Source organism: Hymenobacter sp. 15J16-1T3B (genome assembly GCF_020711235.1).
GTDB lineage: Bacteria > Bacteroidota > Bacteroidia > Cytophagales > Hymenobacteraceae > Solirubrum.
Genome location: NZ_JAJFAV010000006.1, coordinates 113,256 through 228,598, shown reverse-complemented (window position 1 = coordinate 228,598; position 115,343 = coordinate 113,256). Strand labels below are relative to the sequence as shown.

90 protein-coding genes (2 of these 90 cut by a window edge) are annotated in these 115,343 nt (G+C 64.9%); 41 read left to right on the top strand and 49 right to left on the bottom strand.

Features of this window, described 5'->3' with window-relative positions:
- From fbp to kduD, 14 genes are all read right to left on the bottom strand, one after another.
- Window positions 1-61, bottom strand: the 5' end (the start) of a protein-coding gene (fbp, locus tag LJ737_RS12475) for a class 1 fructose-bisphosphatase (protein WP_227766141.1). It extends 995 nt beyond the left edge of the window; only the first 61 of its 1,056 coding nucleotides appear in the window; it begins with the start codon at window positions 59-61; its stop codon lies beyond the left edge, outside the window.
- A gap of 268 nt (window positions 62-329) precedes the next feature.
- Window positions 330-827, bottom strand: a complete 498-nt coding sequence (locus tag LJ737_RS12470) for a nuclear transport factor 2 family protein (protein ID WP_227766139.1) — start codon at window positions 825-827, stop codon at window positions 330-332.
- A 163-nt stretch (window positions 828-990) separates the two neighbouring features.
- Window positions 991-2,355 (bottom strand): MFS transporter, encoded by a 1,365-nt coding sequence (locus tag LJ737_RS12465; protein ID WP_227766136.1) that lies wholly within the window; start codon window positions 2,353-2,355, stop codon window positions 991-993.
- A gap of 3 nt (window positions 2,356-2,358) precedes the next feature.
- Window positions 2,359-3,036, bottom strand: a complete 678-nt coding sequence (locus LJ737_RS12460) for a beta/alpha barrel domain-containing protein (RefSeq protein ID WP_227766134.1) — start codon at window positions 3,034-3,036, stop codon at window positions 2,359-2,361.
- A gap of 24 nt (window positions 3,037-3,060) precedes the next feature.
- Window positions 3,061-4,077, bottom strand: coding sequence for a sugar kinase (locus LJ737_RS12455; protein ID WP_227766133.1), 1,017 nt, complete (start codon window positions 4,075-4,077; stop codon window positions 3,061-3,063).
- Between the two features lie 156 nt (window positions 4,078-4,233).
- Window positions 4,234-5,673 (bottom strand): glucuronate isomerase, encoded by a 1,440-nt coding sequence (uxaC, locus tag LJ737_RS12450; RefSeq protein WP_227766130.1) that lies wholly within the window; start codon window positions 5,671-5,673, stop codon window positions 4,234-4,236.
- A 148-nt stretch (window positions 5,674-5,821) separates the two neighbouring features.
- Window positions 5,822-7,474: a UxaA family hydrolase gene (locus LJ737_RS12445; protein ID WP_227766129.1), complete on the bottom strand. Its 1,653-nt coding sequence runs from the start codon at window positions 7,472-7,474 to the stop codon at window positions 5,822-5,824.
- Window positions 7,475-7,660: 186 nt separating this feature from the next.
- Entirely contained in the window at window positions 7,661-9,184 is a 1,524-nt protein-coding gene (locus LJ737_RS12440; protein WP_227766126.1) for a tagaturonate reductase, read from the bottom strand.
- An 11-nt stretch (window positions 9,185-9,195) separates the two neighbouring features.
- Entirely contained in the window at window positions 9,196-11,247 is a 2,052-nt protein-coding gene (gene pelA / locus LJ737_RS12435; RefSeq protein ID WP_227766125.1) for a pectate lyase, read from the bottom strand.
- 36 nt (window positions 11,248-11,283) lie between these two features.
- Window positions 11,284-11,634, bottom strand: a complete 351-nt coding sequence (locus LJ737_RS12430; RefSeq protein ID WP_227766123.1) for a cupin domain-containing protein — start codon at window positions 11,632-11,634, stop codon at window positions 11,284-11,286.
- Entirely contained in the window at window positions 11,634-13,514 is a 1,881-nt protein-coding gene (locus tag LJ737_RS12425) for a RagB/SusD family nutrient uptake outer membrane protein (RefSeq protein ID WP_227766121.1), read from the bottom strand. Before LJ737_RS12425 ends, LJ737_RS12430 begins: the two co-directional genes overlap by 1 nt.
- Before the next feature lie 28 nt (window positions 13,515-13,542).
- Window positions 13,543-16,830, bottom strand: a complete 3,288-nt coding sequence (locus tag LJ737_RS12420; RefSeq protein WP_227766119.1) for a SusC/RagA family TonB-linked outer membrane protein — start codon at window positions 16,828-16,830, stop codon at window positions 13,543-13,545.
- Window positions 16,831-16,870: 40 nt separating this feature from the next.
- The gene (gene kduI, locus LJ737_RS12415) at window positions 16,871-17,689 is read right to left on the bottom strand and encodes a 5-dehydro-4-deoxy-D-glucuronate isomerase (protein ID WP_227766118.1); all 819 of its coding nucleotides are present in this window, start codon (window positions 17,687-17,689) and stop codon (window positions 16,871-16,873) included.
- A 69-nt stretch (window positions 17,690-17,758) separates the two neighbouring features.
- Window positions 17,759-18,532: a 2-dehydro-3-deoxy-D-gluconate 5-dehydrogenase KduD gene (gene kduD / locus LJ737_RS12410; protein ID WP_227766116.1), complete on the bottom strand. Its 774-nt coding sequence runs from the start codon at window positions 18,530-18,532 to the stop codon at window positions 17,759-17,761.
- A gap of 274 nt (window positions 18,533-18,806) precedes the next feature.
- Here kduD and LJ737_RS12405 point away from each other — a divergent pair, with 274 nt between their 5' ends.
- A complete protein-coding gene (locus LJ737_RS12405; protein WP_227766114.1) occupies window positions 18,807-19,829 on the top strand; it encodes a LacI family DNA-binding transcriptional regulator in 1,023 nt (340 codons plus the stop codon).
- Window positions 19,830-20,085: 256 nt separating this feature from the next.
- Here LJ737_RS12405 and LJ737_RS12400 read toward each other — a convergent pair whose 3' ends face one another.
- The 4 genes from LJ737_RS12400 to LJ737_RS12385 form a co-directional block, all read right to left on the bottom strand.
- Entirely contained in the window at window positions 20,086-22,029 is a 1,944-nt protein-coding gene (locus LJ737_RS12400) for a glycoside hydrolase family 88 protein (protein ID WP_410779950.1), read from the bottom strand.
- A gap of 159 nt (window positions 22,030-22,188) precedes the next feature.
- The gene (locus LJ737_RS12395; protein WP_227766110.1) at window positions 22,189-23,853 is read right to left on the bottom strand and encodes a glycoside hydrolase family 28 protein; all 1,665 of its coding nucleotides are present in this window, start codon (window positions 23,851-23,853) and stop codon (window positions 22,189-22,191) included.
- A gap of 60 nt (window positions 23,854-23,913) precedes the next feature.
- A complete protein-coding gene (locus tag LJ737_RS12390) occupies window positions 23,914-25,575 on the bottom strand; it encodes a RagB/SusD family nutrient uptake outer membrane protein (protein WP_227766108.1) in 1,662 nt (553 codons plus the stop codon).
- A gap of 22 nt (window positions 25,576-25,597) precedes the next feature.
- A complete protein-coding gene (locus tag LJ737_RS12385; RefSeq protein ID WP_227766105.1) occupies window positions 25,598-28,630 on the bottom strand; it encodes a SusC/RagA family TonB-linked outer membrane protein in 3,033 nt (1,010 codons plus the stop codon).
- Between the two features lie 527 nt (window positions 28,631-29,157).
- Between LJ737_RS12385 and LJ737_RS12380 the strand changes: the two genes are divergently transcribed.
- From LJ737_RS12380 to LJ737_RS12360, 5 genes are all read left to right on the top strand, one after another.
- On the top strand, window positions 29,158-30,702 hold the full coding sequence (locus tag LJ737_RS12380) for an aldehyde dehydrogenase family protein (protein WP_227766104.1): 1,545 nt from the start codon (window positions 29,158-29,160) through the stop codon (window positions 30,700-30,702).
- 119 nt (window positions 30,703-30,821) lie between these two features.
- On the top strand, window positions 30,822-31,298 hold the full coding sequence (locus tag LJ737_RS12375; protein WP_227766102.1) for a hypothetical protein: 477 nt from the start codon (window positions 30,822-30,824) through the stop codon (window positions 31,296-31,298).
- A 109-nt stretch (window positions 31,299-31,407) separates the two neighbouring features.
- A complete protein-coding gene (locus LJ737_RS12370; RefSeq protein ID WP_227766098.1) occupies window positions 31,408-32,643 on the top strand; it encodes a pyridoxal phosphate-dependent aminotransferase in 1,236 nt (411 codons plus the stop codon).
- A 73-nt stretch (window positions 32,644-32,716) separates the two neighbouring features.
- Window positions 32,717-33,394 (top strand): cytochrome b/b6 domain-containing protein, encoded by a 678-nt coding sequence (locus tag LJ737_RS12365; RefSeq protein WP_227766096.1) that lies wholly within the window; start codon window positions 32,717-32,719, stop codon window positions 33,392-33,394.
- 206 nt (window positions 33,395-33,600) lie between these two features.
- Window positions 33,601-34,074 (top strand): hypothetical protein, encoded by a 474-nt coding sequence (locus LJ737_RS12360; protein WP_227766095.1) that lies wholly within the window; start codon window positions 33,601-33,603, stop codon window positions 34,072-34,074.
- A 249-nt stretch (window positions 34,075-34,323) separates the two neighbouring features.
- Here the strand turns inward: LJ737_RS12360 and LJ737_RS12355 are convergent, their stop codons facing one another.
- A complete protein-coding gene (locus LJ737_RS12355; protein WP_227766092.1) occupies window positions 34,324-35,367 on the bottom strand; it encodes an NAD(P)-dependent alcohol dehydrogenase in 1,044 nt (347 codons plus the stop codon).
- A 102-nt stretch (window positions 35,368-35,469) separates the two neighbouring features.
- On the opposite strand from LJ737_RS12355, the gene LJ737_RS12350 reads away from it, so the two are divergent.
- Window positions 35,470-35,775: a DUF3817 domain-containing protein gene (locus LJ737_RS12350; protein WP_227766090.1), complete on the top strand. Its 306-nt coding sequence runs from the start codon at window positions 35,470-35,472 to the stop codon at window positions 35,773-35,775.
- Between the two features lie 72 nt (window positions 35,776-35,847).
- Here the strand turns inward: LJ737_RS12350 and LJ737_RS12345 are convergent, their stop codons facing one another.
- The 3 genes from LJ737_RS12345 to LJ737_RS12335 all read right to left on the bottom strand — a co-directional run bounded on the left by LJ737_RS12345 (window position 35,848) and on the right by LJ737_RS12335 (window position 37,833).
- A complete protein-coding gene (locus LJ737_RS12345) occupies window positions 35,848-36,522 on the bottom strand; it encodes a DUF1990 domain-containing protein (RefSeq protein WP_227766087.1) in 675 nt (224 codons plus the stop codon).
- Complete coding sequence (locus LJ737_RS12340; RefSeq protein ID WP_227766086.1) at window positions 36,509-37,084, bottom strand: DUF1990 family protein; 576 nt, start codon at window positions 37,082-37,084, stop codon at window positions 36,509-36,511. The genes LJ737_RS12345 and LJ737_RS12340 overlap by 14 nt, the downstream gene beginning before the upstream one ends.
- A gap of 104 nt (window positions 37,085-37,188) precedes the next feature.
- Entirely contained in the window at window positions 37,189-37,833 is a 645-nt protein-coding gene (locus tag LJ737_RS12335) for a dienelactone hydrolase family protein (protein ID WP_227766084.1), read from the bottom strand.
- A gap of 189 nt (window positions 37,834-38,022) precedes the next feature.
- Here LJ737_RS12335 and LJ737_RS12330 point away from each other — a divergent pair, with 189 nt between their 5' ends.
- The 3 genes from LJ737_RS12330 to LJ737_RS12320 all read left to right on the top strand — a co-directional run bounded on the left by LJ737_RS12330 (window position 38,023) and on the right by LJ737_RS12320 (window position 41,075).
- Window positions 38,023-39,591: a serine hydrolase gene (locus LJ737_RS12330; protein WP_227766082.1), complete on the top strand. Its 1,569-nt coding sequence runs from the start codon at window positions 38,023-38,025 to the stop codon at window positions 39,589-39,591.
- A 129-nt stretch (window positions 39,592-39,720) separates the two neighbouring features.
- Window positions 39,721-40,410 carry a deoxyribonuclease V gene (gene nfi / locus LJ737_RS12325; RefSeq protein WP_227766080.1) on the top strand — a complete coding sequence of 230 codons (690 nt, stop codon included), beginning with the start codon at window positions 39,721-39,723 and terminating at the stop codon, window positions 40,408-40,410.
- Window positions 40,407-41,075, top strand: a complete 669-nt coding sequence (locus LJ737_RS12320) for a hypothetical protein (protein ID WP_227766078.1) — start codon at window positions 40,407-40,409, stop codon at window positions 41,073-41,075. Before nfi ends, LJ737_RS12320 begins: the two co-directional genes overlap by 4 nt.
- A 34-nt stretch (window positions 41,076-41,109) precedes the next feature.
- Here the strand turns inward: LJ737_RS12320 and LJ737_RS12315 are convergent, their stop codons facing one another.
- Entirely contained in the window at window positions 41,110-42,048 is a 939-nt protein-coding gene (locus LJ737_RS12315; protein ID WP_227766077.1) for a glutamate--tRNA ligase family protein, read from the bottom strand.
- 144 nt (window positions 42,049-42,192) lie between these two features.
- On the opposite strand from LJ737_RS12315, the gene LJ737_RS12310 reads away from it, so the two are divergent.
- Window positions 42,193-43,347 (top strand): acyltransferase, encoded by a 1,155-nt coding sequence (locus LJ737_RS12310; protein WP_227766074.1) that lies wholly within the window; start codon window positions 42,193-42,195, stop codon window positions 43,345-43,347.
- A 100-nt stretch (window positions 43,348-43,447) separates the two neighbouring features.
- Here the strand turns inward: LJ737_RS12310 and LJ737_RS12305 are convergent, their stop codons facing one another.
- From LJ737_RS12305 to LJ737_RS12275, 7 genes are all read right to left on the bottom strand, one after another.
- Complete coding sequence (locus LJ737_RS12305; protein WP_227766072.1) at window positions 43,448-44,626, bottom strand: efflux RND transporter periplasmic adaptor subunit; 1,179 nt, start codon at window positions 44,624-44,626, stop codon at window positions 43,448-43,450.
- A gap of 193 nt (window positions 44,627-44,819) precedes the next feature.
- Window positions 44,820-49,316 carry a CusA/CzcA family heavy metal efflux RND transporter gene (locus LJ737_RS12300; protein ID WP_227766071.1) on the bottom strand — a complete coding sequence of 1,499 codons (4,497 nt, stop codon included), beginning with the start codon at window positions 49,314-49,316 and terminating at the stop codon, window positions 44,820-44,822.
- 130 nt (window positions 49,317-49,446) lie between these two features.
- Complete coding sequence (locus LJ737_RS12295) at window positions 49,447-49,860, bottom strand: hypothetical protein (protein ID WP_227766069.1); 414 nt, start codon at window positions 49,858-49,860, stop codon at window positions 49,447-49,449.
- 372 nt (window positions 49,861-50,232) lie between these two features.
- Window positions 50,233-51,240, bottom strand: coding sequence for an NADP-dependent oxidoreductase (locus LJ737_RS12290; protein ID WP_227766067.1), 1,008 nt, complete (start codon window positions 51,238-51,240; stop codon window positions 50,233-50,235).
- A 107-nt stretch (window positions 51,241-51,347) separates the two neighbouring features.
- Window positions 51,348-51,779 carry an organic hydroperoxide resistance protein gene (locus tag LJ737_RS12285; RefSeq protein ID WP_227766065.1) on the bottom strand — a complete coding sequence of 144 codons (432 nt, stop codon included), beginning with the start codon at window positions 51,777-51,779 and terminating at the stop codon, window positions 51,348-51,350.
- 247 nt (window positions 51,780-52,026) lie between these two features.
- Window positions 52,027-53,745, bottom strand: a complete 1,719-nt coding sequence (locus tag LJ737_RS12280) for a T9SS type A sorting domain-containing protein (protein WP_227766063.1) — start codon at window positions 53,743-53,745, stop codon at window positions 52,027-52,029.
- 75 nt (window positions 53,746-53,820) lie between these two features.
- Window positions 53,821-54,291: a MarR family winged helix-turn-helix transcriptional regulator gene (locus tag LJ737_RS12275; RefSeq protein WP_317206651.1), complete on the bottom strand. Its 471-nt coding sequence runs from the start codon at window positions 54,289-54,291 to the stop codon at window positions 53,821-53,823.
- Window positions 54,292-54,424: 133 nt separating this feature from the next.
- On the opposite strand from LJ737_RS12275, the gene LJ737_RS12270 reads away from it, so the two are divergent.
- The 5 genes from LJ737_RS12270 to LJ737_RS12250 all read left to right on the top strand — a co-directional run bounded on the left by LJ737_RS12270 (window position 54,425) and on the right by LJ737_RS12250 (window position 60,767).
- Window positions 54,425-55,753 (top strand): serine hydrolase domain-containing protein, encoded by a 1,329-nt coding sequence (locus LJ737_RS12270; protein ID WP_227766062.1) that lies wholly within the window; start codon window positions 54,425-54,427, stop codon window positions 55,751-55,753.
- A gap of 395 nt (window positions 55,754-56,148) precedes the next feature.
- Window positions 56,149-56,661 (top strand): LVIVD repeat-containing protein, encoded by a 513-nt coding sequence (locus LJ737_RS12265; RefSeq protein ID WP_227766060.1) that lies wholly within the window; start codon window positions 56,149-56,151, stop codon window positions 56,659-56,661.
- 7 nt (window positions 56,662-56,668) lie between these two features.
- The gene (locus LJ737_RS12260; RefSeq protein WP_227766058.1) at window positions 56,669-57,436 is read left to right on the top strand and encodes an LVIVD repeat-containing protein; all 768 of its coding nucleotides are present in this window, start codon (window positions 56,669-56,671) and stop codon (window positions 57,434-57,436) included.
- Window positions 57,436-58,107: a hypothetical protein gene (locus LJ737_RS12255; RefSeq protein WP_227766057.1), complete on the top strand. Its 672-nt coding sequence runs from the start codon at window positions 57,436-57,438 to the stop codon at window positions 58,105-58,107. The genes LJ737_RS12260 and LJ737_RS12255 overlap by 1 nt, the downstream gene beginning before the upstream one ends.
- A 227-nt stretch (window positions 58,108-58,334) precedes the next feature.
- Window positions 58,335-60,767: an alpha/beta hydrolase family protein gene (locus LJ737_RS12250; protein WP_227766055.1), complete on the top strand. Its 2,433-nt coding sequence runs from the start codon at window positions 58,335-58,337 to the stop codon at window positions 60,765-60,767.
- A gap of 261 nt (window positions 60,768-61,028) precedes the next feature.
- On the opposite strand, the gene LJ737_RS12245 is transcribed toward LJ737_RS12250, so the two are convergent.
- Window positions 61,029-61,331, bottom strand: coding sequence for a winged helix-turn-helix transcriptional regulator (locus tag LJ737_RS12245; RefSeq protein WP_227766053.1), 303 nt, complete (start codon window positions 61,329-61,331; stop codon window positions 61,029-61,031).
- Window positions 61,332-61,562: 231 nt separating this feature from the next.
- On the opposite strand from LJ737_RS12245, the gene LJ737_RS12240 reads away from it, so the two are divergent.
- From LJ737_RS12240 to LJ737_RS12215, 4 genes are all read left to right on the top strand, one after another.
- Window positions 61,563-62,279, top strand: a complete 717-nt coding sequence (locus LJ737_RS12240) for a pirin family protein (protein ID WP_227766051.1) — start codon at window positions 61,563-61,565, stop codon at window positions 62,277-62,279.
- Between the two features lie 52 nt (window positions 62,280-62,331).
- The gene (locus LJ737_RS12235) at window positions 62,332-62,730 is read left to right on the top strand and encodes an OsmC family protein (RefSeq protein ID WP_227766049.1); all 399 of its coding nucleotides are present in this window, start codon (window positions 62,332-62,334) and stop codon (window positions 62,728-62,730) included.
- A gap of 275 nt (window positions 62,731-63,005) precedes the next feature.
- Window positions 63,006-64,760 (top strand): OmpA family protein, encoded by a 1,755-nt coding sequence (locus tag LJ737_RS27125; RefSeq protein WP_317206650.1) that lies wholly within the window; start codon window positions 63,006-63,008, stop codon window positions 64,758-64,760.
- A 168-nt stretch (window positions 64,761-64,928) separates the two neighbouring features.
- Window positions 64,929-66,524 carry an OmpA family protein gene (locus tag LJ737_RS12215; protein WP_227766047.1) on the top strand — a complete coding sequence of 532 codons (1,596 nt, stop codon included), beginning with the start codon at window positions 64,929-64,931 and terminating at the stop codon, window positions 66,522-66,524.
- A gap of 309 nt (window positions 66,525-66,833) precedes the next feature.
- Here the strand turns inward: LJ737_RS12215 and LJ737_RS12210 are convergent, their stop codons facing one another.
- Window positions 66,834-67,430, bottom strand: a complete 597-nt coding sequence (locus LJ737_RS12210) for a nitroreductase family protein (protein ID WP_227766045.1) — start codon at window positions 67,428-67,430, stop codon at window positions 66,834-66,836.
- A gap of 209 nt (window positions 67,431-67,639) precedes the next feature.
- On the opposite strand from LJ737_RS12210, the gene LJ737_RS12205 reads away from it, so the two are divergent.
- Both LJ737_RS12205 and LJ737_RS12200 read left to right on the top strand, forming a co-directional pair.
- Window positions 67,640-69,181 (top strand): phage tail-like protein, encoded by a 1,542-nt coding sequence (locus LJ737_RS12205; protein ID WP_227766041.1) that lies wholly within the window; start codon window positions 67,640-67,642, stop codon window positions 69,179-69,181.
- Window positions 69,182-69,392: 211 nt separating this feature from the next.
- Entirely contained in the window at window positions 69,393-71,585 is a 2,193-nt protein-coding gene (locus LJ737_RS12200) for a phage tail-like protein (protein ID WP_227766038.1), read from the top strand.
- 133 nt (window positions 71,586-71,718) lie between these two features.
- On the opposite strand, the gene LJ737_RS12195 is transcribed toward LJ737_RS12200, so the two are convergent.
- The 5 genes from LJ737_RS12195 to LJ737_RS12175 form a co-directional block, all read right to left on the bottom strand.
- Window positions 71,719-73,740, bottom strand: coding sequence for a monovalent cation:proton antiporter family protein (locus LJ737_RS12195; protein WP_227766036.1), 2,022 nt, complete (start codon window positions 73,738-73,740; stop codon window positions 71,719-71,721).
- A 421-nt stretch (window positions 73,741-74,161) separates the two neighbouring features.
- On the bottom strand, window positions 74,162-77,395 hold the full coding sequence (locus tag LJ737_RS12190) for an efflux RND transporter permease subunit (protein WP_227766034.1): 3,234 nt from the start codon (window positions 77,393-77,395) through the stop codon (window positions 74,162-74,164).
- A 290-nt stretch (window positions 77,396-77,685) separates the two neighbouring features.
- Window positions 77,686-78,930: an efflux RND transporter periplasmic adaptor subunit gene (locus LJ737_RS12185; RefSeq protein WP_227766031.1), complete on the bottom strand. Its 1,245-nt coding sequence runs from the start codon at window positions 78,928-78,930 to the stop codon at window positions 77,686-77,688.
- 205 nt (window positions 78,931-79,135) lie between these two features.
- Window positions 79,136-80,494 carry a TolC family protein gene (locus tag LJ737_RS12180; protein ID WP_227766029.1) on the bottom strand — a complete coding sequence of 453 codons (1,359 nt, stop codon included), beginning with the start codon at window positions 80,492-80,494 and terminating at the stop codon, window positions 79,136-79,138.
- Between the two features lie 426 nt (window positions 80,495-80,920).
- Entirely contained in the window at window positions 80,921-81,643 is a 723-nt protein-coding gene (locus tag LJ737_RS12175) for a DUF72 domain-containing protein (protein WP_227766028.1), read from the bottom strand.
- Between the two features lie 152 nt (window positions 81,644-81,795).
- Between LJ737_RS12175 and LJ737_RS12170 the strand changes: the two genes are divergently transcribed.
- Window positions 81,796-82,596 (top strand): SDR family NAD(P)-dependent oxidoreductase, encoded by an 801-nt coding sequence (locus tag LJ737_RS12170; protein WP_227766026.1) that lies wholly within the window; start codon window positions 81,796-81,798, stop codon window positions 82,594-82,596.
- Window positions 82,597-82,960: 364 nt separating this feature from the next.
- Window positions 82,961-83,914, top strand: a complete 954-nt coding sequence (locus tag LJ737_RS12165; protein ID WP_227766024.1) for a 1-phosphofructokinase family hexose kinase — start codon at window positions 82,961-82,963, stop codon at window positions 83,912-83,914.
- A 264-nt stretch (window positions 83,915-84,178) separates the two neighbouring features.
- Here LJ737_RS12165 and LJ737_RS12160 read toward each other — a convergent pair whose 3' ends face one another.
- Window positions 84,179-84,913 (bottom strand): DUF72 domain-containing protein, encoded by a 735-nt coding sequence (locus LJ737_RS12160; protein ID WP_227766022.1) that lies wholly within the window; start codon window positions 84,911-84,913, stop codon window positions 84,179-84,181.
- Between the two features lie 272 nt (window positions 84,914-85,185).
- Between LJ737_RS12160 and LJ737_RS12155 the strand changes: the two genes are divergently transcribed.
- Window positions 85,186-86,469, top strand: coding sequence for a pectate lyase family protein (locus LJ737_RS12155; RefSeq protein ID WP_227766020.1), 1,284 nt, complete (start codon window positions 85,186-85,188; stop codon window positions 86,467-86,469).
- Window positions 86,470-86,571: 102 nt separating this feature from the next.
- Here LJ737_RS12155 and LJ737_RS12150 read toward each other — a convergent pair whose 3' ends face one another.
- The gene (locus LJ737_RS12150) at window positions 86,572-86,712 is read right to left on the bottom strand and encodes a hypothetical protein (RefSeq protein WP_227766019.1); all 141 of its coding nucleotides are present in this window, start codon (window positions 86,710-86,712) and stop codon (window positions 86,572-86,574) included.
- 160 nt (window positions 86,713-86,872) lie between these two features.
- Between LJ737_RS12150 and LJ737_RS12145 the strand changes: the two genes are divergently transcribed.
- The 4 genes from LJ737_RS12145 (at window position 86,873) to LJ737_RS12130 (ending at window position 90,582) form a co-directional block, all read left to right on the top strand.
- Entirely contained in the window at window positions 86,873-87,436 is a 564-nt protein-coding gene (locus LJ737_RS12145; RefSeq protein WP_227766017.1) for a hypothetical protein, read from the top strand.
- A gap of 99 nt (window positions 87,437-87,535) precedes the next feature.
- Complete coding sequence (locus tag LJ737_RS12140; protein ID WP_227766016.1) at window positions 87,536-88,855, top strand: DUF885 domain-containing protein; 1,320 nt, start codon at window positions 87,536-87,538, stop codon at window positions 88,853-88,855.
- Between the two features lie 243 nt (window positions 88,856-89,098).
- Window positions 89,099-89,830: a DUF4386 domain-containing protein gene (locus LJ737_RS12135; RefSeq protein WP_227766014.1), complete on the top strand. Its 732-nt coding sequence runs from the start codon at window positions 89,099-89,101 to the stop codon at window positions 89,828-89,830.
- Between the two features lie 155 nt (window positions 89,831-89,985).
- A complete protein-coding gene (locus LJ737_RS12130) occupies window positions 89,986-90,582 on the top strand; it encodes a DUF4142 domain-containing protein (protein WP_227766012.1) in 597 nt (198 codons plus the stop codon).
- Between the two features lie 310 nt (window positions 90,583-90,892).
- Here the strand turns inward: LJ737_RS12130 and LJ737_RS12125 are convergent, their stop codons facing one another.
- The 4 genes from LJ737_RS12125 to LJ737_RS12110 all read right to left on the bottom strand — a co-directional run bounded on the left by LJ737_RS12125 (window position 90,893) and on the right by LJ737_RS12110 (window position 93,423).
- Window positions 90,893-91,543, bottom strand: coding sequence for a T9SS type A sorting domain-containing protein (locus LJ737_RS12125; RefSeq protein WP_227766010.1), 651 nt, complete (start codon window positions 91,541-91,543; stop codon window positions 90,893-90,895).
- 417 nt (window positions 91,544-91,960) lie between these two features.
- Window positions 91,961-92,392 carry a carboxymuconolactone decarboxylase family protein gene (locus tag LJ737_RS12120; protein ID WP_227766007.1) on the bottom strand — a complete coding sequence of 144 codons (432 nt, stop codon included), beginning with the start codon at window positions 92,390-92,392 and terminating at the stop codon, window positions 91,961-91,963.
- Between the two features lie 88 nt (window positions 92,393-92,480).
- Entirely contained in the window at window positions 92,481-93,056 is a 576-nt protein-coding gene (locus LJ737_RS12115) for a Crp/Fnr family transcriptional regulator (RefSeq protein ID WP_227766005.1), read from the bottom strand.
- A gap of 76 nt (window positions 93,057-93,132) precedes the next feature.
- Window positions 93,133-93,423 carry a hypothetical protein gene (locus tag LJ737_RS12110; protein ID WP_227766002.1) on the bottom strand — a complete coding sequence of 97 codons (291 nt, stop codon included), beginning with the start codon at window positions 93,421-93,423 and terminating at the stop codon, window positions 93,133-93,135.
- A 529-nt stretch (window positions 93,424-93,952) separates the two neighbouring features.
- Between LJ737_RS12110 and LJ737_RS12105 the strand changes: the two genes are divergently transcribed.
- The 3 genes from LJ737_RS12105 (at window position 93,953) to imm9 (ending at window position 96,397) form a co-directional block, all read left to right on the top strand.
- The gene (locus LJ737_RS12105) at window positions 93,953-94,558 is read left to right on the top strand and encodes a hypothetical protein (protein ID WP_227766000.1); all 606 of its coding nucleotides are present in this window, start codon (window positions 93,953-93,955) and stop codon (window positions 94,556-94,558) included.
- Between the two features lie 524 nt (window positions 94,559-95,082).
- Window positions 95,083-95,775 carry a hypothetical protein gene (locus tag LJ737_RS12100; RefSeq protein ID WP_227765998.1) on the top strand — a complete coding sequence of 231 codons (693 nt, stop codon included), beginning with the start codon at window positions 95,083-95,085 and terminating at the stop codon, window positions 95,773-95,775.
- 154 nt (window positions 95,776-95,929) lie between these two features.
- The gene (gene imm9 / locus LJ737_RS12095; RefSeq protein WP_501993663.1) at window positions 95,930-96,397 is read left to right on the top strand and encodes an Imm9 family immunity protein; all 468 of its coding nucleotides are present in this window, start codon (window positions 95,930-95,932) and stop codon (window positions 96,395-96,397) included.
- A 179-nt stretch (window positions 96,398-96,576) separates the two neighbouring features.
- On the opposite strand, the gene LJ737_RS12090 is transcribed toward imm9, so the two are convergent.
- Window positions 96,577-97,296: a hypothetical protein gene (locus LJ737_RS12090; protein ID WP_227765994.1), complete on the bottom strand. Its 720-nt coding sequence runs from the start codon at window positions 97,294-97,296 to the stop codon at window positions 96,577-96,579.
- Between the two features lie 174 nt (window positions 97,297-97,470).
- Here LJ737_RS12090 and clpB point away from each other — a divergent pair, with 174 nt between their 5' ends.
- Window positions 97,471-100,083 (top strand): ATP-dependent chaperone ClpB, encoded by a 2,613-nt coding sequence (clpB, locus tag LJ737_RS12085; protein WP_227765992.1) that lies wholly within the window; start codon window positions 97,471-97,473, stop codon window positions 100,081-100,083.
- A gap of 63 nt (window positions 100,084-100,146) precedes the next feature.
- Here clpB and LJ737_RS12080 read toward each other — a convergent pair whose 3' ends face one another.
- Entirely contained in the window at window positions 100,147-100,704 is a 558-nt protein-coding gene (locus LJ737_RS12080; protein ID WP_227765990.1) for a hypothetical protein, read from the bottom strand.
- 219 nt (window positions 100,705-100,923) lie between these two features.
- Here LJ737_RS12080 and LJ737_RS12075 point away from each other — a divergent pair, with 219 nt between their 5' ends.
- Window positions 100,924-101,931, top strand: a complete 1,008-nt coding sequence (locus tag LJ737_RS12075; RefSeq protein WP_227765989.1) for an SMP-30/gluconolactonase/LRE family protein — start codon at window positions 100,924-100,926, stop codon at window positions 101,929-101,931.
- Between the two features lie 156 nt (window positions 101,932-102,087).
- On the opposite strand, the gene LJ737_RS12070 is transcribed toward LJ737_RS12075, so the two are convergent.
- Window positions 102,088-102,435 carry a hypothetical protein gene (locus LJ737_RS12070; RefSeq protein ID WP_227765986.1) on the bottom strand — a complete coding sequence of 116 codons (348 nt, stop codon included), beginning with the start codon at window positions 102,433-102,435 and terminating at the stop codon, window positions 102,088-102,090.
- Window positions 102,436-102,897: 462 nt separating this feature from the next.
- On the opposite strand from LJ737_RS12070, the gene LJ737_RS12065 reads away from it, so the two are divergent.
- Window positions 102,898-106,488, top strand: a complete 3,591-nt coding sequence (locus LJ737_RS12065) for a pectinesterase family protein (RefSeq protein ID WP_227765985.1) — start codon at window positions 102,898-102,900, stop codon at window positions 106,486-106,488.
- Window positions 106,489-106,569: 81 nt separating this feature from the next.
- Here LJ737_RS12065 and LJ737_RS12060 read toward each other — a convergent pair whose 3' ends face one another.
- Entirely contained in the window at window positions 106,570-106,992 is a 423-nt protein-coding gene (locus LJ737_RS12060; RefSeq protein ID WP_227765982.1) for a hypothetical protein, read from the bottom strand.
- A 104-nt stretch (window positions 106,993-107,096) separates the two neighbouring features.
- Between LJ737_RS12060 and LJ737_RS12055 the strand changes: the two genes are divergently transcribed.
- The gene (locus LJ737_RS12055) at window positions 107,097-107,711 is read left to right on the top strand and encodes a HupE/UreJ family protein (RefSeq protein ID WP_227765980.1); all 615 of its coding nucleotides are present in this window, start codon (window positions 107,097-107,099) and stop codon (window positions 107,709-107,711) included.
- Window positions 107,712-107,779: 68 nt separating this feature from the next.
- Here the strand turns inward: LJ737_RS12055 and LJ737_RS12050 are convergent, their stop codons facing one another.
- Entirely contained in the window at window positions 107,780-109,552 is a 1,773-nt protein-coding gene (locus LJ737_RS12050) for an FG-GAP-like repeat-containing protein (protein ID WP_227765979.1), read from the bottom strand.
- Between the two features lie 292 nt (window positions 109,553-109,844).
- Here LJ737_RS12050 and LJ737_RS12045 point away from each other — a divergent pair, with 292 nt between their 5' ends.
- The 5 genes from LJ737_RS12045 to LJ737_RS12025 all read left to right on the top strand — a co-directional run bounded on the left by LJ737_RS12045 (window position 109,845) and on the right by LJ737_RS12025 (window position 114,848).
- A complete protein-coding gene (locus tag LJ737_RS12045) occupies window positions 109,845-112,214 on the top strand; it encodes a M1 family metallopeptidase (protein ID WP_227765976.1) in 2,370 nt (789 codons plus the stop codon).
- A 241-nt stretch (window positions 112,215-112,455) separates the two neighbouring features.
- Window positions 112,456-112,896 carry a DUF4231 domain-containing protein gene (locus LJ737_RS12040; RefSeq protein WP_227765975.1) on the top strand — a complete coding sequence of 147 codons (441 nt, stop codon included), beginning with the start codon at window positions 112,456-112,458 and terminating at the stop codon, window positions 112,894-112,896.
- A gap of 77 nt (window positions 112,897-112,973) precedes the next feature.
- The gene (locus LJ737_RS12035) at window positions 112,974-113,348 is read left to right on the top strand and encodes a PH domain-containing protein (protein ID WP_227765973.1); all 375 of its coding nucleotides are present in this window, start codon (window positions 112,974-112,976) and stop codon (window positions 113,346-113,348) included.
- A 134-nt stretch (window positions 113,349-113,482) separates the two neighbouring features.
- Complete coding sequence (locus tag LJ737_RS12030; protein WP_227765972.1) at window positions 113,483-113,905, top strand: hypothetical protein; 423 nt, start codon at window positions 113,483-113,485, stop codon at window positions 113,903-113,905.
- A 283-nt stretch (window positions 113,906-114,188) separates the two neighbouring features.
- Window positions 114,189-114,848, top strand: a complete 660-nt coding sequence (locus LJ737_RS12025) for a beta/alpha barrel domain-containing protein (RefSeq protein ID WP_227765970.1) — start codon at window positions 114,189-114,191, stop codon at window positions 114,846-114,848.
- Between the two features lie 8 nt (window positions 114,849-114,856).
- Here LJ737_RS12025 and LJ737_RS12020 read toward each other — a convergent pair whose 3' ends face one another.
- A protein-coding gene (locus tag LJ737_RS12020; protein ID WP_227765968.1) for an NAD(P)/FAD-dependent oxidoreductase crosses the window boundary here: on the bottom strand, window positions 114,857-115,343 show its final stretch. 890 nt of this gene lie beyond the right edge of the window; 487 of the gene's 1,377 nt are visible here — the last part of the coding sequence; the start codon falls outside the window, past its right edge; its stop codon occupies window positions 114,857-114,859.

Below are 115,343 nucleotides of genomic sequence, written 5' to 3'. Positions count from 1 at the left end.
AGGCAATGCTGGTGTCGGGCAGCGGCGGCTGCGGGGTCTGGTTGGTAGTGGTATTGCTCATGCGAGGGTGGGATTAACGGATGTAGGGGTTGGGGCAGAAACGCAGCGTGCCGAGCCCGCTGAAGGCGGCTTGCCGAACCAGGCTATTAGCAGCCTAATTACCAGCAAGTTCCCCAACATGCTCAGCACGACTGTTCTGCACTCTCCCGCAACGACCGGGAATGGCCCGGGTCGGTAGCTTGCACAGCCAAAATAGCGCCGGCCCGGCCACCCCAGTGTTGCGGGTCGCGGCCGGTGGAGGGGCCGCGGCATGGGTATTCGTCGGTTGATTAGCTCTTCGGCTCCGGCTGCTTCTGGCTCTGCCACAGCACCACTTGCCAGCCTTTCTTGCTGTCCTTGATCTGCACCACCACGTACTTGAGGTGGGCAATGTTGGGCGTGCCGTCGGGCTTGTTGGGCTGGTAGATGGTGATGGTGCCGTTGACCACGGCAGCCTTGCCGTCGTTGTAGGCGCGCACGTTCAGGGCCTCCACGTCAATCTTGTCGTACACGCTCTTGCCGTCGCGAATCGACTGAATGTAGTCGGGCTTGCCGTTCTGCTTGCCGTTGGAGTGGGTGTACACCAGGTCGTCGGCGAAGACCTTCTCCAGGAAGGCGTAGTCTTTCTTCACCTGCGCCTCGAAGCGCTGCCGCTCCAGGGCTTCGACTTCCTTGGCAGCCGCCGCGTCCTTGGCGTTGGGCTTGCCGTCTTTGCCGTGAATGGTGGTGAAGGCCGCGAGTCCCAAGATGAGCAAGGTGGCGATGGAAAAAGAGAGGATTCGTTTCATGGGAAGAACCATAAGGGCGTCATGTCGAGCTTGTCGAGACATCTCGCGCGCTAACATCCGCGGGTATTGTCATGCTGAGCGAAGTCGAAGCACCTCTACCGAACAACACAACGAAGCGGTAGAGATGCTCTGACAAGCGCAGCATGACGTTCTTTTAATAACGCTAGGCCGCCGGCCCGTCGAGCTGGATGGGCTTCATGCGCGGCACCAGGAAGTGCATCAGAATCCAAGCCAGCAGGTAAGCGCCGCCGCAGATCCAGAACATGATGAAATAGGCCTTGTCGAGCTGCCCGATGCTTTCGTAGTACACGAACATGCGCTTCTGCACCAGGGCCGAGAGCAGAATGCCGCCCAGGCCGCCGGCCATGCCGCCGATGCCCGTCACCGAGGCCACGGCCCGCTTCGGGAACATGTCCGACACGGTGGTAAAGATGTTGGCGCTCCAGGCCTGGTGGGCCGCCGCGGCAATGCCAATGACGATAACCGCCAGCCACATGTTCACGCTGCCCGCCTGCTGGGCAATGACAATCGGGAACACGCACAGGGCAATGAGCAACATCGAAGTCTTGCGGGCCTTGAAGGGCGCCCAGCCGTTCTTGATGAAGTTCATCGGAATCCAGCCGCCGCCCACGCTGCCCACGCTCGACATCACGTACACCAGCGCCACCGGCAAAGCCACTTCGGTGCCTTTCAGGCCGTACTGTTTGTTGAGGAAGTCGGGCAACCAGAACAGGTAAAACCACCAGATCGGGTCCGTCAGGAATTTGCCGAGCACGAAGGCCCAGGTCTGGCGGAAGGTCAGCAGCTTAAACCACGACACCTTGGGCTCGGTGGTGATGGAAGCCGCCGCGAGGTCGTCCACGTCGCTGTGGATGTACTCAAATTCAGCTTTGGAGAGCTTGGCGTGCTTGGCCGGTACTTCGTAGAGCACAAACCACAAAACCAGCCACACGAAGCCCAGGGCGCCGGTGATGATGAAAGCCCACTGCCAGCCGATGGTTTCGGCAATCAGCGGCACCGTGAGCGGGGCAATGATGGCGCCCACGTTCGAGCCGGAATTGAAAATGCCGGTGGCCAGGGCCCGCTCCTTCTGCGGAAACCACTCAGCGGTGGTTTTGATGGCCGCCGGGAAGTTACCGGCCTCCGTCACGCCCAGAAAGGCGCGGGCTACGCTAAAGCCCATGGTGCTCGTAACGAAGGCGTGGCCGATGGCTGCCAGGCTCCACAGGAAGGTCGACAATGCGTAGCCCATCTTGGTGCCCAGCTTGTCGATGACGCGGCCCACGCCCAGCATGCCCAGCGAGTAAGCCAGCTTAAAGGCAATTTCGATGTCGGCGTAGTCGCCGGCGTTCCAGTTGAAGACCTTCTCCAGGTAGGGCTTCAGCAGGGAAATAACGGCGCGGTCGAGGTAGTTGACCGTGGTGGCGAAGAACACCAGGCCGCAGATGGTCCAGCGGTATTTGCCGATAGGGCCCAGCGGCTGAACCGGAGTAGTGGCGGCCGTGGCCGCCGGGGTGGCTGTTGGCATGCGCTACTTCTTTACGGTGTCCACGAATGCCATCAGCTCGGCGATGCGCTGGCCAAGGGCTTCCAAGTCGCTGCTGTCCTTGAAGAGCTGCGAGCCCATGCCCACGGCGCTTACGCCGGCGCCAAACCAGGCGCCCAGGCTTTCGGTGGTCGGCTCCACGCCGCCCGTCACCATGATTTTCACCTTGGGCATGGGGCCGTGCACCGCCTTGATGTAGTCGGGGCCGAGCACGCCGGCGGGGAATATTTTCACCATGCCAGCGCCCAGGCGGGTGGCGTGGAAGATTTCGTTCAGGGTCATCACGCCGGGCACCCAGGCAATGTCGTAGTGGCGGCAGATGGCGGCCACGTCGGCAGTGGTGATGGGCTGCACCACGAAGTCGGCGCCGGCCAGGATGAAGGCCTCTGCGTCCTTGGCGTTGTAAATGGTGCCGATGCCCAGCAGCATGTCGGGGCAGTTGTCGCGCACGTAAGTGCGCAGCTTGCTGAACACCTCGAAGGCGTTGTCGCCGCGGTTGGTGAATTCGAACACGCGGATGCCGCCGGCGTAGCAGGCCGAAATGATGTTCTGCGCGTGCTGCACGTCGGCGTGGTAGAACACCGGCACCACCGGCGCCTGCAGCACGCGGCTGAGCACTTCTTTGGAAGCTATTTGCGGAGCGTTATCGGTATCGAAGGGCATACGGTTGGGTGGGGTTGAGGTGAGTTATCGGAGCAGGCGGCCGGTCACGTTGCCGGCCATGATGTGCTCCACTTCGGCCACGGTTGCCAGGTTCACGTCGCCGTGGATGGTGTGCTTCAGCGCCGAGGCGGCCGTGGCAAAGTTCAGCGCCTGCTGCGCCGAGTCGAGTTTGAGCTTGCCGTACACGAAGCCGGCAATAAACGCGTCGCCGCCGCCGATGCGGTCCACGACGGGCGTGATGTCGTAAAACTGCGTTTCCAGGTAGCCCTGCTCGGCATCGACCAGCATGCCCTGAATCCGCTCGTGCGAGGCGCTTTGCGTCTGCCGGCGGGTGGCCATGACCTGCTTGATCTGCGGGAAGCGCTGCATGAGCTTCTGGGCCATGCACTCGAAGCTGTTTTCGCAGTCGGCGTCGGCCTGAATGCCGAACAAATCTTCCGCGTCGCCTTCTGAGCACACCACCACGTCGCAGCCTTCGGTGAGGCCGGGCATCACGTCCTGGGCGCGCTGCCCGTACTGCCACAGGTTGCGGCGGTAGTTCACGTCGGCCGACACGGTGATGCCGAGGCGGCGGGCTACGGCAATAGCGTCGCGGCAGGCCTGGGCGGCCGAGGCCGACACGGCGGCGGTGATGCCCGTCCAGTGAAACCACTGGGCGTCTTTCAGGATTTCTTCCCAGTCGAAAGCGGCCGGGTCGAGCTTGGCAAAGGCCGACTCAAACCGGTCGTAGACGATGGTGCTAGCCCGCAGCGCCGAACCTACTTCGAGGAAGTACAGGCCCAGGCGGGTGTTGGGCGTGTACACCACGTGGCGCATGTCCACGCCTAGGGCGCGGAACTGCTGGGTGGCGGCGCGGCCGAGCTGGTGGTCGGGGAAGCAGGTGACGTGGGCGGCGGGCAGGCCGAGGCAGGCCAGGGAAGCGGCCACGTTGGCGTCGCCGCCGCCGTAGGTTACTTCCAGCTCCGAGGCTTGTTCCAAGCGGTAGTTCAGCGGCGGCGAGAGCCGCATCATGATTTCGCCGAACGTGACGATTTGCTTCATGCCGGGGGACGAAACGCCGCTATTGCAAGCGGCGCGCAGGGTTGAGGGTAAAAGGGACTACCGACAAGGTCGGCAGGAAACGAGGGCGAACAATCGTTTGCGCCCCATAAAAACTCCGGCAACGTTGTCGCAAACGTTGCCGGAGCTGGCTTTCTACTAAGCCTCGGCCGCTACCGAGGAGGTTTCGGCCACTTTCGAGAAGCCGAAGTATTCGTTGGCGTTGCCGTAGCAGATGTTCTCGACCATCTGGCCCAGCAGCTCCATGTCGGCTGGCAGCTCGCCATTTTCCACGTCGTTGCCGAGCATGTTGCAGAGGATGCGGCGGAAGTACTCGTGGCGCGGGTACGAGAGGAAGGAGCGCGAGTCGGTGAGCATGCCCACGAAGCGGCTCAGCAGACCCATGTTCGACAGCGCGTTGATCTGCCGCTCCATGCCGTCCTTCTGATCCAGGAACCACCAGCCCGAGCCGAACTGCATCTTGCCGGCCACCGACCCGTCTTGGAAGTTGCCAATCATGGTGGCGAACAGCTCGTTGTCGGAGGGGTTCAGGTTGTAGAGGATGGTCTTGGCCAGCTTGTCCTGGGTGTCGAGGCGGTCGAGGAACTTGGCCAGGGCCGGGGCCTGCTGGAAGTCGCCGATGGAGTCCCAGCCGGTGTCGGGGCCGAGCTGGCGCAGCATGCGGGCGTTGTTGTTGCGCAGGGCACCGAGGTGAAACTGCTGGGTCCAGCCTTTCTCCCAGTCCAGCTCCGCCAAGAACACCAGCATGGCCGACTTGAACTGCAGCACTTCCGCGCGCTCCAAGGTCTCGCCGCCGCGCACTTTGGCGAAGATGCGGGTGATGTCGGCGTCGGTGTAATCAGCGGCGTAGATCTGCTCCAGGCCGTGGTCGGAGAGGCGGCAGCCCAGGGCGGCAAAGTAGTCGTGGCGCACGCGCAGGGCCGTTTGCAGGTCCTGGTAGTTCAGGATTTCCACGGCGGCCGAAGCGCCCAGCTTATCCAGGTAGGCGTTGTAAGCGGCGGCATCTTCCGGCGACATGGCTTTGTCGGGGCGGAAGGTGGGCAGCACCTGCACGCCGAAGGGGTCGGCGGCAATGGCACGGTGGTGCTCCAGAGAGTCCGAGGGGTCGTCGGTGGTGCAGAGCGTCTGCACGTTCATCTTCTTGAGCAGGTTGCGCACCGAGTACTCCGGCGTGCGCAGCAAGGCCGAGCAGTGGTCGTAGATGCGGCGGGCCGACTCCTTGTTGAGCAGCTCCGTCACGCCGAAGTAGCGCTGCAGCTCCAGGTGCGTCCAGTGGTAGAGCGGGTTGCGCAGGGTCTGCGGCACCGTCTCAGCCCACTTTTCAAACTTCTCCCAGTCCGACGCGTCGCCGGTGATGTAGCGCTCATCGATGCCGTTGGTGCGCATGGCGCGCCACTTGTAATGGTCGCCGTAGAGCCAGATCTGCGTCAGGTTGTCGAACTGCTTGTCTTCGGCAATCTGGTCGGGCAACAGGTGGTTGTGGTAGTCGATGATGGGCATCTGCCGGGCATGCTCGTGGTAGAGCGTGCGCGCCGTGGCGGTCTGCAGCAGAAAATCGTCGTTCAGGAAGGGTTTCATAGGGTATTCTGAGCAAAGCCGTCGGCTCCTGCAAGCGCCGGCTGGGTGGGTCGGTAAAAGTATTTAACCCGGGTAAGCATCCGATGAAGCAAGCCGCTCCGGCGCCGTGTTTATTCACGCAAACGGTTCCGGAGCGGCCCCACGCTTCTTACAGCGAAACGCCGCGTTTCCAGGGAATGAAGTCGGTCTGCCCGTGGCGCACGGCGGCTACTTCCTCGCCGCTGGCCACGCGGATGACGTAGTCCAGAATCCGCTCCCCGGCCTGCTCGATGGTTTCCTCGCCGTCGATGACGGTGCCGGTGTTGATGTCGATGATGTCGGGCATGCGCTTGGCCAGCGGGGTGTTGGTGGCAATCTTCACCACGGGGGCAATGGGGTTGCCGGTGGGAGTGCCCAGGCCGGTGGTGAAGAGCACCACGTTGGCGCCCGAGCCCACCTCAGCCGTGGTCGATTCCACGTCGTTGCCGGGGGTGCAGAGCAGGTTCAGGCCGGGCTTAGTTACGGGCTCGGGGTAGTCGAGCACGGCCACCACCGGCGAGGAACCGCCCTTACGCGCGGCGCCGGCCGACTTCATGGCGTCGGTCAGCAGACCGTCGCGGATGTTGCCCGGCGAGGGGTTCATGTCGAAGCCCGAGCCGACGGCCACGGCGGAGTCGCTATAGGCCTTCATCAGCGAGCTGAACCGCTCGGCGGTTTCTTTGTCCACGCTGCGGTCCACGAGCTCCTGCTCCACGCCATTCAGCTCCGGGAATTCGGCCAGGATAACCGAGCCGCCCAGGGCCACCAGCATGTCGGACACGTGGCCCACGGCGGGGTTGGCCGAGATGCCCGAGAAGCCGTCCGAGCCGCCGCATTCCAGGCCGATGCACAGCTTGCTCAGCGGCGCGGGCTGGCGCTGCTGGGCGTTGGCTTGCATCAGGCCGGCGAAAGTCTGGCGCAGGGCGGTGCTCACCAAGCTTTCCTCCGTGCCGATTTTCTGCTGCTCCAGGATGTAGAGCGGCTTGTCGAAGTTGGCGTCGCGCTTGCGGATTTCGTCCTGCAGCATCGACACCTGCGCGTTCTGGCAGCCCAGGCTCAGCACCGTAGCGCCGGCCACGTTCGGGTGGGTGATGTAGCCCGCCAGCAGGCCGCAGAGCGTCTGCGCATCCTGCCGAATGCCTCCGCAGCCGCCTTCGTGGGTCAGGAAGCGCACACCGTCCACGTTGGGGAACAGCTTGGGCTTCTGGTGGGCTTCGAGGGCCGTCTGCAGATCAGCCTGCAGGATTTCTTCCACCGACTTGCCGGCCTGCATCAGCTGAATCAGCTCCTGCGTCTGCGGCTGGTAGCTTTTCTTGCGGGCGTAGCCGAGGTCATTCACCAGGGCTTCTTCCAGTACTTGGATGTTGCGGTTTTCGCAGAACACCAGCGGAATTACCAGCCAGTAGTTGGCCGTGCCCACCTGCCCGTTGGAGCGGTGGAAGCCCATGAAGGTGCGGTTCTGCCACTGCTCCACGTTCGGCACCGGCCACGAAGCGCGGTGGGCGCCGTGCTCCCCGTAGGAGTTGGTGGCGTGCTTGATGTTCGAGGTGGTGAGCAGGCCGCCCTGCGGAATGGCTTCGCGGATTTTGCCCACGAGCACGCCGTACATGGTCACGGAGTCGCCGACCTGAAAGTCCTGCATGGCCAGCTTGTGCTTGGCCGGAATGGCGGCGACGGTCTTGATGGCGCCGTCCTCCCACGGAATGGTGGTGCCGGCCGGCAGGTCCTGCAGGGCGACGAGTACGTTGTCGTGGGGGTGGATTCGGGCTACTAGGTGTTTCATCTTGGGTTGCTCTAGGCCGTCATTCCGAGCGAATTCGAGGCATCTCGCGTGTTTACCAGGATAGTAATTTCTATCTGGTAAAGCGGTAGAGATGCTTCGACAAGCTCAGCATGACGTTCTGGATTATCGGTTCAACGAAGCGCGCGAGTCGGCTGCGCTCCACATGACTTTACCTCTTACAACAAACTAGGCAGGCACTTCGCTCCGCAGGTGCTTGGCAACGGTGGCGTATACGCCTTCTTCCAGCATCTGCTGCAGGTAGCCGGTCACGGCGCTGGCGAAGCCCGGCAGGGCGGTCAGGTCGTGGTTCCAGAGGGCTTGGTTGTGCAGCACCACGCTCACCAATTCGGCGGGCTGCAGGCGCTGCCAGAGGTCGGCGAAGTAGCCGGCTTTTTCGTCCTGGATGGGGTACTGCTCGCCGTTCAGCTCGCCGTACCAGGTGTGGTCCTTTTGCTCGGTGGCACGCATGAAGAGCAGATAGGCGGCAAAGCCCAGCGCCGCGTGCTGCGGCGCCTGCTTCTGCTGCTCGGCGTAGTGTACCAGGGTGGCCACGTTGCGCATCTGCATCTTGGCCGTGTAGTTCAGCGTGATGGCCAGCCAGCGGTGCTCGATGAAGGGGTTGCGGAACCGGTCCAGCACCTGGCGGGCGAAGTCGCGGGCCACGGTTTCGTCGATTTTGTACGGGATGCCGGGGCGCAAATCGTCCACCATCAGGCGGCTGATGAACTGGCCCAGCACGTCGTCTTCCATCGCGCCGCGCACCGTCTCGAAGCCGCTCAGGAACGCCAGGCCGCAGCTCAGGGTGTGCGTGCCGTTGAGCATGCGCAGCTTCAGCTCGCGAAACTGGTTGATGTCGGGCTGAATGATAACGCCCTTGTCGGCCTGCTCAAACGACAGCACCTGGCGCACTTTCGCGTCGCCTTCGATGGCCCAGAGGCGGTACACCTCCGACATGGTCAGCAGGTCGTCGTCGTAGCCCAGCTCCTCGGTCAAAGCGTTGTAGGCGCCCACGTCGGGGCGGCCCGGCACGATGCGGTCGACCAGGGAGTTGCAGCAGGTGTTGGCGGCTTCCAGCCAGTCGATGAACTCGGCTTCCAGCTCGTTGCGGTGGGCCAGCTCCAGCAGAATGGCTTCCAGCTTGCGGCCGTTGTCGGGCACCAGCTCGGTGGGCACGATGACCAGGCCTTTCGATTTGTCGCCTTTAAAGGCTTTCCAGCGCACGTAGAGCACGGCCAGCAGCTTGCCGGGAAACGACACGGGCGGCGACTGGCGCACGTCGTCGGCGACCAGCTGAATGCCCACTTCCGTGGTGTTGCTGATGACTACCTGCAGGTCGGGCGACTGGGCGCAGCGCAGCACTTCGGCCCACTGGCTTTTGGCCGACAGCACGCGGCTGATGGCCGAGCTGACCACGTTTTCCTCCACCTGCTGGCCGTCCTCGATGCCGCGGATGCAGAGCGTGTAGAGGCCGTCCTGGCGGGCAAAGGCGTTGATGTCGCCGCCGTCGGTCGACTTCACCACCACGATGCGGCCGTTGAAGATGCCTTGGCGGTTGGCTTTGTCGATGAGGTAGTCGGGCAGGCCGCGCAGCAGCACGCCGGTACCGAATTGCAGGACCTTTTCGGGCAGGGCCAGCTGGGCGGCCTCCGGCAGGCTGACGGCCGAATGGGCGCCGTGGGCCAGCGCGATGTTGCGAGACAAGTAGCTCATGGGTGGTATTCTTATAATCCGCTCTTTCCGTTCGCACCCTGGTGTTGCCACTGGGGGTATTCTTTGGTCAGCAACTTGGCCGGCCAGGTGCCGAGGTAGGCGTAGCCCACGCGGCGTTCGTGTTCGATGTCGGCCAGCTGGGCGTGCTTCACCCCGTCGCGGCCGACGTAGATTGGTTGGTTGGTTTCCAGGTCGTAAAAACGTGCCCACAAAGTAGAGCCGGCCTCGGGCAATACTCTCCTGTCCTTACCTGTCGGCTGGGCTGGGTCGTCCACATCTTTCACGGTAAAACCCTCGATTTTGACCTTGCCGAGCCAAGCCACCGCCGCGTCGACGCTGCGCTTGATTTCGGGCGTCTGCTCGGGCTGGGCCATCAGAAATTCCACAATGCCCACCGTTTCCATGCCACTCAAGGAAGCCAGCTCAAAAGCCCGGGCCTTGCAGGGCAGCAGGGTGCGGCGGTCGTGCTGGGCGCACCAGGCGGTGAGCGTGCCGTTCTGCACGTACTGCGTCTTCAGCAGGCACTGCACGCCGCGTTCCACCGCCTGCTGGGCCGCCGGCACCAAGCTGAAGTCGACCAGGGCGTAGTCGCCCTTTTTATCGGCCACGTTCTTGAGCACCCACAGCGCCTTGATCATGGCGTTGTCGTTGTAGGTAATCTGGGCACGGTACGAGGAGCTGTCGGGGTAGTACTGCGGGAAGCCGCCGCTTTTCTGCTGCATCAGCAGCAGGTAGCGGATGCCGCGCTCGGCCGCCTGCCGGTAGGCCAGGTTGTTGGTCTTCTTGTAAGCCCCGAGCAGGTAGGTGATTTCACGCGTGGTGGCGTTGTTGTCGATGGTGGCGTCCTTGCGCACGGTTCCGTCCTTGCGCGTTTGCACGCGCTCGGCCGGGGTTAGCGGGTGCTGATAATCCACCTTCTTCTCCCCTACCGCCTTGGGCCAGCCGCCGATGGCGCGCTGGTACACCAGCATGCGCTCGGCCACCGAATCTCTGCTAACCTCGGCCGTAGCCACCGGCGCCCCTACTTTGCCCGAAACCGGGTCCCAGGCGCCGCCGAAGGTCCAGGCCGCGTTGATTTGCTTTTCGGAGGGCGCCCCTTCGGCCGTTACGAGGTTGTCGGAGTGCCAGGCGTAGTCGCCGCCCTTGCGGTGGCAGTCGGCGTAGTACACGCGGCGGCCCCACAGCGGGGTGCCGGGCCCGGAGGGGGCGTGGTAGATGTCAACGTCGGCCATGTTCTCGTCGAACTTGCAGCCGATAAGGTAAAACTGCGACTCGCGGTGGTAGCGGCCGAGCTTGTAGCCTTTGTCGCCCTCGAAAGTGCAGTTCTTGAGCACGGTTTTCGAGGCCTTGCTGCCGGTGCCGTCGTGCCAGATGGCGGCCGAGGTGCTGTGACAGATAAAGCGGCAGTTTTCGGCGTAGGCCCAGCCGCGCGGGCAGTAAAAGTCGACGCCGCCTTCCATGGTGCAGTCCTTGAAGTAGAACTGCCCGCCTTCGCCGTCCCAGGGGCTCACCGTGTCGCCGCCGTAGGCGCGGAAGGTGCAGTGCACAAACTTCATCCGCGACGAGCCGGCGAAGGTGCGCAGGGCCATCTGGTGGGTGGTGCCGCTGATTTTCTTCGCGCCCGTCGGGTCGGCGGGGCAGGGAATCGTCTGTTCACCGGGCGAGTCGAGGCCGTAGCTGTTGACCACCGACAGGTTTTCCAGCGTCAGGTCGGGGGCGTTGCGCACGTTGATGGTGGCCACGCCCCAGTCGTCGGTGTTGCCGGCGCAGCGGGCCGCGTCCCGGGCCAAGGATACCTGAATCCAGGTCAGCGCCTCGCCGGCACCACGTAGGGTCAGGTGGTCTTTGCCGTCGATGAAGATTTGCTCGCGGTAAATGCCTTTTTTGATGTTGATGACGCGCGGTTTGTCGGCGTGGGCGGGCAGGCTGTTGATGGCCTCCTGCACCGTTTTAAACTGGCCTGAGCCATCGGCGGCCACGGTGAGTTGCTGGGCCGCAGCCGCGCCACTCACCAGGGCAAGGCCCGCTCCGAGTACCAGTTTGTGTAGCCAACGTCGCATCATCTCGCGCATCTTCTTATTCTCCCGCACCGCGGCGGGTTATTGCAAAAAATCCTCCCGCAGGGGAGTAAAGGAATCCAGCAGCACGCCGCTTTCCAGGCAAGTGGTGCCGTGCAGGGTGTTGCCCGGCACAAAGCAGCTGTCACCTGCCCGCAGCACGCGGGTGTCGCCGGCAATAGTGTATTCGAACGCGCCGCTTTCCACGTAGCTGGTTTGCGCGTGCGGGTGCTGGTGCTCGGCGCCCACGGCGCCGGCCTCGAAGGCCACTTTCACCAGCATCAGCGCCGGCCCGTAGGCCAGCACCTGCCGCCGCACGCCCTCGGCCACGGACTCCCAGGGGAGCCCGTGGCCGGCGCAGAACTGCGCGGAAGGGGTGTCAGCCGTCGGCATTAGTAGCCGAAGTTTTGCTGCAGGGCCGGGTCGGCGGCCAGCGTGGCCTGCGGAATCGGCAGCAGTTCCTTGCCCTTGCCGGGCAGGTATTCGGCCGCCAGGCCGCTAGCAATGCTGGTAGCCGTGGTCGTCACCGGACCGGTGGGCCCAGGCAGCGTCAGCGAGTAGGTGGTGTTGGCCGGGCGCGTGTTGGCGATGTAGTCGGCGGTGAGGGCCTGGCGCCAGTTTACGCGAGTGGTACCGGCAGGAGCAGTAGCGGGCGAAGGCCGGTAGAACGAGTTGGCCCACTGCAGCGGACTAGCCGACGGGGTGCGGTAGTACAGGTACTGCGGGATGTTCTGGTACGGCGCCTCGTTTTTGGCCATCTTCTCGATGTTGGCCTTCACCTCGGCAATCTTGGTAGCGAAGAGGTTCCAGCGCAGTAGGTCGTACTTGCGGATGCCTTCGCCGCCAAACTCCAGGTACCGCTCGTTCACGATGGCGTTAAAGAAGCCGGTTTTGCTGTTCAGGTCCAGGCCGGCGGCGGCGCGGGCGGCGTTGCCACCGAAGCCGCGGCGGCGCACTTCCAGCAGGGCGTCCTTGGCAGCTTGCGAGGGCGAGCCGGTCAGCTCGTTGTCGGCCTCGGCAAACATCAGCAGCACGTCGGCGAAGCGGATGATGGGCCAGTTGTAGTCGAGGTAGTTGACTGCCCCGGTGACAGGCGGAATGTGCCAGTCGCGGCGCCACTTGCCGTCGGTGATGGACGTCAGGGCCACGCCCGACTGGAAGTTGCTGCTGGCCCCGATTTCGTAGGTCGTAATCGTCACGTCGCGGCGCGTGTCGGTCGAGTCGAAGGCGTAGAAGTAGGGCGGCGCCACGTTCACGGCGCCCTGGGTCGAGCCGTAGGTGCCGTTGGCGTTGCGCAGGCGCGGGCCGTTGTAGTAGCCCAGCTTGCTGCCCGAAGCCCCCGTTGCCGTCGACATGCCCACCTGGAACATGATTTCGTTTTTGGCGTCGGTGCGCTTCTCGTTCATGGCCTTGAACACCTCCAGGAAGCTCGGGTTCAGGTCGTGCTCGGTGCGGCGGGCCATCAGGTCGGCGCACTCCTGACGGGCAATGGTGTAGTAGTTCTGGTAGTCGCTGGGGCGCTCAAACGCGCCGGTGCGCGGGTTTTCGCTGTAGCCGGCGCGGAACATGGCAATGCGGGCGCGCAGGGCTTTCACCCCGCCTTTGGTGATGCGCTCATTGGCCGTGCCCACTTCCGAACGCCAAGGCACCAGCTGGGCCGCCGTGTTCAGGTCGTCGACGAGGCGGGTCAGCGTGGCGTAGCGGTCGGAGTTGGGTAGGCTGAAGTCCTGGCCCGCCACCGAGGGCGTAAACTGCACCGGGATGTCGCCCCAGTTGCGCACCAGCTCGAACAGGTACTGGGCGCGCAGCGTCAGCGCCTCGCCGTGCAGGCGTTTCATGGCGGCCACCTCGGCGGCCGTGCCATTGGTGTACAGGTTCGATTCGGGAATCTGCTGGATGCAGATGTTGGCGCGCTCCACGCCCTGGTACAGCTGGTTCCAGGGATTGTTGATTTCCGAGTTGGTGGCTTTGGCCGTGTAGCGGGCAATGCCGCGGCGCCCCCCGTCGTCGGCCCCCGGCGAGCCAATCATCTCGTCGGAGTCGTAGGGGTAATACATGCTCACGCGCGTGCCGTAGCCGTTGTCGCCCGAGAGCGGGTCGTAGGCCCCGATGACGGCGGCCGTAGCCCCGTCGACCGTGCTGAAGGTATATTCCGTGGTATTCAGGCCCAGCGGATCCACGCTGAGGAAATCTTTGCAGGCCGTCAGCGCGCCGGCCGAGGCCACCACGGAGGTAGCCAGCAGAGCCGCGCGAAAGAAGCGGAACGAGTTCATAATCAGGAGCGGGAGAAACGAGTGGGAATTACAGGGACAGGTTCACGCCGAACAGGAAGGCGCGGCTGCGCGGGTAGGCGGCGTAGTCGACACCCGGCGTCAGCGGCGAGGAGCGGCGGGTGTTGGCCTCCGGGTCGTAGCCCGAGTACTTGGTGAAGGTGTAGAGGTTGTTGAGCGTCACGTAGAAGCGCAACGACTGCACCTTGGCGCGCTGGGTCAGCGTCTTGGGCAGGGTGTAGCCCACCGTCACGTTGTTCACGCGCAGGAAAGAACCGTCTTCGATGGCCCAGGAGTGCAGCACGAAGCCGCGGGTGGGCGTCCAGATCTTGGCGTTCTGGTTGACTTCGGCCAGGCGCTCCAGCGAGGTGATGGGCGTGCCGTCGGCCTCGATCGAGCGGTAGCGGTCGGCCATGATGCCGAGCACGTTGCTGAACTGGGTGTTGGCCGTGTTCGAGGTAAACTCGATTTTGTTGGCGTTGTAGATGTCGTTCCCGTACACGAAGTTCAGGAACACGCTGGCGTCGAAGCCCTTGTAGGTGAACTGCTGGTTCAAACCGCCCACCACTTTGGGGTTGGCGTTGCCGATGACGGTTTTGTCGGCGTCATCGATTTTGCCGTCCCCGTTCAGGTCCTTGAACTTCACCAAGCCCGGGCGGAACTGCGACTCGCCGATCAGGCCGAGGTTGTTGACCAGGGCCACCTGGCCGGCGTCGTTGCGGCGGGGCGTCCAGGTGCCCAGGCTGCCGCCGGCGCCCGGGGTGTAGCCCGTGAAGTCATCGGCCGTCAGCCAGCCGTCGGTCACGTAGCCGTACATCTGGCCCACCGGCTGGCCCACCACGGCTTTGTAGTCCGGAATCAACGAGGCCTGGGAGCCGGCCCAGCCCGAGGTGATGCCCAGGATTTCCTGCTGGTCGCCGCCCAGGCTCACGATTTTGCCGCGGTTCATGGAGGCGTTGGCCGTGGCCGTCCAGGTGAAGTTGCCGCTCTGCACGATGGTGCCGGTCAGCTGCACTTCCAGGCCGCGGTTGGCGGTTTTGCCCACGTTCTGCTGCTGGGTGGTGTAGCCGATGAAGGCCGGCACCGGCTTGTCGAGCAGCAGGTCAGAGGTGGTGTTGTAGTAGATATCAGCCGTCAGCTGCACCCGGTTCTGGAGCAGGGCCAGGTCGAAGCCCACGTCGCGGGTGGTCGTGGTTTCCCACTTCAGGTCGGGGTTGGCCAAGCGAGTAGCGGCCGAGCCGTTGACGATAACGCCGCCCAGCGAGTACGGGGCCACACCGGCCTGATAGAGCTGGTAGAACTGATTGTCGGCAATACGGTTGTTGCCGGCCACGCCGTAGCTCACGCGCAGCTTCAGGTCGTTAACCACCGCAATGTTCTGGAAGAAGTCTTCCTTGGAAATACGCCACGCGGCCGAAGCCCCCGGGAAATAGCCCCACCAGTTCTGGCGCGCAAACTTCGAGGAGCCGTCGGCGCGGAAGGTACCGGTGAAGAGGTACTTGTCGTCGTAGGAGTAGGTCACGCGCCCGAAGCCCGAGAGCAGGCGGTAGTTCTGCGGAATGCTGGTCGAGGGCAGCACGGGCTGGGCCGTCTGGCCGGCCGGAATCACGCCCTGGTTGATGTTGGCCCAGGCCTGCTCCGAGTTGATATCCTGGGGCAGGAAGTTGGTCTGGATGTACTGCTGGCGGTTGAGCTGCGTGTACACTTCCTGGCCGAGCAGGATGCCCAGCGCGTGCTTGTCCTTCTTCCAGCTGTAGTCCAGCACGTTCGAGTTGTTGAGCGTGGTCTGGGTGGTGGCGGTGATGGACGCCGTGGGCAGGCCCGCGTAGCCCCCCGACGAGCCGCGCAGCACCGGCGAGTAGCGGCCGTTGAAGGTGCTCAGGTCGAAGTTGGTGATGTCGAAGCCGGCCGTGGAACGGAATACCAAGCCCTTGAACAGGTTCAGCGAGGCGTTGGCGCCGATGTTGATGGTGCGGCGCTTGTCCTGGCGCTTCTCGTTGTCGATAACCACGATGGGGTTAGCCAGCGAGGAGAGTTCGAAGAATTCCGGGTCGAAGTTGGAAATGTCCACCACCGAGCCGTCGGCGCGGGGAATGGCCATGGGCTGGAACTGCACCGCGTTGCGCAGGCGCGAAGTGGTGTTCGAGCCCGACGACGAGGTACCGGCGCCGTTGGTTTCCTGGTTGTTGAAGCGCATGTTCATCCCGAAGCGGAACTTCTCCGTGGCCTTCGTGTCGAAGCGGAAGTTCACCAGGTTGCGCACGTAGTCGGAGCCGCGCTGAATGCCGTCCTCGGTGTTGCGCGTCAGGCTCAGCGAGTAGGTCGTGCCCTTCACCCCGCCGGCCACCGACACGTTGTGCGTCTGCTGGAAGGCCGAGCGGCCGAACACTTCGTCCTGCCAGTCGATGAACGGCGAGTTGCGCACGCGCTGCAGGGTGTCGCTGTTGAAGTTGCGCGAGCCGAACAGGGTCTTGAACGTGCCCAGGCCGCCCGAGGCGTTGCCAATCACGCTGGTGCGCTCGAACTGGTAGTTCAGGTAATCGTCGGGGCTGAGGACGTCGAGCGTTTTGGAGATTTTGCGGAAGCCCGCAAAGCCGTTGTAGCTCACCACCGTCTTGCCTTCCAGGCCCTTCTTGGTGGTGATGATGATAACGCCGTTGGCACCGCGGGCGCCGTAGATGGCCGTGGCCGAGGCGTCCTTCAGCACGTCCACCGACTGAATGTCCTGCGGGGCAATAACCGAAAGGGCGTTTTCAATCTGGATGCCGTCGACCACGTACAGCGGCGAGTTGTCCTGGGTGATGGAGCCGCCGCCGCGCACGCGCACTTGCACGTTCAGGTTGCCGGGCGTGCCTTCGGCCGAGGTCAGCTGCACGCCGGCCAGGCGCCCGGTCAGGGCTTCGGCGGCGGAGTTGACGGGAATGTCTTTGATCTGCTTGGCATTCACCGACGACACGGCGCCGGTTACGTCCTTGCGCTCGATTTCCTGGTAGCCGATAACCACCACGTCGTTGAGCACCTTCGCGTCTTCCTTCAGGGTCACGGTCAGGTCCGGGCGCGAACCCACTTCCACGTCCTGCGGCTCGAAGCCGATGTAGCTGAAGCGCAGCGTCGGGTTGTCGCCGGTCACGTTCAGGCTGAATTTCCCCTCGGGGTCGGTGGTAGCACCGTTGGTGGTGCCTTTCACCACCACGGTCACGCCGGGCAGCTCCTCGCCCTTGGCCGAGCGCACCACGCCGCTGATGCGGCGCGCCTGCTGGGCGTTGGCCACCACTGCCATGCTAAGCAGCGAGCCGGCCAGGAATAGATGTTTTTTCATGGAAAGAACGATGTGGGAATCGAAAGCTGATGAGGAAGGACTAGCGCAGGTCGTAGATGCCGACCGCGTCCATGTCCGTGTATTCGAGGTTTTCGCCGGCCATGCCCCAGATAAAGGCGTAGGCGGCCGTGCCGCAGCCGGTGTGGATGGACCAGGGCGGCGAGAGGATGGCCTGCTCGTTCGACACCCACAGCGGGCGCGTCTCGCTCGGCTCGCCCATCAGGTGCAGCACGCGCTGGTTCTCGGGCAGGTTGAAGTAGAGGTAGGCCTCCATGCGCCGCGTGTGCGTGTGCGAGGGCATGGTATTCCACACTGAGCCGGCTTTCAGCTGCGTCAGGCCCATTACCAGCTGGCAGCTGGCAATGCCCTCGTTGTAGATGTACTTGTAGATGGTGCGCTGATTGGCCGTTTCCAGCGTGCCCATTTCCACCGGCGTGGCCTCGGCCTGGGTGCGGCGGGTGGTCGGGTACTCCTTGTGCGCCGGCGCCGACAACACGTAGTACTTAGCGCCTTCGCCGCTGAACTGCACGTCTTTCGAGCCGCGGCCTACATAGAGGCAGTCCTGGTTGCCGAGCTCGTACACCGTGCCGTCCACCGTCACCTGGCCCGCGCTGCCGATGTTCAGGATGCCCAGCTCGCGGCGCTCCAGGAAGAAGTTCGCCTTCAGCTCGCCCGGGTTCGGCAGGCTGATCGGCTGGCCCTGGGGCTGCACGCCGCCCACAATCATGCGGTCGTAGTGGGTGTAGACCAGCGTGATGTCGCCGGGCACAAACAGGGTCTCGATCAGAAAATGGTCCCGCCGCTCGGCGGTGTTCATTTGGGCGGTTTCGCGGGGGCTGACGGCGAAGCGTTGTTCCATCAAAAAGGCAGTGGGTGGTGGGGATTAAAAACCGGCGCGAAGATGGGGTGGCGGCGCCAGAACAGAGGATTAGCGGCCCATCCAGCCGCCGTCGACGGTGAGGATGGTGCCGTGCACGTAGTCGCTGGCGGCGGAGGCCAGGAACACCGTCGGGCCCTTGAAATCGGCGGGCGTGCCCCAGCGGCCGGCGGGAATGCGGCCCAGGATGCTGCTGGAACGGTCCGGGTCGTTGCGCAGGGCCTCGGTGTTGTCGGTGGCGATATAACCCGGGGCAATGGCGTTTACGTTCACGCCGCGGCCGGCCCATTCGTTGGCCAGCGCCTTCACCACGCTACCAATGGCGCCTTTGCTGGCTGCGTAGCCCGGCACGTTGATGCCGCCTTGGAAGGTGAGCAACGAGGCCGTGAAGATGATTTTGCCGGAGCCCTGCCCCAGCATGCGCCCGCCGATGGCGCGGGCCAGGCGGAACGGGGCGTCGAGGTTGATCTGCAGCACCTCGTCCCACAGCTCGTCGGCGTGCTCGGCGGCCGGGGCGCGCTTGATGGTGCCGGCGTTGTTGACGAGGATGTCGATGCGCGGGAAATCGGCCATCACCTGGGCCGTGAAGGCGTCGACGGCGGCGCGCTGGCTGAAGTCGCACTGGTAGGCGGTGAACTTGCGGCCCAGGGCCTCCACCTGCTGCTGCGTCTGGCCGCCGCTGAGCGGCATGGTGGCCGACACGCCGATGATGTCCGCGCCGGCTTCGGCCAGGCCCAGGGCCATGCCCTGCCCGATACCCTTGTTGCAGCCCGTCACCAGGGCCGTTTTGCCGGTCAGATCAAACCATTCGGGAGCGTGGGCCATGCGGAGTCGTTAATAACTTTTCGAGGATCAATCAGCGGCCGGCAAAGTCGTTTCGCCGGAGGTGGTTTGTTAATTTTCATAGCTTCTGAGACAAAACGAAACCGGGTTCTGACTTTATTTGCGCAATCGTTATCGGGAACGTTGCCAATTCGCGCAGTTGTTCCCTTGCCACAAGTTCGGCCTTCGCGCTCTGCTGCACTCTCCTGTTTCGGAGCCGAAAAAAAGCCTTAACTACGCGGCGCGATTAATTGCACTTTCACTAGCCCACCCGCCCTTGGATACCGTCACCATCAAAGACATTGCCCGCGCCCTGAACCTGTCGACCTCCACGGTGTCGCGGGCCTTGCGCGGCAGCTACGAGATTAATCCCGAGACCAAGCGGCTGGTGCTGGAGTACGCCGAGCGCCTTAACTACCGCCCCAACCCCATTGCCCTGAGCCTGAAGGGCAGCAGCTCCCGCGCCATCGGCGTCATCGTGCCGCAGATTGCCAATTACTTCTTCTCGCAGGCCATCAACGGCATCGAGGCCATTGCCTACAACCGCGGCTACCACGTCATCATTTTCCAGACGCACGAGTCGTATGAGCGGGAAGTGGCCAACGTGCAGCAGGCCCTCTCGCGCAAGGTCGACGGCCTACTCATCTCGCTCAGCAGCGAAACCTCGGACGTGGAGCACCTGCGCGAGTTGCTCGACCGCAACATGCCCATCGTGCAGTTCGACCGCGTGTCGACCGAGCTGAACACGACCAAGGTGGTGGCCGACAACTTCGCCGGCTCCTTCGCCGCTACCGAGCACCTGATCAAAGCCGGGCGCAAGCGCATTGCCCACCTGACCATTCCGCCGTGGATTTCCATCACCCAGGAGCGCCTCGCCGGCTACCGCGCTGCCCTGGAGCAGTACGGCCTCGAATACGACGAAAACCTGGTGCGCTACGGCACGTTCGGCCCCGACGAGGCCGACAAGATGGTGGATGATCTGCTGGCGCAGGCCTCGCCGCCCGACGCCTTTTTCACCGCTTCCGACCGTCTGGCTCTAGGCGCGCTGGCGGCTTTGCAGCGGCGCAAAATTGCCATTCCGCAGGACGTGTCGCTTATCGGCTTCACCAACCTGAACGTGGCCGACCTGCTCTCCCCCTCGCTGAGCACCGTGGTGCAGCCCGCCCAGGAAATCGGGCAGATTGCCGCCGAGCGCCTGATCGAGCTGATCGAGCGGAAGCAGAAAGCGGCCCCGCCGTCCACCATCATCGTGCCCTCCCACCTCTCCGTGCGCGAGTCGACGCGCCGGGCGGAGGAATAAGGAAGTGACTAAGTAACCAGCCCGTCATCCTGAGCAGGGCGAACCGAAGGTCGGCGTAGCCAAGGACCTTCCTCGAACCCTGCACGAACGATAAAGCACAGCCACTAACCGAATCGGTAGTGGCTGTGCTTTATTGTTATAAGGACTTAGCGTCTGCTCGTTGTTGGCTGCGGCGGTGCGGGGTGCGAGGAAGGTCCTTGGCTACGCCGACCTTCGGTTCGCTTCGCTCAGGATGACGGGCTGAATGGGCTTAGGGCTATTTCGCCTGCTGCAGCAGCCAGGTCGCGAGGTCCTTGGCGGCGGCGAAATTCTGGAACTGCGCCGGGATCTTGCGGCCGTCGACGTACTCGGTGTACAGCCACGGGTCACCAACGGCGAAGACCGTGCCCTTGCCCACCTTGGCGGTGGCCATGATGACGTACTTGTCCTTCGCCACCAAGGGCTTGGCCGGGCCGCTCAGGGTGAGCGGAGCCAGCTCTTTGATGTAGGCGGCGCGGGCCGTTTTGAACACCGCGTTGCCAGCCGGCATCTCCACCAGGCCCTGCTCAAACTGCGTGCCTTTGACCATGTTCAGATTCACCGCGTCGAAGTGCATGCCGAAGGCTTCGGCCAGCTTGTTGAAGCGCGGAATTTCGCAGTTCGAGGTGTCGTTGGCCATGAGCACCAGCACGCCGCCAGCCTTCACCCACTCAGTAACAGCCTTCACATCGGCCGCTTGCACGTAGTTGGGCTTGGGCGTTTCCTTTTTGCTGTCCGGGTCGACGATGATGTACACGCCCACGTTCTTCAGCGAAGCGGCGGTGGGTGCGGTGGTGACGTAGCTCGTGGTAGCGCCCAGGTCGCGCCACTGGGTGCCCCAGAAGTAGAAGCCACCGTGGGTGCGGTCGTCCCAGGTGTAGTGCCAGGTTTCTTCCTGGCCGGTGATGGGGTTCTTGCGCAGCTCGTGGTTGAAGTAGTTGTCGAGGCCCACGGTCTTGCCCTTGCCCACGCTTTGGTCGGCGGCCGTTTCCATCTCGATGCTGGCCAGAATGAACGGGCCGACGCCTTTCAGGTCGTTTTTGCGCAGCGGCTCGGAGAGGTAGTACTCGTAGCTGCCGTCGCGGTAGGGGTTGCCGCCCAGGCCGCCCACGCTCACGGTGCCGTTGAAGGCCAGCGCGCCGTTTTCCTCGGCCACGAAGGTTTTCAGCAGGCCGTCGTAGCCCTTTTTGGCGGCCTCGGCGTACTTCTTGTCGAGGTAACCCATGCGCACGCCCTTCTGCAGGAAGTACACGAACATGCTGCTGCCCGAGGCCTCGGCGTAGTTGCCCTTGCGCGTGGCCTGATCGACCACCAAGGACCAAGTGCCCGTTTTGGCATCCTGATACTTCACCAGCACCGGCGCGAGGCGCTGCACGTCCTTGATAAGCTGCTGGCGCTGCGGGTGGTTTTGCGGGAAGTAGTCGAGCACGTCCACCAGGGCCATGGCGTACCAGCCCATGCCCCGGTCCCAGAAGTTAGGCGACTGGCCGGTGGTTTTGTTGGCCCACTTCTGCTCCCGGCTCTCGTCGTAGCCGTGGTAGAGCAGGCCGGATTTCGGGTCGACCAGGTTCTTTTCAATCAGCTCGAACTGCTTGGCTACGTCGTCGAAGCCCTGGGGCTGGTTGAAAACCTTGCTGTACTCGGCGTAGAAGGGCTCGGCCATGTAGAGGCCGTCGAGCCACATCTGGTTCGGGTACACCTTCTTGTGCCAGAAGCCGCCGGCCTTGGTGCGCGGCTGCCCGTCGAGCTGCTTGCGCAGCAGCTGGGCGGCCTTGATGTACTTCTGCTGGGCATTGGCGCTGCCCAGCGAAATCTGGCTCATCATCAGCACGGCGTGGCCGGTGGTGAGGTTGTCGAGGTTGTAGTCCTCCAGCTTGTAGGTCCGGATGGTGCCGTCGTCCTTGATGAACTGGTCGAGGTCCTTCTGGATGTAGCTGTAGTACTTCGGGTCGCCGGTGCGCTGCCACACGCGCTCCAGGGCCTTGAGCATCAGGCCCTGCTCGTAGTCCCAGCGGGCGGTTTTGCGGTTGCCGATGACGATGGAATCCGGAAACCAGCCCATAAACGAGTCGGCCATGCGCTGCGACACGGCGGGCTTGGCGGCGGGCGTCTGCTGGGCTTCGGCGGCCGGACTCAGGGCCAGCAGGCTCAGCAGCGGGAAAAGACGAAAACGGTTTTTCATTCGGTGGTGGAGGAAGCTAGAATCTGAAAAACGGCTGTCATCCTGAGCAAAGCGAAGGACCTTATGCCGGTTCAGCGGCAGACGTCGGGTGGTTACTATCCGACGTGGTAAGGTCCTTCGGCTGCGCCTCAGGATGACAGGCGGGGCAAGCGGCCCGAATTAGCTTTTGCTGATCGACACGGCTTTCTTGGGGGCGTTGGCGCCCATTTCCACGTCTTTCTTGGCCGATTTGGTGTTGGTGTTCTGCACCTTGATGTTCTTAGTCCGGTCGCCGCTCACGCGCATCAGCACGTCGGCGCCGTTGGCGTAGCGGATGCCGTCGAGCGTGATGTCGCGGGCATTCTGGATTTCCAGCACCGGCTTGGTTTCCTTGGAAAGGATGGTCACGTTCTTGAGGCGGATGTTCTCGGCCTCCTGGCACACCATGCCCTTGTCCGACTCCAGCACCGCGTTTTCGATGCTCACGTTTTTGATGGCCATTTCGGGCAGGCCGCGCACCAGAATGGCGGTTTCGGCGCCCTTGCAGGTCACGTTCTTGATCTGGAAGTTGCGGAACTGCGGCGTGCCCTCCCCTACCGGCTCGGCCTTCATTTCGGGCGGCGCGGTCGATTCGCCTTTCAGCGGCACGGGGTCCTTGGCAGCGTAGTACATATCGAACAGGATGGCCTGGCCGGCAATGTCGGTCATGTCCACGCCGTCGACGAAGATGTTTTCGACGATGCCGCCACGGCCGCGGGCCGTTTTGAAGCGCAGGCCCACGTCGGTGCCCATAAAGGTGCAGTTCTGCACGTAGAGGTTACGCGCGCCGCCCGACATTTCGGAGCCAATCACGAAGCCGCCGTGGGCGTGGTACACCCGGTCGTTGCGGAAGATGAAGTTTTCGGTCGGGATGCCGCGCTTGCGCCCTTGCTCGTCGCGGCCCGACTTGATGCAGATGCCGTCGTCGCCCACGTCGAACACGCAGTCCTCCACGATGCCGTTGCGGCACGACTCCAGGTCCAGCGCGTCGGTGTTCTGGCCGTACCAGGGGTTTTTAGCCGTTACGCCGCGGATAATGATGTCGTCGCAGAGCAGCGGGTGAATGGTCCAGGCCGGGGAGTTCTGGATGGTGAAGCCTTCGAGCAGCACGCGCTTGCAGCGCTGCAGGCTGAGCATGTTGGGCCGCAGAAAGTCCTTCACGTCCTCGAAGTCCTTGATGTCGGTTTTCGAGGCCGTCAGCACGCCGGGCTTGTCCATGGTGGAGGCCTTCAAGGATTGCTCCGAGGGGTACCAGGTGTCTTTCTTGGCGTTGAGCGCGCCGCCCGAAGAAACCAGCTTGTCCCACTGCGTTTCGTTGAGCTTGCTCTTCTTGACCGGGCGCCAGGCGTCGCCGGCGCCGTCGAACACGCCCTGGCCGGTAATGGCAATGTTTTCGAGGTCGGCGCCGTAGAGCGGCGAGAGGTTGCGCACCGCGTCGAGGCCTTCCCAGTTGGTTTTGATCAGCGGGTAGTCGGCGCGGTTGGCCGAAAACTGCACCAAGGCGCCTTTGGCGAGGTGCAGGTTCACGTTGTTTTTGAGCACGATGGGGCCGGTGAGCCACATGCCGCGGGGCACCAGCACCACGCCGCCGCCGGCCTGCGAGCAGGCGTCAATGGCTTTGCGGAATGCTTCAGTGTTGAGCGTCTGGCCATCGGCCACGGCGCCGTGCTTGGCGATGGAAATGGTATCGGCGCGGAAGGAGGTGGTTTTGACCGCGGGCAAGTTGGGGGTCTGCGCGGTTGCCTCCGGGGCGGTGAGCAGCGCGCCGCTCAGGGCCAGGGGAAGCAGGGAAAACAATGCTTTCATCAAACTGGGAAAAAGGAAAAACCTCTGCCCGACCCGCGGCCGGACAGAGGGCAAAGGAAATTAGCGGTAGCCTTGGTTCTGCGTGAACTCGTCTTTGTTGAGAATGGCGTCCAATTGGCGCTGCGGAATGGGCCGCACCAGGTGGTAACTCTGGATGTTGGGCCCGGCTTCGGGGTTGTAGGCACGCACCCTATCAAGAAGCTTGCCCACGCGCTTAAGGTCGAACCAGCGGTGCTGCTCGCCGGCCAGCTCCCGGGCCCGCTCGTCGAGGATGAAGTCCAGCGTGACGTCGCTGGCGGTTATTTCCATCTGGGCTTCCTTGCCCGGAATGGCCGCCCGGCGCCGCACCGCGTTGAGGAGCGGCACGGCCGCGCCGGGGTTGCCCAGCCGCAGCTGCGCCTCGGCGTTGAGCAAGTACACGTCGGCGAGGCGAATCAAGTACGCGTCGCGGGCGCTCTGCTCCTCAGCCACCGTGGGGCGGGTCGGGTCGTCGAACTTGCGCAGGCAGACGTAGTGCAGCCGGTCGCCGCTGACGGTGCCGTTGGCGCGGTACACCTTGCTCAGGTCCCAGGTGCGGTAGTTCTTGGTGGCTTCCACCGCGTTGGGAATTTCGCGCTTGGTGGCAAACACGGCGGTGTCGCCCACGGCCAGGCGGCCGGCCACGGCGGTGTTAGCAAACCACACCGTCTTGAACGTCGCCAAGTAGCGCGCGTCCTTGCTCTCGTCGAAGAGGTTGAGCAGGAACAGCGAGGGCATGTAGCGGTTGAAGGGGCGGCCGTTGGCAATGTCGCGGGTCATGCCGGGCTGGTCGTCGTACTTCATCATCCACAGCAGGTGGCCGTTGTTGCCGCCGCGCGGGTGGCCGTCCGGGTACAGCGTGGCGTCGACGCGGTCGTTCAGGCTCAGGTCCTTGCTGTAGTTGACGGCCCAGATGATTTCCCGGTTTTCCAGGTTGCTCATCGACCACAGATCCGCAAAGCGCGGCTGCAGCTGAAAGCCGTAGCTGGTGATGACGCGCTGGCAGAGCGTGGCAGCCTGCTGGTAGTTACCGCGGGTCAGGTGAATCTTGGCCAGGAAGGCTTCGGCAGCGGGCTTGGTCACGCGGCCGTAGTCGGTGGTGGTGTTCGGCAGGTTGGCCACCGCGTAGTCCAGGTCCGCAATGATTTGCTGGTAGAACGTGTCCACCGGCGTGCGGTTGGCCGTGGTTTGCACCGTTTTGGTGGCCTCGGTGGTGAAGTGCACCCCGCCCCAGGTTTCCACAATGTGCCAGTAGTAAAAGGCGCGCAGCATGCGCAGCTCGGCGCCGCGCACTTTCTTCTGCGCGTCCGTCAGCCCCGACTTGTCGAGGTATTCCAGGCCGGTGTTGCAGATGTTGATGGCGGCGTAGAGCTTGCCCCAGAGCACCTCCAGGGCCCGCGACGAGGATTGCAGGCTCGTGGTGTACTCCGTCAGCTCGGGGTTTACGTCGCCGGCGCCGCGCAGCCAGAGGTCGGTGCCCAGCTCGGAGGCGCTGAAGCCGTCTTCCTTGCCGTACCACCAGCGGTTGTAGGAGTAGGCGGCGTTGACGAGGCTCTCGAAGCCGGCGGGCGTGGTGTATACGCCTTCGGCGGTGAGGCCCGAGGGGTTGTTTTCTTCCAGTTGCTTGTCGCAGCTGGTGGCGGTGCCGAGCAAGGCCAGCAGCGTGCCCGTCCCCAGCAGCAGTTTCGTCGTCGTGCGTTTCATGACTTAAGTGGCTTGGGGATGGTTAGAAGCTGAGGTTGAGGCCCACGGTGACGACGCGCGGAATCGGGTTCGACAGGGGCGCCAAGCCCACGCGGGCGCCGGCCGGCGTGGAAGTCGAGGTGGTGGCCGTGGCTTCGGGGTTGGAGGCGGCCGCCGCGGCCGCGCGCTCCGGGTCGTAGTCCTTGACCTTGCTGATTACCCACAGATTCTTGCCCTGCACGTACAGCCGGGCCGTGCCTACGCCGATTTTGCCCAGCCAGGCAGCCGGCAGGTTGTAGCCCAGCGTGGCGGCGCGCAGCTTCACGTACGACCCGTCGCGGTAGCCCAGGGTGCTGAAGTACTGCATGCTGCTCTTCGACACCGAGGCGTCGGGGCGTGGGTAGGCGTTGGTCGGGTTTTCGGGCGTCCAGTAGTCGTGGTGCCCGCTGTTTTCGATGCCCTGCGGGTCGAAAATCTGGGCGTACTCGTAGTTGATGGTCTGGCCGATGCGGGCAAACCACTGGAACGAGAGGTCGAAGCCCGCGTAGCTCAGGTCGCTGCTCAGGCTGCCGTTCCACTTCGGCAGGGCCGAGCCCACGATGATGCGGTCGTCGGTGGCCGAAATCTTCCCGTCGCCGTTCTGGTCCTTCACCTTGATCTGCCCCGGCTTCTGCCCGTAGCTGCGGGCTAGGTCGGCCTCGTCGGTCTGCCAGATGCCGATTTTCTCGTAGTCGTAGAACACCCGCGTGGGCGAGCCGATAAACCAGCCGTTGTTGATGTCGTTGGCGCCGGTGGCCAGGGCCAGGATTTCCTCCTGGTTTTTAAACCAGCTCAGGCCCACGTTCCAGCGCAGCTTACCGTTGTCGATGACGCTGCCGTTCACGCCCACCTCGATGCCGCGGTTGCGCGTCTCGCCCACGTTGCGGGTGCTGAAGCTCTGCCCCGAGGTCATGGGCAGGAAGGCGTCGATGAGCAACTTCTCGGCGTGGGTGTTGTACACGTCCACGCTGCCGGTGAGGCGGTTGCGAATCAGGCCGAAGTCCAGGCCGAAGTTGGTGGTGCGCGAGGTTTCCCACTTCAGGTTGGGGTTGCCCAGGCGCGCGCCCAGGTAATAGCCCGGGGCCGAGGTTTCGCCGTAGCTGAAGGGCACCTTGCTCAAAGGCGTCTGCGAGGAGTAGGCGGCAATGTCGTAGTTGCCGGCCAGGCCGTAGGAGGCGCGCAATTTCAAGTCGCTGAGCACCGGCAGGCCCTTCACGAAGTTCTCGTCGATGAGGCGCCAGGCCACGGCGGCCGAGGGGAAGAAAGCCCAGGGGTTGCCGGGCAGCTTGGAGGAGCCGTCTTCGCGGCCGGTGAGGGTGAGCAGGTAGCGGCCCTTGTAGCCGTACTGCACGCGCCCGGTGAACGAAACCAGGTTGCTGGCCACGTAGCCGCTGTTGATGACCACCTGCTGGTTGGCATTGCCCAGGGCCGAGAAACCCTGGTAGCTCAGCAGCTGGTTCGCGCCCTGGGCCTTGGACTGCTCGGTTTTAAAAGTCAGCAGCGAAGTCACGCCCGTGGCCGTGATGCTGTGGTCCCCGAAGGTTTTGGTGTAGTTCAGGATGTTTTCCCAGCTCCAGTTCGTGTCCATCTGCGTGCCGTAGGAGGCCAGCGGCACGCTGCCGTTGCGGTCCACGGTGTTCGAGCCGAAGTATGTGCCCACCCGGGCGTTGCCCAGGGTCAGGCCCACGTTGGAGCGCAGGCTGAGCGAGGGCAGAATCTGGTAGCTGGCGTAGCCCGTCAGGAAGGTGCGGATGGTGCGCGTGTTGTTCAGGTAGTTGCCGTCCAGCTCGTCGGCCAGGGGGTTGATGTCCTTGCCGTTGTTCGGAAACACGATGACCGAGCCGTTTTCGTCGCGGGCGGCGCCGAGCGGGTCAATCTTGTTGGCAATGTTGAGCGGGTCGCGGCGGTTGTTCTGGTTGTAGTAGGTGAGCTGGTTTTGCATACCCACCTTGATTTTGTCGGTAACGGCCTGCTCCAGGTTGAAGCGCGTGGCGTAGCGCTTCAGGTTGTCCATGCGGAAAATGCCCTGCTCGCGGTAGTAGCTGGCCGAGAGGTAGAACTTCGTTTTGTCGCCGCCGCCCGCCAGGCCAATCTGGTGCTCCTGCTGGTTGCCCTTGCGCAGAAACTCGTCGGGCCAGCGCGTCCAGGTGCCGTTCTGAATGGCGCCGAGCTGCAGGGGCGTGAAGATTTTGGAGTCGTCGGCTTCGCTGCTCCAGAGGCCGGTGGCGCGGTTGGCTTCGCGCTTCTGGGCCACGTAGCTGGGCCCGTCGTTCACGTAGGGGTAGTACTGCACATCGGTCTGCCCCACGTAGGTGTTGAAGCTCACCGTGGTCTTGCCCGCTGCACCTTTTTTCGTCGTCACGATGATAACGCCGTTGGCCCCGCGCGAGCCGTATACCGCCGTCGAGGCCGCGTCCTTGAGCACCTCCATCGACTGAATGTCGTTGGGGTTGATGTCCTGGATGGAGTTGTACTGAATGCCGTCGACGATGAACAGCGGGCCGTTGTTGGCCGTCAGGGAGCGGTTGCCGCGCACGGTGATGTTCACGCCCGACGACGCCGAGCCGCTGCTGCGGGTGATGTCGACGCCGGGCAGGCGGCCCTGCAAGGACTCCATCACGTTGGCCGTGGGCACCTTCTTCAGGTCTTCCTCCTTCACCGATACGATGGCGCCGGTTACGTCGCTGCGCTTGACCGCACCGTAGCCGATGACCACGACTTCGTCCAGGGCTTTCTGGTCGGTGCGCAGGCGCACGGTCACGTTGTCCTTGCCCGCGGCCGACACCGTTTCGGTGAGGTAGCCCACGTAGCTGAACACCAGCTGCACGTCGCCGGCGGGGCCCGTGAGCTGAAACTCACCCTTCTCGTTGGTTGAAGCGCCGTTGTTGGTGCCCTTCACGATAACGGTGACGCCGGGCAGGCCTTCGCCGGACGTCGCGTCGACGACCCGGCCGCTGATGGGCCGGGTTTGTTGGGCTTGTGCCAGCGTGGCCGAGGTGACGGCCAACACCGCACTAAGGAGTAAACCTTGTCGCATGTACTGGAAGTATTAAGAGGTGGGAACGAGGCTCTTCACGGACGAGGTCGACCTGGGTGGGAGTCGGCTTCAGTGCGTTCAAGGTCAGGCCGGAAGAAGGCCTTCGGACCCCGCCAAACGCGTTTTTTTTATGCAAACGTTATCGGGAACGTTCCCAACGGCCCGGGTTTCGGGGCCGAGCCCGCCGCGGGTGAGTGCTTACTCTTACACTTTCGGCTACCAATAGGACTTCTTTCAGACCCGTTACGCCAAAACCGCGCGCTGCTCCCACGCAGTCGATTGGACCAGCCGGCGCCGAATATTACTTTTCCCGCAAACGTTGTCGGGAACGTTCTCACAAGAATCCCGGAGCACCCGCGCGGGCAGCGCCGATTTTTTCTGCGTTCTTCGGGCCACAACTGCCGCTCGGCGGTTATATCACCCGGCCGCTCCGCCGCCCGCCGCGGCGGGCCCGGACCTGCTCCGGCACCCGGCCGGTCTTCTTACTTTGCGGACGGCCGCGTGGCCGCTCCCCCATCCTTCATTCCATGGCAAAAATCGTTTCCCCCCAGGTAGAATTCGCCGAACTGATCCGCCAGGTCAAGCAGGTCACCCCCGAAATCTTCAACCAGGACGGCAAGTACCTCAACCTGATGGAAGGCCGCTGGCAGGAGCCCGGCAAGCCCCAGGATTTCGTCTCCCCCATCGACGGCTCGACCCTCGGCGCGCTGCCCATGCTCGACCGCCCCACCGCCCTGCGCGCCGTGCAGGCCGCGCACCAGGAAGCCGCCGACTGGGCCCGCGTAGACCTGGACGAGCGGAAGCGTCGCGTGCAGGACTGCCTCGACCAGCTGCGCGCCCACGTGGAGCTCATCGGCAAGCTGCTGATGTGGGAAATCGGCAAAACCTACAAGCTGGGCTTCACCGACATCGACCGCTGCATCGACGGCGTGCAGTGGTACGTGGACCACATCGAAGACATGCTGGGCAAGCGCGAGCCGCTGGGCGTGGTGTCGAACATCGCCTCGTGGAACTACCCCATGTCGGTGCTCATGCACGCGGTGCTGGTGCAGGTGCTCTGCGGCAACGCGGCCGTGGCCAAAACGCCCACCGACGGCGGCTTCATTTCGCTGAGCGTGACCTTCGCCCTGGCCCGCCGCGCCGGCCTGCCCGTGACCTTGGTCAGCGGCTCGGGCGGGGAGCTGAGCGACGTGCTGGTGAAGGACCAGGCCATCGACTGCCTGAGCTTCGTGGGCGGGCGCTACAACGGCCGCAACATCGCCGACGCGCTGGCCTCGGTGCACAAGCGCTACATGCTGGAAATGGAGGGCGTGAACACCTACGGCATCTGGAATTTCTCGGACTGGAACGCGCTGGGCGACCAGCTGAAGAAGGGCTACGACTACGGCAAGCAGCGCTGCACGGCCTACGTGCGTTTCGTGGTGCAACGCTCGGCCTTCCCGCAGTTCCTGGAAACCTACTGGAACGCCATCCGCAGCCTGAAAGTGGGCAACCCCACGCTGGTGGACAACCCCGACGACAAGCTGGCGGACCTCGCCTTCGGGCCCGTCATCAACCGCCGCCAGGCCGAGGACCTCGACCGCCTCTACGCCGACGCGCTGAAGACCGGCGCCACGCCCGTGTACGAGGGCAAGCTGGACGAGTCGCTGTTTTTGCCCGGCCAGGATATGTCGGCCTACCGCGCCCCGCGGGCCCTGGTGAACCTGCCGCGCCAGAGCGAGCTGTACTTCAAGGAGCCCTTCGGCCCCATCGACAGCATCGTGCTGGTCGACCGCGTGGAGGAGCTGGTGGGCGAAATGAACATTTCGAACGGTGCGCTGGTGGGCGCCCTGGCCTCCGACGACGAGAAGTGGGCCCAGCGCACGGCCAAGGAAGTGCGCGCCTTCAAGATGGGCATCAACAAGCTCCGCTCGCGCGGCGACCGGGAAGAAGTGTTCGGCGGCCTGGGCGAGTCGTGGAAGGGCGCCTTTGTGGGCGGCAAGCTGCTGGTGGAAGCCGTGACGCAGGGCGCGCCCACGCAGCCGGTGCTCGGCAACTACGAGGACGCCATTTTGCTGCCGGAAACGACCTAAGCGGGCATCTGCATAACAACAAGCAAAAACGGCCGGGCTAGATGCCCGGCCGTTTTTGCTTGTTGCAACGCTGGCCTAGGTTTCGGGCTCCCACTAACAACCATCGTGATGAAAGGTCTATGCGCAACGCACTACTCCCCGGCTTTGTGGTGTTGGCTGCCACGCTCAGCAGCTGTTGCTGGGACTGCGCGGGCAACGACGGCTACGAAATCCTGAACCTGGCTTTTTCGGTTGATTCGCTGTCGGGCCGCGGCTACCGCCGGGCCGAGCTCCGCACGGCCTACGTGGTGCGCTATACCGACCGGCAAGCCCGTCAGGTGCTGGACACGCTGCGTCAGCCGAACGGCATCACCTTGTATTGGCCGCAGGGGCAATTGGGCTTGCTGTACGTAGCCGCGCCCACCGCCGCGCTAGCCCCGGCCCATTCCTTCCGCGTGGTGGTGCCCGCGGCCGCCCGCGCCTACAATCTGACGGAGGTGGACGTACGCGTGGACCACGATAAATGCGGCTGCACCAATGCCTACCTGCGCGGCCTGACCATCGACGGCCAGCGCCGCGAAACGACGAGCACGACGCAAGTGCTGCTGGAGAAATAACCAAAGCCGGCTGCCGAGGCTCCTTGGTGCGCCTGCGCTGGCTTTACCGGTTACGTCAACGGCCCGCCCGGTCGGGGCCGCAATAACTTGCTGCCTATATTTAGCCACCATGCCCCAACTTTCCGACCGCGGCCAGGCGCTGCCCTTCTCGCCTTATCGAAAGCTCACGCCCTACGCCGACGCGGCCAAAGCCCGCGGCGTGCACGTGTTTCACCTCAACATCGGCCAGCCCGACATCGAGACGCCGCCGACCATGCTGGCGGCGGTGCAGCAGGCGCAGATACGGGTGCTGGAGTACAGCCCCACGGCTGGCTACCCCAGCTACCGCCACAAGCTGGCCAGCTACTACCAGCGCATCGGCATGCCGGTGGTGGCCGAGGACATTTTGGTGACGACCGGCGGCTCCGAGGCGCTGCTGTTTGCTTTCATGTGCTGCTTTAATCCCGGCGACGAAGTCATCATTCCCGAGCCGTTCTACGGGCCCTACTTGGGCTTTGCCGAGGCCACCGGCGTGCGCGTGGTGCCCGTGCCTTCCTACCTCGACGAGGGCTTTCAGCTGCCGCCCATCAGCGAGCTGGCGGCCCGCATCACCGCGCGCACCAAAGCCATCCTGATCTGCAACCCGAACAACCCCACCGGCTACGTGTATCGGCGCGACGAGTTGCAGCAGCTGCTGCAGCTCTGCCAGCAGCACGACCTGTACCTGCTTTCCGACGAGGCTTACCGCGAATTCTGCTACGACGCCGAGTTCATCAGCCCGCTGCAGCTGCCCGGCGCGGCCGCGCACGTGGTGGTGCTCGACACCATTTCGAAGCGCTACAGCGCCTGCGGGGCCCGCATCGGGGCCTTCGTAACCAAACACCAGGCGCTGTTTCAGGCCGCGTTCAAGTTTGCCCAGCTGCGGGTGAGCCCGCCCGGCCTGGGCCAGCTGTTTGCCGAAGCCGCCGCCGAGCTGCCGCCCAGCTACTTCGACCACACCAAGGCCGAGTACCGCGCCCGCCGCGACTTGGTGCTGCAGCGCCTGCGCGCCATGCCCGGAGTGGAGTGCCCCACCCCCAGCGGCGCCTTTTACATCATGGCCCGCTTGCCCGTCGACGACGCCGAGCGGTTTGCGCAGTGGCTGCTGGAGGAATTCAGCCACCACGGCCAGACGGTGATGCTTTCGCCCGCGGCGGGCTTCTACGCCACGCCCGGCGCCGGCCGCCAGCAGGTGCGCCTGGCCTACGTCATCAACCAGCAGGCCATCAACGCGGCCATGGACTGCCTGGCCGCCGGCCTGCGCGCTTACCCCGGCCGCGTGCCCCAGCCCACCGAGGCCGACGCCTTGGCCGCGCCGCTGCGGTAAATAGCTGCCGCGCGGCCCCAGCCCAGGCCGCAGCGTCTATCTTGCGCCCTCCGACTCTCTTTCGCCCGTTTGTATGGCTCACCCTGACGTTACGCCGGCCGCCCCTGCGGAGGCCCCGGCCACCAAAAAGTATTCCGGCGCCCTGCGCATCTGGCACTGGGGCAACGCAGCCGTCATCTCGGGGCTGCTGAGCACCATTCTTTTTCTGAAGGTCATCATCAACATGCGCGGGCTGCTGCCCAAGATGCAGGAGCGCCTGCACGAGCAGGGCGTGGAGGCCAGCAAAGAGCAGCTGCGCAGCATTGGCGGCCTGGTCAGCCACCGCATCTGGGACTGGCACATCTACCTGGGCGTGACGCTGGCCGTGCTGCTGGGCTGGCGCTTAGTGGCCGAACTGGCCGCGCCTGCCCTGCAGCGTTTTGCCCACCGCCTGCGGCGCGCCAAGGAACACCAGCAGGACGCCCCCGCGGAGTCGTTCCGGCTGCGGCATTCGGTGCTGGTGAAGTACAGCTACCTCGTGTTTTACCTGCTGCTGACGGTGATGGTGGTGACCGGCCTGCTGCTCACGTACGCCGACGACGTGGAGGCGCTGCACAAGATCGAGCACACGGTGAAGGAAATCCACAACGTGAACATGTACCTCATCATCGCCTTTATCGTGGCGCACCTGGTGGGCGTGGTGTGGGCCGAGCTGAACAAGGACAAGAACATTACCTCCGACATGATTCACGGCGGCGAAATCCGCAAGTAGCCGCTTCTTAGCCCCTCAGCACCGGCCCGGCGGTGGCGAAACCAACGTTTTGCCACCGCCGGGCCGCTTGCGTTTATATGCCCGTGGCACGGTTTTGCGTTGCTCGCTCGGCGGCGGCCGTCGTATTTTCGGCTTCGCCCGGCTTTTTCCCCGCGTTTCTTCCTATGCTCGTACCGCGTCGGCTTCGCCCGCTTCTTTTCCTGGGTTTGCTGGCTCTTACGGCCGCCAGCCGCCCGCCCCGGCAAACGCCCGCCCTGCCCCACCGCCTCACGCTACGCCTGAACGGCGCGGCCGTGCCCGTCGACACCGCCTACTCGCGCATCGAGGTGTCGCCGGGGGCGGGCAAGGTGCTTACCCTGAATCTTATTCGCGCCGATGCCCCCGACGACCCGGGCCTAACCATCCTGGTGGACGAGTTCAAGCCCGTGCCGGCCGTGTACCGCTTCAAGGAAATTCTGAGCGCCCACGTCACCGAAGCCACCTACCGCGTGGGCGACCAAGTGGCCGAGTCGCAGGCCTGCGGGGTAAACCAGGGCGAGGTGCGCGTGACGGCCGTGGACACCAAGCGCAAAATATTGACGGGTACCTTTCGGGCCGTGACCTGCTCCACCAGCGCGCCCAAAACGGCCAAGAAGCTCACGTTCGAGGGCACGTTCCGCTGCGCCTACGAGGTGCGGTAGACCAAATCAGTTCGTCGTTCCGAGCCCACGCGCAGGACCTTTCTCGCACCTAGCACCGCCGACTACCAAGGGCACGTTCTGGTAAGAAAAGCATGACAACGCCGAAGCGCAGCCACCGCGGCCCGGACGAAAGGGCGTTGGTGGCTGCGCTTCTTGGTTAGTGCGGGTGTGAGGAAGGTCCTTGGCTACGCCGACCTTAGGTTCGCTCTGCTCAGGATGACGTTGTTCTTTATCGGCTCATGCGGTTATCTACAGCGTAGCTAGGTCGATGACGAAGCGGTACTTCACGTCGCTGCGCAGCATCCGCTCGTAGGCCACGTTGACGTAGTTCATCGGGATGACTTCCACGTCGGACACGATGCCGTGCTCGGCGCAGAAATCGAGCATTTCCTGGGTTTCGGCAATGCCGCCGATGTGCGAGCCGGCCAGGCGGCGGCGCTGCCCCACCAGCGGGAAGATGCCCACCTGCGGAGGCGTAGGTGGCAGGCCCACCATCACCATCGTGCCGTCGAGGCGCAGCAGGCCGAGGTAGGGGTTCAGGTCGATGTTGGAGCCAACGGTGTTGATGATCAGGTCGAAGTAGTTGCGCTCCTGCTTCATAGCCGCCGCGTCCTTGGTCACCACGAAGCGGTGGGCGCCCAGGGCGCGGGCGTCGGCTTCCTTGGCGGGCGAGGTGCTGAGCACCGTCACTTCGGCGCCCATGGCGGCCCCGAGCTTCACCGCCATGTGACCCAGGCCGCCCAAGCCCACCACGCCCACGCGCTTGCCCGGGCCGGCGCCCCAGTGCTTCAGCGGCGAATAGGTGGTGATGCCGGCGCAGAGCAGCGGGGCCACGCCTTCGAGCGGCAGCCGGTCGGACACGCGCAGCACGTAGTTTTCGTCGACCACAATCTGCTGGGAGTAGCCGCCGTAGGTGCGCGTCTGGCGGTCCTGCAAGGTGCTGTTGTAGGTGAAGCTGATGTGGGTTTCGCAGTACTGCTCCAGGCCGTCTTGGCAGTTGGGGCAGGTGCGGCAGGTATCCACCATGCAGCCCACGCCCACCAAGTCGCCGGTGCGAAACTTGCTGACCTCGGCGCCCACCTGGGTCACGCGGCCCACGATTTCGTGGCCGGGCACCATGGGGAAAGTCGAGCCGCCCCATTCGTCGCGGGCTTGGTGCACGTCGGAGTGGCACACGCCGCAGTACATAATCTGGATTTGCACGTCGTGCGAGCCGACTTCGCGGCGCTCCAGCTGGAACGGGGCGAGCGGGGCAGTGGGCGCAGTGGCCGCGTAAGCTTGGGTCTGAGACATCAGAGGGGTTGGGTTGAAAAATGACGAATATCACCGGTGCGGGCGGCTACTGCGCCGGTGGATGGTGGTAACTTTGCCGGGAACGGTTTTGTTGGTACGCCGATGTTGTTTTCCCTGTTTTCTTCTTCTCTGGGCCGCCTGCGGGTGGTCGGTTTTCTCGAAGGCCTCTCGTTTCTGGTGCTGCTGGGCGTGGCCATGCCGCTGAAATACGTGTTCGGCCAGCCCGAGGCCGTGCGCGCCGTGGGCATGGCCCACGGCGGCTTGTTCGTGCTCTACGTACTGCTGGTCATTGGCGCAGCCCTGGAATACGGCTGGTCGTTGCGCAAGGCGCTGCTGGCGTTCGGTGCCTCGGTGGTACCGCTAGGCACGTTCTGGGCCGACAAGCGGCTGTTTCGGGCGGAGAAGTAAGCAAAGCGGGACTCCGGCAAGCCGACACGCCGCGCTGATCGAGACATTCTTTGTTGAGTCGGCAATGCCTTGCTAGACTGCCGCAGTTTGCTTGCCCTTGCGCAGCGCCTCGCCCACCAGCATGCGCATGCGCTGCATCGAGCCGCGGGCGAACTTGCGCTGCAGCGAGCGGCCGAACAGCTTGAAGCCAATGCGGTAGAAGATGTTCTTGATGCGGTCGGGTTGGGAGTAGGCCTTCACCTGGAAGCGCACTTTGCCGGAGGTCAGGTTTTTGTGCACGGTGAAGGTAATCTGGCCCTTTTCAAAGTGACCTTCGAGGGTGCGGTAATTGTAGCCCCACACCTGCTCGGGGCCGTCGGGTGCGTCCTGCCGCTCGTCGGTGACGCCGCCGATGCGCACGCCAAACCAGAAGGTGAAAAATAGAAAGTGCGCCCGCAGTAGCATCACGCGCTCGGCCAGGGGCTGATCGGGCACGAAAATGCCGGTGATGAGGTCGGGTGGCGGGAAGGAATAGTTCAGCAGCACCTGCTTGGCGGCCTCAAACGAACCGCCGGGCACGGGCGGGCCGGGCGGCTCGGCGGGCAGCTCGGTGTGGTAGTCGTCGAGGCGCCAGCCGGTGGCGGCGGTGTACTCGTGCACGCGGTCCAGGTCGTAGTTGACCTTGGCTTCGCGGTACGACTCCAACCGGGCTTTGTACTGCTCCCAAAGCGGCGGCGCGGTGGCGGCGGTGGGGTTAGCGGCGCTCATGGTGCTCGTGCTGCTTGCCCGATTCGTCTTCCTCGGTGGTATCCACCTGCACCGGGCCCAGCGGCTCGCCGCCGCTGGCCTCGGCCACGCGCTGGCAGAACGTCACCCAGGTTTGCTCCTGCACCTGCTTGCCCACGCCCAAGGTGCTGTAGGCAAAGGCCACCAGCCCGTCGCGGGAGCGGGCCCGGGAGCGGATTTCGAAGCGCAGGGTGTCGGCTTTTTCGGGCAGCTGGCGTAGCGAGAACCGAATGGTACCGGCTTCGGGGTGTCCTTCGAGTGTGCACAGCTCGAAGTGCTGGGCGGCCACTTCCGTCACGCGCACCGAGCCGTTCCAGGGCCCGAGAATCTTGATGTGGTACTCGTCGCCCTCCTGCAGGTGGTGGGCCGCGCCTTTCTCCTTGGCGAAGTCGGCCAGCAAGTCGGGCGAGAATTTCTCCGGGTGCGCCTGAATTTGGCTCATCAGCTCGGTGGCCGGCAGCTTCGGGCGGGCAATATCGATGTAGTAGCGCCGCACGGTGAAGGGCCCGGCCCCGGTGTCGGCGTCTTGCACTGGTTTGGACATAGCTCGGGCGCCGGCGGGGGTGAGGAGGCCGGCGCTGCCTCTGCAAACGGCCCCGGCACGTGTGGGGTTGGCCTTGCCACGCGGCAAAGCCGGGCCACGCGGCCTTAGCTCAGGTGCTGCTGGCACCAGTCGACGGCCAGCTCAGCCACTTCGTCGAGGGTGCCGGGCTCTTCGAACAAGTGACTGGCGCCGGGCACTACGTGCAGCTGCTTGGGTCCGGGCAAATCGGCCAGGGCCCGCTCGTTGGCGCCAAGCACGGGCCAATCTTGCCCGCCCACGATCAGCAAGGTGGACGCCTGCACCCGGCTGATGGCGGGCAGGGCCAGGTCGGGCCGCCCCCCGCGCGAAATCACGGCCCCAACGCGGGTGCCCAGCTCGGCGGCGGCATTAAAGGCGGCTGCTGCCCCAGTGCTGGCCCCGAAAAAGCCCAGGCGCAAGTCGTGCAGGCGCTGCTCGCGGCGCAGCCAGCTGGCGGCGCCCACCAGGCGGCGCGTGAGCAGGTCGATGTCGAAGCGGGCTTCGAAGGCGCGGTCTTCCTCGGGCGTGAGCAGGTCGAACAGCAGGGTACCGAAACCGGCCTGCTGCAACTGTTTGGCCACGTGCTGGTTGCGCGGACTCAGCCGGGAGCTGCCGCTGCCATGCGAGAAGACCACGATGCCGGGGGCGCGGAGCGGAACGACCAAGTCGCCGAGCAGGGTGGCGTGGGGAAGCTCCAGCCGCACGGGCTTGGGAGCAATGGAGGGGAGCATAACGGGGATGCTAAAAGACAAGAGCGCGGCAGTGAACCTACGTAAATACGGGCAGTGGCGTTGGCCGGGGCAACGTAGCCCGGCGCCGGTAAGCGTAGCATGAAGGCGGCGGGCCCGGCGCGGCCGCCGCAACGCTTGGTTGTACCTTGTGTCCTTTGCGTCTTCTCAACTTTTGGTTTGCGTTAATTAATGCTACGATTCGCTTCCCGCCGCCTGCTCGGCGCCCTGTGTTGCACCGCCCTCGGGGGCGCTCTGGCGGCGTCGCCCGCCGCTGCCCAACCCGCCGCCCGCCCCGCCACCGGCTCCCGCTTCGTGGCCGACAGCCTCGACGCCTACGTGCAACGCGGCCTGCGCCTGTGGCAGATTCCGGGCTTGGCCGTGGTGGTGGTGAAAGACGGGCAAGTGGTGGTCAGCAAGGGCTACGGGGTGCGCGCCGTGGGCCGGCCCGAGCCCGTCGACGGCAACACGCAGTTTCTGATTGCCTCGAATTCCAAGCTGTTCACGGGCACGGCCCTGGCCCAGCTGGAGCAGGAAAAGAAGCTCTCCCTCAACGACCCGGCCACCAAGTACCTGCCCGATTTCCGGCTCTACGACCCCGTCAGCACCCAGCTGGTGACGGTGCGCGACCTGCTGGGCCACCACCTGGGCACCAAGACCTTCCAGGGCGACTTCACCTTCTGGTCGTCGAACCTCTCGCGGGAGGAAATTCTGCAGCGCGTGCGCCTGCTCAAGCCCAGCGCGCCCTTCCGCCAGGACTACGGCTACTGCAACGCGGGCTTTTTGGCCGCGGGCCAGATCATTCCGGCCGTGACGGGCGGCACCACCTGGGAAGCCTACGTGGAGCAGACCTTGCTTAAGCCGCTGGGCATGAGCAACACCAGCATGCTCACGGCCGGCGTGGCCCAGCACCCGAACGTGGCCCTGCCCTACTCCAACGCCTACGGCCCGCTCACGGCGCTGCCCTACGACCAGGTCGACAACCTCGGGCCGGCGGCCAGCATGGTCTCGTGCGTGAATGACCTGGGCAAGTGGCTGCAGTTCCAGCTCGACAGCGGCAAGGTGCAGGGCCGCCCGGTGCTGCCCTGGGCCACGCTGCGCCGCACCCGCGACGTGAACACGGCGCTGTCGGCGCGCAAGTCGCCGCTGCTGCCGGAACACTTCCGCACCTACGGCTTGGGCGTGTTTGCCGCCGACTACAACGGCCGGCAGGTGTTCTGGCACACCGGCGGGGCCAACGGCTTCGTGAGCAACACCTGCTTTGTGCCCGAGGAAGGCCTGGGCATTGCCGTGCTCACCAACCAGGACAACCAGAGCTTCTTTGAGGCCCTGCGCTACCAGCTGCTCGACGCCTACCTGGGCATGCCCTACACCGACCGCAGCCGCCAGCTGTGGAAGCGCGCGGCGCCCTTCCAGGCCGAAACCAAGGCCGATATCGAGAAGCTCAACGCCCGCGTGGCCAAGAAAGCCAAGCCGGAACTGCCGCTGAAGGCCTACGCCGGCCAGTACACGCATCCGCTCTACGGCCTCATCACCATCGAGGCGCAGGGCAAGCAGCTTGTGGTGCGCTTCAGCCACCACCCTGCCCTGACGGCCGCGCTGGCTTACATGGACGGGCAGCAGTTCCGCACGACTTATTCCAACATTGCCTACGGCATCTTCCCGGCCACCTTCACCGTGGAAGGCGGGCAGGTGAAGGCTGTGGAGCTGCGCGTCAACGACGGCATCGAGCAAGACCCGTACGTGTTTACGCGGGGCTGATGTTGCCGGGCTTTCCTGATTGCCAACGGCCGGCTGCTCCGCGGGAGTAGCCGGCCGTTGTATTTCCGCCGCCGCAGCCATGCCTCCTGCCCCTGCGTATAGCCGCGGACACCCGCCCGACATTCCCCGATGGCCTACTACCGCCCTTACCACCCGCCCGCCGACCCCGAGCTCGTGCGCACGCTCACCCAGCAGCAGCACGACATGCGCCAGCGCCAGCGCCTAGAGCCGCTGCCGCACCCGCCTAAGCTCATTGCCGGGCTGGATTCCTCGTTTCCGACCGAAGACACCATTTTGTCGGTTATCGTGGTGCTCACCTTTCCGGAGCTGCAGCTGGTGGAAAAGGTGTACAACCACGGTCCCGTCGATATGCCCTACGTGCCCGGCTTCCTCTCCTTCCGCGAGGCGCCCAACCTCGTGCACGCCTTCGCCAAGCTGCAGCACCAGCCCGACGTGCTGATGGTGGACGGCCACGGCTACGCCCACCCGCGGCGCATGGGCATTGCGGCCCACATCGGCATTCTGCTCGACAAGCCCAGCTTCGGCGTGGCCAAGCAGGTGCTCACCGGCCAGCACCCCGAGCCCGACGCCGCGCCCGGCAGCACTGCCCCGCTCACCGACAAGAAAACCGGGGAGCTGATCGGCGAAGTGCTGCGCACCAAGGAACGGGTGAAGCCGGTGTTTGTGAGCCCCGGCCACCGCATCGACCAGGACACGGCCACGGCCCTGGCCTGGCACTGCACCCGCGGCTACAAGCTGCCCGAGCCCACCCGCTTGGCCGACTACTGGGCCGAGGAGTTTAAGAAGGAAATCCGATGAAGCCCTGCGCCGCAGCCGGGCTGCTCGGGTTGCTGCTGGGCGCCTGCCACGCCCGCGACGAGTCGGCGGCCAAGTCGCCGGCGGAGCTGGACGCGCCGGGCGAAGTCATCAAGGAAAAGCCGCTGCCCGCCGCCCCGGCCCTCCAGGCCGATACCAGCGCGGCCGGCGCCTTTCTGCACTGGGCCGATGCCGTGCGCCGCGCCGATACGGCCGCCGTCAACGGGTTCATCAGCCCCGCGCACGGCTTGTGGGTGCTGGAGCAGCCCGGCGCCCTGCCCCTGCTCACCCGCGTGGCGGACGTGCGCCGGCTGCGTCGCAGTCAGCCGCAGCCCTCGTTTTTCACCCTGGCCGCCGAGCTGATGCCCTGCCTGCGCCCCACCGCCGTCGACACGCTGCCGACGGCCACCTGCGACGGAAGGCCCGGCAACGAAGCGGGCTTTGCGCGCACCGGCTGCCTGCTCGGTCCGGCCAAGGGCGCTGCGCTGGGCAGCATCTGGGACCACGCCACCTTGCGCGGCGGCACGGCGGCCCAAGGCCGAGCCGCCGTGGCCACCAGCCGCTACGCCGTGCTCCAGACCGATTCCGGCTACCGCTTCTACTGGGCCCGATTGGATGGTCGGTGGCGGCTGGTGCTGCTGGATTTGCGCGTGCCCTGCAGCGCCTAAGCAGCCACCCCAGCCCGGGCGCAGCTCCAGTGCATCAGCCGGCGCGGCCGCCAACCGTTGGGCTACCGGCCACCGCCACGGCGTGCTCGAAAGCCGCTTGCAGCGCAGCCAGCGACTCGGCCGCGGCGGGCGGCAGCTGCAGCAGCTCGGCCACCGCGGCATACACCACCGATGGGCCCGCCGCGGCTCCGAGCACGCCCCGGTCCAGCGGCTGTTGCTGCGACTTGCTGAGCTTGCGGCCGTCGGGGCCGGGCAGCAGCGGGTGGTGCAGAAACTGGATGCGCAGGGCGTTGAAAGCAGCCGTTTCGGGCAGCTGATCGGCCAGCCAGAGCTGGGCCGCTGTGCTCGGCAGCAGGTCCAGGCCGCGCACGATGAGCGTGGTGCCCAGGCGCAGGTCATCGGCAATGCTGGCCAGCTGATAAGCCACCACCGCGTCCTTTTTGCGCAGCACGAAATCGGGCATGGCGCGGTCCAGGGCTATTTCCACGGGGCCTTGCCAGGCATCCGCGAAGCGCACCGCCGTGCCGGCCGGCACTGCAGCGCGCCAGGCCGCGCCGGGCTGCTCGAGCGGCACGGGCACTTCCGTTTCCTGCGTGCGGCTGCGGGTGCTGGCGTGCAGCAGGCCGGGCCGCAGGCGCAGGCGGCGCAGCAGGTAGTTGTAGGCGGGCAGGTGCAGCAACTGGGAGTGGTGGCGCAGGAAGTCGTCGGGGCCGCTGGGGCCGTGGTCGTAGTCGAGGCCCAGCCACTCGACGGTGCGGAAGATGCTGTCCAAGTACGGGCGGCGCAGGCGGTTGCGGTCCAGGTCGTCGATGCGCAGGTGCAGCTGGCCTGCGCTGCGGCGCACCAGCAGCCAGGTCAGCACGAAGTTGACGGCGTTGCCCAGGTGCAGGTAGCCGCTGGGCGTGGGCGCCAGCCGGCCCACCAATGGCGCGGGCGTTTTGGCAAGCTCAGCGAGGGACGAAGGCGGATTCATGGCTCAAACATAAAGGGGGTTGGCGCAGGGTACCGCGCCGCTGGTGCCCGGGCCGCTTACCGAAAACGGGTATCATTGCCGGCTTCGAGCACGCCTTGGCCGCAAGGCGCCCCACCAAAACCAGGGAATACCCCGGTACAACTTATGCAACCCACACCTAACCACCCGCTGGTTCCGCCTCGACTGGCCTGGGCCGATGTCGTGCGCCTCGCCGCCATTCTCATGGTTATTGCCGTGCACTGCGCCGACCCGTTCAACGTGTCGCCGGAAGCCCGCGCCAATCCGGAATTCAATTTTTGGGGCAGCATCTACGGTTCGTTTCTGCGCCCCTGCGTGCCGCTGTTCGTGATGCTGACGGGCATGTTTCTGCTACCCATCCGGGAGTCGATGAGCGCATTTTACCGAAAGCGGCTGCTGCGCATTGTGGTGCCCTTTCTGGTTTGGTCCGTTTTCTACAACCTGGTTCCCTGGTTGACGGGCGTGCTAGGCCTGGGCCCCGAGGTGGTCAGCCGCCTGTTCGCGTACGCCGGCCCGCACCCTTCCCAGGCCTGGGCCGACAGCTGGCACCACATCCTGCTGATTCCCTTTCAGTTCAGCACTTACACCGTGCCCATGTGGTACATGTACATGCTGATTGGCCTGTACTTGTACATGCCCGTGTTTTCGGCTTGGGTAGCGCAGGCCACGGCCCGGCAGCAGCAGCTGTTTCTGGCGGTCTGGGGTATCACGCTTTTTCTGCCCTACGCCTACGAATTTGCCTCCCGGTACCTTTTGGGGGTGTGCGCCTGGAACAGCTTCGGCGTGTTCTACTACTTCGCCGGTTTCAATGGCTACTTGCTGCTGGGCCATTATTTACGGCGTCACAATCGGTTAAACCTGCTGCGTAGCGTACTGCTGTCGGTTGTGCTCTTTGGCATTGGCTACGCCCTTACCTACCTGGGGTTTCGCCACATGACGGCTCGCCTGGGCATCTCGGAGGAGCAGTTGGAGCTGTTTTTCCTCTACTGCTCACCCAACGTGGCCCTGATGACCTTGGCCGTGTTTATCAGTGCCCAGCAAATCAGACTCTCCTCGCCCGCGGTTACACGCGCTTTGGCCAACATCACCAAATGCGGTCTGGGCATTTACCTGACGCATTACCTGCTGGTAGGCATCGGCTACTCGGTGGTCGACGCGCTGCGCGTGCCCGTCGCAATCCGCATTCCAGTTACGGCGGGGCTGGTTTTTCTGGCGGCCTGGGCGCTGGTGGCCCTGAGCTACCGCGTCTACCCCCGGCTAGCCAAATGGGTATTGGGCTAGCGGGCCCGCGCCGCCATTGCCCATAGCCCGGGGCAAAGTCGGACTACAAGCCGCAACCCGCGGCGCGGTTCACAGTCCGGCGTTGCCCCGGGCACCTGCTTTACTCGTCGAGGGTATTTTTCAGCTTGCCCAGCAGGCTGTAGGCCCCGGTGGTAGCCACCGTGGTTTCGGCCGTGACGCTGGCCGGCAGCACCAGCGGCACCGTACCGTTTTCCACGGCGCCGGCGCGGCGCACCTCCACCATGCGGAAGCGGCCGGCGGCCCGCTGCACGAAGATGTAGCTCTTGCCCTCGTAGTCGACCACCGCGGCCTCGGGCAGTGTGGGCGCCTGGGCCTGCGCCGCGGCCGTTTCCACCGTGGCCCGCACAAACATACCGGGCAGCAGCGCGGGGTTGTCTTCCTCGTCGGGGTGTGCGTGCACGCTCACGGTGCGCGCCTCGGGGTCCACGGCCCGACTGACCAGCGTGATGCGGCCCAGGTGCTCTTTGCCGGCCGAATCGGAGGCCAGGGTGAAGCGGATGCGCTGACCCACTGCCAGGCGCGGGGCGTCCTTTTCGAACACGGTCAGCTCCACGTGCAGGTGCGTGGGGTCGACCAGCTCGGCTACGGGCTCGGTGGACGTTACCGTTTGGCCGGTGGTGGCCCGCACGTGCCGCACAAAGCCGCTGATGGGCGCCCGCAGCTCGGCGGTACTGCTCATCGGGCCGCTGGCTTGCACCGGCAGGCCGGCCAGGCGCAGGCGGGCGGCCAGGGCGTCGCGCTGGGCCTGCAGGCTGCGAAACTCGGCCTGGGCGCGCTGCAGGTTCTTGGCCGGGGCTACTTCCTCGCGCACCAGCTCGCGCTGGCGGTCCAGCTCGGCGCGGGCGTAGTCGAGCTGGCTGAGCACCTGCCGGTAATCCTGCTGCACCTGAATGAACTCGGGGTTGCGCACTACGGCCACGGCCTCGCCGCGGCGCACGTGCGCGCCCGGCAGCAAGGGCAACCGCTCAATGTAGCCGCCGAGCGGGGCGCTGAGCACCACTAGGCTTTGCGGCGGCGCCTCCAACGAGCCGTTTACGCGCAGCGCGCCGGCCGCGGCTTGGTAGCTCACCCGGCCGGTGCGCACGCCGGCCACGCGCAGCTCGTCGGCGTTAAGATGCACTTCATCGGAAGGCGCAGCCGGCGCCTCGGCCGATTCAGGGGCAGGCTTTTCGTTGGCGGAAGACTGGCAGCCGCCCAGGGCCGTCAGCAGGGCCAAGGGCAGCAGGTAAGCGGCAGAAAGAAAGGGTATGCGAAACATGGGAAGGTCGAAGTTGCGCGCCGGTGGCGGGGCGTCGGCGCGGTGTAGCGCGGGCTTCGCTGCGTCGACTTGCAGCTTAGCCCGCGTCGGTCAGATGGAATATCAAATAGCCCGAACCGCCGTCGGTCGTCGACAATCGTTCGGCCGGACGCGGGCTCAACCACGGGGCAGCGTAACTACGCCCGGGCTATAGTCAGTCGGTGCGGCCGAGCAGGTATTCCACTTCCAGCACCGTTTGGTTGTAGGCCAGCACGGCGTCGAGGTAGTCGGTGCGCAGGCGCTGGGCCCGCTCGGCGTGCAGCAGGTACTCGGCGAAGGGCATTTCGCCGCTGCGCCAGCCCTTGCTGGCCAGGCGCAGAATGAGTGCGGCCTGGGGCAGGCCGGTTTGCTGGTAGAACTGCATGCGCGCCTGCTGCTCACGCAGGCGGTTCAGCAGCGCAGCCTGCGAGGCGGCTACTTCGGCCACGCGACGACGGTAGGCGGCTTCGGCGGCCAAGGTCTGCAGGCGGGCGGCTTCCTCGCGGGCCTTGTAGGGGCGCGTGAGCAGCGGCACGCTCAGGCTAAGCTGGGCGGCCTGAAACCGGTCACCGGGACCGTAGAAGCGCTCCGTGCCCTTGTACTGAATGTTGCCGCGCAGGGACTGGTTGAGGTAAGTCAGGCCCAGCTCGGGGCGGCGGCTGCGCAGCTCTACCAGAGCTGCGGCCTGCCGTTCGGCGGCCTGTCGGGCCAGCACCCGGGCCGCGGGGTCGGGCGGGGCGGAGCTGGTATCGGCGGCTGTGGTTAGCAGAGTGTCCGCGAGGATGGCGGCCAGCTCGGCGGGCACCGGCAGCGGCTGCAGCAGCGAATCGGCCGGCGCGGGCGGAGTGGGCAATTGCAGCAAGGCCTGCAGTTGGCGGCGGGCAGCCACGTAGTCGGCGCGGGTGCGCTGCTGGGCCACCCGGGTTTCGCCCTGCTGCACCAGCGCCGTGGCCGGCTCGATGCGGGCCGCCTCGCCGGTACGGAAGCGCAGGTCGGCCGCGCGGCGGAACTCGCGGCTGAGGCTGTCCTGGGCGCGCAGCAGCAGCAGCCGGTGCCGCGCGTACACGGCCTGCTGATACGTTAAGCGCACCTGCCGGCGCAGCTCAGCCCGGCGCAAGTCCAGCTCCGATTGGGCCAGCGCTACTTGGGCCTCGGCCAGCCCGGTGAGGGCCCGGATGCGGCCCAGCGCCGGCAGCGGCTGCGAGAGGGAAAACTGGTTGTCGAGGTAGGGCGAGTTGAACTGCCCGAAGCCGGCCTGCACCGTGGTGCGCGGCAGCTCCCACACCGCCCCGCGCACCGCCGAGCGGGCCGAAAGCTGGTAGGTAGCCGCCCGCACCTCCCCGCTGCGGCCTAGGGCCGTTTGCACGGCACCAGCGGCGGTGATGGGGCCAGCCGGCGTCAGCGGCGTGGTGGCCGGGTCGGGCGACGGGGTTTGGGCCTGGGCGGTTGCCGTCAGCAGGAGCAGCAAGCCCGCGCCTACCGCCGCCACCGGTACCGCTTTGGGCCGGCGGCCGAGCAGGTTGCGCCAGAAGCCGCCCTCCGATTCGCTCAGGTAATAGAGCACCGGCAGCACCAGCAAGGTCAGCAGCGTGGCCGACACCAGCCCGCCGATGACCACCGTGGCCAAGGGGCGCTGCACCTCGGCGCCAGCGGTGCCGGCCAGGGCCATCGGCAGAAAGCCCAGCGAAGCCACCGTGGCCGTCATCAGCACCGGGCGCAGGCGCTCCTCGGTGCCGCGCAGCACCCTCTCGCGCACGTCGCGGATGCCGAAGTCGCGCAGGTGGTTGAAGGAGCTCAGCAGCACGATGCCGTTGAGCACGGCCACGCCGAAGAGGGCAATGAAGCCCACGCCGGCCGAAATGCTAAAGGGCAAGTCGCGCAGCCACAAGGCCAGCACCCCGCCCACCGCCGCCAGCGGAATGGCGGTGAAAATGAGCAAGGCCTGCCGCAGGGAGCCGAAGGTGAGGTAGAGCAGCCCGAAAATCATCAGCAGGGCCGCTGGCACGGCCACCGCGAGGCGGGCGTTGGCCTGGCGCAGGTTCTCAAACTGCCCGCCGTAGGTGGTGACGTAGCCGGGCGCGAAGTGCACTTGCCGCTGCACGGCTGCCTGCACGTCCTGCACCACGCTTTCCACGTCGCGGCCGCGCACGTTAAAGCCCACGGTGATGCGGCGCTGGGCGTTGTCGCGCTGAATCTGGCTGGGGCCGACTTGGTAATCCACCCGCGCCACCTGCTCCAGCGGCACCTGCCCACCACCGGGCAAGGGCACGTTCAGGGCGCGCACTTGGCTGATGTCGTGGCGGTACTCGTCGGCGAGGCGCACCACCAGGTCGAAGCGCCGGTCGCCCTCGAACACCTGCCCCGCGCCGGCCCCGGCAAAGGCGGCTTCGATGCTGTGGTTCAGGTCCTGCACGCTCAGGCCGAACTGGGCCAGCCGCTCCCGGTCGGGCGCCACCACGATTTGGGAGAGGCCGGTGGCCTGCTCCACGTAGAGGTCGGCGGCGCCGGGCACCTGCCGCACCACCGCGCCCACGCGGCGGGCGTAACCGGCCAGCTGGTCGAGGTCTTCGCCGTAAATCTTGATGACCACATCCTGCCGCGCCCCCGAAATCAGCTCGTTGAAGCGCATCTGAATGGGCTGCTGGAAGCTGTACGTCACGCCCGGCAGCACGCTCAGCGCTTTTACCATTTTGGCGGCGAGGTCCTCGCGGTTGTGGGCCGTAGTCCACTCCTTGCGGTCCTTGAGCACGATAATCAGGTCGCAGGCTTCCAGCGGCATGGGGTCGACGGGAATTTCCGAGGAACCGACCTTGGCCACGACTTCCTTGACTTCTGGAAACTTCTCCTTGAGAATGTCCGAGGCCAGCTGCGCCTGCTTGGCGGTGTGGTCGAGCGAGGAGCCGGGCAGCACGCGGGTTTCGACGGCGAAGTCGCCCTCTTCCAGGGTCGGAATAAACTCGCCGCCGAGCGTACCCAGCAGCAAGGCCGCGCCCACGAGCAGCAGCACGGCGGAGGCCACGACCAGCCGAGGCATGGCCAGTACGCGCGTAACCAGGCGGCGGTAGCGGGCCGCCAGCATGGCCAGCACGCGGTCGGACCAGCCGCCGCCGCGCACGCCCTTGCGCAACACCAGCGCCGACATCACCGGCACGTAGGTCAAGGAGAGAATGAAGGCGCCCATGATGGCGAAGGCCACCGTCTGGGACATGGGCCGGAACATCTTGCCCTCGATGCCCACCAGCGCCAGAATCGGCAAATACACCATCAGGATGATGAACTGCCCGAACGAGGCCGACTGCTGAATGCGCGAGGCCGCGTCGTACACTTCCTCGTCCATTTCCTCGGGCGTGAGGTCCTGGTCGAGCAACGGAATTTCCCCGTCGCCGTGGGCGTGGCCGAAGCGCGAGGCCAGCCGGTGCATGGTGGCTTCCACGATGATAACCGCCCCGTCGACGATGAGGCCGAAGTCGATGGCACCCAAACTCATCAGGTTGCCCGACACGCCAAACATCTGCATCATGCCAATGGCAAAGAGCATGGCCAATGGAATAACCGAGGCCACCAGCAGGCCGGCGCGCAGGTTGCCCAGAAACAGCACCAGCACAAAAATCACGATGAGCGCACCCTCCGCCAGGTTTTTCTCCACGGTATGGATGGCCTGGTCCACCAGCTTGGTACGGTCGATGAAGGGCTTGATTTCCAGCCCGGGCGGCAGCGTCTTTTCGATAGCAGCCATCTTCTCCTTCACCGCCTTCACGACTTCCGAGGAGTTGGCCCCGCGCAGCATCAGCACCAAGCCGCCTACCGTTTCGCCGGTGTGGTTGCGGATGAGCGCCCCGAAGCGCGGCGCGGCGCCGGGGCGCACCTCGGCCACATCGCGCACCAGCACCGGCCCGCGCCCGGGCGCCGCCGGCCGCACCACCGCCCGCCCGATGTCGGCCTCGGATTGCGACAAGCCTTCGGTGCGGATAAACCAGGCCTGCGGGCCGCGCACCAGGTAGCCGCCGCCGGCGTTGCCGTTGTTGCGGCTCAGCGCCGTTTGCAGGTCTTCGATGGTCAGCCCGAAGCTGCGCAGGCGGTCCGGAGCTATGGCCACTTCGTACTGGCGCAGGTAGCCGCCAAACGACGACACGTCGGCCACGCCGGTAGTGCCCAGCAGCTGCCGCCGAATCACCCAGTCCTGCAGCGTCCGCAGCTCGGCCAGCGAGTATTTCTTCTCGAAGCCGGGCTTGATGCGGAGGGCGTACTGGTAGATTTCGCCCAGGCCGGTCGTGGCCGGGCCGATTTCGGGCTGGCCCAGGCCGGGCGGAATCTGCGCCTCGGCGGCGCGGATGCGCTCGGCCACTTGCTGCCGGGCCCAGTAGTTGTCTACCTCGTCGCCGAACACGATGGTGACCACCGAGAGGCCGGCGCGCGAAAAGGAGCGCACTTCCTCGCGGCCCGGAATGGTGGCCATGCTCTGCTCCACCGGGAAGGTGACGAGCCGCTCCACGTCGGCCGCGCTCAGGGAGGGCGACACGGTGAAGACGATGACTTGGTTGTTGGTGATGTCGGGCACCGCGTCGATGGGCAGGTGCCGCAGGGCGTAGAGCCCCCACACGAGCAGGGCCGCTACCCCGATGCCCACCCCCAGCTTGTGCCGGAGGCTGAGCAGTATCAGCTTGTTGAACATGAATCCGCACGCCGCCTACGCCCCATGGGGCGCAGCACGGCCATCAGAAAGGGCCAACCGAATTGCAGCGGGCCGCGCTGCGCTTCTGCCTGCAGAAACGCGCCGACGCCGCCCAAGCCGGGCCGCTAGCCTACGCCCGGCTTGCCGCGAAGGCAGCCACGGGGCGCGGAGGTTGGAACAACGGGCGCGAAATGCCGCGCGGGGCCGAGGCCACGTACTCGCCGCGGTACTGCTGATCCACCGGAAACTCGAGCGGCAGCGGGGGCACCGTCAGCAGGCGCAGCGTGGGCGGCAGGGCCAGCGCCACGGCTTGGTGCAGGCAGCAGTGCAGGGGCAGCTGCGCATGGTCGCGCTGGTGCTCCTGGTTGTGGCGGCCGGCGTAGTGGTCGTACAAGAAACGCCACACCGAGTTGGTGGCGTGCTGCTGCTGGTAGTGGCTGATGAGCACGGGCAGCTTGGCCAGCTCCAGCACGTTGCCGGCGGGCATCAGGCCCGCCACAAACAGGTGCAGGCTCAGCACAGCTATGACCAGTTGCTTCATCATCCTAGACGCAAAGATACGGCAGGAAACAAGGTGCGGCCGGCTCCGTGCCGGCCGCGGCGGTTTTTTAAGCAGTTCTTAAGAGTAAACCGCCCCGTTTGGATGGAGGCTAGCTTAGCTGATCCAGAGTCCGCGTAGCAGCTTGCCTGCTCTGCATAAACGAGCCCAACAGCTCGTCAGGTCGAGCTTGCCGAAACATCTAGCGTGCTGACTCTGGGTAGTAAACGCAACGAGCAGATTACTATCTGGCGAGATGTCTCGACTGCGCTCGACATGACGGCCATAAGCGACCAACGAACTGGCTAATGGATCAGCATAGGTATTTCAGCCAGCAGATTTCCGGCGGGCAGAACGTTCTAGCCTTCCCGACCGCGGCTACTTTGGGTCGGCCACTTTCACCACCGCCTTGCCGGTATTCTCGCCCCGGAACAGGCCCAGAAAGGCCTGCGGAATCTGCTCGAAGCCTTCGGTCACCGTTTCCTCGAACTTGAGCTTGCCCTGCTGGTACCACGCGGTCAGGGCCCGCACGCCCTCGGGCCAGCGCGGGTAATAGTCGCCCACGATGAAGCCCTTGAGCAAGGCGCTGCTCTGCAATAACTTGGTTTCGGGGCGCGGGCCCACGGGCACTTCCTGGGCGTTGTAGGTCGAAATCTGCCCGCAGAGGGCAATGCGGGCGTGCTTGTTGAGCAGGCCGTACACGGCATCGGTCACGGCCCCGCCCACGTTGTCGAAGTAGCAGTCGACGCCGTCGGGGCAGGCCTGGGCCAGGGCGGCGGCCACGTCGGCGGTTTTGTAGTTGATGGCCTCGTCGAAGCCCAGTTCGTCTTTCAGGTAGGCAATTTTCTCGGCCGAGCCGGCGGTGCCCACCACGCGGGCGCCCTGAATCTTGGCCAGCTGGCCCACCACCGTGCCTACCGCTCCGGCCGCCCCCGACACCACCACGGTTTCGCCGGGCTGGGGCTGGCAGATGTCCAGCAGACCGAAATAGGCCGTCAGGCCCGTCATGCCCAGCAGGCCGAGGTAGTAGCTCAGCGGGGCCGCGTCCCGGGGCACCGGCTGCAAGCCTTTGCCGTCCGAAACCTGGTACTCGCTCCAAGCCAGGTTGCCCACCACGATGGTGCCCGCCGGCAGCTTGTCCAGCTGGCTTTCCACCACCTGCGCTACCACGCCCCCGCTGATGGGCTGGCCCACCTCAAACGGCGCCACGTACGACTTGCCCGCGTTCATGCGCCCCCGCATGTAGGGGTCGACGGACACGTACAGCGTCTTGAGCAGCACTTGGCCCGCCTGGGGCCGAGGGGCGTCGGCGGTTTCGAAGCGGAATACCTCGGCCGTCGGTTCGCCTTTGGGCCGGTGGTCGAGCAGAATGGTGCGGTTGGTCATGGCAGTGCGTGGGTAAAAGGCCAAGGCGTAAAAAATGACAAGGGCGACGACCCGCCAGTGCCGGTCGTCGCCCTTGCTAAACTCCAAACGTGGAGCCCGGGTTGGGCTTAGTTGGTTGTGGTGTGCAGGTTCACCTCGATGTTGCCGCGGGTAGCGCGCGAGTAAGGGCAAATCTGGTGGGCAGCGGCCACGAGGTCTTCGGCCTGGGCTTGCTCGATGCCGGGCAGGTTCACGTGCAGGTCGGCCGCGATGCCGAAGCCGCCGTCCTCGGCCTTGCCGAAGTGCACGAAGCTTTCGATGGTCACGTCCTTCAGGCTCACTTTGGCCTGGCGGGCGGCCACGCCCAGCGCGCCCTCGAAGCAGGCGGCGTACCCGGCGGCAAACAACTGCTCGGGGTTGGTGGCGCCTTCTTTGCCCATGCCGCCCATGGCCTTGGGCGTGCTAAGCTCCAGTTCCAGCGCGTTGTCGTTGCTGGTCACCTGGCCGTTGCGGCCGCCTTTCACGTGGGCTTGCGCCGTGTACACTTTCTCGATTTTCATGGGTGTTGCGTTTTAGCGGTTGTGTTGGCAGCGTTCAAGCTTGCTCATATTCCGGAGCTGCCCGAACGTTGAATTACTGCTGGGCAAAGGTAATGAATTTTATATTTCACAAAATATAATTTTGCACAATCAATTAACGCAATTCAATCATCTTTGATAATCAGTTTATAACCAGCTAAATAGCGCAACGCGCCCATCCAGCAGCTTGTGCCGAACAGGCGCGCCGACGCGGGCTTGGCAGCTGCCGCTATTCCGCCACGAGGCGCCGGGAAGCAAAGTAGCCGCCGGGCCCTTCCATACGCAGCAGATACAAACCCTTTGGTAGTAGCCCCAGCGCCACCGTGGCCCGGTCGGCAGTGCCCGGCCAAGAACGGCTCAGCAAGGTGCGCCCAGCGGCATCCACCAGCACGTAGCGGAGCCCCGTGCGCGGCGCTCCGACGGGAAGCTGCACCTGCACGCTGCCGCGAACCGGGTTGGGAAAAACACTAAGCTCCGGCTGCCGGGCCGCTTTGGTGCCCAGCACGCCGCCGGCCAGCGCGGTGAGGAAAGCCTGCGCCGAGCAGCAGCTTGGGCCGGGCATGGTGTACGTGCCGAAAGTGGCCGCCCCCGACGTCCAGCCCCCGAGATACAGCGAGCTGCCGGCCAGCGCGATGCTGCCGGCCACGTCGTCGCCGACGCCACCGGCCTGCTGCACCCAGTCGAAGGAACTGCTGGCACCGCCGTCCGTCAGCTGGGTCATGAACATGTCGTTGTAGGTCGGGTCACCGGTGAGCGTAGTGCTGCCGAAGCTGGCCGTGCCTCTGAACGTGCCCGCCACGTACACCCGCGAACCGCTGCCCGCCAGACCCGTTACCCGGTCGTCGCCGGGGCCGCCCAGGCGCTGGGCCCACGCAAAGCTGCCGCTGCTGCCCGCATCGACGAGCTTGGCCAGGAACACATCGTAGATGTAGTAACCAGGTGGGGCCGTCGAGGGGGCCTTCTGCAGGGTGCTCGTTCCAAAAGTGGCCGTGGCGCTTTCAAACAGCCCCGTCACGTACACGTTCGTTCCGGCCAGCACCAGGTTGCTGGCACCGTCGATTCCGGTGCCCCCGCCGCGCACGGCCCAGACAAACGATGCCGAGTTGCCGTTGTCCTGCAGCTTGAGCACGTACATGTCGCCGGTATCGGAGAAGCCCCCGGTGTTGCTGAGCGTGAGGCTGCCAAAGCTGACGGTAGGACTGCTAAAGGTGCCGACCGCGTACACTTTGTTTCCGCTCACGGCCACGTCTTCGAGGCCATCGGTGTAGTTGCCGCCCCCGCGTACGGCCCAGACAAACTGGTGCGTAGCGCCCGATTCGGTGAGCTTGGCCACGTAGGCATCCCCCGCCCCGCTGACGGCATCCAGCATGGTGCTGCCCAGGACCACGCGCCCGGAAAAGGAGCCGGCTACGTACACGCCGGCGCTGCTCACCGCTAGGCCCGAGCAGGTGGCCCCGCCCGTCGATTCGGCCCACTGCAGGGCCCCGGCATCGGTAAACTTGGCCAGGAAACTCGTAGCGCCTCCGCCGGGCAGCACGGTGCTGCCGATGGTGAGCGTGGGGCTGAGAAAGGTCCCCGACACGTACACGCTACCGCCGTAGGCCGTGATGGTCGATACCAGCTCCGAGCTAGCTCCGCTGGCCTGCTGGGCCCATACGTACCCGCCCGTAGGCGTCCATTTGGCCACGAAGATGTCGTCCCGGTACTGGGGGTCAGCGTTGACAAGCGTGGTGCTGCCGAAGCGCAGCGTGCCGTAGAACCCACCGGCAACGTACACGTTACCAGCCGCATCGGTGGCCGTTACCGCTATTTTGGATGAACTATTGGCCAGTTGAACCGGGAAGCTCACCGGTTGCCAGGCCGGTGTCTGGGCCGGCGCCAGCAGGCTTGCCAGCAAACTCACCAGCAGCACCGCCAAGCGCCGCAACACAGTAGAATTTAACCCCATTAGACTGACTAGTGCAGAGTAGAAAAACGGGCGGCAAACTACTCAAAAGCCCTGAGGTTATGGCGGGCCGCGCCGCTACGACAGTTGCGCCACCAGCTGCTTCAGCTGGGCGCGCAAGGCCTCAAACTCTTCCGGGCTCAGCTGCAGGCGCGTCTGCAGGGCCGCCGGAATGCAGAGCGCCTTTTCCTGTAGGGCCTGCCCGGCCGGCAGTAGCCCGATAACGACCGAACGCTCGTCGCGCGGGTCGCGGCGGCGGCTCACCAGGGCCCGCTGCTCCAGCCGCTTCAGCAAGGGCGTGAGGGTGCCCGAATCGAGCAGCAGCCGCTCGCCCAGTTCTTTTACCGTCAGTTCGCCGTGCTCCCACAGCAGCAGCAGCACCAAGTACTGTGGATACGTCAGCTCCAGCTCCTGCAGCAGCGGCTGGTAGGCCTTGGTGAACAGCCGCGACGCAGCATACAGGGGAAAGCAGAGCTGATTTTCCAGCTGCAGCAGCGGGTTGGGCGTGGGCTTGGACATGTCGAGGGGCGTGACAATGAAAGTAACCATCAAATTTAATTGCGGGCAATTTGATTCACTTGGTATCCAATTGGGCTGCCGGACGGGCCTTTTATATTCAAAATGTACTATAGCCGCTAAACCAGCGCGGCTGCCGCGGCTCTAAGCCGCAAATTGCCGTCCTATGAACCCTGTGCTACGCTACGCCGCCCTGCTGCTGTTCCTGCTGCTAACGTCAACCGGCCGCGCCCAAACGCCGCTGTACTTTCCGCCGACGACCGGCACCACCTGGGCCAGCACCCCTCCCCAGAGCCTGGGCTGGTGCCAGCCCCAGCTGGATACCCTGCTCAACTACCTTGGCCGCCAGCACACCAAGGGCTTCATCGTCTTGAAAGACGGCCGCTTGGTGGTGGAGCAGTACTACGGCAGCTTCACCCGCGACTCGCTCTGGTACTGGGCCTCGGCCGGCAAGTCGCTCACCGCCACGCTGGTCGGCGTGGCTCGGCAGGACGGCCTGTTAAGCCTCTCGGATTCAGCTTCGCGCTTCCTCGGCCGGGGCTGGACCTCGGCGCCGGCCGGCAAAGAGCGGCTCATCACGGTGCGCCACCTGCTCACCATGACCTCCGGCCTCGACGACACCCCGCCCGCGCCCTGCGACAACGAAAGCACCCAGGCCGCCTGCCTGCTCTACCAAACCGACGCCGGCACCCGCTGGGCCTACCACACCGGGGCCTACCGCAAGCTGCAGCCCCTGCTGGCCGCCGCCTCGGGCCTGAGCATGAACCAGTACACCAACCAGAAAATCGGCAACGTCATCGGCATGAGCGGGGCCTGGGTCAACGACGTGTACTACAGCCGCCTGCGCGACGCGGCCCGCTTCGGCCTGCTCGTGCTGGCCCGCGGCAACTGGAACGGCACCGCCGTGCTGCGCGATACGACCTATTTCCGCCAGATGACCACGCCCTCGCAGCCGCTCAACCGCAGCTACGGCTACCTCTGGTGGCTCAACGGGCAGTCGAGCTACATGCTGCCCCAGTCGCAGCTGGTGCTGCCCGGGCCGCTGGTACCCACCGCCCCGGCCGACATGCTCATGGCCCTGGGCAAAAACGACCAGAAAATCTACGTGGTGCCGAGCCTGGGTTTGGTGGCCGTGCGCCTGGGCCAGTCGGCCGGGCAGCCCAAGCTGGCGCTGTCGTCCTTCGACACCGAGCTGTGGCGCCGGCTGATGGCCACTGTGCAGTGCCGGCCCAGCGCCGCAGCCGTGCCGGCGCATCCGGCGCCCTTGGCGCCGTACCCCGTGCCCGCCGCCGACGAGCTGACCGTGCCTCTGGACGCCGCTTGGGGCCGCGTCCAGCTGCGTTTGTACAACGTGCTGGGGCGTTGCGTGCGCTCGGCTACGGGGCAGGCTCCGTACCAGCCCCTATCGCTGCGCGGCCTGCCCGCCGGAAGCTATTATCTGCAAGCCGTTGACGGACAAGGCCAAATGCTTGGCTCAAGCCGCGTATTGCATTAGCATTGTTCTATGTTTATCCGTGCTAGCCCCATGTCAAAAACCCGTGCCTCCACGGATTGACCACGACGCGCCGGAGCCGTTACTTTGTCATCATCAAGCCGCTACCAGCTCGTTTTCTACCCCAAATTCACTGCTACCCGTTCGTCGCCGCCAGCAGCCCCGACCGTTAGTCAATTCGTGACTTATTTAGCTGCAAGAGCAAGCCCCTCCGCCGGTACGGAGGGGCTTTTTACTTTTCCGCCTCCTCCGCTAGCGGCCTCATTCCGTGCGCGGCGTCCTGCGGCTGGTGTATTTTTGCGGCGGCCGAAACCGAGCTTGCAACTTTTGCGCGCCGCGTCGGCTCCTGCCTACGCCCGCAGTCGATCAGCTCAAGTGCCGCGGGCGCGCTTCCGCCTATGTCTACATTTTCCGTTTTGCTGACCTGCTGCGCCTTGCTGCTGCTGCCGGGTTGTTACGTGCAGCAGGACGAACCCAAGTCGTTGCCCGTTTACCGCCCGCTGCTCATGACGCGCGCCACCCTGGAGCAGGCCGTGGCGTTGCTGCCCCCGCGCGACGTGCAAGTGCCGGGCAAAATCTATTCGCAGGGCAGCTACCTGCTCGTCAACGAGCAGTACGAAGGCCTGCACATCCTCGACAACCACGACCCGGCCCACCCGCGCAACGTAGGGTTTCTGCGCGTGCCCGGCTCGCTCGACGTGGCCATGCACGGAACGGTGCTCTACGCCGATAACGCCGTGGACTTGGTGACCGTCGACCTGAGCGACCCGGCCAATGCCCGCGTGCTCGGCCGGGTGCGTAACGTATTTCCGGAGCTACCCCTGCCCGAAACGGCGAGCATCGAGCCCGGCTACCGGGCCGAAAACCGGCCGCCCGACGCCGTGGTGGTGGGCTGGCAAAAAGTACAGTAGTCCGGCCATGAAGCACGTTTCCACCTTCGGCCGCCGTTGTTGGTTCGCCTTGCTGGCGCTGGGGCTGCTCAGCGGCTGCACCAGCGCCGACTACGGCCCCACCGTCAACGCCATCGGCCTCACCGGCGCCCGGGCCCGCTTTGCCACCGTCGGCGACGCCATGTACGTCATCGATGGGGGGTGGCTGCGCGTGTTTGACCTGAACGCGAGCAGTACCGGTCTGCCCGTGCCGGTGCAGTCCCTGGGACTGAATTACTCCATCGAAACCATTTATCCCGTCGGCAGTTCTCTCTTCGTAGGCACCTCCGCGGGCATGTATCTCTACGACATATCGCAGCCGCTGCAGCCGCAGCGCGTGGGCTATTACGCGCAGGCCGCCAGCTGCGACCCGCTGGTGGTACACGGCCGCTGGGCCTACCTGACCACGCGCCAAGACCGGGCCTGCGGGTCCGCAGCTAACCAACTGCAGGTGGTCGACTTGGTCGATCCGGCGCGCCCAACGCTGGCGCGCACCTATCCCCTGACGCACCCGTACGGTTTGGCAATCGACTCGTCCTACCTCATGGTGTGCGACGAGGGTCTGAAAGTGTTTGACCTGAGCGCCCCGCCGGCCCTTACGCAGCTAGATGCGTTTCAGGCGGACGCCTACGAAGCGACGACCACGCCGGCCGGCCTGCTGCTCACCGGCAAAAACGGGCTGTACCAATGCCGGTACGATGCCCGCGGCCGCAGCCTGCGCGTGCTGAGCGTGATTCCCGTGGTTCCGCGCCCCTGATGCGTACGGCCCTCGCCACCGGTTGCCGTGCTTGGGGCACGTGGGCGGCGCTGCTGGTGCCTCCGGTAGCCGTGGCCCAAACGCCCCCGTCGTGGGTGGTGAAGGCCAACGTGTTTCAGCCCCTGGCCCGCGGCTACCACCTCGAAGCCGAAAAGCTCTGGCGGGCGCACCCGCGCTACAGCCTGGGCCTGACGGCGCAATATTACCGCGGTACCGTGACGGGCATTACAGTTCGGCGCGAGGTGCAGCCCGGCGAGCGGGTGCGCGGCTTTGGCGCCGAGTTGCTGCCCCGGCTCTACTTCCCGGGGCGCAATGCGGAGCTGCAATCGGGCTTTTACCTGGCGGCCGGGCCGCACGTGCAGCGTTTCCGGTTGAACTTTCAGGAAAGCGGGTGGATTGAGTACACCCGCCCCGACGAGCTGCCCCTGCTGGTGCCGGCGCTGCTGCCTTACACCGAAACCATCACGCGCTACGGGGCCTGCGCGCTGGCCGGCTACCAAGGCCCGCTGGAACTAGGCCCGCTGGTGCTGGATTTCTACGCCGGTATGGGCTGGCGGCACGCCCGTTCCCGCTCGGCGCTGCCCACTAGTCGCTACCGCACTTCCATGCTCGATTACGGCGCGCAGGGCCTCTACTTCCCGGTTGGATTTAAGCTAGGCGTCCGGTTTTAAACAAAAAGCGAAGCAGTACTTAAGTCCTATTCAAAATTCCGTTGCTTCTACCCTCCTACTATTACTTCTTCTCTGAAATTCAAGCTATTTAGTGGATTCTATTCCGCTTAACAAACAGTAAATAGCCAAAGTATTAGCCGTATATCACAATAAACGATCTGGCATTGCTGCTTGCAACAGTAGTATCTTTGTGGTGCCGCTTTCTGGTTTTCGCTTACTACTAGTGCATGAAACAACTGCTACTCGCGGGGCTGCTTAGCCTCACCACGCTGGCCCAAGCCCAGGACGTGGGCTACCGCACGCCCCCCAGAGCCATTGCCGACCTCGTCGACGCGCCGCTTACCCCGCGCATCAGCCTCTCGTCGGATGGCAAGTGGATGGCCCTGCTGGCAGTGCAGGCCATGCCCACGGTGGCCGAACTGGCCCAACCCGAGCTGCGCCTGGCCGGCATGCGCATCAACCCGCGCCTGAACGCGCCCAGCCGGCAGAGCTACGCCACCGGCTTGATGCTGCGCCGCCTCGAAGACGGCAAGGACATGGCCGTGCTCAACCTGCCCCAGCCCACCCTGATCAGCGACGCGGTGTGGTCGCCCGACAATAGCAAGCTGGCCCTGACCATTGCCAACAACGCCGGCGCCGAAGGCCGCACCGAGCTGTGGGTGGTGGATTTGAACAACTTCATGGCCCGGCGCGTGGCGGGCGTTTCGCTGAATGCGGTGTTCGGCACGCCCTTCGAGTGGCTGTCCGACAACCAGACGCTCATCGTGCGGGCCTTGGTGGCCGGCCGCGGCGCGGCCCCGAGCACCACGGCGGCCCCCACCGGCCCGGCTGTGCAGGAAAACGTGGGCCGCAAAACCGGCGCCCGCACTTACCAAGACCTGCTCCGCAACCCCACCGACGAGCGGCTGTTGGAGTTTTACGCCACCTCCCAGATGGTGAGAGTGACGCTCGACGGCAAGCTGCAACCCATCAGCCAGCCTGGCCTGATTCAGTCCGCGGTGCCCTCGCCCAACGGCAAGTATTTGCTGGTGAAGACGCGCCACCGGCCTTTCTCTTACACCCTGCCGGTAAGCGGCTTTCCGCTGAAGGTGGAAGTGTACGACGTGGCCACCGGCGACCCGGTAAAAACCCTGGCTGACCTGCCCTTGGCCGACGAAGTGCCCACGGCTTTCGATGCCGTGCCCACCGGGCAGCGGGAGCACGGCTGGCGCGCCGACGTGCCCGCCACCCTGTTCTGGACCGAGGCCCAGGACGGCGGGGACCCCAAAACGGAGGCGCCCATCCGCGACAAGATGTTTACCCTCACGGCGCCTTTCATGGGCACGCCCGAGGAATTTGCGGCCCTGCCGCTGCGCTACGACGGCGTAAGCTGGGGCAACAACTCGGTGGCGCTGGTGTACGGCTCGCGCTGGGCCGACCGCAAGGAAGTGACCTGGCGCGTGACGCCGGGTGCGCTGCCCTCGCTGCAGGTGCTCTTCGACCGCTCGTCGCAGGACAAGTACAGCAACCCGGGCACGGCCTATACCCGCCGCAATGCCCAGGGCAAACCGGTGCTCCTGACCGACGCCGGCAACAAAACCATCTACTTCCTGGGGCAGGGCGCCTCGCCCGAGGGCGACCGGCCCTTCGTGGATGAGCTGGACCTAGCCACCAAGAAAGCGACCCGGTGGTGGCGCTCGGAGGCTCCGTTCTACGAAGTACCCCTGGCCATCCTCGACGCCGACAAGCACCGGCTGCTCACGCGCCGCGAGGCCATCGACCAGAACCCGAACTACTACGTGCGCGACAAGAGCGGCAAGCTCACGCCCATTACCAAGTTTGCCAACCCCTACGCGGCGTTTGGCGGCGCCTTCAAGAAGCAGGTGCTGCGCTACAAGCGCGCCGACGGCGTGGAGCTGACGGCCAACCTCTACCTGCCGCCCAACTACAAGGCCACCGACGGCCCACTACCCACGCTGATGGAAGCGTACCCGGTGGAGTTCAAGGATAAGAAAAACGCCGGGCAGGTGTCGGGCTCGCCCTACGCTTTCACGCGCGTGGGCTACGGCTCGCCCATTTTCTGGGTGACGCAGGGTTACGCCGTGCTGCAGGGCGCCAGCATTCCGATAGTGGGTGAGGGCGACAAGCAGCCCAACGATACTTACGTGGAGCAGCTGGTGAGCAGCGCCAAAGCCGCCATCGACGAAGGCAAGCGCCTGGGCGTGGTGGACCCCAGCCGCGTGGCGGTAATGGGCCACTCCTACGGGGCCTTCATGACGGCCAACCTGCTGGCGCATTCCACCCTGTTCAAGGCCGGCATTGCCCGCAGCGGCGCCTACAACCGCACCCTGACGCCCTTCGGCTTCCAGGGCGAGGAGCGCACCTACTGGCAGGCCCCGGAGGTGTACAACGCCATGTCGCCGTTTAACTACGCCGACAAAATCAAGACGCCGATTCTGCTGATTCACGGCGAACTGGACAACAACTCAGGCACGTTCCCCATTCAGAGCGAGCGGTTTTATAACGCCCTGAAGGGCCACGGCGCCACCGCCCGCTACGTGGTGTTGCCTTACGAGTCGCACGGCTACGCCGCCCGCGAGAACGTGCTGCACATGCTCTGGGAAATGAACGCCTGGCTCGACAAGTATGTGAAGTCGCCGGCCACGGCCGCGGCGAACTAAGCGGCTTGCACCTTTACAGCAAAAGCCCCGCATCTAGTCGATGCGGGGCTTTTTTGTTGCGGCAGGTCAAACCCAGCCCGTTATCCTGAGCCTGAGCGAAGAACCTTGCTCGCACCCCGCACCAACTACCAAGCGCAGCCCCAGCTCCCTATCATCCGGGCGGCGGGGCTGCGCTTGGGCTTTCAACAGCAGAAAAAAGCCGGCACTTCGTCAGCAACGGCGGTGCCAGATGCGAGGAAGGTCCTTCGCTCAGGGTGACAGCTAATTATTACTCTGCACCGGCCCGCTGCTGATAACGGCCTGGTTCTGCAGGCCCCACTCTTCGATGGCCGTGATGATGGGCCCGAGGGAGCGGCCGCAGTCGGTGAGGGTGTACTCGACGGTGGGCGGCACGGTGGCGTAGGCCTGCCGCGTGAGGATGCCGTGGTTTTCGAGCAGCTTCAGCTCCTTGATGAGCATGCGCGGGGTGATGCCCTCCACGTCGCGCTCCAGGGCTTTGAAGCGCAGGGTGCCGTGCTGCAGCAGGCTGTGGATAATGGCAAACTTCCATTTGCCCTCCAGCACGTCAAGTGTTTGGCGAAAGGCGCAGCCGCCGGCAAGTTTTTTTGGATTTTCTGCTTTCATAACACGCTGATTTCAAGCAAAAGTTACAAAACGTATACTGATATACATTGATGTAACTACTTGCAAAAGTATAGTACGATGATTCACCTTTGCAAGGTCACTCGGCGCCAACGCTGCTGATTATCTGGGTATTCGGCTCAGCTACCTTCGTCATCCTACCGGCCTTTTGTTATGGCACGCACTGTTTTTCACCCGGCCGCTACCCGCGGCCACGCCAACCACGGTTGGCTTAATTCTTACCACACCTTCAGCTTCGCCGGCTACTACGAGCCGCAGCGCATGCACTTCGGAGCCCTGCGCGTGCTCAACGACGACACCGTGGCCGGCGGCATGGGCTTCGGCCGCCACCCGCACGACAACATGGAAATCGTGTCCATTGCCTTGTCGGGTTCTTTGGAGCACCAAGACAACATGGGCAACAAGGCCGTTATCCGGCCCGGTGACGTGCAGGTGATGAGCGCCGGCACCGGCGTGGCCCACAGCGAGAAAAACCACTCGGCCACCGAAGAGGTGAAGTTTCTGCAGATATGGGTGATTCCGAATAAGCGCAACGTGCCGCCGCGCTACGACCAGCAGACCTTCCGCCCCGAAGACCAGCACAACCGCCTGCAGCAGGTGCTGTCGCCTAACGCGGACGACGAGGGCGTGTGGCTGCACCAGGATGCGTGGTTTCACCTCGGCCAGCTCGACGCGGGCTTCGCCACGGAATACGAGCTGAAAAAAGCCGGCAACGGCGTGTACATCTTCGTGCTCGAAGGCGACGTGACCGTCGACGGGCAGGCCCTGCACCGCCGCGACGGTTTCGGCATCTGGGAAACCGACCGGTTTGCCATTCAGGCCGACAGCGCGGCCCGGGTGCTGCTGATGGAAGTGCCCATGCTCGGCTAACCGGCCGGCCGCTTCGGCGGTTACCTTGCGCGCACCTTCTTTTCGTCCTGCCATGCCCCGCATCACCGGCCACCTCGGCCCCGACCCTTACGTAACGGATCTGACCACCGACAGCGGCCACGCCTTACTAGCCGACGAGCCCCTGGCCGACGGCGGGCAGAACATGGGCCCCAGCCCCGGCGAGCTACTGGCCGCGGCCCTCACGGCCTGCACGTGCATCACGGTGCGCATGTACGCCAACCGCAAAGGCTGGCCCCTGCAGCGCATCGATACGCAGGTGAGCTTCGAGCAGGCGGCCGACCACGTGGTGCGCCACCTCACGCGGCGCATCGAGTTGCTGGGTGAGCTGACGGCCGAGCAGCGGCAGCGCCTGCTGCAGGTGGCCAACGCCTGCCCGGTGCACAAAGCTCTGACGGCCGGCGTGACCATAGAAACCGCCTTGGCGGAATAATTGCGCCGTTTTTTTGCGCGGCCCCGTCCGGTTTTGCCCGGGCGGGGCCGCGTTTGCTTATTGGTATCCTTCTACTCCCCCGGATTCCTCGCTTCGCACTTGCGCGGCCGGTACGGCGGGCAAAGTTGGCGGCGGGCTTGGCTGCAACCGGCATTTGCCCGTATGTTTAGACTATTAATGCCGCCCCACCCCCCACCCCAGCACCACCGGGCGGGCCGGCAGCCCCTCTGGGCAGCCCCGTTAAAGGTCAATTTGCCCGCTCAACCCGCGCCCCGATGAAGCACTCCATACTCTTTGGCCGTTGGCTGCTGGCGCTGCCGCTGGCGTGGCTGGCCGCGCCGCGGCCGGCGCAGGCCCAAACCGCCGACCGCCGCACCAGCTTCGGCATCAACCTCAGCGCCCTGCAGTACCAGGGCGACTACGGCTCTGACTACTGGAAATTCGACCGCAGCAAGTACGCCGGCGGCATTGCCATCAACCAGTACCTGGGCAAAGGCCTGGATTTAAGTAGCCAGCTGTTTTTCGGGGAGCTGACGGGAAACAACCCCAGCGCCCGCACGCGTTTCACTACCACAGTTGTCAACGCCAACCTAGGCCTGAAATTCAAGCTCAACAACGGCTGGGCCCTGAAGGAAAACGCCTTCATCCAGCCCTACCTGCTGGCTTCCCCGGGGTGGACCTACACCAGCCGCATCGGCTGGGCCGACAACATCCGTTCCGACCGCGACCAGGGGTATTTCGACTTGTTTGGGGCAGCGGGGCTGAATTTCCGCCTCGGCGGGGGCGTGAGCCTCTTCGTGCAGACCGGCCAGCACCTGCCGCTCGACGCCAACCTGGACGGCGTGAACAAAGCCAACGACAAAGACCGGTGGGACGACCGATTTTTGCAGCACACTGTGGGGCTGACCTTCAACCTGGGCCAGTCGCGCGACGAGGACGACGACGACGTGCCCGACCGCAAGGACCAGTGCCCGGGCACGCCCACCGGCATCCTGGTGGATGAAAAAGGCTGCCCCCTCGACTCGGACCGCGACGGCGTGCCCGACTACCAGGACCAATGCCCCGACCAAGCCGGCACCGTGGAGCTGAAAGGCTGCGCCGACAAGGACGGCGACGGCGTATCGGACGGCGACGACGCCTGCCCGGACGTGGCCGGCAAACCCGAGTTGCAGGGCTGCCCCGATGCCGACAACGACGGCGTACCCGACGCGGAAGACAAGTGCGCCGACACGCCCAGCGGCACCCAGGTAGACCCCTCAGGTTGCCCCGTAGCCGAAGTGGCGCCCACGCCACCGGCCCAGCCCGCCACCCCGGCGCCGGCGCCCTCGGCCACGGCCGATACCGACGGCGACGGCGTGCCCGACGCGGCCGACCGCTGCCCGACCAGCGCCGGCGCGGCCAGCAACAAGGGCTGTCCCATCGTGCGGGCCGAAACCCGCAAGCGCCTGCGCGAAGCCACCCGCTTCATCAGCTTCGAGCCGAACCGGGCCACGCTGCTGTCCAGCTCGCACGCCACGCTCGATGGTATTGCCCAGATTCTGCGTGATTACCCCGATTATTCGCTCAGCATTGCCGGCCACACCGACAGCAAGGGCCCGGCGGCCTTCAACCAGCGCCTCTCGCGCGAGCGGGCCGCCGCCGCCCGCAGCTACCTCGTGGGCCAAGGCATTGCCGAAGACCGCCTGCAGCTGCGCGGCTATGGCCCGGCCCGCCCCGTCGCGCCGAATACCACCGAGGCCGGCCGCGCCAAAAATCGTCGCGTGGAGTTCGATCTGTTCCTGACCGGCGACCGTAACGCGGCCGAAGTGAAATACGGCAAAGAGCCCACCGGCACCCCGGCCAAGGCCCAACCGGCCAAGCCCGCCCGCAAAGCGGCGGTCCGCCCGAGCGCACGCCGCCCAGCCGCCAAAGCGCCGGCCAAAGCCTCCGCCGTCCGCAAACCGGCCGCCGCCAAAACTCCGGCGGCCAAGGCAACAGTCGCCAAACCCCAAGCGGCGCCGACGCCCCGGAAGGCCCAGCCCAAGCGCTAATTAGGTTTTGCATTGCCTGCTTAACGGCCGACCTCGCAAGGGTCGGCCGTTTTGCTGGATATGAAGCGGTGATGAAGTCGGGGAAGCAAGCATAACCTTCGGCCGAAAGCGGGGGTATATGAGGCCATTCCGCCGCGGGTAATGTCGCCCGCGGAACGCCGCCACTCCATGAAACACCTTATTCCCAATCCTCGACGACTGGTGCTGCCCTTGGCGCTGGCCGTCGTACCGCTTCTGAGTCAGGCCCAGTCGGCCGACCGCAAAACCAGCATCGGACTCAACGTCAGCGCGCTGCAGTACAAGGGCAACTACGGCTCCGACTACTGGAACTTCAGCAGCAACCGCTACGCCCCGGGCCTGGCCATCAACCGCTACCTGACCAAGGGCCTCGACCTGAGCCTGCAAGGCTTCTACGGGGAGCTGAAGGGCAGCCAAAGCGCCAACACGTACTTCGCCACCAACCTGGTGAACGTGAACCTGGGCATCAAGCTCAAGCTCAACAACGGCTGGGCGCTGAAGGAAGACGCCTTCATCCAGCCCTACCTGCTGGCCATGCCGGGCTGGACCTACACCTCGCGCGAAGGATTTTACCGGGGCGGCCGCATCGACCAGGACAAGAGCTACTTCGACATTGCCGCCGGCGCCGGTATTAATTTCCGCCTCGGCGAAACGGTGAACCTGTTCGTGCAGACGGCGCAACACGCACCCTCCTACGCCAACTTCGATGGCGACCAGACCCGCGACGACAACGGCTGGGACGACAAGTTTCTGCAGCACACCGTGGGCCTGAACTTCAACCTGGGCAAGGCCAAGGACGAGGACGGGGACGGCGTGGCCGACCGCAAGGACAAGTGCCCCGGCACGCCCACCGGCGTGAAGGTGGACGAAAACGGCTGCCCCATCGACACGGACAAGGACGGCGTGGCCGACTACCAGGACCAGTGCCCCACCGAAGCCGGTAAGCCGGAGCTGCAGGGCTGCCCCGACCGCGACAACGACGGCGTGGCCGACAAGGACGACGCCTGCCCCGATACGCCCGGCAAGCCGGAGCTGAAAGGCTGCCCGGATGCGGATAACGACGGCGTAATCGACCAGAACGACAAGTGCCCGGACACCCCGGCCGGCGTGAAAGTGGATGCCTCCGGCTGCCCGCTCGATACCGACGGCGACGGCGTGCCCGACTACCAGGACCGCTGCCCGAACCGCCCGGGTCCGGCTTCGAACCGCGGCTGCCCCGAGATTAAGGCCGAGGCCAAGAAGCGCCTGCAGGAAGCCACGAAGTATATCAACTTCGAGTTCAATAAGGCCGTGCTGCTGCCCTCTTCGTACCCGACCCTGGACGCCATCGTGCAGATCCTGAACGAGTACCCGGACTACACCCTGAGCATTGCCGGCCACACCGACAGCAAGGGTTCCGACCCGTACAACCTGCGCCTCTCGCACGACCGCGCCGCCGCCGCCCGCGTGTACATGCTCAGCAAAGGCATTCCGGACGCCCGCATCGAGTCGCGCGGCTACGGCGAAACCAAGCCCATTGCCGACAACGCCACCGACGCCGGCCGCGCCCTGAACCGCCGCGTGGACTTCGACCTGTACCTGACCGGCGACCCGAACGCGGCCGAGGTGAAGTACGGCCCCGAGCCGGCCATGCCCGACATCGTCATTCCGACGACGCCCGCCAAGGCCACGCCGGCCAAGAAAACGACGACCAAAAAGGCGCCGGCCAAGAAAGCCCCCGCCCGCAAGCCGGCCCCGCGCCGCTAGGCCTTAGCCTGCTTGCCCAATAAAAAGGCCCGCTGCACAGTGCAGCGGGCCTTTTTTGTGTACCAGAGTGCAAAAGCAATGTCATCCTGAGGCGTAGCGAAGGACCTTCCTCGCACCGCCGCTGCCGGCAATGCTCTGACGTTTGCTACTCTCAATCAAATCGAGAAGCGCAGCCACCATGCCCGAATGATAAGGGCGTTGGTGGCTGCGCTTGGTAGTTAGTGCAGGGTGCGAGGAAGGTCCTTCGCGGTGTGTACGCCAGATGGGAGGATGACGAATGCCAGACAACCTACCTCCCGCAACTCGCAACTACTCCGTCACCCAGGTTACTTTTTCCGCTATGGGTTTGCGCAGATTGCGGCCGGGCTGCTGCGCCACGTAGCCCAGGTAGAAGAAGCCGAGCAACTTGTCCTCGGGGCCGAGGCCGAAGAAGGGCTTGGCTTCTTCCAGGTACGTCACGCCGCCCGACCCCCAGTAGCCGCCAACGCCGTTGGCCACGGCCGTCAGGTGCAGGTTTTGCACGGCGCAGGCCACGGCCTCGATTTCCTCGATTTCGGGCAGCACGTGGTGGCGCTTCATGCCGATGGCAATGACGTGGGAAGCCAGCAGCGGATTGGTAGCGAGCTTGTGCGCCTTTTTTTCGTCGACGAACTCGCCGGCCTGCTGCCGGTAGAGGCCGGACTGAAACTCGGCCAGGCGCTGCAGGCCTGCGCCCTTGAACACGACGAAGCGCCAGGGCTCGGTGCGTTTGTGGGTGGGCGCCCAGTTGGCGTTTTCGAGCATGCGCTCAATAATATCGTCGGGAATGACGCGGCCGGGCTCAAACTGAATGGGCTGAATGCTGCGCCGGGCGCGGATAAGGGTATCGAACTGTTCGGGGGTTGGCAGCGGGGTGTCGGTGGACATGCACAAACAAGAAAGGGTGAACGGACGGGCGCGGGAACAGCCGGGTCGGCAAGATAAGCCGGTGGGCGGGCCGATTGTTTCGGGTAGGGCCGGGCACCGTGCGCTTAAGAAAAAGCCCCTGCTTATATATTCGCGGGTCGTATTCAGATACTTGCAACGGCCGAGCCCGCGGCGCCCCGGCAGCGCTTAGTCTCACTCTTTTCTCCGCTATGAAACAGCTTTATTCCACCTTGATTGCCTTGTTGGCGGGGCTGGCCGCTTACGCCCAAACGCCGGGCACGGTGGGCATCGGCACGGCCACGCCCGACCCGAAAGCGGCGCTGGACATCAGCAGCACCGACAAGGGCTTGCTCATCCCGCGCCTGAGCGAGGCCCAGCGCACGGCCATGACGAACGTGCCCCTGGGCCTGATGGTGTTCCAGACCGACGGGCCCGAGCCCGGCTTCTGGTACTTCTTCGCCGGCCAGTGGAACCGCCTGCCCAGCGCCACTGCCGGCGACAACCTGGGCAACCACACCGCCACGCAAAACCTAGGGCTGAACGGGCATTGGCTCTCAAACGACGGCAGCAGCACCGGCCTGCGCCTCGACAACAGCGGCAACGTGGGCGTGGGCGTGGCCGCTCCCAACGCCCGCCTCGATTTGGGCCAGGGCGCGCTCATGCTGGGCGCGGCCATCGGCAACAACGCCGTGCGCCCGGCCGTGGGCACCGCCCGCATCAGCGGCGAAATCAGCGCTTACGGTCTGGCCGGCGGCGGCACGCTCTCGGCCGCGGCCGACGACGGCTACCTGCGCCTCTCGGCCGGCGGGGGCAGCAGCGCAGCTACCAAGAGCTTTATTGATCTGGCCGGCTTCAGCCAGCAGAGCGACGTGCACCAGACCATCCGCCTCGGCACCGGCGGGCAGGAGCGCCTGCGCGTCCTCAGCAACGGCAACGTCGGCATCGGGCGTACCTCGGCCCAGCAGCAGCTGCACGTGGCCGGCAACATCGCCGCCGACGGCGCGCTGGGTATCATTCTGGCCGGGGCCGACCGCCCGCTTATCACCCGGGCCTGGGATGCGTTTACCTCGGGCAATTACAGCGGCATCGGCCGCTGGGGCGTGTTCATGGAGCCCAACGCGCTGACCTTCGGCGTGCCGGCCATTGCCACCAAGCGGTTTCAGTGGGTGACCTACAACCTGAATTCCACCGTGGCCAGCACCCTGATGACGCTGAGCCAGGACGGGCAGCTGCAGGTGAGCAACGGCGTGAGCATCCCGGGCGGGGAAAACTACGCCTACAGCTCGGCCCGCACGCAGTACTACATGCTCACGCCCTTCGACTTCGCGTCGACCGACCCGACCAACCACCCGGTCTTTGCCTCCATCAGCACCGGCGGCAACCCGGCCGAGGTGTACCTCGGCGGTTCGGGCGCCGGGCGGCTGGTGGCCCCGGTACACCTGCCCCAGGGCGCCACCATCACCAACATCGAGCTGCAGGGCTACGACGACGACGGCAACGGCGCAACGACCATGCGGGCCCGCCTGGTAGCCATTCGCGGCAACAACGGCGCCGACAACTACACCTCCTCTACCACCGCCTACGCCACGCTGGGCAGCGACCGAAACCAGTTTCAGACCGTCAACCAGGGCGTGAACATCGTCGTCGACAACGCCCAGTTCAGCTACCTGATCGACGTGGATATGAACAGCAACGGCGCCGTCACGCTCACTCACGTGCGCCTGACCTACATCGTGTACCAGGCCGAGTAGCACCCGCAGGGCCAAAGCCGCGCGGCTTTGGCCCTGCCGCTTCTGTCCTGGCTTGCCTGCCGGCGGCTCCGGTGGCCGGACTGCTTACGCCTTGGCTGCCGTCGGTGGCCTAGCCTACGGCCGGCTTCGCCTCCTTGCCCGCCCCGGAGTTCCGGTCAGCGGGTAGTTGCCCGCCTTCCATTTCCCTTCCTTTCTTGCTACACACCTAGCTATGACAAACCGTTACTCCCGCTTTCTTGTCGCGGGCAGCCTGCTGCTGGGGCTGCCCACCGCTCTTCACGCCCAAACGCCGGGCACGGTGGGCATCGGCACGGCCACGCCCGACCCGAAAGCGGCGCTGGACATCAGCAGCACCGACAAGGGCTTGCTCATCCCGCGCCTGAGCGAGGCCCAGCGCACGGCCATGACGAACGTGCCCCTGGGCCTGATGGTGTTCCAGACCGACGGGCCCGAGCCCGGCTTCTGGTACTTCTTCGCCGGCCAGTGGAACCGCCTGCCCAGCGCCCAGCAGGCCACCGTGGGCGCCGGCAACGGCCTGAGCAAGACCGGTAGCGAGGTGCAGTTAGGCGGCGCCCTAACCCGGGCCACCACCGTAGCGGCCGGCAGCCAGACGCTGGCCATCAGCAGCTCGCCCGGCACCTACAACACCGCCACCCTGGTAGCCGATGCGGGTTCCAGCGGCACGGTGGCGGGCGGGGCCACCATGGGCTCGGGTACCTGGCAAAGCTTTACGGTGCAGCAAACCGGCGCGCTCAAGGTGGTGTCGGTGATGCTGAGCACCCAGAGCACGGCTACCACCGGCTCGGCCCGCCTCGACGTGGTGGGCCCGCTGCCGGCCACCACAGTGGCGGCGCAAGTGACCACGCCCTTGTTCGGGGGCGGCCCGCTGAGCTTTACACTGGGCACTGCGCTGCCGGTGCAGGCCGGGCAGCAGTACCAGCTGCGGTTCAGCCGACTGACCAGCAACGGCTCGGTGCAGGTCAGCTACACCGACGGCGACGTGTATGCCGGGGGCGAGTCGACGGCGGGCACGGGGCGCGACCTGCTGTTCGGTACCCAGATTTACCTGCCCACGGCCGATGCCAACGTGCTGACGGTGCAGGCCGGACGCCTGGGCGTGGGCACCACTGCTCCGCAGGTGCCCCTGCACGTGGCCGGCGCCACCCGCTTCGACGCGCTGGCCGGCACCGGGGCCCGGGTGGTGACGGTGGACGCGGCCGGCAACCTCAGCGCGGGCGCCACGCCCAGCGGGCAGGGCGACAACCTGGGCAACCACACGGCCACCACCACCCTGAGCCTCAACGGCAACTGGCTCTCGAACGACGGCGGGTCCGAGGGTCTGCGCGTCGACAACGCCGGCAACGTGGGCGTGGGCACCAGCAGCGGCTCGGACCGGCTCAACGTGAACGGCGGGGTAAACCTGGACGTGAGCGGCGTCAACGACGGCACGGTCAACGGCAACGGGCTGCGCTTCGGCACCAATTCGGGCGAGGTCATTGCCTCGGCCCGCAGCGCCGGCAGCCCCAACCGCTTCGGGCTGACCTTCTTTACCAACTCCACCGCCCGCCTGGCCATTGGCAACAGCGGGCGCGTGGGCATCGGGCTGACCGACCCGCAGGAAACCCTGCACGTGCTCGGCCGGCAGCGCATCGAAGCCGACGCCAACGCCCTGCAGCTCGGCGGCACGGGCCCCGGCAAGCACACCTACCTCACGTTCTTCCCCAACGGCTTCGGCGCCAGCCGGGGCGGCTACCTGGGCTACCCCGCCGACGGCAGCACCACCCTCGGCATCGTCAACGAGCTGAACGGCCCGCTGCAGCTGGGCACCAGCGGCACCCCCCGCCTGACGGTGCTCGGCAGCGGGCTGGTGGGCATCGGCACCGCCGCCCCCGACCGGCCGCTGAGCGTGCAGGGCACCGGCACTGCCAGCGACCTGGTGTCGTGGAAAGACGCCGGGGGCACCAGCCGCTGGCACTTCAACCTGGACGGCGGGGGGCTAAACGTGGCCCAAACCGGCGTGGCCGACTACCGTCTCTATCTCAAGCCCGGCGGCAACGTGGGCATCAATACCAGCAACCCCCAGGCGGCCTTGGACGTGACCGGCAACGTGCGCGCCAGCGGCAACTTCGAGGTGGGGCTCAGCATCCAATCGATTGACGCGACGGTGGCCACCAACACACTGTCCACCCTGCAGGTGCCGTGCCCGGCGGGCACCCGCCTGCTCGGCGGCGGGGGCGGCTTCCGCAACATCACGCCCGCCGGCTACGCCGACGGCATGGTGGTGCTCTTCAGCGGGGTGGAAGACCCCGTCGGCGCGCCCAACCTCTGGACGCTGCGCGTGGCCAACACCTCCGGCGTCTCCCGTGATATTCGCGTGCATTGCCAATGTGCTAAGGTACAGTAACCTGCCCCCGACCTGCCCAGCCTTTCGGGGTAGAAGCTGCTCATTTCGTCCCAGTGCGGCACGCCGGCATTGGTAGTGCCATACGCTCCGCCAAGAGCCCCTGGCCCAAGCCCCGCCTCCCCGCAGACCGCCGCTACACCTCACTGGGCTGCACCTCGTGGGCCAGGCGGTTGACCTGCTCGGGCTTGCCGAACACGTACAGCGTGTCGTGCAGGCAGATGGTGGTATCCTGGCTGAGCGGGTCCAGCAGGTGCCCGTCGCGGCGGATGGCCAGCAGGCTCAGGCCGAAGCGCTCCTGCACGTCGGAGTGCAGGCAGCTCTTGCCGACGAAATGCGCCCCCGGGTCGGCGTCGACCGGCACGGTGGCCAGCTCCGACTCGACGAAGCGCAGGTGCAGCCGGGACCACGCCGCCTCGTCGAGGGAGCGGCGGCGGCGCATGGCGTGGCCGCCGTGGCGCAGCTCGTCGATGAGCCGGTCGATTTCGCATACCGGCACCATGAAGCGGGCCAGCACGTGGGCCAGCACCTCCATGCTCGTTTCCTGCTCTTCCGAAATGACCTCCGTGGCGCCCACCTGGTAGAGCTGTTTCCGCTCGTGCAGGTAGAGGGTGCGCACCACGATGCACACGTCGGGGTTGAGGCGGCGGATGGTGACGACGGCCCGCAGGCTGGCGGCCGGGTCGGAAATGGCCAGCATCACCACACGGGCCCGCGCCACGCCCAGGTGCTCGAGCACGTGCTGGTGCGTTACGTCGCCGTACACGATTCGCTCCCCGCGCTTCAGGCCGCGGTGCACCTTGTCGGCGTCGGCTTCCAGGATGATGTAGGGCAGCTTCATGGCCCGCGCCGCCCGCACCAGGTTGCGGCCGTTGAGCCCGTAACCCACCACCACGAGGTGGTCGGACAGCGGAGTTTCGGGCGCGGCCAGGGGCAGCAGCGGAGTGGGCGTGGGCGGGTGCAGCTGCCGCTCCAGCTTCTGCAGCAGCGGCCGGCCCATCACCCACGCCACCACCGGTTCGGCCCCCATCGACACGAGCGGGGTGCAGCACATGGTGAGCACCGAAATGGCGAGGAAGATCTGGTACTCATCGGGGGAAATCAGCCCGGCCTCGACCCCCACGCGCGACAGCACAAAGGAAAACTCCCCGACCTGGCACAGCGCCAGGGCCGCCAGCAGCACCTCGCGCACCGGGATGTACAAAAACACGGCAGCGGCGGGCGTCAGCAGCGTTTTCAGCAGCATCACGCCCAGGGTAATGAGCAGAATCTGCACCGGGTGCTCCAGCAGCACGTGCACGTCGAACAGCATGCCGATGGACACGAAGAAGAAGCTGGCGAATATCTCGCGGAACGGGAGCACGTTGCTCACCGCCTCGTAGCTGTACTCCGACTCGGAGATGATGAGCCCGGCCAAAAAGGCGCCCAGGGCCATGGAGAGGCCGGCCACTTCGGTAAGCCAGGCCACGCCCAGGCAGGTGCCGATGATGGTGAGCAAAAACAGCTCGCGGCTGCGGGTGCGCACCACCAGCAGCAGCAGCCGGGGCATGAGGTAGCGGCTGCCGAGCACCACCAGCGCCAGCACCGCCAGCATTTTGGCGAGCATGATGCCCAGGGTCAGCCAGGAGGAGCCCACGCCCTGCCCGCTAAGCAAGGGCACGAGCAGCATCATGGGCACCACCACCAGGTCCTGAAAAATCAGGATGGCCAGCACGATCTGGCCGTGCATGGATTCCACCTCCATGTGCTCCTGCATGAGCTTGAGCACGATGGCCGTGCTGCTGAGCGCCAGCAGAAAACCCCAAAACACGGCGGCGCCCGGCGGACTGCCCGCGGCCATGGCCAGCACGGCTACCACGCCCACGGTGAGGCCCACCTGCAGCGCGCCGCCCAAGAACACAGCCCGTTTGATGCGCATCAGGCTGTGCACCGAAAACTCCAAGCCGATGGTGAACATGAGCAGCATCACGCCCAGCTCGGCAATGTGGTCGACCTTGTGCGGGGCTTTCACCAGCGCCAGCGCGTAGGGCCCGGCCAGCATGCCCGTTACCAGGAAGCCGATGATGGAGGGCAACTTGATGCGGTTGAAGAGCAGCGTCACGCCCACCGACAGCAGCAGGATGATCAGTAAGTCGTAGAGGACGGAGGAAGAGGACATAGCAATGGGGACCGGGGCGCCCGGCCGCTTTCTTCCTTTTGCCGCCCGACAGCGGGCGGCGCCTTCAATGCGCGGCAACGAATGGTTGTGCTTACTTCCCAGCGCCCGCTCGGCGCTACCCCTTCACAGTTCCCCCTAAATTACGCTGTCCTGGTGGCCCAGGACACCCTTTCGGCTTGATATCCGTCGTGCCGAAGCAGATATTCGTCATGTTTTGGCCTCATTTCGGTCGTTGCAGCGGCTTCGGTGCCGTCGCGCGCTCCGGACCGATTAACGGCTGAGCCTGAGCGGCTGAACCAGGCGGGCAAGGCCCCCGGCCCGGCGGCAGCGCCAGCGGGCTGATCGGCGCGTAACCATCCATAAAACAGCGGCGGCGCGAACCAGATTGGTTCGCGCCGCCGCTGTTGCGTTTCCAGCCGGGTTAGGCCGGCTGCGGGGCCGGGTGGTTGCCCTCGCCGGCCGACTCGTCGCCGTCGCGGTGGGGGCCGCCGTGCTCCTCGTCGGGCTGGTAGTTGGCTTCCAGTTCGGCCAGCTTGGCTTTGCCGTAGGCCAGGCGGGTGATGATGACGTAGAGTACCGGCACGATGAAGATGGCCAGCAAGGTGGCCGAGAGCATGCCGCCGAGCACCGTCCAGCCAATGGTTTGGCGGCTTTGGGCGCCGGCGCCCGAGGCAAATACCAGCGGCAACACGCCCAGGATAAAGGCCAGCGAGGTCATCACGATGGGGCGCAGACGCAGGCGCACGGCTTCCAGGGTAGCTTCGACCAGCGGCATGCCCTTGTCCACGCGCTCCTTGGCGAATTCGATGATCAGAATGGCGTTTTTGGCCGACAACCCGATAAGCGTAATCAGACCGATCTGCGCGTACACGTTGTTGGTCAGCTTGGGCAGGAAGTACAGCGCCAGAATGGCGCCGAAGGCGCCCAGCGGCACGGCCAGCAGCACCGAGAAGGGCACCGACCAGCTTTCGTAGAGCGCGGCCAGGAACAGGAACACGAAAATCAGCGAGAGGGCGAAGATGTACACCGTCTGCCCGCCGGCCAGCAACTCCTCGCGCGAGAGGCCCGAGAATTCGTAGCCATAGCCCTGGGGCAGATTCTGGGCCGCCGTTTCCTGCAGGGCCTTGATGGCGTCGCCGGAGGAGTAGCCCGGGGCCGCGTTGCCGTTGATTTCGGCCGAGCGGAACAGGTTGTAGTGCGAAATCAGCGGGGCCGACTCGGTGCGCTTGTAGCTGGTGAGCGTGCTCAGCGGCACCATGGCGCCCTGGTTGCTGCGCACGAAATACTGGCCCAGGTTCGAGATGTCGCCGCGGTAGGCCGAGTCGGCCTGGGTGACGACGCGGAAGTTGCGGCCGTAGAGGGTGAAGTCGTTCACGTAGGCCGAGCCCAGGTAGGTGCGCAGGGCCGTACCGATGTCGGAAATCGAGACGCCAAGCTTCTTGGCTTTTTCGCGGTCGATGGTGAGCTGGTAGCCCGGGGTGTTGGCGGTGAAGAACGAGAACGGACCGGCCAGTTCCTTGCGCTGGCGCAGGGCACCCAGAAACTTCTGCAGCGTCGCGTCGAAGTTGCGGATGTCGCCGCCGGCCTCGCGCTCCTGCAGCACGAAGGAGAAGCCGCCGGTGTTGCCCAGGCCCGGAATGGCCGGGGGCGAAATCACCACGATGTTGGCTTCCTTGAAGCGGCTCAGGCGCTTCTGCACCGTCTCGATCAGGCCCTGCAGCTGTACTTCCTTTTCCTTGCGGTCCTCCCAGGGCTGCAGCTGGCAGAACACCGTGCCGCTGTTCGACTTGGAGGAGAAGTTCACCGCGTTCAGGCCCCCGAGGCCGGCGTAGTGCGCAATGCCCTTCACCTGGCTCAGCTCCTTCATAATGCCGTGCAGCGTGCTCACGGTGCGCTCCGTGGAAGCGGCTTCGGGCAGGTTGAAGGTCACGATTAGGCGGCCTTCGTCCTCGGTCGGAATAAAGCCCGAGGGCTTGCTCTTGAACAGCAAGGCCGTGCCCGCCACCACGCAGATGAGGATGACGACCACCAGGCGCGAGTGTTTGATGCCGCGCTGCACGCCCCGGCCATACTTGCCCGTCACGCGGTCAAACCAAGTGTTGAAGCGGTAGAAGAACTTGTCGAGGCCGGTGGAGTTTTCGTCGCGCTTGTGGGGCTTGAGCAGCAGCACGCACAAGGCGGGCGTGAGCGAAAGCGCCACAAAGGCCGAAATCAGCACCGAAATGGCAATGGTAATGGCGAACTGCTGGTAGAGGCGCCCGGTGATGCCCGGGATAAAGCCCACCGGCACGAACACGGCCGCCAGAATCAGGGCAATGGCAATAACCGGGGCCGAAATTTCGCGCATGGCCGCCAGCGTGGCGTCCAGCGGCGAGAGGCCCCGATCGTTCATGTTGTGCTCCACGGCTTCCACCACCACGATGGCGTCGTCGACCACGATGCCGATGGCCAGTACGAAGCCGAACATGGTGAGCGTGTTGATGGTGAAGCCCAGCGGAATGAAGAACAGGAAGGTGCCCACGATGGACACCGGAATGGCCAGCACCGGAATGAGCGTGGAGCGCCAGCTCTGCAGAAACAGGAACACCACAATCACGACCAGCACCAGGGCTTCGATGAGCGTGTGCAGCACCTCGTTGATGGATACCTTCACCACCGAGGCGGCCTCGAAGGGCACCACGTAATCCAGGTCGGCGGGGAAGCTCTTTTTAAGCTGCACCATCGTCTTGTTCACGTTTTCGAAGGTTTCCAGCGCGTTGGCGCCGGGGGCCTGGTACACCAGCAGGTAGGCGGCGCGCTTGCCGTCCACGAAGGAGTTCGAGGAGTAGTTGAACTTGCCCAGCTCCAGCCGGGCCACGTCCTTGAGGTAGACCACCGAGCCGTCCTCGGGCCGGGTTTTCACCACGATGTCGCCGAATTCCTCGGTGGAGGTCAGGCGGCCCTTCACAAACACGATGTACTCGAAGGTCTGCCCGGTCTGGGCCGGCGGCGCGCCGATGGAGCCGGCGGCAATCTGCGCGTTCTGCTCCTGAATGGCGGCCGTCACTTCCTGGGCCGTCACGCCGAGCTGCGAGAGTTTGTCGGGGTTGAGCCACACGCGCATCGAAAAGTCGTCGGCGCGCGAGACAATGTCGCCCACGCCCTTGGTGCGTAGCAAGGCGTCCTTGATGAAGACGTTGGCGTAGTTGTCGAGGAAGGTGGTGTTGTGAGTGCCTTTGGGCGCGTACATGGCCACCAGCATCAGGATGCTGGGGTTACGCTTGCGCACCGTCAGGCCCAGGCGCTGTACCTCCTGCGGCAGCGTGGGCAGGGCAATGCCCACGCGGTTTTGCACGTCGAGGGCGGCGATGTTGATGTTGGTGCCCACCTCGAAGTTCACCGTCATGCTCATCTGCCCGTTGCTGGTGCTGTTGCTCTGCAGGTAGGTCATGCCGGGCGTGCCGTTGACCTGCACCTCCACGGGCGTGGCCACGGTTTGCTCCACGGTTTGGGCGTCGGCCCCGATGTAGTTGCCCGATACCGACACGGTGGGCGGCGTAATCTCGGGGTACTGCCCCACGGGCAGGTTCAGGATGGCCAGCACCCCCACCAGCACTATCACCAGCGAGATGACAATGGCCGTGACGGGGCGCCGAATAAAGGTTTCTGCAATCATAGGGACCTCACCCCCCGGCCCCCTCTTTGGCGCAGAGGGGGAGCCTGACGAGTGGCTGGGGAGGCTATGTGTGCGTCAGCGGAATGGCGTGAGTTGGGTTTGAAGAAAGCCGCGTTGGCTATGGGTGGGTTGCCCAGTCATTGAACAGCCTACCAGCGCGTCATTCCGAGCTTGTCGAGGAATCTCGCGTGTTTGGTCAGGTAGTAAATTCCTCGTTGAACGATGAGTTACTATCCCACATCAGCACGCGAGATGTCTCGGCGGCGCTCGACAGGACGTTCATATCCGCCTTAGCGGGTGGCGTTGCTGCTGTTGCGGGCAGCCGGGGTGCCCGTGCTGGCTCCGCCGTTGGCCGCCGAGCCGGCACCTTGGCCCGCAGCGCCGTTGGGCTGGCCCGGGGCGCCGCCAGCGGCGGCCTGTTCCGGCGAGCCGGCCTGAATCAGGCCGCCGTCGCGCAGGCGGTTCAGGCCCTCGGTTACCACCTGGTCGCCTTCCTTGATGCCGCCCAGAATCACAATTTGGTCGCGCAGGCGCGGGCCCAGCTGCACCTTGCGCTGCTCGGCCTTGCTGCTGTCGCCGGCCACGAAGACGAAGTTTTCGCCCATCTGCTCGGTCACGGCCTTGAAGGGAATCACGATGCGGCGGCCCGAGGTGCGGTTAAGCACGCGCAGCACGGCGCTCATGCCATCCTTGAGCTTGCGGTCCGGGTTCGAGAACTGCACGCGCACCGTGGCGGTGCCCGTCTGCTGGTCGATGCCGCGGTCGATGGCCAGGATCTTACCCGGCTGGTTGTAGCGCGTGCCGTCGGGCAGCTCCAGGCGGAAGGTGGAGTCGGCGCGGCCGCCGGTTTTGCCCTGCATGTCGGCGAAGCGGGCCAGGTCGGCCTCGGGCACCACGAAGTCCACGCCCATGGGGTCCTCGCCGCTGATGGTGTTGAGCAAGGTGCTGCCGGGGCTGACCTGGGAACCCAGGCGTACCTGCGAAATGCCGATGCGGCCGGTAAACGGCGCCGTAATCAGCGAGTAGCTCAGGTCGGTGCGGGCGGCGGCCACGCTGGCTTCGGCCACGGCCACTTGGCTCTGAGCCGTGGCGTAGGCCGTGCGGGCATTGTCCACGATCTGCAGAGCAATGGCGTCCTGCTGGGCCAGCCGCTCGTAGCGGTTCAGGTTCACCTTGGCGTTTTGGGCCGTGGCCTGGGTGCTGCGCAGCCCAGCCAGCGCCTGCTGGTAGGCCGCCTGGTACTTGCGCCGGTCGATTTCGTAGAGCGTCTTGCCCTTGGGCACCACCTCGCCCTCCTTGAAGTAGATGCCGGTGATAAAGCCCGCCACCTGACTGCGCAGCTCCACGTTGTTGAGGGCTACCACGGTGGCCGGGTACTGGTCGTAGTACACGGCGTCGGTGGTTTGGGCCGATACCAAGGTCACCGGCGTGGCGGGCGGCGGGCCGGCCGCGGCGGCTTTTTCGTCCTTGTTGCCGCAGCCGGTGAAGGCCAGCAGGCCCGCGGCGTAGGCGAGGATGAGCAGGGATTTATTCATGTTGGAAGTAGAAGCGCGAAGAAGAATAAGAACGACAGCACTCAGTAGAAAGGCCGTCATGCTGAGCGAAGCCGAAGCATCTCTACCGCTTCGCTGCTCGACTTAGGGCGTCCGGCTGAGTATGTTGCTATCAGGCGAAGCGGTAGAGATGCTTCTCGAGGTTCAGCATGACGTTCTGTTTAGGTCGTTCTAGCGGCCGTTGCCATCAGTACTGAGTCGGCAGGGTGCCCTGGGCGCGCAGCAGGTCCACCTTGCTGCTCAGCACCTGAAACAAGGCGCTGTAGTAGTTCAGCTGGGCCGTGCGCAGCGTGGTCTGGGCCACGATGACGTCGAGGTAAGTCTTGATGCCTTCGCGGTACTGCAGCTGCACCACGTTGTACACCTCCTTCGACAGCGCGAGGTTGCGCTGGCCGGTGAGGTAGTCGGCGTAGTTGCCCTTGTAGGAAGCCAAGGCCTGCTCGTACTCGGTATTGATGCGGTTACGCGTGGCCAGGATGTCCTGGTCGATGCGCTGGTCGGTGAGCCGCTCGCGGCGCAGGTTCTGCAGGCGGCGCGTGCCGGTGAAGATGGGCAGCGAAAACTGCAACCCGGCGTAGGAGTTGGGCAGGCGCTGGCTATAAAGCGTGCTCAGCTCGTTGCTCAGAAAGGCGGTGTTGTAGTTGCCGAAGGCGCCCACCGAGGGCAGCCAGCCGTACTGGTAATAGCGGATCTGGGCGTTCTGAAGGGCTTTTTGCGTCTGCAGCTGCTGGAACTCAATGCGGTTGGCGGGGTCCAGGGCCACGGCCGTGTCCACCACCGCGTCCTGCATCAGCCGGGTGGTGTCGTACTGCAGCTGCAGCGGCTGCGGGGCGCTCAGGCCCATTAGCTCCTTGAGGTAGGCCGACTTAGCTTTGATGCTTTCCTGGGCCTGCTTGCGGGCCACGATGGAGTTGTTGAGCAGAATTTCGGCCTGCTTGTAGTCGATTTTATCGACGATGCCGGCGTCGTAGCGCGCCTTGGCGTCCTGCAGGCTGCGCTGCAGCCGCACGATGTCCTCGTTGAGCACGTCGAGCTGGCGCTGGGAGAGCAGCACGTCGTAGAAGGCCTTGCTCACGTCCGACACCACGTCGATGCGCACGCCCACCGAATTTTGCTGGTAGAACTGCCGCGAGGGGCCGGCGCTGCGCCGGGCCAGGCTCAGGTCGTTGTTGTAGATGCTCTGGGTGGCGGCCAGCCCGATGGTAGACTGGTTGCGCAGCCCGATTTGCCGCGGCGTGTTGATGCCGTCGATGGGAATGACGGTGTAGGGCAGCTGGAAGTAGTGCTGGCCGGTGCCGTTCAGGGCAATTTGGGGCAGCCAGCCGGCCAGCCCGATGCGGATGCTGGACTCGTTGGTTTCCTCGTCGAGGCGGGCCTGGCGCACCGCGGGCTGGTTCTGCAGGGCAAACTGCAGGCACTGCTCCAGGGTCAGGGTGCCGCTGGGCGCAGCGGGTTGGGTTTGGGCGCGGGCCGCGGGCTGGCTAAACGCCAGCAACAGACCGCTCAGGATACCGGCGGTGCGGGCCGCCCGGGAGAAATAGCGCATGTAGCTCGGGCGCAGAAAGGCGCAAAATTCTGTGTTGGAGAGGCGCAGAAGTACCGGTGGCAGGCGGCGGAGGGGGCCCGGCTGGCCCCGCCCCAACGCTGCGCCCCATTCCCCGGCCGGCGGCCGGGCAAAGCAGGAATCAGCAGGTACTCAGTGGGTGGGTGGTAGGCACTGTTAAACCAAGCCGGCCGCAAAAGGTTATGCGCGGCCGTCGGGTTGTGGTTGGGGCGCCGCCGCGGCGGGTTAGGCGGGGCGGGCGAGCAAACCGGGCGGCAGTTCCGGCGCCGGATGCGTGCGGCAACGCAAAGATCCGTCAGCCGTGCCCGCATCGGTAAAGTGAATCAAACCAATGAGTACAACAATCAAACAGCTTTCGGCTCTTCCCGGCGGGTGGCAAACTCATGCGAAACGGGTCTTGACGCGCGGCTATTCCACCAGGGCTTGCAGCTGCCGGGCGTTGTGAATGGCCGAGGCGTCGATGTCGTTGTTGAAGTACACAAACGCTTCCCGGGCCCCCGGGGCTGCATCGGCCGCCGATTTTAGCCGGCGCAGAAAGGCCTCGTCGTAGGGCGACTGGTAGAGGTTGGGCACGCCGTGCAGGCGGTAGTACAGCGTCGGGGTGGTGGCAATGAGCGCGTCGGGCAGGGCCGGGTGGCTCTGCCCGCAAAACGTGACGCCCCGCTCGCGCAAGGCCGCGTACACCGGCTCCTGCCACCAGCTCGGGTGGCGAAATTCAAGCACGTTGGTGAAACCGGGGTGAAGCGCGTCGAGGATGCGGGCGAGGCGCTCGGGGGTATAGGCGGCCCGGGGCGGCAGCTGAAAGAGCACCGGCCCGAGCTTTTCCCGCAGGCCCTGCTGCACCGTGTCGTAGAAGTCGGTGAGCAGGGGGCCCACCTCGTTGAACTGCTTGTAGTGCGTTATCAGCCGCGGGGCCTTCACGGCAAAGCGGTACTCGGGCGGGCTGGCGGCGTGCCAGGTCTGCAGGAAGCTCAGCTGCGGGAAGCGGTAGAAGGTCACGTTTAGCTCCAGCGTGGCAAAGTGCTGGCTGTAGAACTCAAACCAGCGGCGCACGGGCAGCTTGTCGGGATAGAAACGCCCGCGCCAGTGGCGGTAGTGGTAGCCGGAGCAACCGATGTGGTAAGTGGGCATGGCGGACAACGAAGCACGAAACTGCCTTGTACGCGGCCCGCGCCGCCGGGGCTCCGGCCGAGCTGGCGCCCCGGCGCCAGCAACTCTTTGCCGAGGCCGGCAGTAAGCAAGCCGGTACCCACACCCCATCACCCACAACCAATTACCCCTTTATGGCTACTTCCCAAACCGTGCTCATCACCGGCGCCTCGTCCGGCATTGGCTTCGAGCTGGCCCGCTGCTTCGCCCGCGACGGGCACCGCCTCATCCTCTCGGCCCGCGACGCGGCCGGCCTGCAAGCGGCCGAGCAGAAAATCCGCGGCGAGTTTCCGCAGGTGCAGAGCAGCAGCATTGCCGCCGACCTGAGCACCCACGAGGGCCCGCAGCAGCTCTACGACGCCGTCAAGGCGCAGGGCGGGCAGGTGGATATTCTCGTGAACGACGCGGGTTTCGGCGAAGCCGGGCTCTTTACCGAAACCGATTTGCAGAAGGAAATCGGCATTGTGCACGTCAACGTGGTGTCGTTGATGCACCTGACCAAGCTGTACTTGCGCGAAATGGTGGCCCGCAACGCCGGCAAAATCCTGCAGCTGGGCTCGGTGGTGTCGTTCTTGCCCAACCCGCGCCAAGCCGTGTACGCCGCCACCAAGGCTTTCGTGCTCAGCTTTTCCGAGGCCCTGCAGCAGGAGCTGAAGGAGCAGAAATCCGACGTCACCATCACCGTGCTCTGCCCGCCCGCTACCGAAACCAACTTTTTCCAGGTGGCCGGGGCCGAAGACACCAAAGTCGGCCAGAGCAAGAAAGCCACGCCCGAGGAAGTGGCCGAAGCCGGCTACAAGGGCCTGCTGGCCGGCGAGGCCCGCGTGCTGCCCACCTTCGGGGCCAAGATGAACTTCGCCAGCAGCGTGTTCTTCCCCGACTCCATGCTGGCCACAATGATGAACATGCAGATGCAACCGGAGGAGAAAAAGTAACGGCCGGGGCGCGCCGTTTGCGCGGCCTGCAGCCCGGCGCCTAAGCGCGGCTGCCCAGCCTAGACGCCGCGCGGGCCGACTGTTGAACATATTGCCATGCTGGGCGGGTCGAAGCATGTTCACCGAACAACGAGTCGGTGGAGCTGCTTCGCCCCGCCCAGCATGGCGTTTTTCCACGCCGTTCGACAGCACAGCAACGTTGCTTGCGCGGGCGTTATGAAGAACAGCCCGCCCCCCTAACGCGCGACCCTACCCGCCACCCCCTTTATCCACCACTTATCCACAACCCGCTACCGGCGCAGCAAGTACATTGCCGCTGGCAGCCGCTTGGCGGCCAGATTCTTCCATTTGCACCTTCCTTCCGATGAAACGCATCGTCACCCTGACCCTGAACCCGACCGTGGACAAGAGCACCGCCGTCGACAAGATCGTGCCCGACCAGAAGCTGCGCTGCGAAACGCCCAAGTACGAGCCCGGCGGCGGCGGCATCAACGTGTCGCGGGCCCTTAAGCGCCTAGGGTCCGACTCGACGGCGCTGTTTCCGGCGGGTGGGGCCACCGGGCAGCGGCTGCAGGAATTGCTGCGCGAGGAAGGCTTAGAGCCGCACGCCGTGCCCGCCGCCGGCTGGACGCGCGAAAACTTCATTGTAGTCGATTCTTCGGCCGGGCAGCAGTACCGCTTCGGCATGCCCGGCACCCCGCTCACGGCCGCCGAACAGCAGCAGGTGCTGGCGGCGCTGCGGGCCTTGCCCACCCCCGATTTTCTGGTGGTGAGCGGCAGCCTGCCGCCCGGCGTCGAGCCCGAGTTTCTGGTCGACATCGTACGCTGGGCCCACAGCATCGGCGCCAAGGTGGTGGCCGATACGTCGGGGCCGGCCCTGCAACGCGTCATCGAGGCGGGCGTGTACCTGATCAAGCCCAACGTGGGCGAGCTGAGCAAGCTAGCCGGCGTCGAAGAGCTGGACAGCGCCGGCCTGGCCGACGCCGCGCAGGGCCTCATCGGCGAGGGCCGCTGCGAAATTGTGGTGACTTCGCTCGGGCCGCAGGGCGCCTGCGTCGTCACCCGCGACCTAGTCGACCACATTCCGGCCCCGGCCGTGAAAAAGCGCAGCACCGTGGGCGCCGGCGACAGTATGGTAGCGGGCTTGGTGCACGCCCTGGCCCAGGGCCAAGGTGTGCGCGAGGCGGCCCGCCTGGGGGTGGCCTGCGGCACCGCCGCCACCATGAACCCCGGCACCGAGCTGTTCAAGAAAGCCGACGTCGACAAGCTCTACCAGTGGCTGCTCGACACTATGCCCCAAGACCGCGCCGCGGCGTAGGTGCCCAGTGGATGAGTGGATAAGATAGAACGTCATCCTGAGCCTAAGCGAAGGACCTTCCTCTATCCCTGCACCAACCGATAAACGCAGCCACCACCGCCCTGGTGTATAGGCCGCGGTGGCTGCGCTTTTGGCGTCACTGCCACTACTGAAAAGCGTCAGCACGTCGCCGGCAGCGGCGGCACGGGGTGCAGCGAGCAAGGTCCTTTGGCTACGCCTCAGGATGACGGGCTGGTTTCTTCGTTTCTCCGTTCATTCACCTACTCATCCCTTCATCAGCCCGACCATTTCTCGCGCATTCAGGGCCCCTACCCCACCGATGCCGTTGTTGAAAAACACGTAGGCTTCGCGCACGTTCGGGGCCGTTTGGATGTCAGTGGCCAGGCGCTGCAGAAACGCGGGTGAGTAGCTCGACTTGTAGAGCTCGGGCACGCCGTGCAGGCGGTAGTAGAGCAGCGGGGCGTTGGCCACGACTTCGTCGGGCAGGGGCTGCGGGTGACTCTGCCCGCAGAAGCTGATGCCGCGCCGGCCCAGCTCCCGAAACAATTCGCCGTCCCACCAGCTCGGGTGGCGAAACTCCAGCACGTTCTGAAACGCCGGGTCGAGCTGCTCCAGGATGCGCCCGAGCAGCTCGGGTGAGTAAGCGGCTTTGGGCGGCAGCTGAAAGAGCACCGGCCCGAGCTTGTCGCGCAGGCCCTCTTGCACGGTGCCGTAGAAATCGGCCAGAATGGGCGCGGCTTCGGGGCCGAACTTCTTGTAGTGCGTCACCTGCCGCGGAGCCTTCACGGCGAAGCGAAAGTGCGCCGGGCTTTGCTGGTACCAGCCTTCGAAAGTACTGAGCTCGGGCATGCGGTAGAAGGTCACGTTCAGCTCCAGCGCGTCGAACTGCGTGCAGTAGTAGCCGAACCACTTGCGCGGCGGCAGTTCGGCGGGGTAGAACACGCCTTTCCAGTCGCGGAAGCTGAAGCCGGAACAGCCGATGAGGTAGCGGGCGGGCATGGGGCAGCGGGCCCGGGCCGGGACGTAGGCGGCCAGGGGCCTGGGGCATACGTACGGGCGGCGTTTCGCGACGACACCCGGCGGCCGGCCGGCATCGTTCCCGATATCGATTGCACAGATAAATACCGCCCGACGCGGCGGTAGCCATAGGGCTATTGCCATATTCGCCGGCAACTCCGCCCCGCTAGTCTAAGCCTCTCACTGCCATCGGCTTTGGGCGGCTCCCCGCCGGGCGTGCCTCCCTCGCTCCTCCCTTCCCAGTCGTTCCCGCCATGAAGAAACCTTTACTCGCCGCCCTGGCCGTGCTCGGGCTGACCACCGCCCAGGCCCAGACGCCCGTTTTCGGCCTCTACGGCAATGCCGCGCTGACCACCGGAACCACCGGCGGGGCGGGCGGAGCCAGCGTTACCGTCAGCACCGGCACGGCGCTGATGGCCGCCATCCGCGCCAACACCACCAACGCCCCGCTCACCATCTACGTCAACGGCGTCATCACCCCGGCCAACACGCCCTCGACCTACGACAAAATCGAAATCAAGGACCGCAACAACATTTCCATCATCGGGGTGGGCACCAGCGGGGAATTCGACGGCATCGGGCTGTACGTGCGCCGCGCCTCGAACATCATCATCCAGAACATCAAGGTGCACCACGTGCTGCTCGGGCCCAAGGACTGCATCGGCATCGAGGGGCCGGCCAACCACATCTGGGTGGACCACTGCGAGCTGTACAACCAGTACCAAGGCGTGGGCGTGGACGACTACGACGGCCTGCTCGACGCCAAGGACGACTGCGAGTACATTACCTACAGCTGGAACTACCTGCACGACGCGTGGAAGGCCAGCCTCTGCGGTTTCACCGAAACCGACACGTACGACCGGAAAATCACCTACCACCACAACCGCTTCGAGAACATCAACTCCCGTCTGCCGCTGTTTCGCGGGGGCACGGGGCACGTGTTCAACAACTACTACAAGAACATTGCCTCCACGGCCATCAACTCGCGGGTGGGGGCCTGCCTGAAAATCGAGAACAACTACTTCGACAACGTCAAAAACCCCTACGTGTCGGCGTACAGCGCGGTGGTGGGCTACGGCGACATCGTGGGCAACCAGCTCACCAACGGCACCGCGTTTCAGTACTCCAGCGACACGTTTCCGCTCGGCGCCTGCACGGCCACGGTGCCCTACCCCTACGCCGCCGTGCTAAACACGGCCGCCGACGTGCCGGCCGTGGTGCTGGCCGGTGCGGGCATCGGCAAGCTGAACACCGTGACGGCTACCAAAGCGGCCAGCTCCCTGCAGCTGAACGCCTTCCCCAACCCCAGCCACGGCCGCACTACCTTCGAGCTGACCCTGGACCGGCCGCAGGCGGTCAGCATTACGCTTTACAGCGCCACCGGGCAGCGCGTGGCCGAAGTGCTGCCCGCCGGCCAGGTGCTCGGCGCCGGCGCCCACCGCCTCGACTACGCGCTGGGCGCGCTGCCGGCCGGGGCCTACTACTACGCCGTGCGCACGACCACCGGTACCACTACCCGCCAGTTGCTGGTGCAGTAGCGCACGGCGCGCATGACACCCGAACGGGCCCCGGGGCCGGCCACGCGTGCCGGCCCCGGGGCCCGTTGGCTAACAGCCCGGCGGCTGCCGCTTTTCCGTGCGCTAATGCGACGGAATGACGCCCAGCAGGCGCAGCACCCACCCAAACAGGTAGAAGCCGACCAGCAAGACGACGTAGAACCACCACGGCACGCCGCCGCGCAGCACGCCGAAGCCCCGGTATTTTTTGGGTTGCGTTTCCATGACTATTGTCTTCGGGTGAAATGCTCTTCTTAAATATACTAATTTTTAAAGATATATTTCTACTCATCAATAAGACGCCTCATCTAGCTGCGCGGGCCACAACCCTGCCTGCGTCTGCGCAGTAAGCGAAGGTCAAACGCGCCTATTTCCCCCTGTTGCCATGCTCCCCAGCCACACGTTCACTGCCACCACCGAGGATGCCCTGTGGCAGCAAGTCGCCGCCGACATTCGCCGGGACCCGGACTTGTTTGAGTATTCGGCCGAGCTGGTGCAGGACCACCTTCCCGTGCGCCTCGACATCGACATCGACCTAGGCGGCGGTTTCGAAAGCGGGTTTGCCAGCACGAGCTTCACGGCGCCGGTTCCGGCCTCGGTACCGTTGCGTTTTGCCCTGCACGAGCAGGACTGGCTGCACGAAGTGGGCAAGCTCCTGGGCCTGACCGACGTGGAGTTGAACGACCCGGAGCTGGACGCGGCCTTCATCATCACTACCAACGACGCCGAGGCCCTGCGCATCCTGCTGCTCGATACTGCCGACGTGCGCGCTACTCTGCTGCGCTACCAAGAGTGCCGCCTCACCCTGGGCCCCGCCTCGCACGCGCCCGACGCGCCCCTGCAATTGGTGTTTACCAAGGAAGACGCCCTGGTCGAGCCGGAGCAGTTGCGCGAGGTCTACCACATGCTGTACGCCTTGCTCCGGCGGCTGACGGGCCCGGCGGCGTAGTCCGGCGGCCAGCGGCCCTAACGCAGGGCGTATAAGTTCGTCGTGCAATTTGTGACGCAAACGGGCGTCGTTGGCGCGAACCGTTACTCACCGCGCGTCATGCCGACCAAGCTCCTGTTCGTTATTTGCTTGCTGTGCGCCACCGGCAGCCGGCTTCGGGCCCAGTCGACGGTGGAGCTGCTGGCCCGGCATTACCAGGCGAGATTGGAGCATCTGCAGGTACCGGCTTTTCAGTTCGACTACCAGAACAACCTGCGCCGCGTGGCGGAGCCGGCGCAGTTGCGCCGGCAGCAAGCGTTTTTTCGGGATGTGCAGCACCGGTTGGCCCAACTCCCCACCACCGGCCTGGGCCTTGCCGAAGCTATAACAGCCGACCACCTGCGCTACGAAGTCAGCCAGCACCTGCGCCGCGTGGAGCTGGAACTGGCGTTCCGCCAAACGGCCGCTCCGGTGCCTGCCACCGGCCTAAACGCCCTGCCCACGCCCCACGCCTGGTACGCCCTCTACGCTCATCAGTACACCAGCACCCCGCTCACGGCCGACGAGCTGTACGCCTTCGGGCAGCAGCAGGTACGCCGGGTGCAGGGCGAAATCCGCCGCCTGCGCCGCCAGCTGGGCTACGGCCAGGATAGCGCCGGCTTCTACCGCTACCTCGCCTCCGAAACCTTCGAGCTCCGCGACACGGCCCAGATCCAGCGCCGCTACCGCGCCATCGAGCGGCGGGTACGCCAGCACCTCGGCGCCGTCTTCGCCGATACGGCCGTGCCCGCCTTGCGCATTCAGCCCTGGGAGGGCGCCACCGCGGCCATGCCACCGGGCATCTACCGCCAGGGCCGCTACGACTTCAACTTCGCCACCGGCCGCCACAACACCCGCGCCATGGAGTGGATTTTCGAGCACGAGGGCATTCCGGGCCACCATTACCAGTCGTCGTTGCAGCACCGCAGCCCGGCCTACTCCCCCTTGAGCGCCGCTACCTTTTACTCCGGCAACGCCGAGGGTTGGGGCTGCTACGTGGAGTACCTCGGCGCTCAGCTTGGCCTCTACCAAGCGCCCGAAGCCGAGCTGGGCAAGTGGGAATGGGACCTGGTGCGCTCCGCCCGCGTGGTGCTCGACGTGGGCATTCACGACCGGGGCTGGACGCACGCGCAGGCCCTGGCTTACTGGCAGGCCAGCGTGCCCGGGCAGCAGGACATTGCCGAGCGCGAAATCAACCGCGTGACCACCTGGCCCGCCCAGTGCCTGAGCTACAAAGTGGGCGCGCAGCGCATCGAGGCCATGAAAGCCCGCCTCAGCCAGCAGCCCGGCTTCAGCCTCCCGCGCTTCCACGCCGCCTACCTGGCCCTGTCTGGCCTACCCCTGGAGGTAGTAGAACGCCACATCGAGGCCGTGTACCGCAGCCTGCCCGCCCGCGGCTAGGGCAGGGCGGCCGGGAAGAAGCCAACCGCCAGCAGAGAGAAGCCGCCCCGGTTGTCCCGTGCGGCGCCGCAGCTTTGTCGCGCGCTTAAAGGCCGTGTAAACCAAGGCGCTGGTGGGAGCCGGGGCGTGGAAATTCCTTGCTTCGCTTACATTCACCGTCGCGCATATTCCCTTACATTGTTGCTGGCTCGCAGCCCGGCAACGGGGCGTGCGGCCGCTTCCCCGCCCCTAGCTCCCGCCCCCATGCCGACGCGCCCCCAGTACCTGCCGCTGCGCACCGCCGCCCTCATTGCCGGCCTGGCCCTGCTCGGCTCGGTTGTCGCCGCGCCCTTTGCGGAGATGTACGTCTTTCCGAAGCTGATCATTCCCTACAAAGCCGCCGAAACCGCCCGCAACATCCTCGCGCACCAAGGCTTGTTCACGGCCGGGCTGCTGGCTTATTTCCTCACCTTTCTCCTCGACATCGTCATTGCCTGGGCCCTGTACCACTTGCTGCGGTCCGTGCACCCGCCGCTGGCCCAATTCACGGCCTGGCTGAAGCTTGCGTACTCCCTGCTGGCGTTGGTTGCACTCAACCAGCTCGTCACCGCGCTGCGCCTGCTCACCACCCCCGACTACCTTGCCCTTTTCCCGCAGGCGCAAGTGCAGGCCCTGGCCATGGTGCACCTGCGCGCCTTCAAGAATCACTGGTACTTCGGCCTCATCGTCTTCGCCCTGCACTTGGTGTTGCTCGGCTACCTCGTGTTCCGCTCCGGCTACATTCCCCGCGTCTTCGGCGTGCTGCTGGTCATCACCGGCCTCGGGTACTTGCTCACGGCGGTGCGCCCCTACCTCTTCCCCGAGCTCAACGTGGACTTCGCCATGTACACCTTTTACGGCGAACCGCTTTTCATGCTCTGGCTGCTGATCCGGGGTAATAAGTTCCGTGAAGAGGTGCAGCCCGCCCCGGCCGATTTCACCCCTCACCACGCCTAAAGCCCGCGCATTACGGCGTCGCGTTTGCAGCGGCGCTGAAGTTCATTCTGGCTGGTCGTCATGCCTGGGCAAGGCCGGTGAAACCGCCGTGGCCTTAGCATAGACATTATACTATATTGAAAGCCCTCCGGCTCTTCACCTGCATTCCTTCTGCCATGCCCAACGCCCGCCGCCTGTCCGGTTTGCCCATCCTGCTCTTGCTCGTCCTTGGTGCCTGCCAGCAAGCCCCCAAAACCGAGCAGCCCGTGGCAACAACTCGGCCGGACGGCCACACCCCACCGGCCTGCCCGCTCGACCCGTTCGGCTGCTTCTTTATGCCCATGGCGGGCTGCGCGGGCATTTTCGAAGTGGAAGCGGGCACGGTGGCGGCCGAGCGCGCCACCCGCCCCGCCGTGCAGGCCTACGCCGCCCAGATGGTCACGGAACACAGCGCCATCAACGGCGAGTACCGGGCCCTGATGCGCCGCAAGGGCTTGGTGCCGCCCAATACCACCCTGCGCGTTTACCGCCAGAAAATCGACAGCCTGCGCCGGCTGCCCGCCGACCAGTTCGACGCTTACTACGCCCAGATGATGGTGGTCGACCACCGCAACGCCGTCCGGCTGTTCGGCCAAGCCGCCGACAGCGCCCGCGACGCTGACTACAAGGAGTGGCTCGGCCGTATGCAAACCATCGTGGCCCGCCACGCCGACCACGCCGCGACGCTGCTGCAGGGCCTGCCCCACGCCCACCACGGCGCGGGCAGCCGTTAAGCCCTCCCGCTGGGGACAGATTACGGGTAGCCATACTCTGCTCAGACCTAGCCGCCTCGCTCACCTCGCATCGGGGCAGCGACTTAAAGCAGCCAGCGGCCGGCCGCACCTCACTACCGCACCTGCCGACGGAGCAGCGCTACGTTTTGCCACACCTGTTAGCCGGCCGCTAAAGCGTAGCGCCACCCCGCCGCGCGGCTCCGGGGTAGCGTACCCGGAGTCCGCGCCGCAGGGTGGCGCCGCGGTAGACGAGCCCCAGCCCGCCTACGTTGCCGAAACCAGCGTCAGGCGCCGGCCCGGCGGGCAGTCACTATTCTACCCGCAGGCGGGCCGTCTCGACGCGGCTGCCGCTCTGCACCTGCACCAAGTACAGGCCCGGCGCCAGGCCAGCCAGCGCCAGCACTTGCTCCTGCTGGCCGGCACCTTGGCGCACCGGCGTCTGCTGGCGCACCAGCTGGCCCAGCAGGTTCTGCACCGATACCGTCACGGCTCCGGCCGCGGGCAGGTCGTAGGCCACGCGCACGGCACCGCTGGCGGGGTTGGGCGTCAGCATGGGGCGCAGCAGGTTGCCGGCAGCTTTGGCAGCCATGGGCGTCGACGCGGTGAACTGGTAGGCCCCGGTTACGTCGTTGAAGAGCACCGTGTAGCGACCCGCCGTCTGAATCGGAATGTTGGGCCCGTTGGCCACGCCCGTGCCGGTCGGGAACGTCGCGGCGCCCCAGTTTACCCCCCAGTCGTTGTTGGCGCGGAACTTCACCTCGTCCGGCGTCAGCTGCAGGGTGATGGTCCAGGTGTGCGGGTCGGTGGCCGACACCAGCATCATAGGCGTGGAGGTGTTCCAGCCAGCTGCGGTGGCCGAGCCGATGATGCCAACCGTTTGGTAAGTGGTTTGGGCATAGCCCAGGGTGGCCGTCAGCAGCAGGGCCAGCAGTAGGGTAACCTTATGCGTAAAGTTTTGCACAGGATTGGGTGGGAGAATGAGGTGAAAAAAATGGGCTCAAAGATACATCTGCCCACTTACGGACGAATACCGACATAAAAAAACTTCGCAAAAATCTACCCGCTGGCTGCGGCCTGAGAAGCCGGACAGCCCCAGACCCTCGGCTTATCGGCCCAGCTTGTGCTTCCGCCAGCAGCGAAGCTTACCAGCAGGTTGTCGACTATGAAGCGGCCATACTACCGCCGGCGGATGGCAAAGGGAGCGGGCATCGGGGCGTAGCGCACCGCCCACCCGGTGCCACCTACCCCGCAACCTCATCGACCAGCGCCGCCCCGTCGCCAGCAGAAGCCACCGGCTCCGCGAGCGACAAGACGGCGCTGATGAACCAGCCGGCCCGTTGGGGCCGGCTCCCCGGGGGCAAACCGCCCCCCGCGGCCATTAGTCCAGGGGCTTCTCCGTGGCTATGGCAATGCGGTTCCAGACGTTAATCGTGGCAATGGCCATGATGGCCTGCGCCAAATACTGCTCGTCGAAGAGGGCCGCGGCCTGCGCGTAGGTGGCGTCCGATACGCGCTGGCCGATGAGCGTGACTTCCTCCGTCAGCGCCAGCAGGGCGCGCTCCTCGGGCGTGAACAGGTCTCCGGCCTCGCGCCAGGCCGACAGCACGTACAGGCGCTGCTCGGTTTCGCCGGCCTGCCGGGCTTCGCGGGAGTGCATGTTGAGGCAGTAGGCGCAGCCGTTGAGCTGGGAGGCGCGCAGCTTGATGAGCTCCTTGTGCGTGCGGGTGAGGCGCGACTTGCTCAGGTATTTTTCCAGGGCGAAAACGGCCTGGTAGGACTCCGGTTCGGTTTTCTGCATGTCGAGGCGCATACCAGAAGGGGTTAGGGTGATTGATAGCCCAAAGGTCCGCCCCGACCACCCCGCCACCTCTTGAACTAGTTCAAGAAACGCGGCCCGCCTACTCCCCCATCCGCGCCCGGATCTTGCTCAGAAACTCCGGCGTGAAGCCCAGGTACGAGGCCAGCATATACTGCGGCACCCGCTGCACAAAGGCCGGAAACAGGCTCGCAAACTGCCGGTAACGCGCCTCGCCGCTCAGGCTATACAGCAGCTTCACCCGGTGCTGCGCCGCCGCGGCCCCGCGCTGCAGCACCAGCCGAAAGTAGCGTTCCAGCTGCGGCACCCGCCCAAACAGCTCTTCCTGCCCGCGCTGCTCCAGCACCAGCACCCACGTAGGCTCCACCGCCTGCAGAAAAAACGCCGACGGTGCGTGCGCGTCCAGGCTGGCGTAGTCCGTCAGCCACCAGTTTTCGATGGCAAACTGCAGCGTGTGCTCCACCCCCTTCTCGGTCAGAAAATACGTGCGCAGGCACCCGCTCACCACAAAGTAGGTGGCCGTGCATACCTCCCCTTCGCGCAGCAGGTGCGCCCGGCGCTCCAGCGTGTGCGGCACCACGTAGGCCTCCAGCAGCTCCGCCTCGGCCGCCGTCAGCGACACGTACCGGGCAATATGGGCGAGCAGCGGAGCAAGCATCGGGCGAAGGTCGGAGGAGGAGGCAACAGAATCGTTGCCAAAATAACCACCCCGGCACCAACTACCGCCCCAGGCCTCAGCGCGTGTATACGTCGTCGATGTTGAGCATAATGCCCGAACCTGGAATTTGAGAAGGCGCCGTGGAATGCAGCACCAGCCGATGTTCCGTCAGCTCCTTGATGGTGCAGTACACGCCCACGCCGCGGGTATACCGCAGCTCGTGGCCGTTGCGCACCAGCACCAGCGGCGGCGCCGTGCTATTGACCAGGTACGAGCGCACCGTGTCGCCTTTGGCCACTAAGCGGAAGTTATACGTCACCGTCGGAGCCAACGTCTGCCCGTAGCCCGATTGCTGATCCGTGCGCACACTTTCCGTCATCCGCCATTCCCCGTCCAGCGTCGGCTCAGGTTTTGGCTCGGGCCTCGATTCGTCCTTCTTGCACGCTCCAAGCAATACGCCCACTCCTAATAATGCGCTAATCGTCGATTTCATGCACGAAAGATAACGGCGTACTGCTCTCATCGCGCGCCTTTTTCATTGCCGGCTTATTCCCCTGGGCATTCCGTTTCCTGCTCCTGTTGCCCGCACGTACCCACGCGGTTTCCTCCGGCCAGCGCTGATTGCCGCGGGTCCGGCCTCGGTCGTGCGCGTCTCGATTTCGGCCGCGGCGGCCGTTGCGCTTGCCGCCGGGGTCAGCCTGAGGTAGCTTGTCAGCACGCGGCGGCCCGTCTTGAGCTCTGCCCCGCGCCCCCATTGCCCTGGCAAGGCAATGAGCGGCGGCCGCAAAGTCACTTTAGGCTTCTTTACCGTCGTGCTCATCGGGCGGCCGCCGGCCCAAGCCCGACCGTTCTGCTATTTTCAACCTCCGTTTCGTTAGCTGCCATTGCTATTGCTGATGCGAGCCGCTCCGCACCTTCTTCGCCTCCTTGCGCTGCTCACCTTGCTGTGGTCCCGCCCCGCGGCGGCGCAGTGGGCCGTCACCACCTGGGTCGATACCCAAATCGACGACTACACCACCGTGCAGCTGCCCTACGCCACGGAGGCCGAGCACGACCCCAAGGCGAAAGGCGCGTCCTACTTCACGACGGATACCGAAAACATCATCCTCTTCGTCGGCTCGATTGATCTGCGCTACCAGCCCGACTACAACCCCAACGACCTGGTCACGGCCGAGTCGCTGAGCAAGACCTTCGACCGCATCATCCATCACTACGCCAAGCAACTCAAGACCAAAGAATTCAAGGCCCAGAACGTGCAGCTGCTCCACCAAGACAACGTGGTGTTTGCCGGCTTGCCCGCCCGCGCCGCCCGCTTCGGCTGCTTCGACCTCGTGCGCGAGCAGCCCGCCTACCTCGACGTTATCTACGCCTGGCGGGGCCACATGCTCTACTTCTTCGGCAGCACCTATCGCCTGCCCGCCACCGCCGAAACCCTCGCCGACAAAAAGCGCTTCCTCGAATCGGTGCGCTTTCCCAAGCCCCTGCCCACCCGGGAGCTGTAGCCCCGGCCCGGCGGCCCGCGGCCGAGCTGCCCGCGCCTGCACCTTTTCGGGCCACCTCGCCCGCGTGACCGTTCGCCGCCAGGCGTCCACTGGGTAGCTGCCCACGCTTCCCCTTGCCGCTCCGCGTCCCCGCAAAGCAGTTGCCGAGGCACAAGCCAAGCCCGTACGCCCGCAAGCCCCGCCCCGGTCAGCCCAAGCCCCGCCCCAATCCGCGCAAGCGTCGTCGCTGCCCGCGCAAGCCCAGCCCCGGGCGTCCGCAGGCCCGCCGCGCTGGTCGCAAGCCCGGCTCCGGTCGTTTGCAGGCCGGCCACCGGCTGCTGTCAGCCGGTTTCAGGCGTCTGCATACCGGTCCCGGTCGTCCGCACCCTGGTTGCAGGCCACGCAAGCTGAGGCACACATTTTCTACTCCCGGTATTACCACAATTCACCCGGATATTCCTATTCTTGAGCTTCGCTCTATACTACCGCTGCGCACACCTATTCGCGTCGTTTGATTTCCACGTTTACCCATACCCGCATTCCCAATGCTTACCGCCAAACAAGACAACCGGCTCACCGCCGCCCAAAACGTGCTGCTCGCCCTCGGCCGCGACGCCGCCCCCTACCAGCAGGACAAAGCCCTGCAACGCGCCCTGGCCGAGCTGCAGCAGCTCGCCGACGACCTCACCCCGCTGCGCCAAGAAACCCTGCGCCCCGCCAAGGGCGCCAGCGCCGCCAAGACCGACCGCCGCGAGCTGCTGGCCACCAGCGCCGGCGAAATTGCCGGCGACCTGTACGCCTACGCCACCGACCAGCAAGACCGCGCCCTGCAAGCCGCCGCCAACCACAGCTACGGCACCCTGGCCCGCCTGCGCGCCACCGCCCTCACCGACGTGGCCCAGCACCTGCTCGACCTCGCCACCCAGCACAGCAAGCCCCTCGAAGATTACGACGTCACCCAAGCGCGCCTGCAGGAGCTGCGCGAGGCCCTGGCCGCCTTCGACGGCAGCAAAAACGACCCACGCCAGCAAATCAGCGAAGCCAAAGCCGCCCGCCTCGCTATCAAAGCCAAGTTCAGCCAGCTAGCCACCCTGCTCGAAGACCGCCTCGACCGCAGCCTGCGCAAGTACGCCCGCTCCCACCCCGATTTCTACCAGCGCATCCAAGCCGCCCGCCTCGTCATCGACCGCAAAGGCAAGCAGAAAAGCAGCCCAGAGACGCCGGCGAAGCAACAGTAACAGCTAACCACCTCAGCAGCCTTGGTCGCCTGTCATCCTGAACGCAGCGAAGCGGAGTGAAGGAACTCATCCGCTTCGCTGCTTCTTTTTGCAACTTTCTGCCGTGCTGTAGCTATGGCACTGCGGTTACACCTACTAAAACGCTTTACCTCCAATGGTTTCCAGAATACTACACACTTCTTACGTTATAAACTTCTTGGATATCGACTTTAACTCAGATGAAATCAGTCGTATACTCAAAAAGGAAGCAGATAACATATTAAATTTAATAGACATCCCATCTTTATCAGATTGGGAACTTCAATTTAAAGCTACCTACGGCAGCAACCCACCGCTTAGAGTATTCATGAGAACGAGGTCCTATACAAATGACAAACAAAAGCTTATTGTCATTCACATACCAATTCCAAAACAAGACATTGTTGCTTGGGGTGTTACTCCAAAACAACAAGTGAAATTAAAAACACATCCAGATGAAGCTAGATACTGTTCGTATTTAGATGTCAACTTCGCAGGTTTCTCCAACCGAACAGACTACATCCTTGATTCTATGCGAAGAGGAATAATGCTATGCTTTGAGAAAGGATTTACTGTTAATGGAGTAAAAATCAAGTTGAAATAAGCCAGCCAATTGCTAATAACCTCACCACTGGCAACTCTTGGTCCAACAGAAACACCTTCACTCACACTATGCTTTGCGCTTCTTCTTCGTTCAGTAGCTGCTGGCCCGTGATACCGAGCAGGTTGTCTTCGCGTGCGCTGATGAGGTAGCTTATCAGCCAATATCTGAATTTGCAACTACTATTTGTATATATGATATGCATGCTCAATCCATTCAAAATCAAAAATTTCTCTAGCTAAAATTAGAGCATCGTTATTCAAAGTATGCACTACGTTATATTCATAAGGCACTGATGTAGCATCTCGTCCTGTTGTTCTTTTAAACCTCTCTTGGGTATATGGATCTGCTTTCAGTTTAGCAGTTGTTAAACCTACACGATTCAAACTATCAGCAAGCTCAGCACCTAATTGATATGTAGCGCCGCTAGGTGTAAAACAATTACCTAATGATTTTATATCATCAACAAAAGCATTATTAATGACATGAGAAAGCCTTAAGAATACATTAAAAGTAAACTTCCCCTGAAGACAAGCCCTAAAAACCCTACCGACCATGGGTGCTTTATCAGAATCATCAAGCTTATCAAGTATCACCATTATTTTCTCACCTGCTTTATTCTTGTAATCTTCATTTTCGAGCTTACTTATAAAATTCATTCTTTCTTCTATTGGAATATCTTTTAATTCAAATAGGAACTTAAGCAGCATATTGATAAATATTCTTTCACGAATACCTGACCCAATCTTATAAACAGAATGAATCAGATTTACAAGTGGAATATCTTTAACGACTCCATCTTGCAGCAAAGAATCTATTGCTGCTTCAGTTACATCTTTAGTAATATCTGTGAGACTAGAGGCACTAGCGTCTATAATAGACTTGCCTAAATTTCTGTTCATATGCCCTTTTGACTGTATTACGGGCAGCAAATAAGCAACAATAAGACACTTTGACCCAAAACATTACTATCAAATCAAGGAATCTAGCCAAAAAGTCCGTTTTTTCTGAGTAGCCCGCCATTTGCTAAGCCCGTATCAGCTTTACACCAAATCACCTGAGACAGACTTAGACCTATGAACTTCAACAACTTCACCATCAAGGCCCAGGAGGCCGTGCAGAAGGCCACCGAAATTGCCGGCGGCAATCAGCAGCAGGCCATCGAGACGGGTCACCTCCTGAAAGGCATCTTTCAGGTGGATGAAAACGTGACCAGCTTCCTGGCCGGGAAGCTCGGCGTCAACCTGAACATTCTCGCCCCGCGCCTGGATGCCATCGTCAATGGCTATCCGAAGGTGAGCGGCGGTTCGCCCTACCTCGCCAACGAAGCCGCCGCCGCCGTGCAGCGCGCCAACGGCTTCCTCAAGGAGTTCGGCGACGAGTACGTGTCGGTGGAGCACCTGCTGCTGGCCCTGGTGGACGGCCGCGACCAGGTGGCTACCCTGCTCAAGGACACGGGCTTCAACCTCAAGGACCTCAAAGCCGCCATCAAAGAACTGCGGGGCGGCCGCAAAGTAACCTCGCAGTCGGCAGAGGACCAGTACCAGAGCCTGAACCGCTACGCCCGCAACCTCAACGAGCAGGTGCGCTCGGGCAAGATGGACCCAGTCATCGGCCGCGACGAGGAAATCCGCCGCGTGCTGCAGATTCTCTCGCGCCGCACCAAGAACAACCCCGTGCTGCTCGGCGAGCCCGGCGTGGGCAAAACCGCCATCGTGGAAGGCCTGGCCCAGCGCATCGTGGCCGGCGACGTGCCCGAGAACCTCAAGGACAAGACCATCATGTCGCTGGACATGGGCCTGCTCATTGCCGGCGCCAAGTACAAGGGCGAGTTTGAGGAGCGCCTCAAGTCCGTCATCAAGGAAGTCACCGACTCCGAAGGCCAGATCATCCTGTTCATCGACGAGATGCACACCCTGATCGGGGCCGGCGCGGGCGGCGAGGGCGCCATGGACGCGGCCAACCTGCTCAAGCCCGCCCTGGCCCGCGGCGAGTTGCACTCCATCGGCGCCACCACCCTCAAGGAGTACCAGAAGTACATCGAGAAGGACAAGGCCCTGGAGCGCCGTTTCCAGGCCGTGATGGTGGACGAGCCCTCGATTGAGGATGCCATCAGCATCATGCGCGGCATCAAGGAGAAGTACGAGCTGCACCACGGCGTGCGCATCACCGACGACGCCGTCATTGCCGCCGTGGAGCTGTCGAGCCGCTACATCACCGACCGTTTCCTGCCCGACAAGGCCATCGACCTGATGGACGAAGCCGCCGCCAAGCTCCGCATCGAGCTGAACTCCATGCCCGTGGAGCTCGACGAGGTGCAGCGCCGCATCATGCAGCTGGAAATTGAGCGCGAAGCCATCCGCCGCGAGGACAACAAGGACCGCGAAGCTGTGCTCAACAAGGAGCTGGCCGAGCTGGGCGACAAGCGCGACTCGCTCAAAGCCCGCTGGGAGTCGGAGAAAAACGTGCTCAACGACATCCAGGAGCAGAAAGAAGCCATCGAGCGGTTCAAGACCGAAGCCGAGCAGGCCGAGCGCCAGGGCGACTACGGCCGCGTGGCCGAGCTGCGCTACGGCAAAATCCAGGAAGCCGAAGCCAAGCTCAAAACCCTGCAGGAGCAAGCCAACGCCAACAAGGACGGCGGCTCCATGCTGCAGGAAGTGGTCACGCAGGAGGACATTGCCGAAGTGGTAGCCAAGTGGACCGGTATCCCGGTGAGCAAGATGCTGCAGTCGGACCGCGAGAAGCTGCTTAACCTCGAAGCCGAGCTGGGCAAGCGCGTGGCCGGCCAGCAGGAAGCCATTGCGGCCATCAGCGACGCCGTGCGCCGCTCCCGCGCCGGCTTGCAGGACCCCAAGCGCCCCATCGGCTCGTTTATCTTCCTCGGCACGACTGGCGTCGGGAAAACTGAGCTGGCCAAGGCCCTGGCCGAGTACCTGTTCAACGACGAAAACGCCATGGTACGCATCGACATGTCGGAGTACCAGGAGCGCCACGCCGTATCGCGCCTGATCGGGGCGCCTCCCGGCTACGTGGGCTACGACGAAGGCGGGCAGTTGACCGAGGCCGTGCGCCGCAAGCCCTACTCGGTAATTCTGCTCGACGAAATCGAGAAGGCCCACCCGGACGTGTTCAACATCCTGCTGCAGGTGCTCGACGACGGCCGCCTCACCGACAACAAGGGTCGGGTGGCCAACTTCAAGAACACCATCATCATCATGACCTCCAACACGGGGGCTGACATCATTCAGAAGAACTTCAAGGAGCTGAATGAATACAACCACGAGGAAGTGGTAGACCGCACCCGCGAGGAGGTTATTGAGCGACTCAAGCAGCACATGCGCCCCGAGTTCCTGAACCGCATCGACGAAATCGTGATGTTCCAGCCGCTCAAGCGCAAGGAGATTCGCAAGATTGTCGACATCCAGTTCAAGCAGATTCAGCAGCGCCTGGAAGAAGCCGGCATCCGCCTGGAAGCCACCGACGAGGTGCTGGACTTCCTCGGCGAGCAAGGCTTCGACCCGACCTTCGGTGCCCGCCCCCTGAAGCGCGTGCTGCAGCGGCTGATTTTGAACGAGCTGTCGAAGGAAATCCTGAGCGGCAAAGTCTCGAAGGACGCCGTGGTGGAAGCCGAGCTGGAAGACGGGCAGATTCGCTTCGTCAACGTGGAGCTGCCCACCGTGGAGTAAGCTTCCGAGCTGCTAGATTAAAAGCCCCGCCGGCACTGCGCCAGCGGGGCTTTTTTATGCCCGCTATTTCTGTTTGCGGGCGGCTTTCTGCGCCTGCAGCGCCTGCTGGTACTGCATCTGCTGCACGATGCTCACCCGAATGGCGGCGGCATTGGCAAAATCCTTGGGTTTGAGCCGGCGGCGCAGGCGCGCTGGCACCGGTTTGCCGCTTTCGTAGTCGCGCTGCACCTGCTGCAGCCCGGTTTTGCTGTACGTGGCCAGCCGCGCGATGTAGCCCCCGGCCGAGGCGGCCACCAGGGGAATGCCCAAAGCTATGCGCCAGCCTTCCGGCGGCGTTTTGGTGGTGACCGAGCCGGTGGAGCTTTCGTTGGGCTGCAGGGCCGCCGCCCCCACCGGCAGGCCCAGCAGGTACAGCCACGCCGAGCTGCGCTTGCGCACATACAGGGAAAGCAGAGCGCCGGTGCTGTCGGCCACCGTGGCGCTGGACTGGTAGTGCGGTAGGTACCACCGGCCAATCATCGTCGGAATGGAATCGGGGGCCGCCGCCAGCGGGGCCGTTTGCGCCAGCCCCGGCGTGGCCAGCGCCGCCAGGGCGCCGCCGAGAAGTAGTCGTTTAAACATCAGCCGAGGGCCTGATAATGCGGGTTAAAAGCTTGGCAAGGTACTAAAACCCGCAGGGCCGTACCGTGCCTATACAAACAACAGTGCATTGACTGCGCCGCCTCGGCCTGCCCAAAACCCGGCAGCACCGCCCCTCCCGCAAGGCCCGGCAAACCAGCCATGCCGTGGTTGCGAGCGTATAGCCAGCATACTGTTCCACCATCACTTCACGCCGCAGTTATGTCCTACCCTTCCTTTACGCCCCTACCCGGGCCAGTGCCCCGCTTATTACGCCTGCTGGTGCTGCTGCTTCCGTTGCTGAGCCTGCTGCCCGGCTGTTCCAACGACGACGATGACCCCATCGACACGCCGCCGGCCGGTCCCGACAAGCTTTCGGTGCCGCGGGCGGCGCTGCACCCCGAGGGCATTCAGTGGGACGACGCCAACCAGCGTTTCATCGTCAGCTCGCGCCGTGAGGGGCGCCTGGGCACGGTCAAGGACGACAGCAGCTACACCCAGCTGGCCGACGACCCGCGCCTGATTTCAACCATCGGCGTCAACCTCGACGCCGGCCGCAATCGTGTGCTGGCCGCCGTGTCGGACAACAACTTCAACCCGGCGCGCACCACGACTGCGACGCAGCGCAAGCTGGCGGCCGTGGCCATCTTCAACGCCAGCACCGGCAGCCTGATTTCCTACACCGACCTGGGCAGCAAGGCCGCCGCCTACCCGCAGCACTTCGCCAACGATATTGCCGTGGACGGGCAGGGCAACGCCTACATCACCGACAGCTTTGCCCCGGTTATCTACAAGCTGGATTTGCAGGGCAACGCCACCGTCTTCCTCGATAATACCCAGCTTAGCGGCGGCACGGGCTTCGGCCTGAACGGCATCGTGTACCACCCCGACGGCTACCTGCTAGCGGCCAAGACCAGTGACGGCAGCCTTTTCAAAATCCCCGTCAACAATCCCGCGGGCTTCACTAAAGTCACGACCTCCCAAAACCTGGCCGGCGCCGACGGCCTGCTGCTGTTCGACAACCAAACCTTGCTGGTGGTGGCCGGCAGCCAGGGAACCGTGTACCGCCTCACCAGCTCCGACTCCTGGGCCAACGCCAGCAACGCGGGCAGCTTTGTCACCGGCGCCGTCGGCCCGACCACCATCACGCGCCGCAGCAACGACGCCTACGTACTCTACCCCTACCAGGCCACGTCGCCGCGCTTTGCCATCGTCAAAACGCGCTTCTAGTGGTATTCAGGCGCTGGCAAAAACTCATCGTAGCGCTTCCGGCAGCTATTACTTCGCAAGCCCCGGCTTCCCGGCAACCCGCCGGCGGAGCCGGGGCTTGCACTTGCTTGGCGAAGTCGGGCCCGCGCTGAGGCAGCTGCGGGGCCTTGCTATTGGTTACCGGCCGGGCTGGAAATGCTCGGGGCGCAGGCGGCGGCGCACGTAGCGCGGCAGCGGCTCGCCCTGCTGGTAAGCAGCCAGCACCTCGTCGCGGTGCTTGGGGCTGAAGCGCAGCATGCGCCGCAACGACAGCCCGGCCCCGATGCCGGTAGCCAGGGTGCCAACCGAAATGAAGTTGCGCTTGAGCGCGGGGTTGCCGAAGGGCGCCGGCATCAGCGCCCCTACGCCGATGGCGCTGAGCCCGCCGACGCCGGTAGCGAGGCCGGTGGTGCTGGTGGCGTCGTGCTTGTTAAACAGCCGGCGCACGGCCTGCACAGTGTCTTCCAGGGTGTGGGCCCGACCCATGACCGGCGGAACAGCCCGCCGTAGCTGCGCAGTAGCGGGATATGTCAGGCCGGCACCGAAAAAGCTAAGTACGAGGAGTACTAATCGACAAACGAACAACCGATCAAGGAACATTGGCAAGGTGGATTTCTGGCAGGAGCCACTTGCCGCCCCGAAGGTTGAAGCGGCGCGAAATTTTGTCGTGGGGAGCGGGCGGGGTGCACCGTGCTCCTACCGCCAGTCGGGAGCGTAGCGCGGTGGGTTGGCCGGGGCCTGTGGGGCGGTGTTTTGACGTTGAACGAGGCCAGCTCCCGAAAACGTTTGGGGCACAATAGTAAGCACTCACCCATGGCGGGGCGCAAAAGTCCGGTTCCGGCAACGTTCCCGACATCGTTTGCGCAAATAAAGGATTGCCGCGCATGCGCGAAGCCAGCTCTTCAGGGGCTAATATTCAGGTGATTCTCACCTTAACCCGCTTCTTACATGCCCCAACCTTTTACCCTGCCTAGGCAAAACACCGCCCTGCGCTGGTCGTGGCTAACCCTATGTCTGCTACTGCTCTCGGGACTCAGCTCCCGGCTGCTGGCCTACGACGTGGTGGTGGCCAAAGACGGCAGTGGCAACTACACTACCGTGCAGGCCGCTATCAACGCCGCCCCGACGGGCCGCACCACGGCGTATACCATCTTCATCAAAAACGGCCGCTACCGGGAGAAAATATCGGTACCGAGCACCAAGCCCTTCCTGCAGCTGGTGGGTGAGAGCGTGGCCAATACCATCCTGACCTACGACGACGGGGCCAGCACGGCCGCCCCCGGCGGCGGCACGCTGGGCACCCAGAACTCGGCCAGCTTCAGCATCGGCGCCGACGACTTCTCGGCCCTGAACATCACCTTCGAAAACTCCTTCGGTGACGGGTCGCAGGCGGTGGCCGTGCTGGTCAATGCCGACCGCGCCGCCTTTAAAAACTGCCGTTTCCTGGGCAACCAGGACACGCTCTACACCAAGGGCAACGGCACGCCGCGCCACTACTTCAAAGACTGCTACATCGACGGCAACGTAGACTTCATTTTCGGCTCGTCGGTGGCGTTGTTCGAGAACTGCGTGGTGTACGCCAAGGCGCGCCCGAGCACCAGCAGCTCTTACATCACCGCGGCCAACACGCCCGCCGGCCAGACCTACGGCTACGTGTTCAAGAAAACCAAGCTACCGGCCAACACCGGCGGCACGCTGTATTACCTGGGCCGCCCCTGGCAGAATTCGACCGGCACTTCGCCCCTGGCTAACAACAAAACCGTGTTTATCAACAGCACGGTGGGTGCCAACCAGATTCAGCCGACCGGCTGGAGCACCTGGGACTCGGGCACCAACACCAGCCTGATTACCTACGCCGAGTTCCGCAGCAAGTACTACTCGGGCACGCTGGTACCCACGACGCAGCGCGTGAGCTGGTCGCAGCAGCTGACCGCGGCCGACACGGCGGCCTACAGCCGCGCCAGCCTCTTCGGCACCTGGGACCCGTGCGCCGTGGCCACCGGCTTCTGCACCGGCACCGCCCCGGACATTGCCGTGTCGAACTTCCGCGCCGTGAAGGGCGCCTCGCAGGCCACGCTGAGCTGGAATATCAGCTGGGCCATGAGCCAGATCAAGTACGAGCTGTTCCGCTCGGCCGACAACACCACCTTCAGCAAAATCTACGAGGTGACGGCGCAGAACGACTCGACCATCAACTTCTCGACCACCGACGCGCTGCCGGCCTCCGGCACGGCGTACTACTACTACCTGCGCGCCTCCAAAACCGGCTCGGCCACGCACACCACCGAAACCATTCAGGTATCGAGCGTGCAAACCATCAGCGTAACCGGCACGCTGGGCGCCTTTACGCAGTACGCGGGCGGCCCCTCGGCCGTGCAGAGCTACACCCTGAGCGGCGTGAACCTGACCGACAACGTGACGGTGACCCCGCCGGCGGGCTACGAAGTATCGGCTAACGGCGGCACCAACTGGTACACCACGGCCTCGCCGCTGGTGCTGACGCCCACCGCCAACACCCTGGCTAGCACCACCATCAGCGTGCGCCTGAACGCCAGCGCGCCCGGCGCCTACGCCGGCACCATCAACCACACCAGCACCGGCGCCACCGCCCAAACGGTGGCCGTGACGGGCAACTCGGTGACGGGTACCGCCCCGGTATCGGTGCCGCTGCAGTGGTGGCCGCTGAAAGTGAACAACCAGGACAGCACCGCCGTGCGCGTGCCCGGCGTGACGGCCAGCACCTCCACGCTGCGCAACCTCTTTGTATCGAACGGCACGACGCTGCCCGCCATCCGGGCCTACTCCAACGTGTACGGCCAAGCCTTCGGCGCCAGCACCAACGGCGACGGGTCGTGGGGCACGGCCGTGGGCGGCCCGGGCGGCAACCTGAACCGCCGCTTCTCGGAGCAGTTCACGGTAACGGCGGCGGCCGGCAAAACCATCCGCCTCGACTCGCTGGTGCTCACGACGGCCTTCTACAACACCAGCAGCAACACCAAGCTGGCAGTGGTCTGGTCGCGCAGCGGCTTCGCCACCGACTCGGCCGACGTTATCGGCGGGCGCGGCCCGGCGGGCGGGCTGCAGAGCACGGCCAACGGCGCCTTCGCCACGCCCATTCTGCTGGCCAACCAGACGGCTGGCCCGAGCAACACCTACCGCCTCTCCTTCGCCGGTGCGCCCGGCGTGACGCTGACGGCCGGCCAGACGCTGACCTTCCGCCTCTACTACAGCTGCGGCAGCACTAGCACCGGCCGCTACGCCATGCTCAAGAACGTGTACGTGACCGGCCAGGACATCACCCCGGCGGCCTGCAACGCGGCCTTCAGCTACGCGGCCACCACCTTCTGCCAGTCGGCCACGAACCCCTCGCCCACCGTTACCGGCACCACCGGCGGCACGTTCAGCTCGACCACCGGCCTGAGCCTCAACGCCACCACCGGCGCCATCAACCTGAGCGCGTCGACGCCCGGCACCTACACCGTGACCTACGCCGCTTCGGGCACCTGCAACAGCACGACCACGGTGACCATCACGGCGCCGGCCACGGCGGTGTTTAGCTACGCCAACGCCTCGTACTGCACTTCGGCCACGGCCGCGGCCGCGCCCACGCTGGGCACCGGCGCTACGGCCGGCACGTTCTCGTCGACCACGGGCCTGACCATTAACGCTACGACGGGCGCCATTACGCCCTCGACCTCGACGCCGGGCACGTACACCGTGACCAACACGGTAGCCGCCGCTGGTGGCTGCGCCGCTGTTACGTCGACGGCCACGGTGACCATCACGGCCCCGGCTACGGCGGGCTTCAGCTTTGCCGGCACGGCCAGCTACTGCGCCGGTTCGGCCGTCGTGGTTACGCCGACGCTGACGACCGGCGCCACCGCCGGCACCTTCAGCGCGGCCCCGACGGGCCTGACCATCAACCCGACCACGGGCGTCATTACGCTGGCTACCTCCACGGCCGGCACCTACACCGTGACCAACACGGTGGCCGCCGCCGGTGGCTGCGCCGCGGTAACTGCCACGGCCACTTTCGTGGTAAACCCGCGTCCGGCCACGCCCACCTTCACGGTGCAGTACAACGGCACGACCACCACGCTGGTGTCCAGCCAGAGCACGGGCAACCAGTGGCTACTCAACGGCAGCCCCATTCTGGGGGCCACGGGCCAGACCTACGTCATCAACTCGGCGGCCCAGTACGGCAACTACACCCTGGTGGCCACCAACGCCGCCGGCTGCTCGTCGGCTCCCTCGACGGCGCTGACGGTGACGGCCACGAGCAAGCCGCTGCCGGGCTCCGCGCTGAACGTGTACCCGAACCCGACCCACGACGGCCGCTTGACGCTGGAACTGACGGGCTACGCCAAAGCTGCCCGCCTGACGGTGGTTAACGCCCTGGGCCAGGTGGTGCGCGAGCAAGCCGTGGCTGCCGGCCAGAGCAAGGTGACCGTGGACCTGACCACGCAGCCCGCCGGCGTGTACCTGCTACGCGTGAGCACCGACGGGGGCTCCGACCTGCGCCGCATCGTGCGCGAGTAACGCGTCTTTGCCTCTGGCATGAAAAAAGCCCCGCCGGCACTGCCGGCGGGGCTTTTTTGTGTTGCAAAACTGTGAGCTGGCTTAGCGGGCCGGGGCAAAGTGCTCCTGCCGCAGCCGCTTGCGCACGGCCGCCGGCAGGGGCTTGCCGGCCTGGTATTGCTTGACGATGGCGTTTTCCTTTTTGTGCCCGAAACGCACCAGCTTGCCGATGCCCACGGCCAAAAACGGCACTGATATAGCCACCGATTCGGTGGTACCGAGGGAAAACGGCCCGGCCAGCACCCCGGTGGCCAGCACCAGGCCACCTACGCTGGTGTAGGCTGTGCCGCCGTTGCGGCGCTTGCGAAAGAGGTTGCGCACGGCCTGCGCCGAGTCGGTGGCGGGGTTGACGAGCGTGGGGTCGGGCGGGGGCTGGGGCACGGCGGGCAGCGCGGGCGCATCCTGGGCGTAGGCGCCGAAAGCAGCCAGCAGCAGGGCCCCGGTCACGAAGAGTTGCTTGCGCATAGGTGGTCGGGCGGGTTAGCAGCGCAAGATACGCGGCCGCGCCACTTGCCGATGCGCCCCGCCGGTGGCCGCCGCGTTAGCGGGCAGCAGGCTAGCTTTGCGGCATGTCGGTGTTTCAGACCTACCTCCAGCTTGGGTTCTTCCACATCTTCAACCTGCGGGCCTACGACCACCTCGTGTTTCTGCTGGCCCTCTGCGCCCCCTACGTGCTCAGCGACTGGCGCCGCGTGGTGGCCCTGGTTACCAGCTTCACCGTGGGCCACTCCCTCACGCTGGCCCTGGCCACGCTGGGCGTGGTGAGCTTCCCGCCCGCCGTCATCGAAGCCCTGATTCCGGTGACCATTCTGCTGACCTGCGCGGCCAACTTGCGCCAAGCCGGCCGGGCGGGCCTGAGCCGCCCCGCCCGCCGCCGGCCCGAGTCGGTGCTCTGGGCCCCGGCCAACGCACTGGCGGCCGGTTTCGGGCTGGTTCACGGCCTGGGCTTCTCCAACTACCTACGCGAGCTGCTGGGCCCGCAAAGCCGCCCGGTGCTGGAACTGCTGAGCTTCAACGTAGGCGTGGAAATCGGGCAGCTGCTCATCGTCGGGCTGATCCTGCTCGTGGGCTTTCTGGTGCTGCGCGGCCTGGGTACCCCGCGCCGCGACTGGCTGCTGGTGGTCAGCGGCGCTGCCGCGGGCATTGCAGCCGTGCTGCTGCTGAATCAGTTCACCGCCGCCTAGAAAAAAGCCCGGCCCGGCGGCGCTGAACGGGTCAGCGCCGCCGGGCCGGGGCCTTGGAACTGCGCAGGCTAACGCACCACGAGCTGGCGGGTGGCTACGCCCGCGGGGCTGCTTACGCGCACGGCGTACAGGCCCGCGGGCAGGCCGGCCAGCGTCAGCGGGCGGTTGCCGGGGGCCGGCGCGTAGCTGCGCACCACCTGGCCCAGGCCGTTTAGCAGCTGCACCGATACCGCACCAGCCGCCGCGGGCACGTCCAGCCGAAACTCGTCGCGGGCCGGGTTGGGGTACACCGCCACGGCCAGCTCCGGCCGGGCCGCGCGCGTGGCCAGCACGCGCAGGTTGAAGCGGATGCTCATGCTGAAGTTGTAGGTGTTGCTCGTGACAAAATCCAGGGCGCCGTCGTTGTTCACGTCGCCCACGGCCATTTCAATTGGCCCCCGGTCGATGCCCACGGCCGGCGCCGCCGTGAAGCTGCCCGTGCCGCTGTTCACCAGCACGTTCACGCCGTCGTTGACCGTGGGCCCCGTCCCGGTCGAGCCGTTGTTGGCCACCAGCAGGTCCATGTCGCCGTCGCCGTCCACATCGGCGGCCACTAGCTTGACGGGGGTGCGCCCCACCAGGGGCAGTGTGGTGGCCGCCGCAAAGCTGCCCGTGCCGTTGCCCAGGCTCACGCTGACGGTGTTATCCGCGCCATTGGCCGTGGCCACGTCCAGCAGCCCGTCGCTGTTGAAGTCGGTCAGCACCAAGCTCACCGGCCGGCCCCCAACGGCCACGGGCGTACCGGCTGGGGCAAAGTCCCCGCTGCCGTCGCCCAGGCGGGCCTGCAGAGTGTTCAGCACCAGATCGGCCAGCACCAGGTCCATCTTGCCGTCGTTATTAACGTCGCCCACGGCCAGGGCGCAGTTGTTCGGGCCGATGGGCAGGTCCGTGGTGCCGGTCAGGTTGCCGGCGCCGTCGCCCAGGCGCACGCTCACCGTGCGCGTTGCCACGGTGGTGGGCAGCGCCGCCCCGTTGGTCGTGAGCACGTCCAGGTTGCCGTCGCCGTTGACGTCGGCCACGGCCAGACCAATGGCCGGAGTGGCCGTCGGAATGATGGACGTGGTCTGGGTGTTGCTGAAGCCACCCATGCCGTTGCCCAGGCGCACCACGATGGTGCGGTTGGCGCCGCCGCTACAGGTCACCACCGCGTCGAGCTTCCCGTCGTTGTTCATGTCGGCCGGCACGACGTAGTCGGGGTTGGTGCCCACCGTGACGGACACGGGGCTGCTGACGTTGCCGAAGTTGCCGCGCCCGTCGCCGGCACTCAGCACCAAGCTAGCGCCCTGCGCATCGGCGGTCAGCAGGTCGAGGTTGCCGTCCTGGTTGAAGTCGGCCAAGCGCATGCTGCGGTAGTAGCCGGGCATGTGCGGGTTGGCCGTGCCGTTGAAGGACGTGGAGCCCCCGCTCACCGCCGCGGTGAAACGGTACACGTAGGGCGTCGCCGCGGCGCCGCTGGTGCCCTGCACCGCCGCCGGCACCGTCACGCTGATTTCTTCGCCGGGTGCAAACGGCTGCTGGGGCTGCACCAGCAGGCTGCTGGTGCCCCCGCCGCTGACGGCGGCCGGCCGCAGCCCGCGGCGCTGGTCGCCAAACACGCGCACGTTGGCGGCGGAGCCGGCGCTGACGGCCTGCGAGAAGGTGAGGCCCACGCCCGCGCCGGCGGGCACGTGGATGGCGTTGCGCACCGGGGAGGTGCTTACTATCGTGGGTCCTTGCGCCAGCGCCGCGCCGTGCAGCAACAGCGCCGCCGCGAAGCCGGCCTGCGTCAGGGGCCGAGCCCCCGTAAGTAGAATTGCGTTCATAAGGATGCGGTAAAAAAGGATGCGGGGGTGAATATATAGGAGCCTATCCTTTTTGTTTCGCGGGCCGCCGCATTTCATTCCGGCAGGCCAGGCCGCTGGTGCACGGTGGCGGGCCAGTCCGCGTCGGCACCTTTTCTTGCCCGGATTACTTTACCTAGTTCCCGCCGCGCAGCCTTGGCACTTTGCCGGCGTCCTTGGCTTCCGCCAAGCCGTCCGGTTGCAGGGTTCTTCACCGGATGTTGCGGGGCGGCGCGTTATCTTGCTGATTCCTTTTTCGCCCTTTTTCCACCGTATGCGTTTTCGCAACCTTCTCGCCGCCGGCCTGGGCGCCGCGCTAGCCCTCCCGGCGCTGGCGCAGCAGCCGTCCATGCCGATGCACTCCGGCACCGACAAATTTGCCCAGCTCGGCACGGAGCTGCCCACGCCCAACTCCTTCCGCACCGCCTCCGGCGCCCCCGGCAAGGATTACTGGCAACAGCGGGCCGACTACAACATCCGCGTCACGCTCAACGACGACAACCAGAGCATTACCGGCTCGGAGGACATCACCTACACCAACCTCTCGCCCGACAAGCTCAGCTACCTCTGGCTGCAGCTCGACGCGAACATCTACGCGCCGAACTCGATGACGGCCTTGACGCAGACCGCCGAGCTGCGCGACCGGATGTCGTTCGGGGCGCTGGAGTACATTCAGCGCACCGGCTTCGACGGCTCGTTTAAGATTGACGACATCCGCATGAAGGGCGGCAGCAGCCAACTCCCGCACACCATCAACTACACCATGATGCGCGTGGACCTGCCCCGGCCCCTGGCCCCCAAGCAGGCCGTGACCTTCACGGTGAAGTGGCACTACACGGTAAACGACCAGACCAAGCTGGGCGGCCGCTCGGGCTACGAGTACTTCCCAGAGGACAAAAACTACCTCTACGAAATTGCCCAGTTCTACCCGCGCATGGCCGTCTACGACGACGTGAACGGCTGGCAGCACAAGCAGTTCCTGGGCACCGGCGAGTTTACCCTGCCCTTCGGCGACTACCGCGTGAGCATCACCGCCCCGGCCGACCACGTGGTGGGGGCCACCGGCACCCTGCAAAACGCCGAGCAGGTGCTCACGGCCGCGCAGCGCCAGCGCCTAGCGCAGGCTAAAACTGCCGCGAAGCCCGTGGTCATCGTGACGCAGGACGAGGCGACCAAGGCCGAGCAGGGCCGCGCCAAGAACACCAAAACCTGGGTGTACGCGGCCAAAAACGTGCGCGACTTCGCCTGGGCCTCGTCCCGCAAGTTTATCTGGGACGCCATGGGCCTGAGCATCGAAGGCAAGCCGGTGGTGGCTATGTCATACTACCCCAAGGAGGCCAACCCGCTGTGGGGGCAGTACAGCACGCAGTCGGTGGCGCACACCATCCGCTCCTACTCCAAGCGCACCGTGCCCTACCAGTACCCGGTAGCCATTTCGGTGCACGGCTCCATCGGCGGCATGGAATACCCCATGCTTTGCTTCAACGGCTACCGCCCGGAGAAAGACGGCACCTACTCGGCCGCGACCAAGTATGGACTGATTTCGGTGGTCATCCACGAAGTGGGCCACAACTTCTTCCCCATGATTGTCAACTCCGACGAGCGGCAGTGGACGTGGATGGACGAGGGCCTGAACACCTTCTGCCAGTACTTGGCCGAGCAGGAATGGGAACGGGGCTACCCCTCGCGCCGCGGCGAGCCGAGCCAGATTGTGCCCTACATGGTCCTGGACCCCAAGCTGCAAAACCCCATCATGACCAACTCCGAGTCGGTGCTGCAGCTGGGCAACAACGCCTACGCCAAGCCCGCCACGGCACTGAACATCCTGCGCGAGACGGTGATGGGCCGCGAGCTGTTTGACTACGCCTTCAAAACCTACGCCCAGCGCTGGGCCTATAAGCACCCCACCCCGGCCGACTTCTTCCGCACCATGGAAGACGCCTCGGGCGTGGACCTCGACTGGTTCTGGCGCGGCTGGTTCTACGGCACCGAGCACACCGACCTGAGCATCGAGGGCGTGAGCTGGTACAAGGTGGACTCGAAAAACCCGGAGGTGGAAAACTCCCGCCGCCGCGAGGAGCTAAACGCCGCCCCGCAGACCCTTTCGCAGCAGCGCAACCTGCAGGACATTCCGAAAACGCTGGTGGACGAGCGGCCCGAGCTGAAGGACTTCTACAACAGCTACGACCAGCTGGCCGTGTCGGACACCGACAAGGCGAAGTACCAGAAGTACGTGGCTACGCTCTCGCCCGAGCAGCAGGAAACGCTGAAGAAAGGACTCAACTTCTACCAGGTGAACCTCAAAAACCTGGGCGGCCTGGTGATGCCCGTGGTGGTGCAAATGACCTACAACGACGGCTCGCAGGAAGTGGTAAACATCCCGGCCGAAATCTGGCGCAAGAACAACGCCGAGGTGACCAAGGTGTTCGTGACCGAGAAGCCGGTAGCCGCCTTCACCCTCGACCCCTACTTGCAGACGGCCGACACGGACCTGTCGAACAACGCCTTCCCGCGTAAGCTGGCGCCCTCACGCTTCGAGCTGTTTCAGCAGCAACAACAGGCCACGCCCAACCCCATGCAGCAGCGCAACGTGTCGTCGCAGCAGCCGCAGTCGAGCGGGGGCAGCACCGGCGGTGGGCGGTAAACCCAATTCGTTTTTAGTTCGTGACCAATCAGCCGGGCCGCAGGGTCCGGCTGATTTTGTTTTGCGGCCTCTGCGCCGTCCCAGCGGCGGACTATTCGGCTTTACCCAAGGCGTACGTCAATGCCGGAAACGTTGACCCGCCCGCTCCGCACCGGCACCTGCCAGCACCTCCTTCTTTCTATTTCCCGGTGCCTTGAACAAGCTATATCTTGTCGGACGCCAACCTCTTCCCCGTTGTATTATGCCTGCTACCCTTACCAGCCAAGATCAGTTAACCTTGTTGGAACAAGTCAACGACCAGCTGGACAAGTATGACCAGCGCAAGGATGTGAACCGGGCTTTTGCGGTTGGCATCCGGGTTACCACGGCCGCGTTGGGTGCGGCGGTAGCAGTCTTGCTGGGTTGGAAAGTGAATGATGCCTCGCTGGAATGGATGAAAAACCTTGCCTTGGTTTGCGGCGCGCTCATTTCCATCATGAATTCGATTGATACCTTCTTTAGCTTCTCCTCCCGCTGGACGCACTACAAAGGCATCTGCACCCAGCTGCATTTCCTGAAAAAAGAAATCAAGAAGTCTTCGCCGTTGGATCTGACGGCCGCGAGCAATTACGAGTCGCGCTTGGATGAATTAATTGCCGAAGCGCGCCGGGGGGAAATGGACTTTCATTCCAAACGCAAATAGCACCTGCAGCAAAGTGCCGCCCTCATCCCACGACGAGGCGCTTATCTTGCTGACGTTACACCAACCCCGCCCCAACCATGAGCATCTTCGACGGCCTCCTCGGCAACGCCTCCGAAAACGACACCCAGGACACCCAGCAGGAGCTGGCCCGCATCCTGGCTTCCGACGAGCGGGTGGAAAAAGCCTACGCCATCATCCGCGACCAAATTATCTTCACCAACAAGCGCCTGATTCTGGTAGACAAACAGGGCGTGACCGGCAAGAAAAAGGAGTACCTGAGCGTGCCCTACCGCAGCGTAGAGCGGTTTTCGATGGAAACCACCGGCCACTTTGACCTCGACGCAGAATTGAAAATCTGGATTCGTGGGGCCACTGAGCCCATCAGCAAAACCTTCCGCAACGACCAGAACATCCTCGACATCAGCCGCGCCCTGGCCGAGTACGCACTGTGAGCAAGGGGCAGCGGCGGAGGGCGGTGAGTTGTGGTCCCGGCCGGCACGGCCTCACCTTTTCATGTGATGGGTGCAACGAAAGCGGGTGGGTGGCGGCTCTTTTTGGCACATCCCTCACCAACCCACTTATTCCAATGAAAACCAACCTACTCCTGGCCCCGCTGGCAGCCCTCACCCTGCTCACCGCGGGCTGCGACATGACTTCGACCACCTGCGAGAAGCCCCCGCAGCCGGCCTGTACCTCGGGCACAGTGCTGCGCGAAACCTGCATGGCTGGCACCCTCATTCAGCTCGACAATTCCCGGGAAGGCCAGACCATTCAGTTCGACTTCGACGGCACCGGGGTCAAAACCTACCACCACGTGATATCGACTTATACGGAGCTGGACGCCCTCACGCAGCCGGGCACCAAGCTGCACTTCAGCCTGACGCGCGGCGGTACCGGCCCCGAGTTGCAGTGCTTGGCCTACGACGCGCCCTCGGGCATTCCGAAGTACACGCTCAGCAACATCTCGACCATAGCCTGCGACGACCAAGTGCACACCCAGCACGACTAGACGCTAGCTGTTCTAAGCCCGACGGCCCGCCAACCAACATTGGCGGGCCGTTTGGGTAGTGGCCAATAGAACGTGCGGAGTTTTGGAATCTAAATCTGCGGGGCGGCCGAACCACTCCTACCCTCTTTCCGCAGCGGCCGGAGCAAGCTTAACATCGGCCCCACCTCGGACGGCTACCCCGCGGGTATGCGCGGCAAGGCAGCTAGCCGGGTGAAGAATTGCGTATGGGCAGAACGTTGACGCTGTTCGTACGCATTTTTTCATCCTCTTGCCGCTTGCCCGCATGGCTCGTTTTACCAGTGCTTATACCCTGGCCCAGGCCCGGCGCACCCCGCTGATTCCGGTGTTTTACCACGCTGCCGAAGACTACGCCCGCCACGTGCTGCGGGCCTGCTACCGGGCCGGGGTGCGCCTGTTTGAGTTTACCAACCGCGGCCCGGAGGCCTACCACATCTTTGCCCGCCTGCAGCGGCACGTAGAAGCCGAGTTTCCCGACTTGCTGCTGGGCGCCGGCACCATTTTCACGCCCGCCGAAGCCCGGCGGTTCATCGACGCCGGGGCCGATTTTATCATCCAGCCCGTCATGAGCCCGGACGTGGCCGCCGTGTGCCGCCGCTACGATCTGGCGTGGTTGCCCGGCGCCCAGACCATCAACGAGGTCTACGAAGCCCACCGCCTCGGGGCCACGCTGGTTAAGCTGTTTCCCTCGGCCTACCTCACGCCGGCGTACCTGCAGATTCTGCGCGGCCCGCTGCCCCACGTGCCCATCATGGCCACCGGCGGCATTCAGCCCACGGTGCCGCAGGTCACCGAATGGCAACGGGCCGGCGCCACCTGCGTCGGCATCGACGCCCGCCTCCTGCTCACTCAAGATGCCGGGGCCCTGACGGCGCAGGTAGCGCAGTTGCTGCAGGCGCTGCAGCGCCCCGCCGGTCCCGCGTAGCCCTTGCCCTAGGCCGCGGGCGTCTGGATGGCGGGCGGCGTGGGATTGTACTGGGCCGTGGCTACCTGATGCTCGGCGGCGCGCTTGCCTTTGTCGTCCTTCATGTCGCGGCGGTTGAAGGGGCGGATGATGAGGCGCAGGGCCTTGTCGGAATTCCAGTAGCTGAAGGCCCAGTCGATAAAGGCCACCACCTTGTTGCGGAAGCCCACCAGCGTCATCAGGTGCACGAACAGCCAGGTCAGCCAGCCGAAGAAGCCGTTAAAATGCACGTCCTTGGGCAGGTCGACCACGGCCTTGTTGCGGGCCACGATGGCCATAACGCCCTTATTAAAGTAGTTGAACGGCTCGGGCTGCTGGCCCTTGGCGAGGCGGCGCAGGTTGTGGGCCAGGTGGTCGGCTTGCTGCTGGGCCACCGGGGCCAGCATGGGCAAGCCCTTGGGCATGTCCTCGGTCACCATGTTGGCCACGTCGCCGATGGCGAATACGCCCGGTAGG

What these genes read in the sequence shown, in the direction of transcription:
- LJ737_RS12470 (WP_227766139.1), bottom strand. Translation starts at nt 827, where the DNA reads ATGAAACGAATCCTCTCTTTTTCCATCGCCACCTTGCTCATCTTGGGA.
- LJ737_RS12465 (WP_227766136.1), bottom strand. Translation starts at nt 2,355, where the DNA reads ATGCCAACAGCCACCCCGGCGGCCACGGCCGCCACTACTCCGGTTCAG.
- LJ737_RS12460 (WP_227766134.1), bottom strand. Translation starts at nt 3,036, where the DNA reads ATGCCCTTCGATACCGATAACGCTCCGCAAATAGCTTCCAAAGAAGTG.
- LJ737_RS12455 (WP_227766133.1), bottom strand. Translation starts at nt 4,077, where the DNA reads ATGAAGCAAATCGTCACGTTCGGCGAAATCATGATGCGGCTCTCGCCG.
- uxaC (WP_227766130.1), bottom strand. Translation starts at nt 5,673, where the DNA reads ATGAAACCCTTCCTGAACGACGATTTTCTGCTGCAGACCGCCACGGCG.
- LJ737_RS12445 (WP_227766129.1), bottom strand. Translation starts at nt 7,474, where the DNA reads ATGAAACACCTAGTAGCCCGAATCCACCCCCACGACAACGTACTCGTC.
- LJ737_RS12440 (WP_227766126.1), bottom strand. Translation starts at nt 9,184, where the DNA reads ATGAGCTACTTGTCTCGCAACATCGCGCTGGCCCACGGCGCCCATTCG.
- pelA (WP_227766125.1), bottom strand. Translation starts at nt 11,247, where the DNA reads ATGATGCGACGTTGGCTACACAAACTGGTACTCGGAGCGGGCCTTGCC.
- LJ737_RS12430 (WP_227766123.1), bottom strand. Translation starts at nt 11,634, where the DNA reads ATGCCGACGGCTGACACCCCTTCCGCGCAGTTCTGCGCCGGCCACGGG.
- LJ737_RS12425 (WP_227766121.1), bottom strand. Translation starts at nt 13,514, where the DNA reads ATGAACTCGTTCCGCTTCTTTCGCGCGGCTCTGCTGGCTACCTCCGTG.
- LJ737_RS12420 (WP_227766119.1), bottom strand. Translation starts at nt 16,830, where the DNA reads ATGAAAAAACATCTATTCCTGGCCGGCTCGCTGCTTAGCATGGCAGTG.
- kduI (WP_227766118.1), bottom strand. Translation starts at nt 17,689, where the DNA reads ATGGAACAACGCTTCGCCGTCAGCCCCCGCGAAACCGCCCAAATGAAC.
- kduD (WP_227766116.1), bottom strand. Translation starts at nt 18,532, where the DNA reads ATGGCCCACGCTCCCGAATGGTTTGATCTGACCGGCAAAACGGCCCTG.
- LJ737_RS12400 (WP_410779950.1), bottom strand. Translation starts at nt 22,029, where the DNA reads ATGAAAAACCGTTTTCGTCTTTTCCCGCTGCTGAGCCTGCTGGCCCTG.
- LJ737_RS12395 (WP_227766110.1), bottom strand. Translation starts at nt 23,853, where the DNA reads ATGAAAGCATTGTTTTCCCTGCTTCCCCTGGCCCTGAGCGGCGCGCTG.
- LJ737_RS12390 (WP_227766108.1), bottom strand. Translation starts at nt 25,575, where the DNA reads ATGAAACGCACGACGACGAAACTGCTGCTGGGGACGGGCACGCTGCTG.
- LJ737_RS12385 (WP_227766105.1), bottom strand. Translation starts at nt 28,630, where the DNA reads ATGCGACAAGGTTTACTCCTTAGTGCGGTGTTGGCCGTCACCTCGGCC.
- LJ737_RS12380 (WP_227766104.1), top strand. Translation starts at nt 29,158, where the DNA reads ATGGCAAAAATCGTTTCCCCCCAGGTAGAATTCGCCGAACTGATCCGC.
- LJ737_RS12375 (WP_227766102.1), top strand. Translation starts at nt 30,822, where the DNA reads ATGCGCAACGCACTACTCCCCGGCTTTGTGGTGTTGGCTGCCACGCTC.
- LJ737_RS12370 (WP_227766098.1), top strand. Translation starts at nt 31,408, where the DNA reads ATGCCCCAACTTTCCGACCGCGGCCAGGCGCTGCCCTTCTCGCCTTAT.
- LJ737_RS12365 (WP_227766096.1), top strand. Translation starts at nt 32,717, where the DNA reads ATGGCTCACCCTGACGTTACGCCGGCCGCCCCTGCGGAGGCCCCGGCC.
- LJ737_RS12355 (WP_227766092.1), bottom strand. Translation starts at nt 35,367, where the DNA reads ATGTCTCAGACCCAAGCTTACGCGGCCACTGCGCCCACTGCCCCGCTC.
- LJ737_RS12350 (WP_227766090.1), top strand. Translation starts at nt 35,470, where the DNA reads ATGTTGTTTTCCCTGTTTTCTTCTTCTCTGGGCCGCCTGCGGGTGGTC.
- LJ737_RS12345 (WP_227766087.1), bottom strand. Translation starts at nt 36,522, where the DNA reads ATGAGCGCCGCTAACCCCACCGCCGCCACCGCGCCGCCGCTTTGGGAG.
- LJ737_RS12340 (WP_227766086.1), bottom strand. Translation starts at nt 37,084, where the DNA reads ATGTCCAAACCAGTGCAAGACGCCGACACCGGGGCCGGGCCCTTCACC.
- LJ737_RS12335 (WP_227766084.1), bottom strand. Translation starts at nt 37,833, where the DNA reads ATGCTCCCCTCCATTGCTCCCAAGCCCGTGCGGCTGGAGCTTCCCCAC.
- LJ737_RS12330 (WP_227766082.1), top strand. Translation starts at nt 38,023, where the DNA reads ATGCTACGATTCGCTTCCCGCCGCCTGCTCGGCGCCCTGTGTTGCACC.
- nfi (WP_227766080.1), top strand. Translation starts at nt 39,721, where the DNA reads ATGGCCTACTACCGCCCTTACCACCCGCCCGCCGACCCCGAGCTCGTG.
- LJ737_RS12320 (WP_227766078.1), top strand. Translation starts at nt 40,407, where the DNA reads ATGAAGCCCTGCGCCGCAGCCGGGCTGCTCGGGTTGCTGCTGGGCGCC.
- LJ737_RS12315 (WP_227766077.1), bottom strand. Translation starts at nt 42,048, where the DNA reads ATGAATCCGCCTTCGTCCCTCGCTGAGCTTGCCAAAACGCCCGCGCCA.
- LJ737_RS12310 (WP_227766074.1), top strand. Translation starts at nt 42,193, where the DNA reads ATGCAACCCACACCTAACCACCCGCTGGTTCCGCCTCGACTGGCCTGG.
- LJ737_RS12305 (WP_227766072.1), bottom strand. Translation starts at nt 44,626, where the DNA reads ATGTTTCGCATACCCTTTCTTTCTGCCGCTTACCTGCTGCCCTTGGCC.
- LJ737_RS12300 (WP_227766071.1), bottom strand. Translation starts at nt 49,316, where the DNA reads ATGTTCAACAAGCTGATACTGCTCAGCCTCCGGCACAAGCTGGGGGTG.
- LJ737_RS12295 (WP_227766069.1), bottom strand. Translation starts at nt 49,860, where the DNA reads ATGATGAAGCAACTGGTCATAGCTGTGCTGAGCCTGCACCTGTTTGTG.
- LJ737_RS12290 (WP_227766067.1), bottom strand. Translation starts at nt 51,240, where the DNA reads ATGACCAACCGCACCATTCTGCTCGACCACCGGCCCAAAGGCGAACCG.
- LJ737_RS12285 (WP_227766065.1), bottom strand. Translation starts at nt 51,779, where the DNA reads ATGAAAATCGAGAAAGTGTACACGGCGCAAGCCCACGTGAAAGGCGGC.
- LJ737_RS12280 (WP_227766063.1), bottom strand. Translation starts at nt 53,745, where the DNA reads ATGGGGTTAAATTCTACTGTGTTGCGGCGCTTGGCGGTGCTGCTGGTG.
- LJ737_RS12275 (WP_317206651.1), bottom strand. Translation starts at nt 54,291, where the DNA reads ATGGTTACTTTCATTGTCACGCCCCTCGACATGTCCAAGCCCACGCCC.
- LJ737_RS12270 (WP_227766062.1), top strand. Translation starts at nt 54,425, where the DNA reads ATGAACCCTGTGCTACGCTACGCCGCCCTGCTGCTGTTCCTGCTGCTA.
- LJ737_RS12265 (WP_227766060.1), top strand. Translation starts at nt 56,149, where the DNA reads ATGTCTACATTTTCCGTTTTGCTGACCTGCTGCGCCTTGCTGCTGCTG.
- LJ737_RS12260 (WP_227766058.1), top strand. Translation starts at nt 56,669, where the DNA reads ATGAAGCACGTTTCCACCTTCGGCCGCCGTTGTTGGTTCGCCTTGCTG.
- LJ737_RS12255 (WP_227766057.1), top strand. Translation starts at nt 57,436, where the DNA reads ATGCGTACGGCCCTCGCCACCGGTTGCCGTGCTTGGGGCACGTGGGCG.
- LJ737_RS12250 (WP_227766055.1), top strand. Translation starts at nt 58,335, where the DNA reads ATGAAACAACTGCTACTCGCGGGGCTGCTTAGCCTCACCACGCTGGCC.
- LJ737_RS12240 (WP_227766051.1), top strand. Translation starts at nt 61,563, where the DNA reads ATGGCACGCACTGTTTTTCACCCGGCCGCTACCCGCGGCCACGCCAAC.
- LJ737_RS12235 (WP_227766049.1), top strand. Translation starts at nt 62,332, where the DNA reads ATGCCCCGCATCACCGGCCACCTCGGCCCCGACCCTTACGTAACGGAT.
- LJ737_RS27125 (WP_317206650.1), top strand. Translation starts at nt 63,006, where the DNA reads ATGAAGCACTCCATACTCTTTGGCCGTTGGCTGCTGGCGCTGCCGCTG.
- LJ737_RS12215 (WP_227766047.1), top strand. Translation starts at nt 64,929, where the DNA reads ATGAAACACCTTATTCCCAATCCTCGACGACTGGTGCTGCCCTTGGCG.
- LJ737_RS12210 (WP_227766045.1), bottom strand. Translation starts at nt 67,430, where the DNA reads ATGTCCACCGACACCCCGCTGCCAACCCCCGAACAGTTCGATACCCTT.
- LJ737_RS12205 (WP_227766041.1), top strand. Translation starts at nt 67,640, where the DNA reads ATGAAACAGCTTTATTCCACCTTGATTGCCTTGTTGGCGGGGCTGGCC.
- LJ737_RS12200 (WP_227766038.1), top strand. Translation starts at nt 69,393, where the DNA reads ATGACAAACCGTTACTCCCGCTTTCTTGTCGCGGGCAGCCTGCTGCTG.
- LJ737_RS12195 (WP_227766036.1), bottom strand. Translation starts at nt 73,740, where the DNA reads ATGTCCTCTTCCTCCGTCCTCTACGACTTACTGATCATCCTGCTGCTG.
- LJ737_RS12190 (WP_227766034.1), bottom strand. Translation starts at nt 77,395, where the DNA reads ATGATTGCAGAAACCTTTATTCGGCGCCCCGTCACGGCCATTGTCATC.
- LJ737_RS12185 (WP_227766031.1), bottom strand. Translation starts at nt 78,930, where the DNA reads ATGAATAAATCCCTGCTCATCCTCGCCTACGCCGCGGGCCTGCTGGCC.
- LJ737_RS12180 (WP_227766029.1), bottom strand. Translation starts at nt 80,494, where the DNA reads ATGCGCTATTTCTCCCGGGCGGCCCGCACCGCCGGTATCCTGAGCGGT.
- LJ737_RS12175 (WP_227766028.1), bottom strand. Translation starts at nt 81,643, where the DNA reads ATGCCCACTTACCACATCGGTTGCTCCGGCTACCACTACCGCCACTGG.
- LJ737_RS12170 (WP_227766026.1), top strand. Translation starts at nt 81,796, where the DNA reads ATGGCTACTTCCCAAACCGTGCTCATCACCGGCGCCTCGTCCGGCATT.
- LJ737_RS12165 (WP_227766024.1), top strand. Translation starts at nt 82,961, where the DNA reads ATGAAACGCATCGTCACCCTGACCCTGAACCCGACCGTGGACAAGAGC.
- LJ737_RS12160 (WP_227766022.1), bottom strand. Translation starts at nt 84,913, where the DNA reads ATGCCCGCCCGCTACCTCATCGGCTGTTCCGGCTTCAGCTTCCGCGAC.
- LJ737_RS12155 (WP_227766020.1), top strand. Translation starts at nt 85,186, where the DNA reads ATGAAGAAACCTTTACTCGCCGCCCTGGCCGTGCTCGGGCTGACCACC.
- LJ737_RS12150 (WP_227766019.1), bottom strand. Translation starts at nt 86,712, where the DNA reads ATGGAAACGCAACCCAAAAAATACCGGGGCTTCGGCGTGCTGCGCGGC.
- LJ737_RS12145 (WP_227766017.1), top strand. Translation starts at nt 86,873, where the DNA reads ATGCTCCCCAGCCACACGTTCACTGCCACCACCGAGGATGCCCTGTGG.
- LJ737_RS12140 (WP_227766016.1), top strand. Translation starts at nt 87,536, where the DNA reads ATGCCGACCAAGCTCCTGTTCGTTATTTGCTTGCTGTGCGCCACCGGC.
- LJ737_RS12135 (WP_227766014.1), top strand. Translation starts at nt 89,099, where the DNA reads ATGCCGACGCGCCCCCAGTACCTGCCGCTGCGCACCGCCGCCCTCATT.
- LJ737_RS12130 (WP_227766012.1), top strand. Translation starts at nt 89,986, where the DNA reads ATGCCCAACGCCCGCCGCCTGTCCGGTTTGCCCATCCTGCTCTTGCTC.
- LJ737_RS12120 (WP_227766007.1), bottom strand. Translation starts at nt 92,392, where the DNA reads ATGCGCCTCGACATGCAGAAAACCGAACCGGAGTCCTACCAGGCCGTT.
- LJ737_RS12115 (WP_227766005.1), bottom strand. Translation starts at nt 93,056, where the DNA reads ATGCTTGCTCCGCTGCTCGCCCATATTGCCCGGTACGTGTCGCTGACG.
- LJ737_RS12105 (WP_227766000.1), top strand. Translation starts at nt 93,953, where the DNA reads ATGCGAGCCGCTCCGCACCTTCTTCGCCTCCTTGCGCTGCTCACCTTG.
- LJ737_RS12100 (WP_227765998.1), top strand. Translation starts at nt 95,083, where the DNA reads ATGCTTACCGCCAAACAAGACAACCGGCTCACCGCCGCCCAAAACGTG.
- imm9 (WP_501993663.1), top strand. Translation starts at nt 95,930, where the DNA reads ATGGTTTCCAGAATACTACACACTTCTTACGTTATAAACTTCTTGGAT.
- LJ737_RS12090 (WP_227765994.1), bottom strand. Translation starts at nt 97,296, where the DNA reads ATGAACAGAAATTTAGGCAAGTCTATTATAGACGCTAGTGCCTCTAGT.
- clpB (WP_227765992.1), top strand. Translation starts at nt 97,471, where the DNA reads ATGAACTTCAACAACTTCACCATCAAGGCCCAGGAGGCCGTGCAGAAG.
- LJ737_RS12080 (WP_227765990.1), bottom strand. Translation starts at nt 100,704, where the DNA reads ATGTTTAAACGACTACTTCTCGGCGGCGCCCTGGCGGCGCTGGCCACG.
- LJ737_RS12075 (WP_227765989.1), top strand. Translation starts at nt 100,924, where the DNA reads ATGTCCTACCCTTCCTTTACGCCCCTACCCGGGCCAGTGCCCCGCTTA.
- LJ737_RS12070 (WP_227765986.1), bottom strand. Translation starts at nt 102,435, where the DNA reads ATGGGTCGGGCCCACACCCTGGAAGACACTGTGCAGGCCGTGCGCCGG.
- LJ737_RS12065 (WP_227765985.1), top strand. Translation starts at nt 102,898, where the DNA reads ATGCCCCAACCTTTTACCCTGCCTAGGCAAAACACCGCCCTGCGCTGG.
- LJ737_RS12060 (WP_227765982.1), bottom strand. Translation starts at nt 106,992, where the DNA reads ATGCGCAAGCAACTCTTCGTGACCGGGGCCCTGCTGCTGGCTGCTTTC.
- LJ737_RS12055 (WP_227765980.1), top strand. Translation starts at nt 107,097, where the DNA reads ATGTCGGTGTTTCAGACCTACCTCCAGCTTGGGTTCTTCCACATCTTC.
- LJ737_RS12050 (WP_227765979.1), bottom strand. Translation starts at nt 109,552, where the DNA reads ATGAACGCAATTCTACTTACGGGGGCTCGGCCCCTGACGCAGGCCGGC.
- LJ737_RS12045 (WP_227765976.1), top strand. Translation starts at nt 109,845, where the DNA reads ATGCGTTTTCGCAACCTTCTCGCCGCCGGCCTGGGCGCCGCGCTAGCC.
- LJ737_RS12040 (WP_227765975.1), top strand. Translation starts at nt 112,456, where the DNA reads ATGCCTGCTACCCTTACCAGCCAAGATCAGTTAACCTTGTTGGAACAA.
- LJ737_RS12035 (WP_227765973.1), top strand. Translation starts at nt 112,974, where the DNA reads ATGAGCATCTTCGACGGCCTCCTCGGCAACGCCTCCGAAAACGACACC.
- LJ737_RS12030 (WP_227765972.1), top strand. Translation starts at nt 113,483, where the DNA reads ATGAAAACCAACCTACTCCTGGCCCCGCTGGCAGCCCTCACCCTGCTC.
- LJ737_RS12025 (WP_227765970.1), top strand. Translation starts at nt 114,189, where the DNA reads ATGGCTCGTTTTACCAGTGCTTATACCCTGGCCCAGGCCCGGCGCACC.